At 74.0% G+C, this 86360-nt stretch carries 71 protein-coding genes and 3 pseudogenes; 41 read left to right on the top strand and 33 right to left on the bottom strand.

Annotated features, from left to right (window positions below):
- Positions 1-240, bottom strand: a pseudogene (locus tag ACFYWL_RS00705) (hypothetical protein); the annotation flags it as partial.
- Between the two features lie 286 nt (positions 241-526).
- Entirely contained in the window at positions 527-2377 is a 1851-nt protein-coding gene (locus ACFYWL_RS00700; protein WP_386965499.1) for a bifunctional metallophosphatase/5'-nucleotidase, read from the bottom strand.
- A 204-nt stretch (positions 2378-2581) separates the two neighbouring features.
- Here ACFYWL_RS00700 and pcrA point away from each other — a divergent pair, with 204 nt between their 5' ends.
- Positions 2582-4981, top strand: a complete 2400-nt coding sequence (gene pcrA, locus ACFYWL_RS00695) for a DNA helicase PcrA (protein ID WP_386965497.1) — start codon at positions 2582-2584, stop codon at positions 4979-4981.
- Between the two features lie 55 nt (positions 4982-5036).
- Here pcrA and ACFYWL_RS00690 read toward each other — a convergent pair whose 3' ends face one another.
- Both ACFYWL_RS00690 and ACFYWL_RS00685 read right to left on the bottom strand, forming a co-directional pair.
- A complete protein-coding gene (locus ACFYWL_RS00690; RefSeq protein WP_386966669.1) occupies positions 5037-5765 on the bottom strand; it encodes a M23 family metallopeptidase in 729 nt (242 codons plus the stop codon).
- A gap of 329 nt (positions 5766-6094) precedes the next feature.
- Positions 6095-6808 carry a M23 family metallopeptidase gene (locus tag ACFYWL_RS00685; RefSeq protein ID WP_386965494.1) on the bottom strand — a complete coding sequence of 238 codons (714 nt, stop codon included), beginning with the start codon at positions 6806-6808 and terminating at the stop codon, positions 6095-6097.
- A gap of 392 nt (positions 6809-7200) precedes the next feature.
- Between ACFYWL_RS00685 and ACFYWL_RS00680 the strand changes: the two genes are divergently transcribed.
- The 3 genes from ACFYWL_RS00680 to sucD all read left to right on the top strand — a co-directional run bounded on the left by ACFYWL_RS00680 (position 7201) and on the right by sucD (position 10133).
- Positions 7201-7605 (top strand): cobalamin B12-binding domain-containing protein, encoded by a 405-nt coding sequence (locus tag ACFYWL_RS00680; RefSeq protein WP_386965491.1) that lies wholly within the window; start codon positions 7201-7203, stop codon positions 7603-7605.
- 459 nt (positions 7606-8064) lie between these two features.
- Positions 8065-9243: an ADP-forming succinate--CoA ligase subunit beta gene (gene sucC, locus ACFYWL_RS00675; RefSeq protein ID WP_043965701.1), complete on the top strand. Its 1179-nt coding sequence runs from the start codon at positions 8065-8067 to the stop codon at positions 9241-9243.
- A gap of 2 nt (positions 9244-9245) precedes the next feature.
- On the top strand, positions 9246-10133 hold the full coding sequence (gene sucD, locus ACFYWL_RS00670) for a succinate--CoA ligase subunit alpha (protein ID WP_178066383.1): 888 nt from the start codon (positions 9246-9248) through the stop codon (positions 10131-10133).
- An 85-nt stretch (positions 10134-10218) separates the two neighbouring features.
- On the opposite strand, the gene ACFYWL_RS00665 is transcribed toward sucD, so the two are convergent.
- On the bottom strand, positions 10219-10482 hold the full coding sequence (locus ACFYWL_RS00665; RefSeq protein WP_386965487.1) for a hypothetical protein: 264 nt from the start codon (positions 10480-10482) through the stop codon (positions 10219-10221).
- Positions 10483-10641: 159 nt separating this feature from the next.
- Between ACFYWL_RS00665 and ACFYWL_RS00660 the strand changes: the two genes are divergently transcribed.
- Positions 10642-11922, top strand: coding sequence for a DUF6350 family protein (locus ACFYWL_RS00660; protein ID WP_386965484.1), 1281 nt, complete (start codon positions 10642-10644; stop codon positions 11920-11922).
- Between the two features lie 127 nt (positions 11923-12049).
- On the opposite strand, the gene ACFYWL_RS00655 is transcribed toward ACFYWL_RS00660, so the two are convergent.
- Together ACFYWL_RS00655 and ACFYWL_RS00650 are read right to left on the bottom strand one after the other, a co-directional pair.
- Complete coding sequence (locus tag ACFYWL_RS00655; protein ID WP_386965481.1) at positions 12050-12586, bottom strand: DUF4190 domain-containing protein; 537 nt, start codon at positions 12584-12586, stop codon at positions 12050-12052.
- A gap of 29 nt (positions 12587-12615) precedes the next feature.
- The gene (locus ACFYWL_RS00650) at positions 12616-12870 is read right to left on the bottom strand and encodes a CD225/dispanin family protein (RefSeq protein WP_386965478.1); all 255 of its coding nucleotides are present in this window, start codon (positions 12868-12870) and stop codon (positions 12616-12618) included.
- 289 nt (positions 12871-13159) lie between these two features.
- On the opposite strand from ACFYWL_RS00650, the gene purN reads away from it, so the two are divergent.
- The 5 genes from purN (at position 13160) to ACFYWL_RS00625 (ending at position 19053) form a co-directional block, all read left to right on the top strand.
- Positions 13160-13780 carry a phosphoribosylglycinamide formyltransferase gene (gene purN, locus ACFYWL_RS00645; protein ID WP_386965475.1) on the top strand — a complete coding sequence of 207 codons (621 nt, stop codon included), beginning with the start codon at positions 13160-13162 and terminating at the stop codon, positions 13778-13780.
- Positions 13777-15348, top strand: a complete 1572-nt coding sequence (gene purH / locus ACFYWL_RS00640) for a bifunctional phosphoribosylaminoimidazolecarboxamide formyltransferase/IMP cyclohydrolase (protein ID WP_386965472.1) — start codon at positions 13777-13779, stop codon at positions 15346-15348. The genes purN and purH overlap by 4 nt, the downstream gene beginning before the upstream one ends.
- 154 nt (positions 15349-15502) lie before the next feature.
- Positions 15503-16363 (top strand): bifunctional methylenetetrahydrofolate dehydrogenase/methenyltetrahydrofolate cyclohydrolase, encoded by an 861-nt coding sequence (locus ACFYWL_RS00635; RefSeq protein WP_386965469.1) that lies wholly within the window; start codon positions 15503-15505, stop codon positions 16361-16363.
- A 208-nt stretch (positions 16364-16571) separates the two neighbouring features.
- Positions 16572-17522 carry a malate dehydrogenase gene (locus ACFYWL_RS00630; protein ID WP_386965466.1) on the top strand — a complete coding sequence of 317 codons (951 nt, stop codon included), beginning with the start codon at positions 16572-16574 and terminating at the stop codon, positions 17520-17522.
- A gap of 313 nt (positions 17523-17835) precedes the next feature.
- A complete protein-coding gene (locus tag ACFYWL_RS00625; RefSeq protein ID WP_386965463.1) occupies positions 17836-19053 on the top strand; it encodes an NADP-dependent isocitrate dehydrogenase in 1218 nt (405 codons plus the stop codon).
- Between the two features lie 303 nt (positions 19054-19356).
- Here the strand turns inward: ACFYWL_RS00625 and galT are convergent, their stop codons facing one another.
- The 4 genes from galT to ACFYWL_RS00605 form a co-directional block, all read right to left on the bottom strand.
- A complete protein-coding gene (gene galT, locus ACFYWL_RS00620; RefSeq protein WP_386965461.1) occupies positions 19357-20442 on the bottom strand; it encodes a galactose-1-phosphate uridylyltransferase in 1086 nt (361 codons plus the stop codon).
- Complete coding sequence (locus ACFYWL_RS00615; protein ID WP_386965458.1) at positions 20439-21311, bottom strand: DeoR/GlpR family DNA-binding transcription regulator; 873 nt, start codon at positions 21309-21311, stop codon at positions 20439-20441. Before ACFYWL_RS00615 ends, galT begins: the two co-directional genes overlap by 4 nt.
- A 208-nt stretch (positions 21312-21519) precedes the next feature.
- Entirely contained in the window at positions 21520-23049 is a 1530-nt protein-coding gene (gene cysC, locus ACFYWL_RS00610) for an adenylyl-sulfate kinase (RefSeq protein ID WP_386965456.1), read from the bottom strand.
- Positions 23050-23145: 96 nt separating this feature from the next.
- Positions 23146-23739: a DM13 domain-containing protein gene (locus ACFYWL_RS00605; RefSeq protein ID WP_386965453.1), complete on the bottom strand. Its 594-nt coding sequence runs from the start codon at positions 23737-23739 to the stop codon at positions 23146-23148.
- Between the two features lie 210 nt (positions 23740-23949).
- On the opposite strand from ACFYWL_RS00605, the gene ACFYWL_RS00600 reads away from it, so the two are divergent.
- From ACFYWL_RS00600 to ACFYWL_RS00585, 4 genes are all read left to right on the top strand, one after another.
- The gene (locus ACFYWL_RS00600; protein ID WP_386965451.1) at positions 23950-24903 is read left to right on the top strand and encodes a VTC domain-containing protein; all 954 of its coding nucleotides are present in this window, start codon (positions 23950-23952) and stop codon (positions 24901-24903) included.
- A 13-nt stretch (positions 24904-24916) separates the two neighbouring features.
- Positions 24917-25594 carry a DUF4956 domain-containing protein gene (locus ACFYWL_RS00595; protein ID WP_386965448.1) on the top strand — a complete coding sequence of 226 codons (678 nt, stop codon included), beginning with the start codon at positions 24917-24919 and terminating at the stop codon, positions 25592-25594.
- On the top strand, positions 25594-27378 hold the full coding sequence (locus tag ACFYWL_RS00590) for a CotH kinase family protein (RefSeq protein WP_386965445.1): 1785 nt from the start codon (positions 25594-25596) through the stop codon (positions 27376-27378). Before ACFYWL_RS00595 ends, ACFYWL_RS00590 begins: the two co-directional genes overlap by 1 nt.
- A 148-nt stretch (positions 27379-27526) precedes the next feature.
- Positions 27527-28174, top strand: coding sequence for a hypothetical protein (locus tag ACFYWL_RS00585; RefSeq protein ID WP_386965443.1), 648 nt, complete (start codon positions 27527-27529; stop codon positions 28172-28174).
- Between the two features lie 73 nt (positions 28175-28247).
- On the opposite strand, the pseudogene valS reads toward ACFYWL_RS00585, so the two are convergent.
- From valS to ACFYWL_RS00560, 5 genes and pseudogenes are all read right to left on the bottom strand, one after another.
- Positions 28248-30865: pseudogene (valS, locus tag ACFYWL_RS00580) on the bottom strand (valine--tRNA ligase).
- A 313-nt stretch (positions 30866-31178) separates the two neighbouring features.
- Complete coding sequence (locus tag ACFYWL_RS00575) at positions 31179-33017, bottom strand: ABC transporter ATP-binding protein (RefSeq protein WP_386966666.1); 1839 nt, start codon at positions 33015-33017, stop codon at positions 31179-31181.
- A 98-nt stretch (positions 33018-33115) separates the two neighbouring features.
- Positions 33116-34966 (bottom strand): ABC transporter ATP-binding protein, encoded by a 1851-nt coding sequence (locus tag ACFYWL_RS00570; protein WP_386965440.1) that lies wholly within the window; start codon positions 34964-34966, stop codon positions 33116-33118.
- 63 nt (positions 34967-35029) lie between these two features.
- The gene (locus ACFYWL_RS00565; RefSeq protein ID WP_386965438.1) at positions 35030-35551 is read right to left on the bottom strand and encodes a methylated-DNA--[protein]-cysteine S-methyltransferase; all 522 of its coding nucleotides are present in this window, start codon (positions 35549-35551) and stop codon (positions 35030-35032) included.
- Positions 35548-36975, bottom strand: a complete 1428-nt coding sequence (locus ACFYWL_RS00560) for an AlkA N-terminal domain-containing protein (protein WP_386965435.1) — start codon at positions 36973-36975, stop codon at positions 35548-35550. Before ACFYWL_RS00560 ends, ACFYWL_RS00565 begins: the two co-directional genes overlap by 4 nt.
- Positions 36976-37229: 254 nt before the next feature.
- On the opposite strand from ACFYWL_RS00560, the gene ACFYWL_RS00555 reads away from it, so the two are divergent.
- The 7 genes from ACFYWL_RS00555 (at position 37230) to ACFYWL_RS00525 (ending at position 42060) form a co-directional block, all read left to right on the top strand.
- Positions 37230-37688 (top strand): hypothetical protein, encoded by a 459-nt coding sequence (locus tag ACFYWL_RS00555; RefSeq protein WP_386965432.1) that lies wholly within the window; start codon positions 37230-37232, stop codon positions 37686-37688.
- A gap of 151 nt (positions 37689-37839) precedes the next feature.
- On the top strand, positions 37840-38379 hold the full coding sequence (locus ACFYWL_RS00550; protein ID WP_386965430.1) for a MarR family winged helix-turn-helix transcriptional regulator: 540 nt from the start codon (positions 37840-37842) through the stop codon (positions 38377-38379).
- A 126-nt stretch (positions 38380-38505) separates the two neighbouring features.
- On the top strand, positions 38506-39243 hold the full coding sequence (locus ACFYWL_RS00545) for a Type 1 glutamine amidotransferase-like domain-containing protein (RefSeq protein ID WP_386965427.1): 738 nt from the start codon (positions 38506-38508) through the stop codon (positions 39241-39243).
- An 84-nt stretch (positions 39244-39327) separates the two neighbouring features.
- Positions 39328-40413: a redox-regulated ATPase YchF gene (gene ychF, locus ACFYWL_RS00540; protein WP_386965424.1), complete on the top strand. Its 1086-nt coding sequence runs from the start codon at positions 39328-39330 to the stop codon at positions 40411-40413.
- A 69-nt stretch (positions 40414-40482) separates the two neighbouring features.
- On the top strand, positions 40483-41010 hold the full coding sequence (locus ACFYWL_RS00535; protein WP_386965421.1) for a dihydrofolate reductase family protein: 528 nt from the start codon (positions 40483-40485) through the stop codon (positions 41008-41010).
- Between the two features lie 52 nt (positions 41011-41062).
- Entirely contained in the window at positions 41063-41689 is a 627-nt protein-coding gene (locus ACFYWL_RS00530; protein ID WP_386965418.1) for a histidine phosphatase family protein, read from the top strand.
- Positions 41690-41724: 35 nt separating this feature from the next.
- Positions 41725-42060 (top strand): glyoxalase superfamily protein, encoded by a 336-nt coding sequence (locus ACFYWL_RS00525; RefSeq protein ID WP_386965415.1) that lies wholly within the window; start codon positions 41725-41727, stop codon positions 42058-42060.
- A 151-nt stretch (positions 42061-42211) separates the two neighbouring features.
- On the opposite strand, the gene ACFYWL_RS00520 is transcribed toward ACFYWL_RS00525, so the two are convergent.
- Positions 42212-42931: a vancomycin high temperature exclusion protein gene (locus tag ACFYWL_RS00520; RefSeq protein WP_386965412.1), complete on the bottom strand. Its 720-nt coding sequence runs from the start codon at positions 42929-42931 to the stop codon at positions 42212-42214.
- 386 nt (positions 42932-43317) lie between these two features.
- Between ACFYWL_RS00520 and ACFYWL_RS00515 the strand changes: the two genes are divergently transcribed.
- Positions 43318-45153 (top strand): hypothetical protein, encoded by a 1836-nt coding sequence (locus ACFYWL_RS00515; protein ID WP_386965410.1) that lies wholly within the window; start codon positions 43318-43320, stop codon positions 45151-45153.
- 100 nt (positions 45154-45253) lie between these two features.
- Here the strand turns inward: ACFYWL_RS00515 and ACFYWL_RS00510 are convergent, their stop codons facing one another.
- From ACFYWL_RS00510 to ACFYWL_RS00500, 3 genes are read right to left on the bottom strand one after another with little or no spacing between them, the layout of a single operon-like run.
- Positions 45254-45466, bottom strand: coding sequence for a hypothetical protein (locus ACFYWL_RS00510; protein ID WP_386965408.1), 213 nt, complete (start codon positions 45464-45466; stop codon positions 45254-45256).
- Positions 45467-45511: 45 nt separating this feature from the next.
- Complete coding sequence (locus tag ACFYWL_RS00505) at positions 45512-45874, bottom strand: PH domain-containing protein (RefSeq protein ID WP_043965760.1); 363 nt, start codon at positions 45872-45874, stop codon at positions 45512-45514.
- Between the two features lie 38 nt (positions 45875-45912).
- Positions 45913-46221 carry a 4a-hydroxytetrahydrobiopterin dehydratase gene (locus ACFYWL_RS00500; RefSeq protein WP_386965406.1) on the bottom strand — a complete coding sequence of 103 codons (309 nt, stop codon included), beginning with the start codon at positions 46219-46221 and terminating at the stop codon, positions 45913-45915.
- A 183-nt stretch (positions 46222-46404) separates the two neighbouring features.
- Between ACFYWL_RS00500 and ACFYWL_RS00495 the strand changes: the two genes are divergently transcribed.
- Positions 46405-46845, top strand: a complete 441-nt coding sequence (locus tag ACFYWL_RS00495) for a (deoxy)nucleoside triphosphate pyrophosphohydrolase (RefSeq protein WP_386965403.1) — start codon at positions 46405-46407, stop codon at positions 46843-46845.
- Between the two features lie 128 nt (positions 46846-46973).
- Here the strand turns inward: ACFYWL_RS00495 and ACFYWL_RS00490 are convergent, their stop codons facing one another.
- The 6 genes from ACFYWL_RS00490 to ACFYWL_RS00465 all read right to left on the bottom strand — a co-directional run bounded on the left by ACFYWL_RS00490 (position 46974) and on the right by ACFYWL_RS00465 (position 54711).
- Positions 46974-48038 (bottom strand): succinate dehydrogenase/fumarate reductase iron-sulfur subunit, encoded by a 1065-nt coding sequence (locus ACFYWL_RS00490; RefSeq protein WP_386965400.1) that lies wholly within the window; start codon positions 48036-48038, stop codon positions 46974-46976.
- Positions 48038-49954 carry a fumarate reductase/succinate dehydrogenase flavoprotein subunit gene (locus ACFYWL_RS00485; protein WP_386965398.1) on the bottom strand — a complete coding sequence of 639 codons (1917 nt, stop codon included), beginning with the start codon at positions 49952-49954 and terminating at the stop codon, positions 48038-48040. Before ACFYWL_RS00485 ends, ACFYWL_RS00490 begins: the two co-directional genes overlap by 1 nt.
- Before the next feature lie 10 nt (positions 49955-49964).
- Complete coding sequence (locus ACFYWL_RS00480; protein ID WP_386965395.1) at positions 49965-50771, bottom strand: hypothetical protein; 807 nt, start codon at positions 50769-50771, stop codon at positions 49965-49967.
- A 286-nt stretch (positions 50772-51057) separates the two neighbouring features.
- A complete protein-coding gene (locus ACFYWL_RS00475) occupies positions 51058-52539 on the bottom strand; it encodes a TldD/PmbA family protein (protein ID WP_386965393.1) in 1482 nt (493 codons plus the stop codon).
- Positions 52540-52615: 76 nt separating this feature from the next.
- A complete protein-coding gene (locus ACFYWL_RS00470; RefSeq protein WP_386965390.1) occupies positions 52616-54052 on the bottom strand; it encodes a TldD/PmbA family protein in 1437 nt (478 codons plus the stop codon).
- A 110-nt stretch (positions 54053-54162) separates the two neighbouring features.
- Positions 54163-54711, bottom strand: coding sequence for a Uma2 family endonuclease (locus ACFYWL_RS00465; RefSeq protein WP_386965388.1), 549 nt, complete (start codon positions 54709-54711; stop codon positions 54163-54165).
- A gap of 224 nt (positions 54712-54935) precedes the next feature.
- On the opposite strand from ACFYWL_RS00465, the gene ACFYWL_RS00460 reads away from it, so the two are divergent.
- The 5 genes from ACFYWL_RS00460 (at position 54936) to ACFYWL_RS00440 (ending at position 60830) form a co-directional block, all read left to right on the top strand.
- Complete coding sequence (locus ACFYWL_RS00460) at positions 54936-55991, top strand: ABC transporter ATP-binding protein (RefSeq protein WP_386965385.1); 1056 nt, start codon at positions 54936-54938, stop codon at positions 55989-55991.
- Positions 55988-57028, top strand: a complete 1041-nt coding sequence (locus ACFYWL_RS00455) for an ABC transporter ATP-binding protein (protein ID WP_386965382.1) — start codon at positions 55988-55990, stop codon at positions 57026-57028. Before ACFYWL_RS00460 ends, ACFYWL_RS00455 begins: the two co-directional genes overlap by 4 nt.
- Positions 57025-58026 (top strand): ABC transporter permease, encoded by a 1002-nt coding sequence (locus tag ACFYWL_RS00450; RefSeq protein ID WP_386965380.1) that lies wholly within the window; start codon positions 57025-57027, stop codon positions 58024-58026. The genes ACFYWL_RS00455 and ACFYWL_RS00450 overlap by 4 nt, the downstream gene beginning before the upstream one ends.
- A 12-nt stretch (positions 58027-58038) precedes the next feature.
- Positions 58039-59025 (top strand): ABC transporter permease, encoded by a 987-nt coding sequence (locus ACFYWL_RS00445; RefSeq protein WP_386965378.1) that lies wholly within the window; start codon positions 58039-58041, stop codon positions 59023-59025.
- Between the two features lie 62 nt (positions 59026-59087).
- Positions 59088-60830: an ABC transporter substrate-binding protein gene (locus ACFYWL_RS00440; RefSeq protein ID WP_386965375.1), complete on the top strand. Its 1743-nt coding sequence runs from the start codon at positions 59088-59090 to the stop codon at positions 60828-60830.
- A gap of 291 nt (positions 60831-61121) precedes the next feature.
- Here the strand turns inward: ACFYWL_RS00440 and ACFYWL_RS00435 are convergent, their stop codons facing one another.
- Both ACFYWL_RS00435 and ACFYWL_RS00430 read right to left on the bottom strand, forming a co-directional pair.
- A complete protein-coding gene (locus tag ACFYWL_RS00435; RefSeq protein WP_386965373.1) occupies positions 61122-61727 on the bottom strand; it encodes a class I SAM-dependent methyltransferase in 606 nt (201 codons plus the stop codon).
- A gap of 58 nt (positions 61728-61785) precedes the next feature.
- Entirely contained in the window at positions 61786-63930 is a 2145-nt protein-coding gene (locus tag ACFYWL_RS00430; protein ID WP_386965370.1) for a prolyl oligopeptidase family serine peptidase, read from the bottom strand.
- A gap of 86 nt (positions 63931-64016) precedes the next feature.
- On the opposite strand from ACFYWL_RS00430, the gene mshB reads away from it, so the two are divergent.
- The 3 genes from mshB (at position 64017) to ACFYWL_RS00415 (ending at position 65959) form a co-directional block, all read left to right on the top strand.
- Positions 64017-64946: an N-acetyl-1-D-myo-inositol-2-amino-2-deoxy-alpha-D-glucopyranoside deacetylase gene (gene mshB / locus ACFYWL_RS00425; RefSeq protein WP_386965368.1), complete on the top strand. Its 930-nt coding sequence runs from the start codon at positions 64017-64019 to the stop codon at positions 64944-64946.
- 17 nt (positions 64947-64963) lie between these two features.
- The gene (locus ACFYWL_RS00420) at positions 64964-65413 is read left to right on the top strand and encodes a hypothetical protein (protein ID WP_386966663.1); all 450 of its coding nucleotides are present in this window, start codon (positions 64964-64966) and stop codon (positions 65411-65413) included.
- A gap of 81 nt (positions 65414-65494) precedes the next feature.
- Complete coding sequence (locus ACFYWL_RS00415) at positions 65495-65959, top strand: hypothetical protein (RefSeq protein WP_386965366.1); 465 nt, start codon at positions 65495-65497, stop codon at positions 65957-65959.
- Positions 65960-65975: 16 nt separating this feature from the next.
- On the opposite strand, the gene ACFYWL_RS00410 is transcribed toward ACFYWL_RS00415, so the two are convergent.
- The gene (locus tag ACFYWL_RS00410) at positions 65976-67073 is read right to left on the bottom strand and encodes a GNAT family N-acetyltransferase (RefSeq protein ID WP_386965363.1); all 1098 of its coding nucleotides are present in this window, start codon (positions 67071-67073) and stop codon (positions 65976-65978) included.
- A 79-nt stretch (positions 67074-67152) separates the two neighbouring features.
- Between ACFYWL_RS00410 and fdxA the strand changes: the two genes are divergently transcribed.
- From fdxA to ACFYWL_RS00385, 5 genes are read left to right on the top strand one after another with little or no spacing between them, the layout of a single operon-like run.
- Positions 67153-67479: a ferredoxin gene (gene fdxA, locus ACFYWL_RS00405; RefSeq protein WP_007072862.1), complete on the top strand. Its 327-nt coding sequence runs from the start codon at positions 67153-67155 to the stop codon at positions 67477-67479.
- Positions 67476-68591: a succinyldiaminopimelate transaminase gene (gene dapC, locus ACFYWL_RS00400; protein ID WP_386966660.1), complete on the top strand. Its 1116-nt coding sequence runs from the start codon at positions 67476-67478 to the stop codon at positions 68589-68591. Before fdxA ends, dapC begins: the two co-directional genes overlap by 4 nt.
- An 18-nt stretch (positions 68592-68609) precedes the next feature.
- Positions 68610-69686, top strand: a complete 1077-nt coding sequence (locus tag ACFYWL_RS00395; RefSeq protein WP_386965360.1) for a prephenate dehydrogenase — start codon at positions 68610-68612, stop codon at positions 69684-69686.
- Positions 69687-69745: 59 nt separating this feature from the next.
- Positions 69746-70393 carry an SIMPL domain-containing protein gene (locus ACFYWL_RS00390; protein ID WP_386965358.1) on the top strand — a complete coding sequence of 216 codons (648 nt, stop codon included), beginning with the start codon at positions 69746-69748 and terminating at the stop codon, positions 70391-70393.
- Positions 70393-71040, top strand: coding sequence for a nucleoside/nucleotide kinase family protein (locus ACFYWL_RS00385; protein WP_386965355.1), 648 nt, complete (start codon positions 70393-70395; stop codon positions 71038-71040). Before ACFYWL_RS00390 ends, ACFYWL_RS00385 begins: the two co-directional genes overlap by 1 nt.
- A gap of 39 nt (positions 71041-71079) precedes the next feature.
- On the opposite strand, the gene ACFYWL_RS00380 is transcribed toward ACFYWL_RS00385, so the two are convergent.
- On the bottom strand, positions 71080-73686 hold the full coding sequence (locus ACFYWL_RS00380; RefSeq protein ID WP_386965352.1) for a hypothetical protein: 2607 nt from the start codon (positions 73684-73686) through the stop codon (positions 71080-71082).
- Between the two features lie 117 nt (positions 73687-73803).
- On the bottom strand, positions 73804-74361 hold the full coding sequence (locus ACFYWL_RS00375; protein WP_386965349.1) for a sugar O-acetyltransferase: 558 nt from the start codon (positions 74359-74361) through the stop codon (positions 73804-73806).
- 190 nt (positions 74362-74551) lie between these two features.
- Between ACFYWL_RS00375 and ACFYWL_RS00370 the strand changes: the two genes are divergently transcribed.
- Positions 74552-77887, top strand: a complete 3336-nt coding sequence (locus ACFYWL_RS00370) for a S8 family serine peptidase (RefSeq protein ID WP_386966657.1) — start codon at positions 74552-74554, stop codon at positions 77885-77887.
- A gap of 102 nt (positions 77888-77989) precedes the next feature.
- On the opposite strand, the gene dapD is transcribed toward ACFYWL_RS00370, so the two are convergent.
- On the bottom strand, positions 77990-78949 hold the full coding sequence (gene dapD / locus ACFYWL_RS00365) for a 2,3,4,5-tetrahydropyridine-2,6-dicarboxylate N-succinyltransferase (protein WP_386965346.1): 960 nt from the start codon (positions 78947-78949) through the stop codon (positions 77990-77992).
- Between the two features lie 24 nt (positions 78950-78973).
- On the opposite strand from dapD, the gene dapE reads away from it, so the two are divergent.
- Positions 78974-80047, top strand: a complete 1074-nt coding sequence (gene dapE / locus ACFYWL_RS00360) for a succinyl-diaminopimelate desuccinylase (RefSeq protein ID WP_386965343.1) — start codon at positions 78974-78976, stop codon at positions 80045-80047.
- 123 nt (positions 80048-80170) lie between these two features.
- On the opposite strand, the gene ACFYWL_RS00355 is transcribed toward dapE, so the two are convergent.
- Positions 80171-80338 (bottom strand): hypothetical protein, encoded by a 168-nt coding sequence (locus ACFYWL_RS00355; RefSeq protein ID WP_176734749.1) that lies wholly within the window; start codon positions 80336-80338, stop codon positions 80171-80173.
- A gap of 162 nt (positions 80339-80500) precedes the next feature.
- Between ACFYWL_RS00355 and ACFYWL_RS00350 the strand changes: the two are divergent.
- From ACFYWL_RS00350 to ACFYWL_RS00340, 3 genes and pseudogenes are all read left to right on the top strand, one after another.
- A pseudogene (locus ACFYWL_RS00350) lies at positions 80501-81346 on the top strand (TIGR00730 family Rossman fold protein); the annotation flags it as partial.
- A gap of 193 nt (positions 81347-81539) precedes the next feature.
- Positions 81540-82085, top strand: a complete 546-nt coding sequence (locus ACFYWL_RS00345) for a TIGR00730 family Rossman fold protein (RefSeq protein ID WP_386965339.1) — start codon at positions 81540-81542, stop codon at positions 82083-82085.
- 669 nt (positions 82086-82754) lie between these two features.
- On the top strand, positions 82755-86213 hold the full coding sequence (locus ACFYWL_RS00340; protein WP_386966654.1) for an ATP-dependent helicase: 3459 nt from the start codon (positions 82755-82757) through the stop codon (positions 86211-86213).
- Positions 86214-86360: the final 147 nt, after the last annotated feature.

Raw genomic sequence — 86360 nt, 5'->3', positions numbered from 1 at the left:
ACTGCCGGCGGCAGCCGTGTTCCCGCTGCCAGCGGCGCCCGCGTTCGCGTTGCCGTTGCCGGCGACGCCCGCGCCCGCGTTGCCGGGCAGGTCAGCGCCCGCCTTCCCGCCGCCGACAGCGCCCGCGTTCCCGCTGCCCGTGCTGCCGTTGCCGGCGTTGGCCTGGCCGCCGCCGTCCTGGTCGCCCTGCGGACGGGACCGCGCCAAGCTGCCGTTCTGCTCCACCACGTCTGTCATCATCGCCGTACCCCTCGGATGTCGGGCCCGGTGCCCGGATCCCGGGACGGAAAAGCCCCGGGCTCTCCAGAGCCCGGGGCTTTCGTAGGTCTGATCTGATCAGGCGCGACCCACGGCTGCCGGACTCCCGGTGCCGTAGTAAAAGTAGAAGCGCTGACCGAACACGCCGTCGAGTATGCCGACCCCCCGGCCGCCTGCGCAAGCACTGCCGCCGGCTCCCGGGGCGGGAGGTGTGAGAAGGGGCCCCTTCTCGACCGTATGCGTTAACAAGGGGCCCCTCCTTCTCAGCTCAGCCGAGGCGGGTGATGCGGTTCGCCGGGCCCGGGGCGACCGGGTCGCCCGCGCCCACGTACGCCACCAGCGCGTCGACGTCGAAGCCGGGGGCGGTGGTGCGGCCGGTGCCGCCCGTCAGCTCCGTGAAGCCGTCGCCGCCGTTGGCCAAGAAGTCGTTCGTGGTGACCTTGTAGCTGGCCGCCGGGTCGATCGGGGTCCCGTTCAGCGCCAGGGCGCTCACTCGGGAGCCCGCCGGGGCCGTGCTGTCGTACGAGTAGGTCAGGCCGGCGGAGACCTGGAGGATCCGCTGGGTGGTCTGCCCCTTGAAGCCCACGAACTGCTGCTCCAGCACGTTTTTGAGCTGCGCCCCGGTGAAGGTCTGGGTGACCACGAGGTTGTTGAACGGCTGCACGGCGAACGCCTCGCCGTAGGTCACCTCGCCCGGCGCCTCGCCGCCGGACGACGCGCCGTACGACATGGAGGCCCGCACGCCGCCCGGGTTCATGAGCGCGATCTGCGCCCCGTTGCTCCTCGTGTACGCGAGCTGCGCGTCGGCGATCACGTCGCCGAGCGGGCTCTCGCCGTTGGGCAGGGCGTCGCGGACGATGTCGGCGCTGATCTTGCCGACCACCTTGTTGGCGATCGGGGCGACCGCCGCCCGGTACTTGTCCGCCAGCGCCTTCGCGCCCGCGTCCACCAGGTCGGGGTTGCGGGCGTACACGCCAGGGCTGGTCTGCTGCCAGGTGCCGTCGGCGTTGCGGACGCCGTTCTCGACGATGACGTTGCGGGCCGAGATCCCGGTGAACCGGCCGGTGCGCCGGTTGAGGGAGTAGTCGATGTCGGTGATCAGCTGGCCGTTGTTGCCGGCGCTGGTGACCACGCTGGGCTGGCCGGACGAGTTCGGCAGCGAGCAGGAGTAGAACCGGTGGGTGTGGCCGGAGACGACCAGGCCGAACTCGGGCCGCAGGCCCTTGACGATGTCGACGATCGGGCCGGAGAAGTTGGCGCAGTCGGAGACGCCGGGGGTGCTCGGCGGCGGGGACTGCGCGCCGCCCTCGTGCACCAGCAGCACCATCGCCTTCACGCCGAACAGCTTGAGCAGGCCGCCCCACTTGTTGGCGGTCTCCACCTCGTCTTTGAAGGTGACGCCGGTGATGCCGGCGGGGTTGACGATGCCGGGGGTGCCCTCCAGGGTGACCCCGACGAAGCCGACGGGCACGCCGCCGACGAGCTTGACGTCGACCGGGGGCAGGATCGGCAGCTTGGTCTTCTTGCTGATGGTGTTGGCGGCGAGGTAGGTGAACTTCGCGCCCTTGAAGCCGTCGCCGTCCTGGCAGCCGTCGACCGGGTGGCAGCCGCCCTTGTTGAGCCGGATCAGCTCGTCGACGCCCTCGTCGAACTCGTGGTTGCCGACGGAGCTGATCTCCAGGCCGATCTGGTCCATCAGCTCGATGGTCGGCTCGTCGTGGAATGCGGCGCTGACCAGCGGCGTCGCGCCGATCAGGTCGCCCGCGCCGACGGTGGTGCTGGTCCGCCCCTCGGCCTTGGCCTCGGCGCGCAGCTTCTTGAGCCAGGTGGCGAGGTATTCCACGCCGCCGGCCGGGGTGCCGTTGACCACGGCGCCGCTGCCCGCCGGCGGGTCGATCGCGCCGTGGAAGTCGTTGTAGCTGAGGAAGTTGCCCTTGACCTCGCCGCCGGTGGGCTTGGCGTAGGAGACCGAGACCGGGGCGAGGGCCGCCCAGGGGTCGGCGGCCGGGGCCGGCGCGGGCCGCGTGGCGGCCGGCAGCGTGGCGACGACAGCCAGTGCGAGGGCCGGCGCGGCGAGGTGACGCAGCACCGCCCGACCGCGCGAGCGCGGTTGACTCATGGTTGTTCTCCCAAAATCGTGTACGGGGGAGGAAGTGGGGGTTCACCAGCCATCGTTGTGGATCGGGGACGGCCGCGCCAGAGCCGGACGGGTGACGGGTTGGTCTCTTCCTGGTGTCGCCCGGCCTCCTTCCCGCCCTGATCGGTCGCGTCGGGGGCCGCGCTGTCGGGAAGTGTCCGGCCGGCGGCATAGACTCGCCGTGCGATGCAGCCTCTCTTCGACATCCCCGCGCCCCCGCCCGAGCCCGAGCCCGCGTCGGCCCCGCCGCGCCGCTCCGGCCCGGCCGCCCGCCTCGACCCGCAGGCCCTGGTGGAGGGCCTGAACGGCCCCCAACGCGACGCCGTCGTGCACGCCGGCTCGCCGCTGCTGATCGTGGCCGGCGCCGGCTCCGGCAAGACCCGGGTGCTGACCCACCGGATCGCCTACCTGCTGGCGGCCCGCGACGTGCACCCCGGCGAGATCATCGCGATCACCTTCACCAACAAGGCCGCCGGCGAGATGAAGGAGCGGGTGACCCAGCTCGTCGGCCCGCGCGCCCGGCTGATGTGGGTGTCGACGTTCCACTCGGCGTGCGTGCGCATCCTGCGGGCCGAGCACGAGCACGCCGGCCTGAAGTCGAGCTTCTCGATCTACGACGCCGACGACTCGCGCCGGCTGATGCAGCTCGTCGCCCGCGAGCTGGACCTGGACCCGAAGCGCTACCCGGCGCGGGGGCTGGCCGCCCAGGTGTCCAACCTGAAGAACGAGCTGGTCGACCCGGAGGAGTTCGCCGGCCGGGCCAAGGGGCCCAACGAGCGGGCCCTCGCCGAGGCGTACACGCTCTACCAGCGGCGGCTGCGCGAGGCGCACGCGCTGGACTTCGACGATCTGATCATGACGACGGTGCACCTGTTCCAGTCGCACCCGCACGTCGCGGAGGGCTACCGCCGCCGGTTCCGGCACGTGCTGGTCGACGAATACCAGGACACCAACCACGCGCAGTACACCCTGATCAAGGAGCTGGTCTCCGGCACCGAGGGGATCGAGCCGGCGGAGTTGTGCGTGGTCGGCGACGCCGACCAGTCGATCTACGCGTTCCGGGGCGCGACGATCCGCAACATCCTGGAGTTCGAGCGGGACTTCACCGACGCCCGGACGATCCTGCTGGAGCAGAACTACCGCTCCACCCAGACCATCCTCAACGCCGCCAACGCGGTGATCGACCGCAACACCTCCCGCAAGCCCAAGCGGCTGTGGAGCGACGCCGGTGCCGGCGAGCAGATCGTCGGATACGTCGCCGACACCGAGCACGCCGAGGCCGACTGGGTGGGCCGGGAGGTCGACCGGCTGGTCGACGACGACGAGGCCCGCCCCGGCGACGTGGCGGTGTTCTACCGCACCAACGCCCAGTCCCGGGTGTTCGAGGAGGTGTTCATCCGGATCGGCCTGCCCTACAAGGTGGTCGGCGGGGTGCGCTTCTACGAGCGCAAGGAGGTCCGCGACGCGTTGGCTTACCTGCGGGCGGTGGTCAACGACGACGACACGGTCAGCCTGCGCCGCGTCCTCAACACCCCCCGCCGGGGCATCGGCGAGCGCGCGGAGGCGTGCGTGGAGGCCCTGTCCAGCCGGGACCGCATCTCCTTCGGGGCGGCCCTGCGCCGGGCGGGCGACGCGCCGGGCATCTCCACCCGGGCGGCCAACGGCATCGGCGACTTCGTGGCGCTGCTCGACGGCGCGCGGGAGCTGGCCGAGACCGGCACCCCGGAGGAGGTGCTGGAGGCGCTGCTGACCCGCTCGGGCTACCTGACCGAGCTGGAGGAGAGCCTCGACCCGCAGGACGCCGGCCGCGTCGACAACCTCCAGGAGCTGGTGAGCGTCGCCCGGGAGTACACGGAGCGGGTCGAGGCGCTGGGCGCCGAGGGGGAGCGGGCCACCGTCGCCGGCTTCCTGGAGCAGGTGGCGCTGGTCGCCGACGCCGACCAGATCCCCTCCGACGACCCGGAGCACCAGGGCGTGGTGACCCTGATGACCCTGCACACCGCCAAAGGGCTGGAGTTCCCGGTGGTGTTCCTGACCGGGCTGGAGGACGGCGTCTTCCCGCACCTGCGCGCGCTGGGCGACACCCGGGAGCTGGAGGAGGAGCGGCGGCTGGCGTACGTGGGGATCACCCGCGCCCGGCAGCGCCTCTACCTGTCCCGGGCGGTGACCCGCTCGGCGTGGGGGCAGCCGGCCTACAACCCGCCGTCGCGGTTCCTGGAGGAGCTGCCGCCGGAGCTGGTCCGCTGGGAGCGCACCGAGGGGACGTACACCTCGTGGGGCGGCGGTGGCGGTGGCGTCGGCGGGCGCGCGGACCGCGCGCCGCGCGGTGGCGGCTTCACCGGGGGCACCCCGAAGGCCGCGCAGCTCGCCAAGCGACTCGGCGTCGACGGCAGCCGGCTGGCCACGGCCAGCGAGCTGCCCCAGGGCCCGAAGGTCGCGGCCGGGGACCGGGTCAACCACCAGCGGTACGGCCTGGGCCGGGTGCTCGCCGTGGAGGGCCACGGCCCGGGGGCGCGGGCGCAGATCGACTTCGGCGACCAGACGATGTGGCTGGTGCTGCGGCACGCCCCGATCGACAAGCTCTGACCGGTGGGCGCCGGCCGCCGGATGGCTCCTCGGCGGCCGGCGCGTCGCCGGGCGGTCAGCAGGCCACGTCGATGCCCCGGGCGCGCAGGAACGGCGCGGGGTCGATCTGGTTCCACATCTGCCCCTGGTGCACCTCGAAGTGCAGGTGCGGGCCGGTGGAGTCGCCGGTGGAGCCCTCGTAGCCGATGACCTGACCCGCCTTGACCTTGTCGCCGACGCCGACGGCGGTGCGGCTCTGGTGGGCGTAGTGGGTCAGGTAGCCGTTGCCGTGGTCGACGAAGACGGAGATGCCGTAGCCGTCGCCGACGTCGCCGGCCTTCACGACCGTGCCCGCGGCGGCGGCGTGGATCGGGGTGCCGGCGGGCATGGCGAAGTCGATGCCGGCGTGCAGGGCGCCCCCGCGCGGGCCGTAGCAGGAGGTGATCGTCGCCCCCGCCATCGGGATGACCCAGGCGGGGGTGGGCTTGCTGGTCTTCTTCGGCGTGGGCTTCGGGGTCGGCTTCGGCTTCGGCTTGGCGGTGGCCTTCTTCGCCGTCGGGCTGGGGCTGGCGCTCGACGGGCTCGGCGAGACGGTGCTGGGGCTGGCGGCAGGGCTGGCCGACTCGCGGGCGGCGCGGTCGGCGCGGGCGGCGGCCTCGGCGCGGGCCGGGGAGTCGACCGCCACGGTGGCGGGGGCCGGGTCGTCGTCGCCAGCGGTGGTGGCGACGGCGGCGCCGGCGAGACCGAGCCCGAGCAGGGCGACCGCGCCGACGACCAGGGCCCGGGTGCCGGGCCGGGGGCGCATCCGGTGGCGGGCCGGCGCGTCGGGGGTGCTGCTGTTGCGGATGTTCTCTTCGTGCACGGCGGACCTACACCTTCGAGGGGACGTGGACCTCGAAATACTGGTGTTCGCGCTGGTGAGGAGGCGGGTGGGGGACGGGAGGGGCGGCGCGGACGCGGGCGGGCGGTGTCCGCAGTGTCCCGGAGCCGACCCGCCCGTCCGGATAATTGATCAACGGCGATGTGTCGCTGCTCACATCGAGCGCTGTGACGCAGCAGACATTTTGGCGCGGGCCGAGCACGAAGAACCGCCCGGATCGGCTGATCCGGGCGGTCAACGGTCGATGCGTAGCGTCAGGACGCGGCTACGTCGCTGTAGTACAGCTCGATTTGCATCTTGATGTCCACTCCGCGCTCCTGGAGCCACGGCACCGGGTCCAGCGGGTCCCCGTTGACATGGATCTCCAGGTGCAGGTGGGAGCCGTAGGAGTGGCCCGTGTTGCCGACCAGGCCGAGCTGGTCGCCGGCCTTGACCTGCTGCCCCTCCTTGACGCTCACGGCGGAGGAGTGGCCGTAGATGGCCTCGCTGCCGTCGGCGTGCTTGACGATCACGGCGTAGCCGTAGCCGCCGAACCAGCCGGCCTTCGTGACGGTGCCCTCGTGGATCGCGACGTACGGGGTGCCCTCGGGGGCCACCAGGTCGATCCCGGTGTGCAGCTTGCCCCAGCGCATGCCGTAGGGGGAGTTGAAGTCGTAGCCCTGCAACGGCAGGAGCCAGACCTCCTGCTCGCCGGCTGCCTTCGTCTCGACCCGGCTGTCGCGGGAGGCCCGGTCGGCGGAGTCCGCGCGGGCCGCCGCGTCCTGGCTGGTGATGGAGGCCTGCTTGAGCTCGTCGAGGACCGACGGGCTGACGCTCTTGGCGTCCGGCAGCGCTCCCGCGCCGATCGCGACAATGCCGGCGCCGACGAACGCGGTGGTGACGACGGCGGCGTAGCGGCTCCGCGGCGGGGTGGGTACGCGGCGGCGACCGCGATATCGATCGGGCTCAGACGACAGGCGCTGGCGCACGCACACCCTCCGTTGTCGGGGTTCCGATGCGGTCTGTCGACGCCCGTGAAGCGGTGGTGAACGTCGGCTGGCCGCGTCGTCACCCGTCCGTGGACCTGATGACAACCGTGGACACGGTAGCCAACCACCACGCCCGTCACAAGCCAGACGGGGTAATTGGCGTGTCGATCTGTCCGTTTACGTCCTCTATTGTCACGCCTCGTCACTTGGTCATACGTGCCCTCACCTGCCCGTTCGTCGCGCACCGTGACCGCTGTCGCCCGAATGTCCGACCCCCTGCCCCGGCCCCCTAGGCTCTCCGCTCGGGGCGCTGGCCGGATTCCCTGCCGGTGGCCCGCCGGGTTACCGTTCGTTCAGGTGACAGTCGTAGCGCCCTCGAAAGGTGTCCGCTGATGAGCTCTCGTATCCGGGTCGTCGTCGCGAAGCCGGGCCTCGACGGCCACGACCGGGGGGCCAAGGTCGTCGCCCGCGCCCTCCGCGACGCGGGCATGGAGGTCATCTACACCGGCCTGCACCAGACGCCGGAGCAGATCGTCGAGACGGCCATCCAGGAGGACGCCGACGCGGTCGGGCTCTCGGTGCTCTCCGGCGCGCACATGACCCTGTTCCGGCGGGTCGTCGAGCTGCTGGTCGAGCGGGACGCCCAGGACATCGTCGTCTTCGGCGGCGGGATCGTCCCCGACGCCGACATCCCCGAGCTGGAGCAGCTCGGCGTCAAGAAGATCTTCACCCCGGGCGCGACCACCCAGTCGATCGTCGAGTGGGTGCGGGCCAACGTGGCCCAGCCGGTCGCCTGACTCCCGCTCCCGCGGTCGCCCTCCCCGGGCCTCCCCGGGCGGGAAGGGCACCGGACCGCAGGCAGGGGGAGGGGCCGGACGCACCCCTCACACGTCCGGCCCCTCTATGCACGATGCCCCGCCGCCACCCCTCGACCGACAGGGCATCGGCCGTCTCCCGCCGTCGCGCTCAGCAGCGCTCCGACACCTGACTCAACGATGCCCTGACCGTGGGGTTACGCCGGGCTGGGAACATCGTCCGCGGAATTCCCACGCGCGCTGTTGCGCGCCCTGCCGACGGCCGCGATCGCGCTGGTTGTGGATTAGGGCACACCGCGCACCCGCTCGGTTGCCGCCGGTGCCGGCCTCGCTAGGCTGCGCCCAATGGCCTGTTTCAACTGATGACAGGCGTCAAACTGATTCCACAACGCTGGCGGCGGCGCGACGGCGCGCCGCGGAGACGGGACGGGACGCGCAATCGTGGACCTGTACGAGTACCAGGGGCGGGACCTGTTCGAGCGGCACGGCTTGCCCGTGCTGGCCGGCGGCGTCGCCAACACCCCGGAGGAGGCCCGCGCGATCGCCGAGCGCCTCGGCGGCCGGGTGGTCGTCAAGGCGCAGGTGAAGGTCGGCGGCCGTGGCAAGGCCGGTGGCGTCAAGCTGGCCGAGGGCACGGATGAGACGGTGGCCCGCGCCACCGACATCCTCGGCATGGACATCAAGGGTCACACGGTCCACAAGGTCATGATCACCGTGACGGCGGACGTGGCCGAGGAGTACTACTTCTCCTACCTGCTCGACCGGGCGAACCGCACCTTCCTCTGCATCGCCAGCGTCGCCGGCGGCATGGACATCGAGCAGGTCGCCGCCGACACCCCGGACAAGGTCGTCAAGGCCCCGATCGACGCGGTCAAGGGCGTCGACGAGGCGAAGGCCCGCGAGATCGTCACCGCCGCCGGCTTCCCGGCCGACGTCGCCGACCAGGTCGTCGAGGTCGCCGTGGGCCTGTGGCAGGCGTTCGTCGCCGAGGACGCCACGCTGGTCGAGGTGAACCCGCTGGCCAAGACCGGCGACGGCAAGCTGCTGCTGCTCGACGCGAAGGTCACCCTGGACGAGAACGCCGCGTTCCGGCACCCGGACCACGAGGCGCTCGTCGACCAGGCCGCCGTGGACCCGCTGGAGCAGGCCGCCAAGGAGAAGGACCTCAACTACGTCAAGCTCGACGGCGAGGTCGGCATCATCGGCAACGGCGCGGGCCTGGTCATGTCCACCCTCGACGTCGTGGCCTACGCGGGCGAGCGGCACGGCAACGTCAAGCCGGCCAACTTCCTCGACATCGGCGGCGGCGCGAGCGCGGCGGTGATGGCCAACGGGCTGGAGATCGTCCTGTCCGACCCCTCGGTACGCAGCGTCTTCGTCAACGTCTTCGGCGGCATCACCGCCTGCGACGAGGTCGCCAACGGCATCGTGCAGGCGCTGGCCCTGCTGGAGCAGCGCGGCGAGAAGGTCACCAAGCCGCTCGTCGTCCGGCTGGACGGCAACAACGCCGAGGCCGGCCGGGCGATCCTCGACGGCGCGAACAACCCGCTGGTGCAGCGGGTCGACACCATGGACGGCGCGGCCGAGCGGGCCGCCGAGCTGGCGGCTGCGGGGGTCTGACAATGGCTATCTGGCTGACCAAGGACTCGAAGGTCATCGTGCAGGGGATGACCGGCTCCGAGGGTTCCAAGCACACCCGGCGGATGCTCGCCGCCGGCACGAACGTCGTCGGCGGCACCAACCCGCGCAAGGCGGGCCAGAGCGTCGACTTCGACGGCACCGCGCTGCCGGTCTTCGCGACCGTCGCCGACGCGATGGCCGAGACCGGCGCCGACGTGACGGTCATCTTCGTCCCGCCGCAGTTCACCAAGGCCGCCGTGATCGAGGCGATCGACGCGGAGATCCCGCTGGCCGTGGTCATCACCGAGGGCGTGCCGGTGCACGACACCGCCGCCTTCTGGGCGTACAACGTGGCCAAGGGCGAGCGCACCCGGATCATCGGCCCGAACTGCCCCGGCATCGCCTCGCCGGGCGCGTCCAACGCCGGCATCATCCCGGCCGACATCACCGGCTCCGGCCGGATCGGCCTGGTCAGCAAGAGCGGCACGCTGACGTACCAGATGATGTACGAGCTGCGCGACATCGGTTTCTCGACCTGCGTCGGCATCGGCGGCGACCCGATCATCGGGACCACCCACATCGACGCCCTCGCCGCGTTCGAGGCCGACCCGGACACCGACGCCATCGTGATGATCGGCGAGATCGGCGGCGACGCCGAGGAGCGGGCCGCCGAGTTCATCAAGTCCCACGTCACCAAGCCGGTGGTCGGCTACATCGCCGGCTTCACCGCGCCCCCGGGCAAGACCATGGGCCACGCCGGCGCGATCATCTCCGGCTCGGCGGGCACCGCCGAGGCGAAGAAGGAGGCGCTGGAGGCCGTCGGCGTGAAGGTCGGCAAGACCCCGACCGAGACCGCCAAGCTGATGCGGGAGATCATGTCCGCCGGCTGACCGCCGCGAGACGCGCCGAGGGGGTCGACCGAGCCGGTCGGCCCCCTCGCGTCGTCGCGTCGCCCTGTCGTCGTGCCGCGGCGGGTCAGCTGTTGTTCCAGAACGGGTACTTGCCGCTCGCCCGCAGGATCGCGCTGCCGATGATGTTGATCACGCCGAACGCGATGGCGAGGTAACCCAGCACCGGGGACTGGCCGTACCGCTTGGCGTCCCGGATCGACAGGTACCCGAAGATGATCCCCAGGATGCCGCAGCAGAGCAGGCCCAGGATGATGCCGAGCACGCCCCACAGCGTGGTGCGGTCCCGGCCCCCGGCCTGCGCAGGGGGCGGTGGATACGGAGCATTCACGGCTTCCTCCGAGCGGTCCACGGCCGCGACAGGAATTCGCGTCCTGGGGCCGAGGCTAGACCGGATCGGGGGCGCCAGGTCGGTGGATCACCGAACTTCCGGCCGGTCGGGGGCGGTAACGGACTGCCCGCGACGGCGCGACGTGCCAGAGTAGAGCCGATGTCCTCCGTCACCCCTGACCAGCCCCGTCGTCCGGCCGCCAGGGTCGGCGCCGACGCCCGGCCCGCCGGCCGCGTCCCGGGCCCCCGGGGGCCCGCGCCCCGGCCCGGGGAGCCCTCCCGCGGCCGGGCCCCGCTCGCGGTGGCCGCCGGGGTCGCCGCCGCCTGGGCCGCGCTCACGTCCTACCTTCCGGTCGCCCTCGTGCTCGGGCTCGCCCAGCTCACCGAGGACGCCGGCTCCGTCACCGGCGCGCTGCGCGCCGGGCTCGCCGGCTGGCTGCTCGGCCACGGCGTCCCGCTCGCCACCGACGCCGGGCCGTTCGGCCTGACCCCGCTCGCGCTGACCGCGCTGGCCGTCTGGCGGCTCACCCGCGCCGGGGTGCACGCCAGCCGGGCCATCGGGGCGCGGGGCGGGCGCTCCCCGCGCCAGGCGCTCGCCGCCGCCGGCGCGGTCGGCACCGGGTACGCGCTGCTCGGCGCGCTCGCCGCCGTGCCGGTCGGCGCCGCACCGGCCCGCGCCGGGGCGACGTTCGCCCTCGTCGGCACGCTCGGGGCCCTGGCCGGGGCGCTCCGGACCACGGCGGTGGCCCGCCTGCTCGCCGCCCGGGCCCCCACGCCGTTGCGGGACGGGGTGCGCGCCGGCCTGGTCGCCGGGCTGCTGCTGCTCGGCGCGGGGGCCGGAGCAGCGGGGCTCGCGGTGGCCACCGGGGGCGGGGACGCCGCCGACATGATCGGCGCCTACCGCACCGGGGTGGCCGGCCAGGCCGGGATCACCCTGGTCAGCCTCGCCTATGCGCCGAACGCGACGATCTGGTCGGCCAGCTACCTGCTCGGCCCCGGGTTCGCCGTCGGCGTCGACACCGCCGTGCGCACCAGCGAGGTCTCCGTCGGCGCGCTGCCGGCCGTGCCGCTGCTGGCGGGGCTGCCCAGCGGGCCGGTCGACGGCTACGGTGCGGGCCTGCTCGCCGTGCCCGTCCTGGCCGGCATGGCCGCCGGCTGGCTGCTCGCCCGCCGGCTGCTGCGGATCGCCGCCGAGGACCGCGCCGAGGTTGCCTGGCCGGCGCTGCTCGCCCCGGCGGCGCTCGCCGGCCCGGTCGCCGGGCTGCTGCTCGGCGGGCTCGCGGCGGTCTCCGGTGGACCGCTCGGCGGCGGCCGGCTGGCCGAGATCGGCCCGGTCGGCTGGCAGGTGGCCGCGGTGGCGACCGCCGTGATCGCGGTCGGTGCCGTGCTCGGCGCCGCCGCCACCCGCGCGTTGCGGGTGAAAGGAAGGGCCCCTTCTTAACGCCTGCGGTAGAGAGGGGCACCCCGCTCACACCTGCGCGAGGCGGGCGGGACGCGGCGAGGGGCGCCCCGGAGAGATCCGGAGCGCCCCTCGCTTGGTGTGCGACCAGTCGGTCTGCGAGCCCGGCTCAGGTGGTGGGCAGGCTCACGTTCGCGATGATGCCGAGGAGGAACAGCACGATGCCGAGGCCGGCGCCGATGGCACCGCAGATCAGGCCGGTCTTGGCCTGGCCGTCGTTGCTGGCCAGCCCCTGGGCCGCCTTCTGCCGGCCCAGGTAGCCGGTGACCACGGCGGCGATGCCGACCGGGACGCCCAAGTACAGGCAGCAGACCAGCGGGATCGACGCGATGCCGAGGATCATCGACACCAGGCCGAGGGTGTTGTTCTGCCCCTGCGGGTGGGGGTAGCCGGCGTTCGGGTAGCCCGGCGCGGCCCCGTAGGGCGGCTGCTGAGCGTACGGGTCCTGCCCGTACGGCTGGCCCGAGGTGGGCTGCTGACCGTACGGCGACGGGGTCTGCTGACCGTACGGGTCCTGCCCGTACGGCTGGCCCGATGTCGGCTGCTGACCGTACGGCGCCGGGGGCGGCGGTGCGTACGGGTCGTGGTACTGCGGCTGGTTCGGGTCGTGGGGCTGCTGGCCGTACGGGTCCTGACCGGGCTGCATGCGTCGGTGCTCCTTGCTTCGGGCTGCTGTCAGTAGCTGCTGGTGCTGCTGGCTCCACCCATGATCCCGGCAAGACCACCCAGCGCGCAGCACACGAGGACGATCACGAGCCAGACGATGCCGACGATCAGGGCCCACTTGGACCACTTCTTCGACTCGGCCGCCGCCGCCTGCGCCCCCGCGTAGTCACCCTGCTGGATCAGCGGGTTTACCTTCGAGGCGTTCATGATGGCGGGGATGGCCAGCGGCCAGAAGAAGAAGATGGCCACGATGGACATCGTCATGTTGTTATTGATCTGTTGCGGTTGGGGGGACTGGTAACCGGGCTGCATGCTGGGTGCTCCTCATTCCATCGACACACCGCGCGTGTCGCGTCACTGACAGGTGCGGTGCCCGGCCTGCGCCGGGCACCGAGCGACCGGCAGCGTACAGGGTCCGGGCGACAGGAAGCGTCACCGATTTGCCACCCCCGCCCGGTCGCCGCCGGGCGCGACCGGTGCCCGCCCCTCCCACCTGCCCGGCCTCGACCCGCCCACCCGAGGCCGGCCCCGACCTGCCCGATAGGGTGGCCGCGTGACCGAGCCCGCGTCCGCCGCCCGCATCGTCGTCCTCGTCTCCGGCTCCGGGAGCAACCTCCAGGCGCTGCTCGACGCCGCCGCCGACCCCGCGTACGGCGCCCGGGTCGTCGCCGTGGGCGCGGACCGCGACGGGATTGCGGGCCTGGACCGGGCCGCCGCCGCCGGGGTGCCGACCTTCGTCGAGCGGGTGAAGGATCATCCGACCCGGGCGGACTGGGACGCCGCGCTGACCAGGCAGGTCGCCGCGCACCGCCCCGACCTGGTGGTCTCCGCCGGCTTCCTCAAGCTGGTGGGCCCGCAGTTCCTCGCCGCCTTCGGCGACCGCTACCTCAACACCCACAACACGCTGCTGCCGGCGTTCCCCGGCATCCACGGCCCGCGCGACGCCCTCGCCTACGGGGTGAAGGTCACCGGGGCCACCCTCTTCTTCGTCGACGCCGGCATGGACACCGGGCCGATCGTCGCCCAGGTCGCCGTGCCCGTCTGCGACGACGACGACGAGGAGACGCTCACCGAGCGCATCAAGTCCGCCGAGCGACGCCAGCTCGTCGAGCAGGTCGGTCGGCTGGTTCGCGAAGGTTGGACGATCACCGGAAGAAAGGTCACGGTCCCGTGAGTTCCAGTCAGGACGAGCGCCGCCCGATCCGGCGGGCGCTGGTCAGCGTCTACGACAAGAGCGGCCTGGTCGAGCTGGCCCAGGCCCTGCACGCGGCCGGCGTGGAGATCGTCTCGACCGGCAGCACCGCGTCGACCGTCGCCGCCGCCGGGGTGCCGGTGACCCCGGTGGAGTCGGTGACCGGCTTCCCCGAGATCCTCGACGGCCGGGTCAAGACCCTGCACCCGCTGATCCACGGCGGGCTCCTGGCCGACCTGCGCAAGCCCTCGCACGCCGCCCAGCTCGGCGAGCACGGCATCGCCGGCATCGACCTGCTCGTGTCGAACCTCTACCCGTTCCAGGACACGGTGGCCTCCGGCGCCGACGTCGAGGAGTGCGTGGAGCAGATCGACATCGGCGGGCCGGCGATGGTGCGCGCCGCCGCCAAGAACCACGCGTCCGTCGCGGTGGTCACCGACCCGGCCGCGTACCCGGAGCTGGTGGCCGCCCTCGGCGCGGGCGGTTTCACCCTGGCCCAGCGCCGGGTGCTCGCGGCCCGCGCGTTCGCCGCCATCGCCGAGTACGACGTGGCCGTGGCGCAGTGGTGCGCGACCACGCTCGCCCCCGACGCCGCCGGGTGGCCGGAGTTCGCCGGGCTGTCGCTGCGCCGCTCGGCGGTGCTGCGCTACGGGGAGAACCCGCACCAGGCCGCCGCCCTCTACACCGACCCGGCCAGCCCGGCCGGCCTGGCGCAGGCGGAGCAGCTCCACGGCAAGGAGATGTCCTACAACAACTACGTCGACGCGGACGCCGCCTGGCGGGCGGCGAACGACTTCGCCGACCAGCCGGCCGTGGCGATCATCAAGCACGCCAACCCGTGCGGGATCGCCGTGGGCGCCGACGTCGCCGAGGCCCACCGCAAGGCGCACGCCTGCGACCCGGTGTCGGCCTACGGCGGGGTGATCGCCGTGAACCGGCCGGTGAGCGCCGAGCTGGCCCGGCAGGTCGCCGAGATCTTCACCGAGGTGCTGGTGGCGCCGGGCTTCGACGAGGACGCGCTGGAGCTGCTGCGGGCGAAGAAGAACCTGCGGCTGCTGCGCGCCCCGGCGTACGCCCCGCTGCCGGCGGAGTGGCGGCAGGTCACCGGCGGCGTGCTGGTGCAGATGCGCGACGCCGTGGACGCCGAGGGCGACGACCCGGCCAACTGGCGGCTCGCCACCGGCGAGGCCGCCGACGAGGCCACCCTGCGCGACCTGGCGTTCGCCTGGCGGGCGGTGCGCGCGGTGAAGAGCAACGCGATCCTGCTGGCCAGGGACGGTGCGACCGTCGGCGTCGGCATGGGCCAGGTCAACCGGGTCGACTCGGCGCAGCTCGCCGTCACCCGGGCCGGCGTCGAGCGGGCCGCCGGCTCGGTCTGCGCCTCGGACGCGTTCTTCCCGTTCGCCGACGGCCCGAAGGTCCTCATCGCGGCCGGGGTGAAGGCGATCGTCCAGCCGGGCGGCTCGATCCGCGACGAGGAGGTCGCCACCGCCTGCAAGGAGGCCGGCGTCACGCTCTACCTCACCGGCACCCGCCACTTCTTCCACTGATCCCACCGACCCGGGTGGCTGCGCCGCCGCGCTGAGCCCGTCGCCGCCCGCTCCGCCGCGCTGAGCCCGTCGCCGCCCGCTCCGCCGCCCCACGGACCCCGCCCCGCCCCGGGTCCGCAGGCAGCGGGGCGGGCGGACGTGAGACGATCTGGGCGTGACGGCGACGATCCTGGACGGCAAGGCGACCGCGGCGGAGATCAAGGACGAGCTGCGGGCGCGGGTGAAGGCACTGGCGGAGCGGGGCGTCGTCCCCGGGCTGGGCACGGTCCTGGTCGGGGCCGATCCGGGCTCCCAGGCGTACGTCAACGGCAAGCACCGCGACTGCGCCGAGGTGGGCATCGCCTCGATCCGCCGCGAGCTGCCCGCCGACGCCACCCAGCAGCAGGTCGACGACGTCCTCGCCGAGCTGAACGCCGACCCGGCCTGCCACGGCTACATCGTCCAGCTCCCGCTGCCCGGTCACCTGGACACCCAGCGGGCGCTGGAGATGATCGACCCCGACAAGGACGCCGACGGCCTGCACCCGGTCAACCTCGGCCGGCTGGTCCTCGGCTACGACGGCCCGCTGCCCTGCACCCCGCGCGGCATCGTCGAGCTGCTCCGCCGGCACGACGTGCCGCTGCGTGGCGCGAACGTCGCCGTGGTGGGCCGCGGCAACACGGTCGGCCGCCCGCTGGGCCTGCTGCTGACCCGGCGCAGCGAGAACGCCACGGTCACCCTCTGCCACACCGGCACGCTCGACCTCGCGGGGCACACCCGCGCGGCCGAGATCGTGATCGTCGCGGCCGGGGTGCCGGGCCTGCTCACCGCCGACATGGTCACCCCCGGCGCGACCGTGGTCGACGTCGGCATCACCCGGGTGATCGGGGCGGACGGCAAGGGCCGCTACACCGGCGACGTCGACCCCGGGGTGGCGGAGGTGGCCGGCAGGGTGGTCCCGATGCCCGGTGGCGTCGGCCCGATGACCCGCGCGATGCTGCTGACCAACGTCGTCGAGCGGGCCGAGCGCGGCTGAGCCCCCACCGGTCCGGCGCGGCCGAGCCGCGACCGCCCTACCCGGCCCGGCCGAGCGCGGCCGAGCCCCACGACCGTCCGTCGCCGGGACGAACCCGGCGACGGTGACGTTCGCCCCATCCCGCCGATGGCCGCCGCCCCTGGCCGGTGGGCTGCCAGGATGACTGATACGGTCCGGAAAACGACTGGTAACAGGGAGTGGGACGACCATGGGTAAGAAGGTCACTGTCGTCGGGGCCGGCTTCTACGGCTCCACCACCGCGCAGCGCCTGGCCGAGTACGACGTCTTCGACACCGTCGTGATCACCGACATCGTGGAGGGCAAGCCCGCCGGCCTGGCCCTGGACCTCAACCAGTCGCGGGCCATCGAGGGCTTCGAGACCAAGGTCGTGGGCGTCACCACCGGCCCGAACGGCGAGGGCTACGAGGCCATCGAGGGCTCGGACGTCGTGGTGATCACCGCCGGCCTGCCGCGTAAGCCGGGCATGAGCCGGATGGACCTGCTGGAGACGAACGCCAAGATCGTCCGGCAGGTCTCCGAGAACGTCGCCAAGTACGCCCCGAACGCCGTCGTCATCGTCGTGTCGAACCCGCTCGACGAGATGACCGCGCTGGCCCAGCTCGCCACCCAGTTCCCCAAGAACCGGGTGCTCGGCCAGGCCGGCATGCTCGACACCGCCCGGTTCACCAACTTCGTCGCCGAGGCGCTCGGCGTGCCGGTGCGCTCGGTGAAGACGCTGACCCTGGGCTCGCACGGCGACACCATGGTCCCGGTGCCGTCGCAGAGCACCGTCGACGGCAAGCCGCTGCGCGAGGCCATGCCGGCCGCGCAGATCGAGGAGCTGGTCGTCAAGACCCGCAACGGCGGCGCGGAGGTGGTCGCGCTGCTGAAGACCGGCTCGGCCTACTACGCACCGTCGGCCGCCGCCGCCCGGATGGCCAAGGCCGTCGCGGAGGACTCCGGCGAGGTCATGCCGGTCTGCGCCTGGGTCGACGGCGAGTACGGCATCTCCGGCGTCTACCTGGGCGTCGAGGCCCAGATCGGCGCCGAGGGCGTCAAGCGGGTCGTCGAGACGGACCTCGACGCCGACGAGCTGGCCAGCCTCAAGGAGGCCGCCGAGGCCGTCCGCGCGAAGCAGGCCGACGTCGCCAGCATGTGAGCCGCGCGGAAGGGGCGGGCCGGCCGACGCCGGCCCGCCCCTTCGTCGTTTCCGGCGGCGGCCCGGTGCCCGGCCGTGGCCGCCGGGAACGCCTCCCCGCGCGGCTGGAAGAACGGGCCCTCGCCGTCGGTCAGGGCGGTGACCGTGATAGACCCGAGGGTGCGGCGCGGCGGCATCCGGCGGGTCGCGGCAGCCGCCGGCTGTGCCGTGCGTCCCGTTTTCCCCGGCCAGCGCGGGCCGGCTGGGGACCGCGAGCCGGTTTCCAGTACGCTCGTACTGTTGAGCACGTGTCCCCCGAGAGGAGCGCCGGTCGATGGCGAAGATCAAGGTAAACAACCCGGTCGTTGAGCTCGACGGCGACGAGATGACCCGGATCATCTGGAAGCAGATCCGGGAGCAGCTGATCCTGCCCTACCTCGACGTCGACCTGCACTACTACGACCTCTCGATCCAGTACCGCGACTCCACCGACGACCAGGTCACCATCGACGCCGCCAACGCCATCAAGGAGCACGGCGTCGGCGTCAAGTGCGCCACCATCACCCCGGACGAGGCCCGGGTGGAGGAGTTCGGCCTGAAGAAGATGTGGCGGTCGCCGAACGGCACCATCCGCAACATCCTCGGCGGCGTGGTCTTCCGCGAGCCGATCATCATGTCGAACGTGCCGCGGCTCGTCCCGGGCTGGACCAAGCCGATCATCATCGGCCGGCACGCCCACGGCGACCAGTACAAGGCCACCGACTTCGTCGTCCCCGGCCCGGGCACGGTGACCATCACCTACACCCCGGCCGACGGCTCCGCCCCGGTCGAGATGGAGGTCGCCAACTTCCCCGGCGGCGGCGTCGCCATGGGCATGTACAACTTCGACGACTCGATCCGGGACTTCGCCCGCGCCTCCATGCGCTACGGCCTGGACCGCGGCTACCCGGTCTACCTGTCGACGAAGAACACCATCCTCAAGGCGTACGACGGCCGGTTCAAGGACATCTTCGCCGAGGTGTTCGAGAACGAGTTCAAGGCCGAGTTCGAGGCCGCCGGCATCACCTACGAGCACCGGCTCATCGACGACATGGTGGCCGCCGCGCTCAAGTGGGAGGGCGGCTTCGTCTGGGCCTGCAAGAACTACGACGGTGACGTGCAGTCCGACACCGTGGCGCAGGGCTTCGGCTCGCTGGGCCTGATGACCTCGGTCCTGATGACCCCGGACGGCCGTACCGTCGAGGCGGAGGCCGCGCACGGCACGGTGACCCGGCACTACCGGCAGTACCAGAAGGGCGAGAAGACCTCGACCAACCCGATCGCCTCGATCTACGCCTGGACCCGGGGCCTGGCCCACCGGGGCAAGCTGGACGGCACCCCGGCCGTCACCGAGTTCGCCAACACGCTGGAGCAGGTCATTATCGACACCGTCGAGGGTGGCCAGATGACCAAGGACCTTGCGCTGCTCATCTCGCGCGACGCTCCGTGGCTGACCACCGACGAGTTCATGAACGCGCTGGACGAGAACCTGGCGCGTCGGCTCGCCGTCTGATCGACCCTCGCACCGCCGAAGCCCGCCGGCCGCCCGCCGGCGGGCTTCGGCGCGTCCCCGGCCCGTCGCGCCGTCACCCGGGGTGAGGTGGCTCGTTGTGCAGGATGGACGTGGTGCCAGTCGCGTCCAGGGAGGTTGACCGCGGTCGCCGCGCGGCAACGAGTGCCGATGAGCCAGCCTCCCCGGCTGTCGCACACAGCCAGCCGTCCCTTCCCTGCGGGGGGCCCGTCCCGGGCCCCCCGCGCCCTGTTGCGTCGCCCCCGCGCCTGCTGTTAACAGGGGACCCCTGCTCTACCGAAAGCGTTAAGCAGGGGCCCCTCCTTTCAGGAGGGCGGCGGCGCGCTCCGGGGCGATGTCGTTGATGAACACCCCCATGCCCGACTCCGAGCCGGCCAGGTACTTCAGCTTGTCCGTCGCCCGCCGGACGCTGAACAGCTGTAGGTGCAGGTGCCCCAGCTCCCGGTCGATCCGCACCGGCGCCTGGTGCCAGGCCGCGATGTACGGCATCGGCATGTCGAACAGGGCGTCGAAGCGGCGCAGCAGGTGCAGGTAGAGCGGGCCGAACGCGTCCCGCTCGGCGTCGGTCAGGGCGGGGATGTCCGGCACCGGCCGGTGCGGCGCGAGGTGCACCTCGAACGGCCACCGGGCCGCCGCCGGCACGTACGCCGTCCAGTGCTCGTTGGCCGCCACCACCCGCGTCCCGGCGGCGCGTTCGGTGGCGAGTACGTCGGCGTAGAGGTTGCCGCCGCCGGTGCGCTCGGCGTGGCGGCGGGCCGCGCCGAGCATCGACCGGGTGCGCGGCGTGACGAACGGGTACGCGTAGATCTGGCCGTGCGGGTGGTGCAGGGTCACCCCGATCTCCACGCCCCGGTTCTCGAAGCAGAACACCTGCTCCACCCCGGGCAGCTCGGCCAGCTCCGCCGTCCGGTCGGCGAGGGCGTCGAGCACCGTGCGCACCCGGGCCGGCGACAGGCCGGCGAACGAGGCGTGGTGGTCGTCGGTGAAGCAGACCACCTCGCACCGCCCCTGGCCCGGCCGGACCGGGGTGAACGGGGTGATCTCCGCCGGCTCGGCGGCGATGCGCTGGCTCAGCGACGGGAACCGGTTCTCGAAGACGGCCACGTCGTAGTCCGGCGCCGGGATCTCACTGAGCCGGTCGCCCCGGGACGGGCAGAGCGGGCACTGGTCGGCCGGGGGGAGGAAGATCCGGCTCTGCCGGTGCACGGCGACCGTCACCCACTCGTCGGTGAGCGGGTCGTACCGGAGCTGGGACGCGGGCGGCGGCGGCGGAAGCTCGCGCCGGTCCGGCTGGTCGCGGACCGCGTCGTCCCGCTCGTCGAAGTAGATCAGCTCCCGGCCGTCGGCCAGCTCGATCGTCGTACGCTTCACTGCGCCGTTCCCTCCCTCGTCGACGCGGCCACGCGGCCGGGGCCGCGATCCGCCGGGGCCGACGCCCGACCCGCCGTCGGTCTGCCCGTCGTGCCCGCCCCCGCGACCAGGACCAGCTCGCCGACCCGATCGTCGAGCACCTGCCGGGCCTGCGGGTCGAGCCGGTCGTCGGTGACCAGCACGTCGGCGGCGGCCAGCTCGACGATCGAGGAGATGCCGACGGTGCCCCACTTGGTGTGGTCCGCGAGCACGACCAGCCGGTCGGCGGCGGCCACCAGGGCCCGGTCGGTCTCGGCCTCCATCAGGTTGGGGGTGGTGAAGCCGGCCCGCTCGCTGATCCCGTGCACGCCGAGGAAGAGCAGGTCCAGGTGCAGCGACCGGATCGCCGCGACCGCGAGCGGCCCGACCAGCGCGTCGGACGGCGTGCGCACCCCGCCGGTGAGCACCACGGTCTGGTCGGCGCGGCCCCCGGCGTGCAGGATCTCGGCGACCGGCAGGGAGTTGGTCACCACGGTCAGCCCCGGCACGTCGACCAGCCGGCGGGCCAGCTCGGCGGTGGTGGTGCCGGCGGAGAGGGCGACCGCCGCGCCGGGACGCACCAGCTCGGCGGCGCGGGCGGCGATGGCGGCCTTCTCCGGCAGTTGGCGCACCGACTTCGCGTGGAAGCCGGGCTCGTGGGTGGAGCCGGGGCCGGTCGTGGTGGCGCCGCCGTGCACCTTGGCCAGCACGCCCTGCTCGTGCAGCGTGTCCAGGTCGCGCCGGATCGTCATGTCGGAGACGCCGAACTCGGCGGCCAGCTCGGTCACCCGGACGCCGCCGGTGGCGCGGACGCGCTCCAGGATGGCCGCCTGCCGTTGCCGCGCGAGCATTCCGCACCTCCGACTCCCCGCGCCCACAACTCACGTGGTCGCACGCGTTCCAACAAAGATGAACACTAGCGCGGCGGGTGGCCGTTGCGGAAGCGGAGCCGCAGGGGCCGGCGGGCACCGACACGCCCGGCGCACGCACCGCCGCCCGGCCCCCTCGACGAAGGACGAAGGAGGGCCGGGCGGCGGCGACGGGTCGCAGGAGCGGCGGTCAGGTCGACTGGAGGCGCGGCTCGACCCAGCCCGTCTCGGTCAGGTGGTGCATCACCGCCTGCACCGCCTCGTCGATCGACATCCCGGTGGTGTCGACCACGACGTCGGCGTCCGTGGGCACCTCGTACGGGTCGTCGATGCCGGTCATGCCCGTGAGCAGGCCGGCCCGGGCCCGGGCGTACAGGCCCTTGCGGTCGCGCTGCTCGCACACCTCGATCGGGGTCGCCACGTGCACCAGCACGAAACCGGCCCCGGCCGCGTGCGCCATCTCGCGGGCGGTGGTCCGCGCCGCGGCGTACGGGGCGATCGGGCAGCAGATGCCGACCCCCCGGTGCCGGGCGATCTCGGCCGCCACCCAGCCGATCCGCCGGACGTTCAGGTCCCGGTCGGCCTTGCTGAAGGTCAGCCCGGCGGACAGCTCCCGGCGCACCACGTCGCCGTCGAGCAGGGTCACCGTGCGGTCGCCGCCCTCGCGCAGCACGTCCGCCAGGCCCCGGGCGATGGTCGACTTGCCGGAGCCGGAGAAGCCGGTGAGGAAGAGCACCAGCCCCCGGTGCCGCCGGGGCGGCCGGGCCCGGACCAGCTCCTTCGCCACGGCCGGCGGGGTGTGCCACTCCGGCAGCGGGAAGCCCCGGTCGAGCAGGTCGTCGATCTCCGCCTGGCTGAGCGCCAGCCGCCGGTTGCGCGGCGGGATGTCCTCCCGCCAGCGCCACTGCCCGTCCCGGTTGTCGTAGGCCAGCTCGCGGGGCACCAGCACCCGCAGCCCCGCGCCGGAGAGCATCTCGCCGGTGGAGAGCAGGTGGGTCACCCCGTAGGCGGCGGCCACGCGGGCCTGGAGCAGGGCGTCGCTGATCTCGTCCCGGCGGCGGGCCAGCGGCACCGCGACCAGGGTCGCCGGGGGCATCCGGTCCCGGGCGGCGAAGACCGCCCGCACCAGGGCCTCGGAGGGTAGCCCGTTGATCGTCCCCTCGGCGACCGGGATCATCACCAGCAGGTGCGCGCCCAGGGTGCGGGCCGCGTGGGCGATCTGCGCGAGCTGCGGACGGTGCAGCGGCCGGTCGGCGACCACCCCCAGCACCCGGCCCGGGGGCAGCAGCGCCCTGATCTCCTCCGGACTGCGGCGCAGCCGCTGGAACGGACCGTGACCGCCGTCGCCGAGCCGGCGCACCGTGCCGCCGACCCCGGCGACCCCCTCGCGGGCCGACCACACGTCGGTGACCTCCAGCGAGGCCACCGGGGCGCCCTCGCCGTCGGAGAGCACCAGCACCCGGCGGGCCGGATCGGCCGGATCCAGACCGTCGGCGAGCGACGCCGGCACCTGGAGGGCCACCGGCACCTGCCACGGCGCGCCGTCCGCGAGCCGGCCCCGCCGGCTCACCGAGGCCAGATCCGCCCGGGTCATGAAGCCGGTCAGGGGCGCGTACGCCCCGGACACCAGCAACTCAAGATCGGCCAGTTCCCCGGGCCGCGGCGTGTACGCCGGCGCGTCCCGAAGCACCTCGTCGGGCAGCACCCACCCGTTGCTCATCGCACCCCCACTCTCTGGCCGGCTCACAGTTTCTCAGCCCGTCGCCGATCGGTCGAGAGTGCCATTCCCATCACTAGGGGTTGATCCCCGCCACGATCAGGTGGCCGCCCGCAGCGGGGCCGCGCCGAACGACACCGAGAACCGCTTGCACCAGATCGAGACGCTGGTCAGGACGGTCAGGTCGGTGCCCGCCGGGATGTCGTACGCCTGGTCGCCCCGGTTGCCCTTCAGCCGACCCAGTTCCACCCGACGGCCGTCGTCGAAGACCCGCCAGCCGGCCACCCCCTCGCGTACCGGCTGATCGGTGAGCCAGACCCGGAGGTCCGGCCCGTTGCTGGTGTCCAGCCCGACGAGTTCCAGGCGGTGCCGCCCGTCGGCGGTCCGGACGATTCGGGCGCTGCCCGACGTGTCGTGCTCGTGGGTGACGAAGTCTCCCTGGCTCACCAGCGTCGGCCCGGGCGCGGCGGCCGGGCCGGTGGCGGCGGCGGCACCGGGGCCGGTCGCGGGGGCGCCGGCGGGACCCGGCGTGGCCGGGGTGGTGGTCGCCGCCACGGCCGACAGCGCCTCGTCGACCTCGGTGTCGGTGACCAGCTTCCAGGGCTGGAACCAGGCCAGGCCGGCGGCGGCCCCGGCGGTGACCACGGCGACCGCGACCCAGGTCAGCGGCTTGTGCAGCAGGCGGACGATCATGCGTCCAGTCTCGCCCGGACCGCGCCCGGCGGCACCGGCCGCGCCGGTTACGGAACCCTTACCGGCGCGCCTGCCGCCTGTCACCTGCCGTCCATAGCCCATCCACAGGTCGTTCATGGGCTGTTCGCATGCCCGCCCGGTTGGCTGCCCTTCGACCGATCCGCGCCGCCAGAGCGCGACCCGCGCCGCCAGACCGGAGGAATTGCGTCCATGCGTCTACGGTTCCCCCGCCGAGCCCGACCCCCGGAGCCGGCCGCCGACCGCCCGCACGAGCCGGCCGCCCGGCCCGCCGGCGATCCGGCCCCCGATGCGGGCCCACCGACCGCGGGTCCGTCGCCCGCCGGCCGAGACCAGGCGGGGCACGCGCTGCGCGCGCCGAGCAAGCTGCACGCCTTCAACCGGTACGAGATCAAGTACCTGGTGGACACCACGAAGGTGGCCGGGCTGCGGCGGGAACTGGCCGCCCGGCTGGCCCCGGACAGCTTCGCCGGCACCAGCGGGTACGGCGTGTGGAGCGTCTACTACGACACCGCCGACCTGCGGTTCTACTGGGAGAAGATCGAGGGGCTCAGGTTCCGCCGCAAGCTGCGCGTGCGCCACTACGGCGACCGGTCCACGATCGACGACGACACCACCGTCTACGTCGAGATCAAGCAGCGGGTCAACCGGGTCACCCAGAAGCGCCGCATCGCCCTGCCGTACCGGGTGGCCAGGCGGCTGCTCGACGGGCGGGCGACGATCGAGCACGACCCGTCCCAGCGCGGGTTCGTCGAGGAGGTCCTCGAACTCGTCTCCGGGCTCGACCTGCGGCCGGTGGCGATGACCGGGTACCACCGCGAGGCGTACGTCGGCCAGGATTCCGACCTCGGGCTGCGGGTCACCCTCGACCGCCGGGTCCGGGGCCGGGACCGCGACTTCCACCTCGGCGCCGACGCCGAGAACCGGCTCATCGTGCCGGCCCGGCTCGCGGTCGTCGAGGTCAAGGCCAACGAGCGGGTGCCGTACTGGCTCACCGACCTCGCCGCCCGCGCCGAACTGTCGGTCGTGCGGGTCTCCAAGTACTGCCAGAGCGTCGAGGCGTTCGGCCGCGCCCCGCGCTCGCTCTTCCATGTCCAGGACGACGACCCCGCCGCCGCGCTGGCGGCGGCCACCTTCGAGAAGTGAGGCCCGAACCCCGATGGACATCACGTTCCAGGATCTGTCCGGCACGTTCAGCGTGGGCGACATCGCCATCGCGCTGTCGCTGTCGTTCCTGCTCAGCGCCATGATCGGCTGGGTCTACCGGGCCACCCACCGCAACGTGTCCTACAGCCAGTCGTACGTGCAGACGCTGATTATCCTCGGCATGCTGATCTCGCTGATCATGCTGGTGGTGGGCTCCAACATCGCGCGGGCGTTCGCCCTGGTCGGGGCGCTGTCGGTGGTGCGGTTCCGCAACGCCATCAAGGAGACCCGGGACGTCGGGTTCATCTTCCTGGTGATGGGCGTCGGGATGGCCTGCGGCACCCGCTTCTACACCCTGGCGGTCGCCGCCGCCGTCGCGATCAGCCTGATCATCGTGGTGATGTACCGGTTCAACTGGTTCGCGCTGAACGTGCAGCGGCAGGTGGTCAAGGTCCAGGTGCCGGCCGGCGGCAACCACACCGCCGACATCCAGGACGTGCTGGTCCGCTACACCACCGAGTTCGAGCTGGTCAGCCTGGAGTCGATCCGGGCCGGCGCGCTCACCGAGCTGATGTACACCGTCCGGCTCAAGAAGGGCACCGAGCCGGGCGACCTGATCTCGGCGCTCAGCGAGCGGACCTCCGGCCAGCGGGTGACGGTGCTCACCGGCTACGACCAGACGGACCTGTGATGGCCGAGCCGCCCCGCGCCCGGTCCCCGCTGCCCCGGGCGCTGCGCCGCCGGCTGCCCGCCCGGGTCCGGCAGAACTGGAAGCTGCTCACCACCTGCGCGGCGTTCCTCGCCGTCCTCACCCTGGTGCTCGGCGCCGAGCGGATCCGCCCGTACGTGACCAGCGCCGGCGACACCTCGGCGGAGACGGTGACGGTGGACATCGCCGGCACGACCGACCTGTTCGACGCCGGCGTCGCGCACTCGATCTCGCTGACCTTCGCCGACGCCGACTACCAGCGGATGCTGGAGACCTACTGGAAGGAGGGGGAGAAGGAGTACGTCGAGGCGGACCTGACCGTCGACGGCACCGCCGTCCCCAGCGTGGGCATCCGGCTCAAGGGCAACTCGACCCTGCAGAGCCTGACCTGGAAGGGCGAGTCCAGGCCGCGCGGCGCCGGCCCGGCCGGCGGGATGCCCGGCGGCGGCGAGCGCCCCGCCGACGCCGGCCAGCGGCAGGGCGGCCGGCAGACCGGCCAGCAGGGCGGCCAAACCGGCCAAACCGGTCAGCAGGGCGGCCAGACCGGCCAGCAGCCGGGCCAGCAGCAGGCCGGCGGCGGATTCCCCGGCGGCGGGTTCCCCGGTGGTGGGATGACCCGCACCAGCCTGAAGGCCGAGGAGCCCGAGACGCTGCCCTGGCTGATCAGCTTCGACGAGTTCGTCGACGGCCGCCGCTACCAGGGGCACCGCGAGGTGGCCGTCCGCGTCTCCGGCATGGGCGGCGGCTCCACGGTGCTCAACGAGGCGCTGTCGCTGTCCCTGCTCGACAGCACCGGCGAGGCCGCCCAGCGGTATGCGTACTCGTCGTTCACGGTCAACGGCCGGCCCACCACGGCCCGGCTGCTGGTCGAGCACCCGGACGAGAACTTCGCCGACCAGATGGGCGGCACCGGCGTGCTCTACAAGTCCCTGGCCAGCAGCAGCTTCACCGACCAGGGCGACGACCAGACCGACTACACCGACGACTTCAAGCAGATCACGATGAAGGGCAGCCAGGACCTCCAGCCCGTGATCAACCTCATCAGGTGGGTCAACTCGGCCAGCGACGAGGAGTTCGACGCGCAGCTCGCCGACCGGGTCGACGTGGCCTCGTTCGCCCGCTACGTCGCGTTGCAGAACCTGCTGCTCAACTTCGACGACATGTCCGGGCCGGGGAAGAACTACTACCTCTGGTACGACCTGGAGACGAAGAAGTTCAGCGTGATCAGTTGGGACCACAACCTGACCTTCAGCGGCAACGCCGCGCAGGGCCCGCACGACAGCGGCGGCTTCGGCATGCGGAGCGGCGGCCGGGCCCCCGGCGGGACGCAGCCCCAGGACGGCCAGCAGCCCCCGGAGGGCATGCAGCTCCCCGAGGGCATGGAGCTTCCCGAGGGGATGCAACTTCCCGAGGGCATGCAGCTACCGGAGGGCAGGCAGCCGCCGGGCGGCGGGGCCACGGAACAGGAGGGCGGCGACGCCGGGCCGGGCCGCGCCGGCGGCATGATGACCGGCCACAAGCTCAAGGAGCGGTTCCTGGCCAGCGACGCGTTCAAGGCGGTCTACGAGGACGCGTACCGCGAGCTGTTCCAGCAGGTCTACGCGAGCGGCCGGGCGACCGGGGCGCTCGACGCGATCACCGGCGTGCTGAAGACCGTCGACGGGGTCGACGCGGCGGCGGTGGACTCCGACGCCGAACGGCTGCGCACCCTCGTCCAGCAGCGCACCGAGAGCCTCCAGAACAACGAGGTGATCACCCGGGGCTGAGCCCGGGGGAGCCGGGGGAGCCGGCACGGCGGGCCCGCCGCGCCGGCTCCCCACCCGGCCGCCGGAACGGAGCCCACCCGGCCGCCGCAACGGGGAAGGTAGGGCCTGCCGGATGGCTCCCGTCCCCGCCAGCCGGCAGGCTGGGGGAATGGTGGCCGACACGGGCCGGGCGACGCCCCGGCGGACGTACCCGAAGCAGGCCCGGCACTGGGCGACCAGCCTGGCGGTCGCCGGCGTGGCCGTGGCGGCGACCACCTCGTTCGCCCAGACGGCCGGCCGGTTCCACTGGTGGGCGGGCTTCGTGCTGATCCCCGGCGCGCTGATCGGCGCGGCCGGCGGGGCGCTGCTGGCGCGCGGCGGCGGCCGGGCCTTCGCCGGGTACGTCGTCGGGTGCGTCGGCCTGCTGGTCTTCACGGTCGGGGCGCTGCTGATGACCGGCACGATGGGCGGGGGCTGGCCCGTCCTGGTCATGCTGCCCTGCCTCGCGGGCGTCGGCACCTACCTGTGGCGGCCCGCCGACCCGCTGGCGCGCGGGCTGCACCGCACGGTCGCCCTGCTCGCGCTGGCCGGCGCGGGGGTCGGCGTGGCCCTGATGCTGATCCGGCACCGCCTGGTCGATCCGGGCCAGACCCACTGGTGGGGCGGCTTCGTGCTGGCCGCCGGCCTGCTCGTCGGCGGGAACGCCGTCGAGGTGGCCCGGCACCGGATGCCGTACCGGCTCCAGGCGGTCACCCTGCTGCTCGGGCCGGCCGTGGTCGCCGCCCTGCTCGGCGTACGCATGCTGCGCGGCTGGTGACCCGCCTGTCGCGGCGCGTTGTTTGGAGGGGGCCCCTGCTATACAGAATGCGTTAACAAGGGGCCCCTCCTTACTACACCGCGCAGGCGATCACCAGTTCCGGGGTGCGGCCCGGCAGCAGGTCGAGCCGGCCGATCCGCCCCGCCGCCCGCACGTCGTCGGCCACCAGCGTCAGCCGGTCCAGCAGGTCGGCCGGGCCGAGCGCCTCGGCCAGCGGCACCTCCGCCTTCATCGACAGCTTCCGCTCCGACTTGGCGCGGCGCACCTGACCCAGCGCGTCGGACGCCAGCCGCAGCAGCCCCGCGTCGGCCGCGCCCCCGACCGCCCGGTTCACCTCGTGGGTGGTGGGCCAGGGCGCGCGGTGCACCGAACCGTAGCGCCACCACGACCACACCTCCTCGGTGACGAACGGCAGCACCGGGGCGAACAGCCGTAGCTGCACCGACAGGGCGGTGGCCAGCGCCGCCCGCGCCGAGTCCGCCCCCGGCCCGGCGCCGTAGGCGCGTTCCTTCACCAGCTCGATGTAGTCGTCGCAGAACCGCCAGAAGAACGACTCGGTCGCCTGCAACGCGGCCGTGTGGTCGTAGGCGTCGAAGGCCGACGTGGCGGTGGCGACCACGCCGGACAGCTCGGCGAGCATCGCGGTGTCCAGCGGCTGTGTCGCCGACAGCTCCAGGTCGCGGCGCGGAGTCGGACGCGCCGAGCTGGAGCTGTCGTACGGGGCGCGCAGGGCGTCCGCCGCGCCCAGCCCGAGGGCGAACCGCGACGCGTTGAGCAGCTTGGTGGCCAGCCGCCGGCCCACCCGGATCTGCGCCGGGTCGAACGCCAGGTCCATCCCCGGCCGCCCGCTGGCCGCCCAGTAGCGCACCGCGTCGGAGCCGTACTGCTCCAGCAGCGCCATCGGGGTCACCACGTTCCCCTTGGACTTGGCCATCTTCTTGCGGTCCGGGTCGAGGATCCAGCCGGACAGCACCGCGTCCCGCCAGGGCAGCACCCCGTGCTCGGCGTGGGCGCGGGCCACCGTGGCGAACAGCCAGGTGCGGATGATCTCCTGCCCCTGGGGGCGCAGGTCCATCGGGAAGACCCGCCCGAACAGGTCCGGGTCGGTCTCCCAGCCGCCCACGATCTGCGGGGTCAGCGACGACGTGGCCCAGGTGTCCAGCACGTCCGGGTCGCCGACGAAGCCGCCCGGCAGCCCGCGCAGCGACTCGTCGTAGCCGGGCGGCGGCTCGCCGGACGGGTCGACCGGCAGCGCCGACTCGTCCGGTGTGAGAGGGTGGGCGAAGTCCGGCTCGCCAGTGTCGTCGAGCCGGTACCACACCGGCACCGGCACCCCGAAGAAGCGCTGCCGGCTGACCAGCCAGTCACCGGTCAGCCCGCCCACCCAGTGCTCGTAGCGGCTGCGCATGTGCCCCGGCACCCAGCGCAGCTCCCCGCCCCGGGCCAGCAGCTCCGCGCGCAGCCCGGCGTCGCGGCCCCCGTTGCGCAGATACCACTGCCGGGTCGAGACGATCTCCAGCGGCCGGTCGCCCTTCTCGTAGAACTTCACCGGGTGCACGACCGGGCGCGGCTCGCCCACCAGGTCGCCCGCGTCGGCGAGCAGCCCCACGACGGCCCGCCGGGCCCCGGCCACGGTCTGCCCGGCCAGCGCCGCGTACGGCCCCGCCGGCACTCGGCCGGCGGCTCCGGCAGCAGCCGGCCGTCGCGGCCGATCACCACCCGCGTGTCGAGCGCGAGCTCCCGCCACCAGGTCACGTCGGTCAGGTCGCCGAACGTGCACACCATCGCGACGCCCGTGCCCTTGGCCGGGTCCGCCAGCGGGTGCGCGCGCACCGGCACCGCCACCCCGAACACGGGGGTACGCACGACCGCTCCCACCAGGTCGGCAAAGCGCTCGTCGTCGGGGTGGCAGACCAGAGCCACGCACGCCGGCAGCAGCTCCGGCCGGGTGGTGTCGATCAGCACCTCCCGCCCGCCCGGCCCGGCGAACCGCAGCCGGTGGTACGCCCCCGGCCGCTCCCGGTCCTCCAGCTCCGCCTGCGCCACGGCGGTGGCGAACCCGACGTCCCACAGCGTCGGGGCCTCCGCCTGGTACGCCTCGCCCCGGGCCAGGTTGCGCAGGAACGCCCGCTGCGAGGCGACCCGGGCCGCCCGGCCGATCGTCGTGTACGTCAGCGACCAGTCCACGCTCAGCCCCAGCCGCCGCCACAGGGCCTCGAACGCCTGCTCGTCGACGGCGGTCAGCGTCTCGCACAGCTCCACGAAGTTGCGCCGGGAGATCGGGGTCGGGTGCTTGCGGGCGGCGTCGTCCACGGGCGCGGCGGGCGGCTGCCACCGCGGGTCGTACGGCAGCGTCGGGTCGCAGCGCACCCCGTAGACGTTCTGCACCCGGCGCTCGGTGGGCAGGCCGTTGTCGTCCCAGCCCATCGGGTAGAAGACCGTCCGGCCGCGCATCCGCTGGAACCGGGCCACGGTGTCGGTGTGGGTGTAGGAGAAGACGTGGCCCATGTGCAGCTCGCCCGATACGGTCGGCGGCGGGGTGTCGATGGAGTACACGTCGGCCCGCGTCTTGGTGCGGTCGAACGCGTACGTGCCGTCGTCCTGCCAGCGGCGCGCCCAGGTGTCCTCGATCCCGTCGAGCGTGGGACGCTCGGGGACACCGGCGCGGGCCGACCTGCCCGGTTCAGTCATCGGTCGATGGTAGGCAGCGCCGAGCGCGTCGACCACGGCTTATCGCCGGCCCTGCCGCCCGGGGGACATCAGCCGAGCTGGGGCCCTGCCCGGGCGTGGCCCCGGCGCGCTCCAGCCGGGGCGGGCGCAGCTCTGGCTCGCCGTCGCGCTCACCGTCCTCGCCGTCGTGGTCGCCCGGCGTAGCCCCGCCCCTCCCCGCCTCGGTGATCAAGAGGTTTGCGTCATCGTCGAGATCAACCCTGACGCTTTCCTCTTGATCACCGAGGAAGGGGTGGGTGGGGGTGGGGGGAGTGGGGTGGGTGGGGGAGGTGGGTCAGAGTAGGGAGTTGCGCCATTGGCGGCGTAGCGCCGCGTACCGGCCGCCGGTGGCGGTCAGCCGCTCCGGCGGGCCGTCCTCCACGACCCGGCCGCCGTCGAGGACGAGCACCCGGTCGGCCGTCTCGACGGTGGAGAGCCGGTGCGCGATCACCAGCGCCGTCCGGTCCCGCAGCACGGTGGCGAGCGCCCGCTGCACCAGCCGTTCCGTGGGCACGTCGAGCGACGACGTCGCCTCGTCGAGGATCAGCACCCGGGGGTCGGCGAGGAACGCGCGGGCGAACGCCACGAGCTGCCGCTGCCCGGCGGAGAGCCGGCCGCCCCGGCGGCGGACCTCGGTGGCGTACCCGTCGGGCAGGGCGGCGATGAAGTCGTGCGCGCCGATGGCGCGGGCCGCCGCCTGCACCGTCGCGTCGTCCGCGCCCGGCCGGCCGAACCGGATGTTCTCCGCCACCGAGCCGCTGAACAGATGGTTCTCCTGGGTCACCAGCACCACCGCCCGGCGCAGCTCGGCGTCGGCCAGGTCTCGCAGGTCGACCCCGTCGAGGGCGACGGTGCCGGCGTCCGGGTCGTGGAACCGGGCCAGCAGCTTGGCGATGGTGGACTTGCCCGCCCCGGTGGCCCCGACCAGCGCGACGGTCTGCCCGGCCGGCACGGTCAGGTCCAGGCCCGACAGGATCGGGGCGCCGGCCCGGTAGCCGAAGGAGACCGACCGGAGCTCCACCGCGCCCCGCGCGTCGCCGCCGGGCAGCGGCACCGGGCGCGCCGGCTCGGCGACCGCCGGCCGCTCGTCGAGCACCCCGGCGAGCTTCTCCAGCGCCGCCGTCGCCGACTGGAGCGAGTTGTAGAACTGGCTCAGCTCCTGCATCGGCTCGAAGAAGCGGCGCAGGTAGAGCAGGAACGCGGCGAGCACCCCCACCTCCATGCCGCCGCCGAGCACCCGGGCCCCGCCGTAGCCGAGCACCACCGCCACGGTCACGTTCCCGATCACCTTGATTCCCGGCGAGTAGGTGGCGATCAGCCGGAACGCGCGCAGGCTGGCCTGCCGGTAGTCATCGTTGACGGCCGCGAAGATCCGCTGGTTGCGCGGCTCCCGCCGGTACGCCTGCACCGCCCGGATGCCGCGCAGCGACTCGACGAAGTGGACGATGACCAGCGACACGGCCTCCCTGGTCCGCCGGTACGCGGCGGCCGAGGCGCGGGCGAACCAGCGGGACAGCCAGAACAGGAACGGGAACGCCAGTAGCGTCACCGCCGCCAGTGGCAGGTCCAGCCAGAGCAGGATGCCGGCCACCGTCAGGATCGACAGCGCGGCGAGGACCAGGTTGTCGACGCCCCCGTCGAGCAGCTCGGCGATGGAGTCCAGGTCGCTGGTGAGCCGGGAGATCATCCGGCCGGACGTGTAGCGCTCGTGGAAGCCGACGGACAGCCGCAGGAAGTGGCCGTACACCCGCTGGCGCAGCTCCAGCAGGACGGCCTGGCCGATCCGGGCGGAGAGGGTGAGGAAGCCGCGCCGGGCCGCGTACTCGACGACGGTGGCGGCGGCGAACGCCCCGGCGATCGCGACCAGGGGCCCGCTGTCGCCGGCCCGCAGCGGCCCGATGGCCCGGTCGATGCCGAGCATCACCAGGTACGGCCCGGACATGGCGGCGGCGTTCTGGGCCAGCAGCAGGCCCACGGCCAGCCCCAGCCGGCCCCGGTGCGGGCGCAGCAGGTCGCGCAGCAGCGCCCGGCTGCGCACCCGCAGCCGCGCCATGGCCTCGGGGGTGGCCTCCTCGGCCCGGCTCCGGTCGGCCTCCGGGTCGGTGGCCCGCCCCCGCCACCGCTGCAGGTCCAGGTGCGTCGCCGGCTCGCGCCGGTCGGCGTCGGCGTCGACAGTGGCGGCAGCGGCGTCGGCTTCGGTAGCGCCGGCGGCGTCGGGGTCGGCGGTCGTGGTCACGAGCGCACCAACCCCCGGCCGTCCGGCCCGGCCAGCGCGGCTCCCGCCCGTGGCCCCGCGTGTGCCGGCGGGGCCGGGTCGGCGGAGAGGACCGCCCGGTACGCGGGCACCGTGGCCAGCAGCCGCGAGTGGGTGCCGACCGCCGTGATCCGCCCCCGCTCCAGCAGCGCCACCCGGTCGGCCAGCGCGACGGTCGACGGCCGGTGCACCACGAGCAGGGCGGTGGTGTCCCGCAGCACCCGCCGCAGCGCCGCCTCGACCAGCGCCTCGGTGTGCACGTCGAGGGCGGACAGCGGGTCGTCCAGCACCAGCAGCGCCGGCCGGCCGAGGACGGCCCGGGCCAGTGCCAGCCGCTGCCGCTGCCCACCGGAGAGGGTGAGCCCCTGCTCGCCGACCCGGGTGGCCAGCCCCCACGGCAGCTCGTACGCGAAGTCGGCCTGGGCCAGCGCCAGCGCCGCGCGGACCTCGTCCTCCTCGGCGTCCGGGCAGCCCAGCGTGAGGTTCTCCCACACCGACATGGAGAACAGCGTCGGCTCCTCGAAGGCCACCCCGACCAGCCGGCGCAGCGAGGCCAGCCGCAGGTCGCGCACGTCGTGACCGTCGAGGGTGATCCGGCCGGCGGTCACGTCGTGCAGCCGGGGCACCAGCGAGAGCAGGGTGCTCTTGCCGACGCCGGTCGCACCCACCAGGGCGAGCGTCTCGCCCGGCTCCACGGTCAGGTCGATGCCGCGCAGCACCGGCGCGGCCGTGCCGGGGTAGCGGAACGACACGCCCTCGAACGCGAGCCGGCCCCGGACCGCCGCCCTGTCCAGGTCGACGGCGTGCGGGGCGTCCACGATCGCCGGCTCGGTGTCCAGGACCTCCTGGATGCGGTCGGCGGCCGTCGCCGCCTCCTGGCCGTTGGCGATGATCCAGCCCAGCGACTGCACCGGCCAGACCAGCATCAGTTGCAAGCTGACGAAGGCGACCAGCTCGCCGATGGTCAGCGCGCCCCGGGCGGCGGCGACCGCCCCGGCGACCAGCACCACGCCGAGGGTCAGGTTGGGCACCAGGTCGAACAGCGCCGAGGTGCGGGCCAGCAGCCGGCTCTTGGCCACGCCGGTGTCGTGCAGCGCCCGCGCGCCGTCGGCGAACCGGGCGGCCAGCTCCGGCCCCCGGCCGTACGCCTTCATCGTGCGCAGGCCCTGCGCGGTCTCCTCGACGAGGGTGGCCACGTCGCCCTGCTGGTCCTGCATCCGCCGCGACGCCGCGTGGTAGTACCGGCCGAAGCGCCGGCTGATCAGGAACAGCGGCACGGCGCTGGCCGCCACCAGCAGCCCCAGCGCCGGGTGCAGCCGGACCAGCAGCACCACCACGGCGGCGTACGTGACCAGGTTGAGCACCAGGAACAGCAGGCCGAAGGAGAGGAACCGGCGGATCACCGACAGGTCGCTGGTGACCCGCGACAGGAGTTGGCCGGTCTGCCACCGGTCGTGGAAGCCGGCCGGCAGCCGTTGCAGGTGGGCGTAGATGTCGGCCCGGATCGTCGCCTCCATGCCCATCGAGGACGACGACTGGGCCCACCGGCGGATGAAGATCAGCAGGGCCTCGGCCAGGCCGAGCAGCAGGGCCAGCCCGCCGAGCCGGACCAGGCCGCCCGGGTCGTGCCGGGCGACCGGGCCGTCGACCACCCGCTGCACCACCAGCGGCACGGCCAGGCTCGCCCCGGTGGCCGCCAGCGCCGCCGCGAACAGCCAGCAGAACTCGACGGCGTGCGGGCGCAGGTAGCGGCGCAGCCGCCACAGGTTGCGCAGGGGGCGAGCGGCGTCGCCACGGTGGGTCGGGACGCCGTCGCTCTCCGCAGGCACCAAACGACGGTAGCGCCTAAGTGGATGATTGATGCTGTCAACTTTCGGCAGTTCCCGTTGTTCTCAACGGGTTCCGCCGTCGTTCGGGGCCTCGTGGGCGAGCAGCCAGCGCTTCACGTCGAGCCCCCAGCGGTAGCCGCCGAGGCCCCCGTCGGTGCGCAGCACGCGGTGGCACGGGACGAACAGGGCGGCGGCGTTGCGGGCGCAGGCCGCCGCCGCGGCGCGCACCGCCGCCGGCCGCCCCGCCAGCGCGGCGTACGCCGTGTAGGTGACCGGACGGCCGGGCGCGACCTCGCGCAGCACCCGCCACGCGTGGGCCTGGAACGCCCCGCCGGTGTGCTGCTGCACGGGCACCGGGTCGATGGCCGTCGGGTCGCCGTCGAGGTACGCGGCGACGGCGGCCGTCACCGGCCCGAGGTCGGCGCGCCGCCGCACCGGGCCGCGCAGCCCGGGGTGCACGAGCGGCAGCAGCGACTCCGGTTCGGCGGTGAACCCGGCCGCCCGGACCGCCCCGTCGGGGCCGGTCACGATGCTCAGCGGGCCGGCGGGGGTGTCGACGACCGCGCCGTCGAGGGTGGTGGTCATGCTGCTCTCCAGAGTCGGATCACCGCGTACGAGCGCCAGGGGCGCCAACGCCCGGCGTACGCGTCGAGGGTCGATGGGTCGTCGGGCAGGCCGAGCGCGGCGGCGCCGCGCCGGACGGCCAGGTCGGTGGTGAGGCCGACGTCCGGGTCGCCGAGGGCGCGCATGGCCACGTAGCCGGCCGTCCAGGCGCCGATCCCGGGGACCGCCAGGAGCCGCCGCGCGACCTCCTCCCGGTCCCCGCCCGGGTCGAGGTCGAGCGAGCCGTCGGCGACGGCCCGCGCGGCGGCCCGGATCGTCTCCCGCCGCGCCGCCGGCATCCGGAACGCCCCGTCGGCCAGCCCCAGCAGCTCCTCCGCGCCGGGAAAGCCCCGCAGCCCGCCGTCGACGGGGGCGGCGGCGGGCAGCAGCCGGGTGAGGGTGGTGCGGGCCGAGGCCAGGGAGACCTGCTGGGTGGCGACGGCGCGGACGAGCATCTCCAGGCCGTCGACGGCGCGGGGCAGGCGTACGCCCGGTTCCGCCGCCACCGCCGGGGCCAGCGCGGGATCGGCGGCGAGGGTGCCGTCGACGGCCGCCGGGTCGGCGTCGAGGTCGAACAGCCGGCGGCAGCGGGCCACCGCCGGGGCCAGGTCGCGCAGGTCGGCCAGCCGCAGGGTCGCCGAGACGTGCCCGTCCGCCGGGGTCAGCGCCACCTCCGCCGCGCCGTGCGGCAGCCGCAACCCCCGGTGGTACGTCCCGTCGCGCACCTCCTCCACGCCGGGCAACGCCCGCAGCGCGAGGAAGTCCAGCAGCGCCGCCGCGTGCAACGGCGGCCGGTACGCCAGCCGCAGCGTGAGCGTGCCCGCCCCGCCCGGCGTCGGCCGGCCACCCCGTGCGGTGCGCAGCTGCGACGGGGCGGCGGCGTAGACCTCGCGCACCGTGTCGTTGAACTGCCGGACGCTGCCGAACCCGGCCGCGAACGCGATCTCGGCCATGCCGAGGTCCGTGGTCTCGATCAGGATGCGGGCGGTCTGGGCGCGCTGCGCCCGGGCCAGCGCCAGGGGCCCGGCCCCCAGCTCGGCGCGGAGCATCCGGTGCAGGTGCCGCTCGGTGTAGCCGAGCCGGGTGGCCAGCCCGGGCACCCCGTCCCGGTCGACCACCCCGTCGGCGATGAGCCGCATGGCCCGGCCCACCACGTCCGCCCGGACGTCCCACTCGGGCGAGCCCGGGGCGGCGTCGGGGCGGCACCGGCGGCAGGCCCGCAGCCCGGCCGACTGGGCGGCGGCGGCCGACGGGAAGAACCGGACGTTGCGCCGCTTCGGCGTCGTCGCCGGGCAGGACGGCCGGCAGTAGATCCCGGTCGACGTCACGCCCGTGTAGAACCAGCCGTCGAACCGCTGGTCGCGGCTGTCGACGGCCCGGTAGCAACGCTCGAAGTCCAACTCCACGCCCCCGATACTGCCCGCACCCACCGGCGGTGGGCTCGCGGAATTCGGACCTGGTTGCAAGGAGGGGCACCTTGTTAACGCCTTCTGTAGAGGAAGGGCCCCCTGTTAACAACGGCGCTCCAGGTGAGCCCGCCCGCGTGCGGCGGGGCGGGCGCGCCCGGGCGGGAAAGTGTCGGTCGTGGCCGGTACCGTCCCGCCACCAACTCAAGAAGGGGTGCGGCGATGGCGAGCGTGGCCGGGCGGGAGGTCCGCTGATGCGGTCGGGGCGGGCGCGGCTCGACCGCATGGTGGTCCAGGGCTTCTACGAGCGGATGCGGGCGGTCGCCCCGGCGGCGTACGGGGCGATGGAGCGGGACCGGGCGGGCGACCCGGGGCGGGCGTTCCCGGACACGGCCTGCGGCCGGCTCGTCGCCTCGCTCGACGCCGCCGGCCTGCGCGCGCTCGGCATGTGGGCGCACCACTGGTGCATGCGGTTCTACGACGACGACACCCGGGTGGGGCTGCGCCTGGTGCGGGAGATCGCCGGTCGCACCGGGCTGGGCTGGACGGTCGACGAGGTGCGCTGGATGCTCGGCGAGTCGGAGGCGGCCGGCCCGTCGGCGGCGCACCGGTTCACGCTGCCGGGCGCGGCGGCCCGGGGCCTGCCGCCGGCGGCCCGCCGGGAGTTCGCCGCCGCCGTGCTCTCCGGGGCCGGCAGCCGCGAGTCCGGATAGCCGGCGGGCGGTGCGCCAGGCGGCGGGCGCGGCGGCGGTGGCCAGCAGGTCGGCGGTGCGGCAGGACATGGGGAGACCAATAACTAGATTGTCGCTAAGCTAATGATCACCGAGATAACAGCGCCAGTGCGGGGTACGGCACAATGCCGGGGTGACCGAGCGGGACGACGTCGACGCCATCGTCGAGCAGTGGCGGCGCGAACGCGCCGGGATGCGGCCCGAGCCGATGGCCGTCTTCGGCCGGATCCACCGCCTGGCCCGGCTGGTCGGCGACGAGCAGGAGCGGGTGTACGCGGCCTGGGGCATCAGCCGGGGCGAGTTCGACGTGCTGGCCGCGTTGCGCCGGGCCGGCGTCCCGTACACGCTCGCCCCCAAGGCCCTGGCCGCCGGGCTGATGCTCACCTCGGGCGGGATGACCGGCCGCCTCGACCGCCTGGAGCGCGCCGGCCTCGTGCGCCGCGCCCCGGATCCGGCCGACCGGCGGGGCCTCCAGGTGACCCTGACCGACACCGGCCGGCGGGTGGCCGAGGAGGCCGCCGACGCCGGGCTGGCGACCCAGCAGCGACTGCTCGACGTCCTCCCGCAGCGGGACCAGGAGCGGCTGGCGGAGCTGCTGCGCGACCTCCTCGCCGCTGCCGCCCCCGCACCCGCCCCGGACGCCGCCCGCCGTCGCCCCCGCACCCGCCCCTGACCCTGCCCCCACCAGCCGCCAGCCGCCAGCCGCTGACGCCGCAACCGACCCCACCCGCCCCGCAGCCTGCCTGACGCCGCCCCGACGCCGCGCCCCGACAGCCCGCCGAGGAGAGGACCGACCGCCGTGCCCGCCAGCGAACCGACCATCGTCGCCACCAGCATGGGCTTCCTCAGCCGCCGGCTCGGCCCGAACGACCTGCGCCCCGGGCCGGTCTTCGAGCTGGCCGCCGAGCTCGCCGAGGCCGGCTCCGAGCCGAAGCTGTGCTACCTCGGCCAGGCCGTCGGCGACCGGGACGCCTCGATCGCCGCCGTCCACGCGGCGTTCGCCGGCACCCGGTTCCGGGCGTCGCACCTGGCGTTGTTCCCGATGCCGAACGTCGACGACGTCCGGGCCCACCTGCTCGCCCAGGACGTGCTCTGGGTCGGCGGCGGCAGCGTCGCCAACCTGTGCGCGGTGTGGCGCGTGCACGGCCTCGACGAGATCCTGCACGAGTGCTGGCAGGCCGGGGTGGTGCTGGCCGGGGTCTCCGCCGGCTCGATCTGCTGGCACCTCGGCGGCGCCACCGACAGCTTCGGCCCCCGGCTGCGCGGCTTCACCGACGGACTGGGCTGGCTGCCGTACGGCAACGGGGTGCACTACGACAGCGAGGAGCAGCGGCGGCCCCTGATGCACGCGCTGGTCGCCGACGGCACGCTGCCGACGAGCCACTGCACCGACGACGGCGTCGGGCTGGTCTACCGGGGCACCCGCCTGGTCGAGGCCGTCGCCGACCGGCCGGGCGTCGCCGCGTACGAGGTCGCGCGCGCCGCCGACGGCGAGGTCCGGGAGACCCGGATCGAGCCGCGGCTGTTGGCCGGGTGAGGTGAGCCGACCGGAAGCGGCCGGTGACCCGGTGCGGCGAGCTGACCGGAGGCGACGGGGGCCGGCCGCGTAGACTGGCCGGCCGTGAGCCTCACCATCGGGATCGTCGGCCTGCCCAACGTCGGCAAGAGCACCCTGTTCAACGCGCTGACCAAGAACGACGTGCTCGCGGCGAACTACCCGTTCGCCACCATCGAGCCCAACGTCGGCGTCGTCGGGCTGCCGGACGAGCGGCTGACCAAGCTGGCCGAGATCTTCTCCTCGCAGAAGGTCCTGCCCGCGCCGGTGTCGTTCGTCGACATCGCCGGCCTGGTCCGGGGCGCGTCGAAGGGGCAGGGCCGGGGCAACGCGTTCCTGGCGAACATCCGGGACGCGTCGGCGATCTGCCAGGTGGTGCGGGCCTTCTCCGACCCCAACGTGGTGCACGTCGACGGCAAGGTGTCCCCGGCCGACGACATCGAGACGATCAACACCGAGCTGATCCTGGCCGACCTCCAGACGCTGGAGAAGGCGCTGCCCCGGCTGGAGAAGGAGGCCAAGCTCCGCAAGGACCGGGCCGCCGCCGTGGCCGCCGCCAAGCAGGCCGTCGAGGTCCTCGACGGCGGCACCACCCTGTACGCCGGCGCCGCCGCCGCCAAGATCGACCTGGAGCACCTGCGCGAGCTGCACCTGCTCACCACCAAGCCGTTCCTGTACGTCTTCAACGTCGACGAGGCCGAGCTGGCCAACGCCGAGTTCCTCGACGAGCTGCGCGCCCTGGTCGCCCCGGCCGAGGCGGTCTTCATGGACGCCAAGATCGAGTCCGAGCTGGTGGACCTGCCCGAGGAGGAGGCCCGCGAGCTGCTGGAGTCCATCGGGCAGTCCGAGCCGGGGCTCGACCAGCTCGTCCGGGTCGGCTTCCGCACGCTCGGGCTCCAGACGTACCTGACGGCCGGGCCCAAGGAGGCGCGGGCCTGGACGGTCCCGGTCGGCGCGACCGCCCCGGAGGCCGCGGGGGTCATCCACTCCGACTTCCAGCGCGGCTTCATCAAGGCCGAGGTGGTCTCCTACGACGACCTGGTCGCGGCCGGTTCGATGGCGGCGGCGAAGGCGGCGGGCAAGGTCCGCATCGAGGGCAAGGAGTACGTCATGCAGGACGGCGACGTCGTGGAGTTCCGCTTCAACGTCTGAGGCCGCCGCGCCGACGAGTTCGCCGGCCGGCGACGGTCCACCCGACTGACCACCGACGAACGGAGCACCATGGCCAAGCTGCTGTACTCGGCGACGGCGTCGCTCGACGGCTACATCGCCGGCCCCGGCGGCGACATGTCCTGGCTGACCGAGCACCTCACCGGCGAGAACCCCACGGCGGAGCGGCTGCTGGCCGACGTCGGCGCGATCCTCGCCGGCAACGGCACCTTCGGCGGCAGCGACCCCAACCGGGGCACCGACAAGGAGGGCGCGTTCGGCGGGCAGTACCACGGGCCGGTGTTCGTGCTCACCCACCGGCCGCCGGCCGAGCCGCACCCGGGGATCACGTTCGTCGGTGACCTGCCCAGCGCCGTCGCGCAGGCCAGGGAGGCCGCCGGCGACAAGTACGTCAACATCCTCGGCGCGGACGTCGCCCGGCAGTGCGTCCGCGCCGGGCTGCTCGACGAGGTCCTGATCTTCTTCGCTCCGGTGCTGCTCGGCGCCGGGGTGCGCATCTTCGACGACCCGGGCGGCCCCGCCGTGCGGCTGACGCCGGTCCCCGGCGAGACGGCCCACTGGTACCGCGTCGCGTACTGAACGTTGCCGCTGCTTGATCGACAGGTGGCCCTGGGCAGGACATGATGTCCTGATGCGAACTCGGCTCCTCTTCATCCGGCACGGCGAGTCGGTGCACAAGGTCGAGGACGTCGTGGGCGGCCCCGGTGGCTGCCGGGGACTGACCGACTCGGGCCATCAGCAGGCGCGCCGGCTTGCCGACCGGCTCCGCGACGAACTCGCCGTCGCCGGCCCGGTGGCGGTCTACTCGTCGGTGCTGCGCCGGACGGTGGAAACCGCGTGGCCCATCGCCGAGGCGCTGGGCGTCAGCCCGGTGCCCGACTGCGGGCTCTGCGCCTGGCACACCCCGCCGTACGCCGACGGGCTGCCCACCGCCCAGTTCCAGACCGAGCACGCCGTGGAGGGCGGCGGGGTGTTCCGGCCGTTCGAGGACGGCAACGAGAGCTGGGCCGAGCTGGTCGTCCGCGTCAGCCGCGCGATCATGGACATCGCGCACCGGCACTGGGGCGGCACGGCCGTGCTGGTCGGGCACACCGAGACGGTCGAGGCGTCCTTCCACGCGCTCGCCGCGCAGCCGCTGTTCCGGGCGTTCGACATGGAGGTGGCGCCGGCCTCGATCACCGAGTGGACCACCGACGGCGATCCCACCGGCTGGCCGCCGCCCCGCTGGACCCTGCGGCGCTTCAGCGACGTCTCCTGAGCCCTCGGCTGACGGTTTTCCTGCACACTGTGCGGATGACGGAACGACTGGCACCCGTGCTGCGGGTCGCGGACGCGGAGGCCACCGCCGGCTGGTACGCCCGGCTCGGCTTCCACAAGCAGTGGGAGCACCGGTTCGCGCCGGAGCTGCCGAGATACGTGAGCATCGCACGGGGCGGCATCGAGGTGCACCTGTCGGAGCACGCGGGGGACGCCCGGCCGGGCACCTCGCTCTACCTCTACGTCGACGACGTCGACGCGGTCGCGGCGGCCTGCGGCGGCGTGGAGGTCGCCGAGCGGGACTGGGGCCGCGAGTTTCAGCTCACCGACCCCGACGGCAACCGCATCCGGGTCGGCACCGTCCCCGCCTGATCCGGCCCGCGTTCTCGGACGGTTGTCGTCACCAGCTCGGATAGTCACCAGCTCGGAGTCAACCGTCCAAGGTCGGTAAACGCCGGGGTGCCCGGGCGGGCACCGGTCGTGCGACACCCGGCCCGGCTGCCCGCCGGCTAGCGAGTCCGGCTCAGGCGCTGCGCAGGGCGTCGTCGACGCCGGTCTCCCGGCGGCCGAGGTGCACGGGGTCGCGGCCGGAGAGCAGGTCCACGGCGGCCTTCACGCAGGCGCCGTACTCCCGGGTGGAGCTGACCTGCCACGTCCTGGCGTACGCGCGGGCGGTCTCGTCGCCCACCCCGCTGGCGTCGACGCCGAGCCGCCGGCACACCGCCACGGCGCGGGGCAGGTGGAAGGACTGCGTCACCACCGTGGCCCGCTCCACCCCGAAGATCCGCTTCGCGCGGGCGCACGAGTCGTACGTGTCGAAGCCCGCGTAGTCCAGCACGATCTTCTCCGCCGGCACCCCGTTGTCGAGCAGCCAGCGCCGCATCGCGGTCGGCTCGTCGTAGTCCGGGTTCATGTTGTCCCCGGAGAGCAGGACGGCGCGCACCTTCCCGGCGACGAACAGCCGCCGGGCGATCTCCAGCCGGGCGGTGAGGAACGGCGACGGCGTCCCGTCCGGGTGCACCTTCGTGCCGAGCACCAGGGCGACGGGGGCCTCCGGGACGTCCCCCTCGGCGAAGATGTGCCCCTGCGCGCCGCTGCGGATCCACGCCACGCTGGCCACGGTGCCGCCCGTCAGCAGCGCCGCCCCGACGACGCCCGCGACGACGGCGCGGCGCAGCCAGCGCCTGCGCGCGCCCCCGACCGTGCGTAGCCTGCCGATCAGGGTGGACAGTCGACGCCGCATACAGCCGAGTATTCCTGATCATCTCCATGTCGCCGACACGGCGGTATCAACCGGCCCTCGACCGGACCATGTCGCCGACATGGTGTGGATCAAGCATTGCCGGCGTTCGGGGGTGGCTGACAAGAGCAGTCGCCGACGGTACGCTATGGGCGCTCGAAATCGGAGCGTGCAATCCACCAGAGCCGTTGTGTCGAATCGCCACCAAGATGCATTTCAGGCAATGCTTGTGCGCCGGTTGCTGCGACTGTTTTACTACGCCTCCGTCCCGTGGTCGATGCGGTGTTCGTCGAGCTGCCATTGTCAAGCATCACTACGAATGGTTTCCGTCCAAGGAGAGGGTAGCGATGCATCGGCCCAGATTGTCTCGATGGCGCCTACTGTCCGCCGTGCTGCTCGGCGTCCTGCCGGTCCTTGCCGCCGTCCCGCCCGCAGCCAACGCCGGGCTCGGGGGGCTGTTGCCGGTTTCGACCCCGACCTTCCGGCACCAACTGCTGGCGAAGGCCACCCCCGACGAGTGCTTCGCCGGGGTCGGGCTGCCCTACCCGGCCGGGCCGCCGTGCGCCCAGGGGCAGGCCAAGGTCAACCAGGCGTACGTGTGGTCGCTGGCCCAGGCGAACAATCGCCTGTGGTTCGGCACCGGGGCGAATGTGAACTGCATCGTCGCCGGCACGACTCTCGCCCAGCCGACCCCCCGGCTGTACGACGACTACGTGTGCGAGTACGCGAACAGCCAGATCGTGGTGCAGAATCCGACCATGCCGACAAATGTCGGCGATCACCGGCAACCCCGGGTGTACGTCCACGATCTCGCCTCCGGCGTGCTCACCGAGAAGACGGACGTCATCAAGAACCGGTCGACCGATGACCTGAACCGGTTGAAGCGCACGCTGGGACTGCGCGCCGGCGGGACGAACCAGGGGGTCGTCTTCCTCGCCGGGCCGGCCCTCGGCGCGACGGTCAACATGTTCGCGTTCGACACCGTCACCGGCGACTACCTCGGCTCGGCCAACTTCACGAAGTACGGCAACATCCGCCACTTCCTGGTGGCCGACGGCGTCCTCTACGCGGGCGTGGGGGTGGGCGCCAACGGCAAGGACGGCGGATACCTGCTGCGCTGGGCCGGCGACCGCGCCAACCCGTTCAACTTCGTCGAGGTCGGCCAGCTGCCCGCCCAGATCGCCGACCTGACGGAGCACGACGGCCGGATCTTCGTCAGCACCTGGTCGGCGTGGAGCGGCGGCGGCTCGCTGGCGGGCGGCCCGGCGGGCGGATCGGGTGGAAACCCGCCCCACACCGGCCTCGACCCGCTGCTCGAACGCCTCGGCATCCGGCAGATCCAGGACGTCGACCCCACCATCGCCGGGGTGTGGATGAGCCCGCCGCTGAAGAACGGCGCGCCCGGCCTCACCACGGACGACGCCGCCGGGTGGGAGCAGGTCTGGAGCGTCCAGCAGTACGAGCCGGACCCGCTGATCGCCACCACGTACGGGCTCGGCGCCCTGGTCTCCTACGGCGGCTACCTCTACTGGGGCACGATGCACGTGCCGATGAAGTCGACGAGCGTGATCGCCGCCATGTACCCGCCGGCCGACGAGTACGCGGCCCGGGACACGCTGGAGAACACCCAGCGGGCGGTCAGCGTCTTCCGGGGGCGGGGGTTCGGCCCGCTCCTCGGGGGGGTCGACCTGGTCGAGGACGTGGACCTGCTCTACGGCGAGCCGCAACTGCCGGTCTACAACGCGCAGGCGAACGCCGGCGCGGGCGGCTGGGAGAACATGTCCACCGGCTACAGCGCGCAGTTCGGGCGCATGGGCTTCGGCAACATCTACACGAACTACACCTGGACCATGGCCGTCACCGACGGCCGGCTCTTCGTCGGCACGATGGACTGGAGCTACCTCGCCAAGGACCTGCTGCCCGAGACGGCGGCGCAGATGGGCTTCAGCGGCGCGGTCGAGGGGCTGAGCGACGGGCTGGACCCGATCACGATCGACCCGGAGCTCTACGGCGGCGACCTGTTCATGTTCGACTCGAACCTGCGGCCCGCCACGGCGGTGGACACGAAGGGGATGGGCAATCCCCTCAACTACGGCTTCCGCACCATGATCACCGACGGGAAGACCCTCTACCTCGGCATGGGCAACCCGATGAACCTGCGTACGGACCCGACCGACGACATCCCGGAAGGCGGCTGGGAACTGATCAAGCTGACCTGGAGCTGACCGCGGGCCTCGTCGGGCCGACCCGGCCGCTGCGCCGGCCGGGCCGGCCCGAGCGGTCCTGCGAGGCAGGCCGGGCCGGCGGGGCAGCCAGGATGACGAGTCAGGGGGAGCCCTGCGTCTGGCCGCTGCGCCACACGTCGCCCTGGCTGCCGTGCCGCTCGGCGGCGTAGCGCTGCTGGGTGCGGGCCGCCTCGCGGGCCGCCGCCGAGTCCTCCGGCGACGACTGCCGCCGCCGGTCCCGCCAGGCGACCAGCAGGAACGCGCCCACGATCAGCGCCAGGGTCGACCCGAAGAGAACCGCTACCGTCATCATGCCCTCACGGTAGGTCGCCGGGTCGAGGCCCGGGGTCGGGCCCGGTCAGGAGATGTAGTGCAGGATCACGTTGTGCACGTGGTGGCTCTTCTGCGCGCCCCGGAACTCGACCTCGTAGGTGTGCGTGCCGACGTGGATGGCGATCGATCCGGTGGAGAAGAACTCCCCGCCCCACGACTTGTTGCTCACCACGCTCACGCTGGTGATCTTCGAGTAGGGGATGCTGGTGATCGCGTACCGCTTGCCGACGAAGGACCGGTCCTGGATGATCACCCGCCGGTCGGTGAGGCCGATGAACCCGGTGCCGGTGCCGACGGCGTCGTAGACGGCGATGATCTGCTCACCCGTGAGCAGGCCGCTCTGGATCTGCTGGAACTGCTCCTTGCGGTCGTATGTCGCATTCGCCATGACCCCACGGTAGGCGGGCCCGCCAAACAGGTGACCGGTCAGGAGCCGGTGACGGTGCGGTACGCGTCCTCGATGCGGGCCGCCAGCAGGACCTCGCCCTCGCTCAGCGGCGCGCCGTCGCCGTGCCCGACCCGGATCTGCGTCCGGTCGTCGCGGCGGCTGATCTCGGGGCGCAGGCGCAGGGCGTCGGCGACCACCTTGACCCGTTCGGTCAGGGCGGCGTGCTGGGTGTCGTCGATCACCAGCGTGCGCCGGATCTGCTCGCCCTCGCGGGTCCACCCGGTCAGCAGGGTGAGTGCGTCGCTCAGGTAGTCGTGCTTCGCCCGGCTCCTGAACAGCACCCGCATCACCGCACCTCCCAGGCGTCGTTGCCGGCTTGTGGCCAAATCGTCGCCGTCCCGTGTCTAAGTCGGTAACCCCAGTCTGTCGTCCGACCGAGGGTGTGTCCACGCCCACACTTCCCACTTCTACTGGCCTAGCGGACGGCCACGGTACCCAAACCGCCGATTGATCTGGCACGCTGGGAGCCCGTGCGAACCGAACGGGCCAATGAAAGCGGACAGACCGAGCGACGGGACCCGAAGGTGGTCGTCGGCGCGGCGATCATCGCGGACGGGCGGGTGCTCGCCTGCGCCCGGTCGGCCCCGCCCGAGGTGGCCGGCATGTGGGAGTTCCCCGGCGGCAAGGTCGAGCCGGGGGAGAGCGAGACCGCCGCGCTGGTCCGCGAGTGCGCCGAGGAGCTGGCCGTGCGCGTGGAGATCGGCGACCGGGTCGGCCGCAACGTGCGGATGGCCCACGGCCGTTCGGTGCTGAAGGTGTACGCGGCCCGCCTGCTGCACGGTGACCGGCCGAAGGCCCTGGAGCACTCGGCGCTGCGCTGGCTCTCCGCGGCCGAGCTGGACAGCGTGACGTGGCTGCCCGCCGACGCGCCCATCGTCGCCGCCCTGCGCCCCCTGCTCACCGCCGACTGAACCGCCGGGCGGCAGGGGACAGCCGGGCGGCAGGGGACAGCCGGGCGGCAGGGCTGGGGCGGACGACCCCGGGAACGCCGACGGGGGCCGGCGGCCTGCGCCGCCAACCCCCGCCGTCGCTGTCGTCGTCAGTGCTTTTCCTGCTCCGGATGGGCGAAGTTGAGGTGCTCCGGAGGCAGCGGGAACTGCACGTCGTCGCCGAACGGCGACGGCGCGGCGGCCCGGTCGAAGGTGAGCTCCGTCAGCGGCAGCTTGCCGTTGTCGTCCACGGCCGGGGCCGTCGGCTTCGGCACCTCGCGGTGCCAGTTGACGCCGGCCTGGGCCTGCGTCTCGGCAGCCTGGTCGTGGGAGCCACCCGCGTGCGAGTGGACCCCGCCGGCGGCGGCGTGGGAGTGCACGGCGCCGCTGTGCGAGGCGCTGGTCACGCTGGTCTGAGGCACCTGACCCCTCCGGAAGATCTTGCTACCGAGCCATACCAGGGGATCGTACCTGCGGTCGACCACGCGCTCCTTCATGGGGATGATCGCGTTGTCCGTGATCTTGATGTGCTCGGGGCAGACCTCGGTGCAGCACTTGGTGATGTTGCAGAAGCCGAGGCCCTGCTCCGCCTGCGCGTACTCCTTGCGGTCGGTCTTCGCGTCGAGCGGGTGCATGTCCAGCTCGGCGGCCCGGATGAAGAACCGGGGACCGGAGAACGCCTGCTTGTTCTCCTCGTGGTCGCGGACCACGTGGCAGACGTTCTGGCACAGGAAGCACTCGATGCACTTGCGGAACTCCTGCGAGCGCTCGACGTCCACCTGCTGCATCCGGTACTCGCCCGGGGCCACCCCGGCCGGCGGCGCGAACGCCGGGGTCTCCCGCGCCTTCTCGTAGTTGAACGAGACGTCGGTGACCAGGTCCCGGATGATCGGGAACGTGCGCAGCGGGGTGACCGTGACGGTCTCGGCCTCCTCGAAGGTCGACATCCGGGTCATGCAGCCCAGCTTGGGCATCCCGTTGATCTCCATCGAGCAGGAGCCGCACTTGCCGGCCTTGCAGTTCCACCGGCAGGCCAGGTCCGGCGCGTCGGTGGCCTGGAGCCGGTGGATGACGTCGAGGACCACCTCGCCCTCGTTGACCTCGACCTGGTAGTCCTGCAGGTCGCCGCCGCTCTCGTCGCCCCGCCAGATCCTGAAGTGACGCTTGGTTCCCATTACTTGCCCGCCTCCTCAGCGAGGGCGTCGAAGTCCGCGAGCTCCTCGTCGGTCAGGTACTTGGCCAGTTCGGCCCGGTCGAACAGGGCGACCAGCTCGGCGCGCATCTTCGGCAGCGGCTTGTGGGTCAGCCGCACCGTGTCGCCGTCCAGGGCGCAGACCAGGTTCACCTGGCGCCACTTCGGGTCCATCGCCGGGAAGTCCTCCCGGGTGTGGCCGCCGCGCGACTCCTGCCGCTCCAGCGCCGCCTTCGCGGTGCACTCCGACACCACCAGCATGTTGCGCAGGTCGAGTGCGAGGTGCCAGCCCGGGTTGTAGCGCCGGCCGCCGGCCGCGCTGACCTTCGCCACCCGCTCGCGCAGCTCGGCCAGCCTGACCAGCGCGTCGGCCAGCTCGCCCTCCCGGCGGATGATTCCTACCAGATCTCCCATGACCGCCTGCAGGTCCTGCTGGAGGTGGTACGGGTTCTCCCCGGTGTCGCGCTGCAACGGCGCGAGCGCCGTCTCCACGGCGGCCTCGACCGCGCCGATCGACACCTTCGGGCGCGAGGTCAACTGATCGGCGTACGACGCCGCGTGGCCGCCCGCCCGCTTGCCGAAGACCAGCAGGTCCGACAGCGAGTTGCCGCCGAGCCGGTTGGAGCCGTGCATGCCGCCGGACACCTCACCGGCGGCGAACAGCCCGCGCACCGTGCCGAACGCGGCGCCCGAGTCCGGGTCCACCTCGACGCCGCCCATCACGTAGTGACAGGTCGGCCCGACCTCCATCGGCTCCTTGGTGATGTCGACGTCGGCCAGCTCCTTGAACTGGTGGTACATCGACGGCAGGCGGCGACGGATCTCCTCCGCCGGCAGCCGGGACGCGATGTCGAGGTAGACGCCGCCGGCCGGGGTGCCCCGACCGGCTTTGACCTCGCTGTTGATCGCGCGGGCCACCTCGTCGCGGGGCAGCAGCTCCGGCGGACGCCGGTTGTTGTCCGGGTCCTTGTACCAGCGGTCCGCCTCGGCCTCGTTGTCCGCGTACTGCTTGCGGAACACGTCGGGGACGTAGTCGAACATGAACCGCTTGCCGTCGGAGTTCTTCAGGATGCCGCCGTCGCCGCGCACCGACTCGGTGACCAGGATGCCCTTCACCGAGGGCGGCCACACCATGCCGGTCGGGTGGAACTGGAGGAACTCCATGTTGATCAGCGTCGCCCCGGCGCGCAGGGCCAGCGCGTGCCCGTCGCCGGTGTACTCCCAGGAGTTCGACGTGACCTTGTAGGACCGGCCGACGCCGCCGGTGGCGAGCACCACGGCCGGGGCCTCGAACAGGATGAACTCGCCGGACTCCCGGTAGTAGCCGAACGCCCCGGCGACCTTGTCGCCGTCGAGCAGCAGCTCGGTGATCGTGGTCTCGGCGAACACCTTGATCCGGGCGTCGTACGAGCCGAACTCGGCCTTGTCCTCCTGCTGGAGGGAGACGATCTTCTGCTGGAGGGTGCGGATCAGCTCCAGGCCGGTCCGGTCGCCGACGTGCGCCAGCCGGGGGTACTCGTGGCCACCGAAGTTGCGCTGCGAGATCTTCCCGTCCTTGGTGCGGTCGAACAGCGCGCCGTACGTCTCCAGCTCCCAGATGCGCTGCGGCGACTCCTTCGCGTGCAGCTCGGCCATCCGGAAGTTGTTGAGGAACTTGCCGCCGCGCATGGTGTCGCGGAAGTGCACCTGCCAGTTGTCCCGGCTGTTCACGTTGCCCATGGCGGCTGCCGCGCCGCCCTCGGCCATCACGGTGTGCGCCTTGCCGAACAGCGACTTCGAGATGATCGCCGTCTTCTTGCCCGCGAGCCGGGCCTCGATCGCCGCGCGCAGGCCGGCGCCGCCGGCCCCGATCACGACGACGTCGTAGTGGTGTCGTTCGATGCGATTCGTGGTCGTCATGTCAGGCCCTCTAGTTGATGAACCGCAGGTCGTTGAACCAGCCGGCCGCGACCGCCATGACGTAGAAGTCGGTCAGCGCCAGGGTGCCGAGGGTGATCCAGGCGAGCTGCATGTGCCGGACGTTCAGCCAGGACACGCCCGTCCAGGCCTTGTATCGCACCGGGTGCTTGGAGAAGTGCTTGAGCCGCCCGCCGATGATGTGCCGGCAGGAGTGGCAGGAGATCGTGTACGCCCACAGCATGACCACGTTGACCAGCAGGACGACGTTGCCCAGCCCGAAGCCGAAGCCCTTCGGCGAGTGGAAGGCCAGGACCGCGTCCCAGGTGTTGATCAGCGAGATGATCGCGGCGGCGTAGAAGAAGTAGCGGTGCAGGTTCTGGCCCAGCAGCGGGAACCGGGTCTCGCCCGAGTAGCTGTCGTGCTTGTCCGGCACGGCGCAGGCCGGCGGCGACAGCCAGAACGACCGGTAGTAGGCCTTGCGGTAGTAGTAGCAGGTCAGCCGGAACAGCAGCAGGAACGGCAGGGTCAGCGCCGCGTCCGGGATGATCCACCAGCCGGGCAGGAACTGGCCGAAGTGGGAGGCCCCCTCGACGCACCGGTCCGTGACGCAGGGCGAGTAGAACGGGGTCAGGTAGTGGTACTGCTCGACCCAGTAGAAGTCGTGCATGAAGACCCGGACCGTCGCGTACGCCACCCAGGCGCTGAGCCCGATGACGGTGATCAGCGGAGCGAACCACCACCGGTCCGTCCGCAACGTCTTCGCCGCTATGGCGGCGCGCGCTCGCGCTCCCCGCGGCCTCGTTGCCGTTGAAGTCATTCGGTTGTCTCCCTGACGGGGCCCTCACGGGCGGCAGTTGTTCCGGTCGGCACGCGGACCGGCGACCCCGTACCCGCTGCCACCTCACCGCGCACACCAACGACCACACCGGCCGTACCGGCGCAGCTAGTTGACACACGTTACGCCGATCTCCGTGGGCCGTCCGCGCAAGGGAGTGTCCCGTGTGTCCGGCCTGCGGAAAAGTCCCCGCAACACGATCGATGTCGGATGTTAAGAACCTCACTCTCCGGCCGCCGCCAGAACCGGCGAGGATCATCCGCGCGGGTCAGCCGGATGCGCCCCCGGTGAAGTTCCAGGCCGCCAGCCGCAGCGCCGGGGCGTCCCACCAGACGCCGTCGAACCGGTCCGGCTGCCGGACCGCCCGGCTGCCGATCCCGAGCACGGCCCCGGGGCCCAGCGCCCGGGGGTAGGACTCGGTGAAGCGGAAGTTCTGCACCGCCCGCACCGGCACCCCGCCCTCCACGAGCCAGACCCCGTTGCGGGTCAGCCCCGTGATCACCAGGCTCTTCGTGTCCAGCACCCGGGTGTACCACAGGTCGCTGACCAGCAGGCCGCGTTCCATCCCGGCGACCAGGTCGGCCGTGGAGTCGTCGACCAGCGGCCCCGCCGGCACCGGCGACCCGCGCTGAGCCCCGTCGCCGTGCCCTGCCCCGGCGGCGTGCTGAGCCCTGTAGCCGCCGGCCGGCGCGTGCGCCGGAGCATCGGCGTCGCCCGCCGGGGCGGGGCCCGACAGCCGCAGGTTGACCGGCATCGGGCCGAAGGTGGCCGCCTCCGGCGACGCGTGCCCGGTGGAGCCCACCCCGGCCGCCGCGCCGCTGCGCCGGTCGTGCGCCACGGCGACCGTGGTGCCGGCGTCGACCAGCGTCAGGGCCCGCCGGCCCGTGCCCTCCACGTCGAACGGCAGACCCGACCCGGCGAGCGGGTCGTCGACCAGCGTGACCGCCGGGTCGAACTGGGCCACGCCCGGCTCGGCGAAGGACTGCCGCTCGGTGTGCCGCTTGCCGTTGAAGCCCCACATGGCGAAGTTGTGCAGCAGGTCGGCGACGGCGGCCGGCTCCAGCACCACCTCGTAGCGGCCCGGGGGCAGCTCGACCGGATCCACGGCCGCCCGCGCCTTCGCGGCGGCCCGGGCCCCCAGCGCCGCCCCGTCGAGGTCGGCCAGCCGGTCGACGTGCAGCCGGGCCACCCCGTCCGCGCCGCCGGTGCGGGCGATGCCGTCCATCGCCGCCGCGGCGGCGACGCCCTGCGCCGAGTGCCCGGTGGAGTTGGCGAACGCCGCCGCCCGGTAGCCGGTGCGGCAGTAGCCGGCGGCCTCCAGCCCGCCCGCGGCGTCGACGAACGCGCGCACCCGCTCGGCCCGCTCGCCCGGCTCGGCGAAGGCCGTCGCCTCGTCCCAGGCCGGGGCGGCGGGCACCGGCGAGCGCGGGGCCAGCCCCGGCCAGGCCGGATCCGGCGGGCAGAGGCGGGCCGCCGCGAGGGCCCGCTCGACCAGGGCGGCCAGCCCGTCCGGGGTGACCACGCTGCCGCCGCCGGCCGCCGTGCGCCCGTCGGCGTGCACGCGCAGCCGCACCGAGACGCCCGACTCGGCGACGTTCTGGTGCACGAAGGAGTTGGCGAACCGGGTCAGCGCCAGGTCGGAGCGGGTGACCACCACCTCCGCCTCGGCCCGCGGCCCGGCCAGCCGGCGAACCAGGTCGACCACCTGGTCGGCGACCCCCAGCACGTCACCCGGAGCGTCCAGCCTCATGCGACCACCTCGCTGCGCTCGGCGGCCGCATGAGGCTTCACCGCACTGAGCCTGATGATTCGCTCGCTGCGCTCACTCATGCGCGCACCCCCACTCGGACGTTGCGGAACCGGGCCGGCGCGGCCGGGTGACCCGTGTGGCCGACCTGGCCGGGCTGGCCCTTGCCGCAGTTGGGCGTGCCCCAGGCGACGGTCTCGGCGGAGAGCATGTCCATCGAGCGCCAGAACAGCGGGCCGATGCCCGTGTAGGTCGGGTTGCGCAGCATCCGCCCCCGCCGGCCCCGCTTCACCTCCCAGCCGATCTCGCAGCCGAACTGGAAGTTGAGCCGCTTGTCGTCGATCGACCAGGAGCGGTTGATGTCCATCAGCACCCCCTCGTCGGTGGCGGCGACGATCTCGTCGAGGGTGTGCGGGCCGGGCTCCAGCCCGACGTTCGTCATCCGCACCATCGGCAGCCGCGCCCAGCCGTCGGCGCGTACGCTGCCGCCGTGGTCCAGGCCGGCGACGGCGGCCGAGTCGCGGCCGGCGAGCACCCCGACCCACCGGCCCTCGCGCACCGCGTCCCGCCGCACCGCCGGGGAGCCCTCGTCGTCGAAGCCGAAGCTGCCCAGCGCGCCGGGGATGGTCGGGTCGATCGTGACGTTCATCAGCTCGGAGCCGTAGCGCAGCGAGCCGAGCTGCGCCAGGTCCAGCCAGGACGTGCCGGCGAAGGCCGCCTCCCAGCCGAGGATGCGGTCCAGCTCGATGGCGTGCCCGACGGACTCGTGGATCTGCAACGCGAGCTGCTCGCCGCCGAGGATCAGGTCGGTCTCGCCCGCCGGGCACTCGGGCGCGGTGAGCAGCGCGCGGCTCTCCTCGGCGACCCGGGCGGCGTGCGCGGCCAGGTCGAGCCGGGTGACCAGCTCCCAGCCGGTGGTGCCGTACTGGCCGCGGTAGCTCGGGTAGGACCGGCGCTGGGTCTCGCCGTCGCCGATGGAGGTGGCCGAGATGCCGCCGCCGCACTCGCGGATGCGCTGGTCGATGCGGTGCCCCTCGCTGGAGACGAACCACTTCGTGGTGTCCCACACCTGGTAGAGGCCCTCGGCCAGGTCGGCGCCGTGCTCCCGCATCGTCGCGGTCGCGCCGACCAGCAGGTCGCCCTTGTCGGACAGGGCCACCCCGAGCGGGTCCACCTCGCAGGCCGAGGACCAGCTCGCGACGACCGGCTCGGCCGGCACCAGGTCGATCGGCGGCCCGGGGACCCGCGCGCTCGCGGCGGCGATCAGCGCGGCCCGCCGGCCGGCGTCGCGGGCGGCGGCGTCCGACAGCTCCGGTACGGCGTGGAAGCCCCAGCCCGACCCGACCAGCGCCCGGACGCCCAGCCCGAGGCTCTCGTCCTGGGTCAGCTCCTCGACGTCGCCGTTGCGGGCCGACATCGACTCGTAGCGGCGGTGCATCACCCGGGCGTCGGCGTATCGGGCGCCCGCGTCCAGGGCGGCCTGCACGGCGGCGGACGCCGCATCGAATCCGGTCATGACGACGCTCCGCTGCGCTGCGCGCCGCCCTGAGACACCGGGCCGGATGGATGGTTCGCTCGCTGGCGCTCGCTCATGCGCCCGACCCTAGGGGACGGGGCCGACATCCGTCAGGGGACGAGATCCTCGGGCCGGATCTTCGCCCGGACGGGCTCCACCAACTCCAGCACCTCGCCCACGGCGGCGACCGACTGCTCGATGTAGTGCCGGCCCTGCCGGCGGTAGAGGTGCAGCGTCCCGCTCTGCTGCTCGATCAGCAGGTACCACGGGATGCCGGCGGCGGCGTAGTAGTGCATCTTGAGCACCTTGTCGGTGGCCGCGTTGCTCGGCGAGATGATCTCGCAGACCAGCCGCACGTCGCTCGCCTCGATGTTGGGCTCGTCGAAGTCGATCTCATCGGTGATCACGAGGTCGGGGATGGGGATGCGACCGGGCTTCAACCGGACGTTCACGGCTTCCAGGACGTGTAGGCCCGCCTCGCGGGCCGGGACCCGCAGGGCGGCGCGTAGCTCGCCGGAGATGTTCTGGTGGCGTGGGGTGGGGGCCGAGGTCAGGTGGAGGCTCCCGTCGAAGAGTTCGACCCGTTGCGACGTCTCGCCGAGGGCGAGCTGCTCCTCCTCGGTCCACGGTCCGTCGTGGTCGAACATCGCCGCGGTCATGGTCACCCCCACCTCGATCGATCGAGCACGGATCCTCGCCCGGCCACCCCGATCACGGTCGCACCCGAGGTGCGATCGGTGCCGCTTTCCCGGGCCGCTCGGCACGGGGTATCGACACAGTTGCCGAGTCGTTACGCTGGGCACCGCTGACAGCCCACCGCTTGTAGCTTATTTTCAGCCTCAGTGATCTGTTGTAGTTTCTCTTCGTCACTGGGGAGGTGGTCGTGGGCGAGCCAGCACCGGCGTCCGACCCGTACCTGCGGGTCGACGACCTGCGGGTGCGCTTCGACACCGCCGACGGCACCGTCCGCGCGGTCGACGGGGTCTCCTTCGCCGTCGAGCGGGGCCGCACCCTCGCCGTCGTCGGCGAGTCCGGCTCCGGCAAGAGCGTCACCTCGCTGGCGATCCTCGGCCTGCACGACCCGAGGCGCACCACCGTCACGGGCGGGATCTCCGTCGGCGGCCGGCAGCTCGTCGGCCTGCCCGAGGAGGACGTCCGCCGGCTGCGCGGCCGGGACGTCGCGATGATCTTCCAGGACCCGCTGTCGGCGCTGCACCCCTACTACACGGTGGGCCGGCAGATCGCCGAGGCTTACCGGGTGCACCACCCGCGGGCGGGCCGGCGGGAGGCCCGGCGGCGGGCCGTCGACATGCTCGGCCGGGTCGGCATCCCCCAGCCGGCGAAGCGCTACGACCAGCACCCGCACGAATTCTCCGGCGGCATGCGGCAGCGGGCGATGATCGCCATGGCCCTGGTCAACGATCCGGCCCTGCTGATCGCCGACGAGCCGACCACCGCCCTCGACGTCACCGTGCAGGCGCAGATCCTGGACCTGCTCGCCGACCTCCAGGCCGAGTTCCACTCGGCGGTCATGCTGATCACCCACGACCTCGGCGTGGTCGGCCAGGTCGCCGACGAGGTGCTGGTCATGTACGCCGGCCGGGCCGTCGAGCACGGCAGCGCCGAGCAGGTGCTGCGCCGGCCCCGGCACCCGTACACCTGGGGTCTGCTCTCCAGCGTGCCGTCGCTGCACGGCGACGCCGACGCGGACCTGGTGCCCATCCCCGGCAACCCGCCCAGCCTGATCGCCCTGCCGGCCGGCTGCGCCTTCCACCCCCGCTGCCGGTACGCCGACCGCACCGGCGGACGCTCGCGCACGCAGGTCCCGGCGCTGGCCCCGGCCGGCGAGCCGGGCCACCTGGCGGCCTGCCACCTGCCGGCCGACGAGCGCGCCCGGCTGCACGCCGAGGGCGTCGCACGGACGGGGGCGGCCCGATGAGCGAGCCGCTGCTGCGGGTCAGCGGGCTGACCAAGCACTTCCCGGTGCGCACCGGGTTCCGCGCCACCGGCCTGGTGCGGGCCGTCGACGGCCTCGACTTCGCGGTGCGCCCCGGCGAGACGCTGGGCCTGGTCGGGGAGTCCGGCTGCGGCAAGACCACCACCGGCCGGATGCTCGTGCGGCTGCTGGAGCCGACCGCCGGGCGCATCGAGTTCGCCGGCCGCGACATCACCCACGCCGGGCGGCGGGAGCTGCGCCCGCTGCGCCAGGACCTCCAGATAATCTTCCAGGACCCGTACGCGTCGCTGAACCCCCGGCACACCGTGGGCCGGATCGTGGCGATGCCGCTGCGGGTCAACGGGATCGACCCGCCCGGCGGGGTGCGCCGCCGGGTGCAGGAGCTGCTGGAGCTGGTCGGGCTCAACCCCGAGCACTACAACCGCTACCCGCACGAGTTCTCCGGCGGGCAGCGCCAGCGCGTCGGCATCGCCCGGGCCCTCGCGCTGCGGCCGAAGCTGATCGTCGCCGACGAGCCCGTCTCCGCCCTCGACGTGTCGATCCAGGCGCAGGTCGTCAACCTGCTGCGCGACCTGCAACGCGACCTCGGGCTGGCGTTCGTGTTCATCGCCCACGACCTCGCGGTGGTGCGGCACTTCTGCCAGCGGGTCGCCGTCATGTACCTGGGGCGGATCGTGGAGATCGGCGACCGGGCGGACATCTACGAGCGGCCCCGGCACCCGTACACCCGGGCCCTGCTGTCGGCGATCCCGGACGCGACGCGGCTCGGCCCCGGCGGGCGGATCCGGCTCGTCGGCGACGTGCCGACCCCGCTGAACCCGCCGTCGGGCTGCCGGTTCCGCACCCGCTGCCCCAAGGCCCGCGACGTCTGCGCCGCCGAGGAACCGGCGCTGGTGCCCCGCGACGGCAGCGGGCAGTCGGTCGCCTGCCATTTCCCGGAGCCCGGCGGCGGCGTCCCGGAGCCCGATGGCGGCGGCGTCCCGGAGTCCGGCGCGAGCGGTGCGGAGGTGACGGCGTGAGCCTGTCCCCGGTCGAGGGCGTGGCCCTCGCAGAGATCGAGTCCACCGGCGACGGCCCCGGGGGCTTGCGCGTCGTCGGCCGGTCGCCCGGCCAGCTCGCCTGGGCCCGGCTGCGCCGGGACCGCACGGCCGTCGTCAGCGCCGCCATGCTGGCCTTCTTCCTGCTGGTCGCGCTGGCCGTGCCGCTGATCGAGGCGCTGTACGGCATCGGCCCCCGCGAGCAGTTCCAGAGCCGGCTCGACGGCTTCGGCATGCCGCTGGGCTACGCCGGCGGCGTCACCGGGGAGCACTGGTTCGGGCTGGAGCCGGGGCTGGGGCGGGACATCTTCATCCGGATGGTGCACGGGCTGCGCACCTCGCTGTTCATCGCGATCGCCGCCGCCGTCATCACCGCCGCGATCGGCGTCGTGCTCGGCACCCTCGCCGGCTACCTCGGCGGCTGGCTCGACGCGGTGGTCAACTGGATCACCGACCTGACCCTCGCCATGCCGTTCCTGATCATCGCCCTGGCGCTGACCCCGACCATCGCGCTGCGCTTCTACGGCCAGCGCGAGGAGGTGCCCCCCGCGTTCCAGATCGGCGTGCTGATCGCCATCTTCGCCCTGTTCGGCTGGACCAGCACCGCCCGCCTCGTCCGCGGGCAGGTCATCGCGCTGCGCGAGCGGGAGTTCGTGGAGGCCGCCCGGGCCAGCGGGGCCGGGCTGGGGCACATGCTGTTCCGCCAGCTCCTGCCGAACCTCTGGGCGCCGATCCTGGTGTCGTTTTCGCTGGCCGTGCCGTCGTACATCACCAGCGAGGCGGCGCTGTCGTTCATCGGGGTCGGGCTGACCGACGCCACTCCGAGCTTCGGCCGGATGATCTACCGCAGCCTCGACTACCTCCAGACCGACCCGGCGTACGTCTTCTTCCCCGGCATCACGATCTTCGCGCTGGTCTTCGCCTTCAACCTCTTCGGGGACGCGCTGCGCGACGCGCTCGACCCGAAGTCGTCCCGGTAGGGGAGGCTCGTCATGGCGCGGTTCCTGGTCAAGCGGCTGCTCTCGGCGACGCTCACCCTGTTCGCGGTGAGCGTGCTCAGCTTCCTGATGTTCTTCGCCCTGCCCAGGGACCCGGTCAGCGGCATGTGCCCGAAGAACTGCAACCCCGAGCGCCTGGAGCGGGTCCGCCAGGAGCTGGGCCTGCGCGACCCGCTGGTCACCCAGTACGCCGGCTACATGAAGGGCATCGTCACCGGGCGGGACCTCGGCAGCGCCCAGGGCGGCCGGTGCGACGCACCCTGCCTGGGCTGGTCGTACGTCACCAACGAGGCGGTCAGCGACACCATCGCCCGGGTGCTGCCGGTGACCCTGAGCATCGTGATCCCGGCGGCCGTGCTGTGGCTGCTGCTCGGCGTCGGCCTCGGCATGGTCTCGGCGCTGCGCCGGGGCACCTGGCTGGACCGGCTGGCCATCGGCTTCTCGCTGACCGGCGCGTCGTTGCAGCTCTACTTCGTCGGGGCGGTGCTGCTGCTGGTCTTCGTCTACCACCTGCGGCTGCTGCCGGTGCCCGGCTACACGCCGCTGTTCGACGACCCGCTCAAGTGGGCCAGCGGCCTCGTGCTGGCGTGGGTCTCGCTGGCGTTCCTCTTCTCCGCCATCTACGCGCGCCTGTCCCGGGCGCAGATGCTGGAGACGCTGTCGGAGGACTTCGTCCGCACGGCCCGCGCCAAGGGCCTGACCAAACCCCGGGTGTACGGGCGGCACGCGCTGCGCGCGGCCATCACCCCGGTGGTGACGATCGCGGGGCTGGACGTGGGCGGGGCGCTGGGCGGCACCGTCATCACCGAGACCACGTTCGGCATCCAGGGGCTGGGGCGTACGGCCGTCGACGCCGTCCGCGCCGGTGACCTGCCCACCATCATGGCGACCGTGCTCATCGCCGCGGTGTTCGTGGTGCTGGCCAACGTCGTGGTGGACCTGCTCTACGCGGCGATCGACCCTCGGGTGCGGCTGCGCTGATCGTTTCGACCGGTTTTATCGACAGTCGTATCGACCGGATTCATCGACAGAGGAGGTAGGAGATGCGACCACGCGCAGCGGCCGGCGTCGGCGGCGCCATCGCACTGGTGGTGGCGCTGGGGGCGTGCTCGGAGAACACGGGCGAGGGCACCACGGTCGACACCGGCCGGCAGCAGACCGGCGTCATCGCCACCGACCCGAAGGACTCGCAGGGCCCGGCGGCCGAGGTGAGCGGGGCGCGCAGGGGCGGCACGTTCACCATCATCCGGGAGACCCCGATCTCCCACCTGGACCCGCAGCGGACGTACTCGTTCGCGGGCCTGATGGCCAACCCGCTGTTCGCCCGCTACCTGACGACCTGGAAGGACGACGGCAAGGGCGGGCTCGTGCTCGTCGGTGACCTGGCCGAGACCCCGGGGACCAACGTCAACAACGACTGCAAGGTCTGGCAGTTCACGATCAAGCAGGGCGTGAAGTTCGAGGACGGCAGCCCGATCACGTCGAAGGAGATCGCGTACGGCATCGCCCGGTCCTTCGACCCGGACCTCGCCGGCGGCCCCACCTACCTGCAGGAGTGGCTGGCCGACACCCCGCAGTTCGACACCAGGTGGGACTTCAAGAAGAACAAGGGCGCGCTGCCGCCCGGCCTGACCACCCCGGACGAGCGGACCCTGCGCTTCGAGTTCACCAAGCCCCGCTGCGACCTGCCGTTCGCGGTGTCCCTGCCGACCACCGCGCCCCTGCGGCCCGACAAGGACACCGGGGTCAACCTGGACCAGCGGCCGTTCTCCTCCGGGCCGTACAAGATCGCCAACAACCAGGTCGGCGTGCAGCTCACCCTCGACCGCAACCCGAACTGGGACCCGGCCACCGACCCGGTGCGCCACCAGTACCCGGACCAGTTCGTGTGGAGCTTCGGCCCGACCGCCGACGCCGCCAACAACCGGGTGATCGCCGACAACGGCCCCGACCAGAGCGCGCTCGCCTTCAACTCGGTGCCGCCCTCGCTGGTCGCCCGGGTGGCCCAGGACGCGGCGCTGAAGTCGCGCACCATCCTCTCGCCGACGCCGAGCGCCAACCAACTCGTCATCAACAACCAGCGGGTGACCGACCTGAAGGTCCGCCAGGCGCTGAACTACGCCATCGACCGGGAGGGCCTGGTCAAGGCGCTCGGCGGGCAGACCATCGCCCAGCCGCTGACCACCCTGATGCCGCCGGCCACGATCGGCTTCCAGGCGTACGAGGCGTACCCGGCCGGGGCGAACGGCGACGTGGACAAGGCCAAGGAGCTGCTCGGCGGGCAGACGCCGGAGCTGGTCCTCGGCGTGGCCGACAACACCAACGAGCAGGTGCAGGCGACCCAGCTCAAGGGCAACCTGGAACGGGCCGGCTTCAAGATCACCGTGCGGAACATCCCGGACGACGCCAAGCTCGACGAGGTCAAGAAGAAGAACAACCCCTGGGACCTGTACATCGGCAACTGGGCGGCGGACTGGCCCAGCGGCGCGTCGATCCTGCCGGTGCTCTACGACGGCCGCACCATCAAGGCCGAGGGCAACAGCAACCAGTCGTACTTCAACGACCCGGCGATCAACGCCGAGTTCGACCGGATCCTCGCCCTGGAGCCGGCCAAGCAGGGCCCGGAGTGGGCCAAGCTCGACCAGCGGATCATGCGGGAGCACGCGCCGGTGGTGCCGCTCTACGTCGACGTGGCGTACAACGTGCACGGCTCCAAGGCCGGCGGCGTCTTCATCTCCAGCGTCTTCGGCTACCCGTCCTTCGTCGACGCCTACGTCAAGAACTAACCCCCGCCGCCGCCCCCGGCTGCCCGCCCCGCCCGCCCCGCCCCGCCCGCCCCGCCCCGCGTTGGTGATCAAGAGGTTTGCGTCATCGTCGAGATCAAACTTGACGCTTTCCTCTTGATCACCGGGTGGGGTGGGGGTGGGGCGCGCGGGGCGAGAGGCTCAGTCGGCGCGGAGGGCCAGCAGGGCGCTCTTGAGGTCGTGTTCGTTGTACTGGCGGGCATCGAGGTCGGCGACCATGAGCAGGTAGGTCTCCGGTGGGGTTCGGGGCGGCGCAGAGACAGCGCGTCGGGCTCAGGCGGCTTCGAGGACGAAGAACAGGAAACAGATGAAGGACCCGGAGGGCAGGTCGGGCGGAAGCAGCTTCGCCGGAGTGTCCGGAGCAGGAGGTGGCTCGCTGATCGTCGCGATGCGGAACCCGGCAGCAGTGAAAGCGTCTGCCATGGCGCGCAGCGGCCGGTGCCAGAAGGCCAGCCATACCGTCTTGCCGTCCATGACGTATTCCTCGGAGTACTTCGCGACGGCAAAGTAGTCGGCCTTGGTGTACTCGACCACGAAGCCGGCGGCATGGTTGACCGAGAGCAGCAGGCGGCCGCCTGGCTTCAGCACACGACGCAGCTCGGTGAGCGGGCCGGACCAGTCTTCCAGGTAGTGGAGGACTAGGGATGCGACGACGTCGTCGAACTCGGCGTCCGCGAACGGCAGCGGCGCGCTCAGGTCCGCCACGTGCAGGTCGGCGTCCACACCCAGTCGCTGGCGGGTCAGGTCGACCATGCCCGCACTCACGTCGAAGCCGGTGACCACGGCACCCCTGGCGCGCAGCGCGGCTGACAAGGGCACGGAGCCGCACCCCGCGTCGAGGATTCGGCGCCCCGTGACGTCGCCGGCGAGGCGAAGCATCGCGGGTCGTTAATAAGGGGCCCCTGCTATACAGAAAGCGTTAACAAGGTGCCCTTCCTTACCCCAAATGGGTGCGGAGGAAGTCGAGTTCCAGGCGGAGCAGGCGTTCCGACAGGCCGCCCGCCGCCAGGTGGGTGGCCCCGGTCAGCGGCAGCACCGAGTGCGGCCGGCCCGCCGCCAGCAGCGCCGCCGACAGCCGCAGCGTGTGCGCGGCCACCACGTTGTCGTCGACCAGGCCGTGCACCAGCAGCAGCGGCCGGGCCGGTTCGCCGGGCACCGGCGGCTCGGCCGCCAGCTCCAGCAGCGAGTGGTGCGCGTACACGTCCATGCCGTCCTCCGGCAGGCCCAGGTAGCGCTCGGTGTACGCCGTGTCGTACAGCGTCCAGTCGGTGACCGGGGCGCCGGCGATCCCGCAGCGGAACAGCTCCGGGTGGCGCAGCACCGCCAGCCCGGCCAGCCAGCCCCCGAACGACCAGCCCCGGATGCCGACCCGCTCCAGGTCCAGGTCGGGGTGCTTGTCGGCGAGCGCGGTCAGCGCGTCGACCTGGTCGGTCAGCACCACGTCGGCCAGCCGTCGGTGCACCGCCTTCTCGAACGACGGGGCCACCCCCGGTGTGCCCCGGTTGTCGACGGTCACCACCGCGAAGCCCGAGTCGGCCCACCACTGCCGCTCCAGCCAGGCCGCCCGCGCGGCCACCACCTCCTGGTGCCCCGGCCCGCCGTAGACGTCCAGCAGCACCGGCAGCCGGGTGCCCTTGACGTGCTGGGTGGGGTAGACCACCGCGCTGGGCAGCCGCCGGTCGGTCACCCGCACCATCGTCGGCCGGGGCGCGTACGGCGGGGTGGCGGCCAGCGAGCGGAGCTGGGCGACCTCCCGGTCGCCGCGCCACACCGCCCAGGTGGTGCCGGGCTGGTCCAGCGACGAGGTGCCGACCACCAGCGTGTCCCCGCCCACGGCGGCCGTGTGCCAGCCGGGGGTGCCACTCATCCGGCGGGCGTCCACGCCGCCGCCGATCAGCGTCCGCACCCGGTAGAGGTGCCGCTGGCTGGGCTCGCCCTCGCTCGCCTCCACCAGCAGGTCGGCCGGGCCGTTGCCGGCGGGCAGCCGGCCCACCACCCGGCGCACGTACAGCGACGGCGGGGTGAGCAGGGTGCCGTCGGCGAACAGGCAGCGGGCGTCGTACCCGTCGTGGGCCAGCTCGCCGCCGACCAGCACCCGGCCGTCGGGCAGGTGCGCCGGGGTGCCCGGGATCGGCTCCACCCAGCGCGGGTCGGCCAGTTCGGCGTGCACCTGCGTCTCGCCGGTACGCGGGTCCACCGCCAGCACCAGGCCGTGCTGCTGCGACCGGCGCAGCACCGTGAGCAGCGGGTTGCCGTCGGCCCAGTCGACGGAGGCGAGGTACGGGTAGGTCTCCCGGTCCCAGTGCACGTCGACCCAGCCGTCGTCGAGGTCGAGCAGGTGCAGGCTGACCTCGGCGTTCGGCCCGCCTGCCCGGGGGTACGCCACCGTCGTCGGCGGGCTGGCCGGGTCGGCCGGGTCGTGCAGGTGCCAGCGGGGCAGGCGGGACTCGTCGACGCGGGCGGCCAGCACGCCGCGCCCGTCGGGCGCCCACCAGTAGCCCCGGAACCGGTGGAACTCCTCGGCGGCGACGTGCTCGGGCAGCCCCCAGGTGACCCCGCCGTCCTCGCCGGCCAGCAGGCTGTCGACGCCGTCGGGGGCCACGATCCGTAGCTCGCCCCGGCGGACCCCGTCGGCGGCGTCGGTGACGTACGCCAGCCGCTCGCCGGTGGGGTCGGGGCGCGGGTCGAGCACCGGGCCGACGGTCGCCACCTCGACCACGTCGCCGTGTACCAGGTCGGCCCGGAACAGCCGCCCGGCCAGCGCGAACACCGCCACCCGGCCGGCCGCGTCCAGCGCGTACGCGCCGATGCCGGCGGCGCTGAGCCGCCGCCGCTCGCGCAGCGCCCGCTCGCCGGGGGTGAGCGCGGCCGGGTCGCCGCCCGCGCCGAGCAGGTCCACCGGGTCGGCGACCAGCCGCTCCTCGCCGGTGGCCGGATCGAGGAGCCAGAGCGCGTCGGCGGGATCCTCCGGGCCGGCCGAGCGCAGGAACATCACCCGGGAGCCGTCGCCGGCCACGGTGACGGCGCGCGGCGCCCCGTGGCCGAACCGGCGGGTGCGGGCGGCCAGCTCCGGAAAGTCCACACGTCGGATCGTAGAGCCGCCCCGGGGGTGATGTGGCGGACCTGGCGGGACGCGTCGGGGCCGGCGGGGGCGAACCGCCGGTTAGAGTGACCGTCGTGACGACGCTGCCCGACCGCCGCCTCCTGCTGGTCCACGCGCACCCCGACGACGAGTCCATCGGCACCGGTTCGACGATGGCCCACTACGCCGCCGCCGGCGCCCACGTGACGCTGGTGACCTGCACGCTCGGCGAGGAGGGCGAGATCCACGTGCCGGAGCTGGCGCAGCTCGCCGCCGCCGAGGCAGACCAGCTCGGCGGGTTCCGCATCGGCGAGCTGGCCGCCGCCTGCGCCGCGCTCGGCGTCACCGACCACCGGTTCCTCGGCGGCGCGGGCCGCTACCGCGACTCGGGGATGATGGGCCTGGCCACCAACGACCACCCCCGGGCGTTCTGGCAGGCCGACCTCGACACGGCCGCCGGGTTCGTCGTGGAAATCATGCGGGAGGTACGCCCGCAGGTCATGATCACGTACGACCCGAACGGCTTCTACGGCCACCCCGACCACATCCAGGCGCACCGGGTGGCGATGCGGGCGCACGAGCTGGCCGCCGCCGAGGGGATCGCCCCGGCCAAGGTCTACTGGACGGCCATGCCGCGCAGCGTGCTGGAGGCCGGCATGAGCCACTTCACCGAGGCGGCGGACAACCCGTTCGAGGGCATCGGCAGCATCGACGACCTGCCCTTCGGCACCCCCGACGAGCAGATCGCCGCCCGGATCGACGCCACCGACCAGCACGCCGCGAAGGAGGCGGCGATGCGGGCGCACGCCACCCAGATCCCGGCCAACTCGTGGCTCTACTCGATCGCCGGCAACTTCGGGGCCGAGTTCATGGGCGTGGAGTACTTCACGCTGGCGGTGGGAGAGAAGGGGCCGGGCAGCGGCCCGTACGGCTGGGAGGACGACCTGTTCGCCGGGCTCGACCTCAGTGGGGACGGCGCGGGGTCCGCCCCGGTCGCGGCGGCCGGCGTCCGGTGACCCTGCCCGCCGCGCCGATGTCGGTCGTCCCGCCGCAGGCCCCCGCCCCGTCCCCGCCGGGGAGGCCGTCGCGGCCGTGGCGGCTGCTCGACCTCGCCCTGCGGGTCGCCGGTGGCGTGGTGGCCGTGGTGGCCGCGGTGGCGACGGGCCTGCTGGAGCTGATCCTGTCGACCGTCCGGGTCTCCGGGACGCTGGTCGGCGCGTCGGTGCCGGTGGCCGTTCTCGCCAACGTCGCGCTGAGCTGGTTCGCCCACGCGGCGGTGGGCCGCCGCTGGGCGGTGGTGCTGCCCGCGACGCCGTGGTTCGTGCTGATGGGCGCGGCGGCGATCCGCACCAGCGAGGGCGACCTGCTGCTGGCCGGCGACAACTGGGTCGGGCTGGCGATGATCGTGGCGGGCGCGATGACGTTCGCGGTGATGGGGTTCCGGCAGGTGCTCGCCCCGCCACCGGCCCGTCGCGACGGGTGATGACGACGCACAGGTTGCGGTGGTAGATATTCCTGCCAGGAAGCCCGCCGTCGGGGCGGGCGGTGCGGCGGGAGGCGTGCGATGAGGGATCGGTGGCGGGCGGTCGGCGTGCTCGCGGGGGCGCTGTTCGCGGTCAACGTGGTCGCCCGGGTGGTGATCAGGCTCGGCTTCGACGGCGACGACACCGCCGCCGACCGGGTCTCGCTGGCGATGTTCCTGGCGATCGGGCTGGTCCTCGCCGTGCTGGCGTTCCGCTGGGGGCAGGACCGCCCGGTGGGCCGCTGGGCGGCCGACGTGGCCGCCGCAGTCGGGGTCGCGCTGCTGCTGACCGTCCTGGTCGGGCCGCTGCTGGTCGGGCAGAACCCGTTCGGCGGCGGCGCGGGCACCTTCTTCGCCCAGATCTGGCTCTATCTCGCGGCGACCGCCGCCGGGGTCCTCGTCGGCTACCTGACCGTCACCGCGCTCGGCCGCGACCACCGTTCCCGGATGCTCAAGCGCTACGCCGAGATCAAGACCGCCAAGCCGCGCCGCCCCGTGCGCCGCTGACCGTTTGCCCCGCCGCTCAGGGGGCGACGCGGGTGAGGTAGGTGTGGTGCGTGGTGAAGCCCAGGCTGCGGTAGAGGTTCACCGCCGGGGTGTTGCGCTGCTCCACCTGAAGGAAGACGCCGGAGGCGCCCAGGGCGGCGCCCCAGTCGGCCAGGGCGCGGATGACGTGGGTGGCCAGGCCCTGCCGGCGGGCGTGCGGCAGCGCCTCGATCAGGCTCAGCCCGAGCCAGCGCCCGTCGCCGGTGACCGTGCCCCGGCCGACGGCGAGCAGCGCGCCGTCGGCGTACACGTGGGCGAAGCGGACCTGGCCCACGGCGGTGAGCACGTCGCGGGCGGCGTCCGGGAGGCCGCCCTTGCGCCCGGCGGCGACCGCGAGCCAGTCGTCGGACGGCGCGGCGGCCAGCTCCACCGGCGGCAGGTCGGCCCGCCCCGGCGCGGCCGGCGGGGTGCCGGCCCCGCCGGTCGGCGGCCCGGCCCGGCCCGGCGAGTTGTGGCCCGCCGGGGCGTGGTCCGGGTCCGGCGGCGTGCCAAGGCGGCTGGGCGGCGGGTCGGCCCGGCCGGCGCGCGGCTCGGGGCGGCCGGCGCGCAGCGGGGCGAGCGGCGCGGTCTGCACCAGCACCGGTGGCCGGGAGGCCCAGCCCCGCGCGTCCAGCTCGGCGCCGACGGGGGCGGCGAGCGGCAGCGGCGTGTTGACCATGGCGGGCTGCCCGAGGTCGGCGTACCAGCGCTCGACGGCGTCCAGCGCGGCCGGCAGCGGCCGGTCCGGGTCGCCGACCGGCAGCGCCGAGTTGGCCCGCCCGCTCCACCCCTCGGCGCTGCGCAGCAGCCAGTCGCCGAGCCGGCCCCGCGTGGGCGCCGGCCACGCCTCGTCGGCGGCCAGCTCCAGCGCCACGACGGCGGCGGCGGTCGGCCGGCGCGCCGGCGGCACCCGCTTGGCCCGGTGCACCTCGGCCACCGGCACCCGCAGCCGGCCCTGGTCGGTGGCCAGGGTGACGTGGGTCTCGGTCAGCTCGACCAGCTCGCCGAGGGCATCGGAAAAGAGCGGACGACCTTCGCGAATCCCCACAATCCGGCGGACCACGATCCGGTGTCCCACATCCTGCTGTCGGAGCACGATCGACCCCCTCCCCGGCGAGATACTAGGCTCTAACCGTCGCGGGTGATCGCGGCGTGTCTTGCGGAGGAGAAGACCGGTGACCTACATCATCGCCGAGCCCTGCGTGGATGTGCTCGACAAGGCATGCATCGAGGAATGCCCGGTCGACTGCATCTACGAGGGCAACCGGATGCTCTACATCCACCCCGACGAGTGCGTCGACTGCGGTGCCTGTGAGCCGGTCTGCCCGGTCGAGGCGATCTTCTACGAGGACGACGTCCCGGAGCAGTGGAAGGACTACACCGGGGCGAACTACGAGTTCTTCGAGGACCTGGGCTCGCCCGGCGGCGCCTCGAAGATCGGCAAGGTGGAGAAGGACGCGACGTTCGTCGCGGGCCAGCCGCCGCGCGGAGAGGGCCACTGAACCGGCCCGCGCCGGTCTCGTCGCGGCTGCCCGAGTTCACCTGGGACACCCTGGACGCCGCGGCCGCCCTGGCCGCGGCGCACCCGGACGGCCCGATCAACCTGTCGATGGGCACTCCGGTCGACCCGGTGCCTCCGGTGATCCGGCAGGCCCTGGCCGACGCGTCCGACGCGCCCGGATACCCGCTGACCGCCGGCACCCCCGCCCTGCGGGAGGCCGTCGCGGCGTGGGTGGCCCGGTCCTGCGGCGCGCGCGTCGACGGCCTGGGCGTGCTGCCCACCATCGGCTCCAAGGAGTTGGTGGCGTGGCTGCCCACCCTGCTCGGCCTCGGGCCCGGTGACGTCGTCGTCGTGCCGTCGATCTGCTACCCGACGTACGAGGACGGGGCGCGGATCGCCGGGGCCACCACCGTGCGCACCGACTCGTTGACCGCGCTCGGCCCCGACCCCCGGGTCCGCCTGGTCTGGGTCAACTCGCCCGGCAACCCGACCGGCCGGGTGCTGCCCGCCAACCACCTGCGCAAGGTGGTGGACTGGGCGCGGGAGCGGGGGGCCGTCGTGGCCAGCGACGAGTGCTACCTGCCGCTGGGCTGGTCGGCCGCCGCCGAGCCGGTCTCGGTGCTCGCGCCCGAGGTGAGCGGCGGGTCATACGACGGGCTGCTGGCCGTGCACTCGCTGTCCAAGCGCTCCAACCTGGCCGGCTACCGCGCGGGCTTCGTCGCCGGCGACCCCGCCCTCGTGGCGGAGCTGCTGAAGGTGCGCAAGCACGCCGGCATGATCGTGCCGGCCCCGGTGCAGGCGGCGATGATCGCCGCGCTGGGCGACCAGGAGCACGCCGACGCCCAGCGGGAGCGCTACCGGGCGCGGCGGGAGCGGCTGCTGGCCGCGTTCACCGGGGCCGGGTTCACCGTCGAACACTCCGAGGCCGGGCTCTACCTGTGGCTGACCCGGGGCGAGGACTGCTGGGCGACCGTCGACTGGCTGGCCCGCCGGGGCATCCTGGTCGCGGCCGGCGTCTTCTACGGGCCGGGCGGCGCGCAGCACGTCCGGGCGGCGCTGACCGAGTCCGACGAGCACGTCGCGGCGGTCGCCGCCCGCCTCGCCCAGCCCTGACGGCGCGTGATGGTGGAGATGCTCCGGGCCGCAGTGGTGGGCACCGGGCTCATCGGCGGCTCGATCCTGCTCCGGCTGCGGGAGCGGGGCCTCGACGTCGCCGGCTGGGACCCGGACGCCGCCACCCGGGCGGAGGGCCGCGCGCGGGGCGTCGTCTTCCCCGACGCGCTCGCCGACGCCGTCCGCGACCGGGATGTGGTGTTCCTCTGCGGCCCGCTGTCCAGCCTGCCGGAGGCCCTGCACAACGTCAGCGGGCTGACCGGCCCCGGCTGCGTGCTCACCGACGTCGGCAGCACCAAGGGCGGGATCGCCGCGTACGCGGCGGCGCACGGGCTGACCGGCCGGTTCGTGCCGGGACACCCGATGGCGGGGACGGAGCGCGCCGGGCTGACCGCCGCCAGCCCCGCCCTCTTCGACGGCGCGGCCTGGGTGCTCTGCCCCACGGCGGCGGGCCTCGACCGGTTCCGGACGCTGGCCGCGCTGCTCGTCGACGTGTTCGGCGCGCGGGTCGTACCGCTGGATCCGGACGCCCACGACGCGGCGGCGGCCCTCGCCTCGCACCTGCCGCACCTGCTGGCCGGTGCCCTGGCCGCCACGGTGGCGGAGGCCGACCTGCGCGACGCCGCGCTGGGGCTGGCCGCCGGCAGCTTCCGCGACGGCACCCGCGTCGTCGGCACGCCGGCCGCCCGCACGGTGGACATGCTGCTGAACAACCGCGACCAGGTGCTCGCCCAGCTCGACCGGGTGACCGGTCTCCTCGACCGGTACGCTGCCGCGCTGCGCGGCGGCGACGCGCCGGCCCTGGCCGACCTCCAGCAGCGGGCGCGCGGGCTCCGGCTGGCGCTGCTCGACCGGGAGCTGCCCGCCGCAGCCCCCCGCACCTTCCCGCGGGCCGGAGAGGCCGACGGAGCGAAGGCCGACGGCGGCGCGGCGCACGGCGCGGCCGTCGACGGTGAGCTGGCGTACCTGCTGGAGCTCGGTGCGGCCGGCGGCTACCTGACCGGCTGCACGGTCACCGACGCGACGGTGACCTACGCGGCCCACCTGCCCGCCGCCCAGCCGCCCGCCACCCACCTGCCCGCCGCCCCGGGTTAGGAAGGGGCCCCTGCTCTACAGAATGCGTTAACAAGGTGCCCTTCCTTTAGGGTGAAGGCATGGTGGACGGACCGGTCGTGGCGGTGCGCGGCGAGGCGTACCGGGAGGTTCCGCCCGAGCTGGCGCGGTTCACGGTGACCGCGACGGCCCGGGACCGCAGCCGGGAGGCCGTCCTGAGCCGGCTGGCCGAGCGGGCCGCGGCCGTGCGGGTGCTGCTCGACGCCGCCGAGCCGGCAGTGGACCGCCGGGAGACCGGCGACCTGCGGGTGTGGCCGCAGACGCGCCGCTCCGGCGAGCGGGTGGTGGCCTGGCACGGCAGCGTCGCCACCACCGTCACCGTCACCGACTTCACCGCGCTGGGCGAGTTGATGCTGCGGCTGGCCGACCAGGACCAGGTCGAGATCGCCGGCCCGTGGTGGTCGCTGCGGCCGGACAGCCCGGCCCACCGCGACGCCCGGCACGCCGCGATCGCCGACGCGCTGGCCCGCGCCCGGGAGTACGCGGAGGCGCTCGGCGCGCGCGTGACCGCCCTGCTGGAGCTGGCCGACACCGGGGCGGCCCCGCAGCCGATGTTCGCCCGTGCCGCGTTCGCCGGGGGCGGCGCGGAGTCCGGCGGCCCGCCGGAGCTGGACCTGGACCCGCAGCCGCAGGCCGTGCACGCGGCGGTGGACGCCCGGTTCACGATCTCCGAGCCGGTGCTGGGCTGATGCCGGCCGCCGACGTGCTGGCCGTCGAGGAGCTGGTGGCGCGGGCCCGCGCCCTCGCCGACGCCGGTCCCCGCCAGCTGCTGGGCATCGCGGGCGCGCCCGGGGCGGGCAAGTCGACGCTGGCCGAGCGGGTCGTCGCCGAGCTGGGCGGGGTGGCCCGGCTGGTGCCGATGGACGGGTTCCACCTGGCGCAGGCGGAGCTGCGCCGGCTGGGCCTGGACGCGCGCAAGGGCGCGGTGGACACGTTCGACGTGACCGGGTATGTGGCGCTGCTGCGCCGGCTGCACCGGCTGGAGCCGACCTCGGTGTGGGCCCCGGAGTTCCGCCGGGACCTGGAGGAGCCGGTCGCGGGGGCGATCGAGGTGCCGCCGGAGGTCCGGCTGGTGGTGACCGAGGGCAACTACCTGCTGCTGCCGGACTACCCGTGGGACGAGGTGCGGTCGCTGCTGCACGAGGCGTGGTTCCTGGACCTGGACGCCGAGGTGCGGCACCGCCGGCTGACCGCCCGGCACGAGGCGTACGGGCGGTCGCCGGAGCAGGCGCGGGCCTGGGCGCTGGGCAGCGACGAGACCAACGCGGCCGTGGTGGCGGGCACCGCCGGCCGGGCGGACCTGGTGGTCCGGTTGGCCGACCCGCCGCCGGCCTGACCCGGGGCGGCGGCACCGGCCCGCGCCCCGCCGGGCGGGTCAGCCGACGCCCTGCCGGGGTGTCGGGACGCCGCGCCGCAGCAGCCAGGTCACCCGGGCCCGCTCGCGGCGGAACTCGGCGGCATCCGGGTAGGCGCTGTGGTTGCGGATCGGCGGGTCGGCGACCTCCCCGCCGGTGGGGTGCAGCGCGTCCGGGTCGTGGACGGGCAGGTTCCGTTCGCCGGCCGTCACCGGCCAGCCCAGCGGGTCGGTGTCCCGCCAGAAGTTGGTCCAGCCGGGCCGCCCGGACGGCCCGCGCAGCGCGTCGGCCAGCGCCGGCAGCCGGTCCGGCCCGAAGTACGCGGGGAAGATCCGCCCGTACAGCCGGGTGAGCTGGCAGCCGTAGGAGAAGAACCAGATCCGTCGCCGCCAGCGGGCGGGGAGCTGGAGGAGCACCGCCGCGCAGATCACCGCGCCCTGGCTGTGCCCGGAGAGGATGATCCCGTCGACCCGGCGCGGGTCGTGCTCGCCGAGCGCGAGCAGGCCGGCGGTGCGGGTCTGGAGTTCCGGCACCGCCCGTTCGGCGTAGCTGGGCGGGGCGAGGGGGTGCGCGGCCCGTGGCCAGAAGGTGCCGATGTCCCAGAGCACGCCGACCGAGCGGCGCACGGTGTCGTTGCGGTAGACCATGAGCCCCACGGCGGCGATGGCCACCGGCAGCCAGCCGAGCAGGGTGTCGCCGGCGTCGGCCACCGCCTTGACCACCGTCGGCCACCCGGTCACGGTGGCGGCGTCGGGCGGGACGTGGGAGAGGGCGGCGGCGGCGCCGAGGGTGGCGAGCGCGGCGCCGACCACCGCGTACCAGCCGATGAGGCGCAGGGCGTGCTCGCCCACCAGCCGGTGCAGCGCCCGGTACGCGCTCACGTCGCGGCAGCGCCGCCGGTCGTGCGCGGAGAGGGTGTTGTCGCCGGGCACCAGCTCGGCGTACTCCTGCCGGCGGAGCCGGTGGAACAGCAGGCCGGCGCGGAGCGCGACCCCGGCCAGGGCGAGCACCGCGACGGCGAAGGCGAGGCCGGCCCACATCACCGGCAGCGGCGGGACCACCCCGGTCCGGCCGCCCGCCGGATTGCCGTCGGTGAGCCGGTCGGTGACCCAGTAGAGCACCCCGGAGCAGTACGCGATGCCGAGCAGCCAGCCGAACCCGGCGATCACCGCCGGCCCGCGCCCGCCCCAGCCGAGGTCGGCGTGCGGCTGCCCGGGGCGCGGCGGCGCGGCGGGGCCGGTGCGGGGCAGCAGCAGCCCGCCGCCGGCCAGCGCGATCGCGGGGACGGTGAGCATCCAGTCGTCCAGCCGTTGCGGGGCCGGCGGGACGGCGGGCAGCCAGCCGGCGATCCAGGCGACGCCGAGCGGCAGCAGCAGCGCGGCGGCGACCGGCGCGGCCAGCGCCCGCCGGCCGGACCGGGCCACCGCGCCGATGGCGGCGAGCAGGAGCACCTGGCCGGTGCCGTACCAGGCGATGATCCAGTCGTAGCCGGGCAGCGAGCGGTCGACGAGGCAGCCGGCCTGCGCCGGGTCGCGGATGCACCCGGCGGGCGGGCGCAGTTGCGCCAGCGGGATGCCGGCCGGGCCGTCGGGCAGCAGCAGGAGCAGCACCGTGCCGGTCACCCCGGCGCAGGTGAGCACGATGACCGCCGCGCTCCACGGGCCGAGGGGGGTGTCACCGGCGCGGCGGCTGAGCCAGGGGCGGCCCAGGGCCACCACGGCGATCAGCACCACCGCGCCGAGCAGCGCCACGGTGGGCCAGGCGACGGCGGCCCGTACGCCCAGCGGCGGGTCCATGGCGAGGACCGTGCCGAGCGGCACGGCCGCCGCGATCACCGCGCCGACGCAGAGGTGCAGCACCCCGGCGCGGCGCAGCTGCCCCTCGCCGCACCAGAAGGTGGGGTCCTGCAACGGGTTGGCGGTGGCGGCCTGCTCCGGTGGGCGGCCGTCGCCGGGGGGCGTCGCGCCGGCCGGGGCGGGGTCGGCCGCCGGGCGGGTGGCCGGCGCGGCCGGCATCTCCGCCTCGTACTGGTAGGTGCGCCAGGCGAGCAGGCCGAGCAGGGCCAGCAGGCCGAGCGGGATCGCGAGGCCGACGACGAGGGAGTGTGCGCCCTGCCGCCACCAGCCGTGGGCGAGGAACTCCCACACGCCCGGGACGCGGCGCAGGCACTCGTCGTCGACGCACTGCCAGGCGACGAGGTCCACGCCGATGCCGGTGGCGGCGAGGACCAGCGTCCCGGTGAGGCTGAGGCAGAACAGCCGGACCAGCCAGGCGGTGATCCCGGACCGGCTGCCCCAGCGCTCCTCGTCGGGGTCCGGCGGGATGCCGGGCCGGGCGTGCAGCGCCACGTTCGCCAGCGTGAAGGGCAGCAGCAGCGTCCACAGGGCCCGCTCGACGTCCCGTGCGGTCCGCGCGCCGGAGGTCAACTGCCCCCAGCTGTACGCCTCGACGACCACCGAGTCGTCCGGCCCGACGTCGGTGGAGCGGTAGAAGCCGGTCACCTCGTCGCCGGCGACGAGCCAGGGGCGGGGGTCCTCGTCGCCGGGCTGTGGGGCCAGGCCGAGCACCTGGTCCGGGGGAGTGTTGGACACCCCGTGTACGCGTAGTTCGAGCACCCGACCGGCCATCGGTGCCTCCTTGTGATGGCTCCACTACCCAGAGTGCACCCTGCGGGGCTGCTTCGGCCACCCTGGGGCGAGATGTTTTCGCAGGTGGGGGCCCCTGATGGCCGGAGCTGCGGCGGCTCAGCCGATGGTGCGTACCACGCGGGCGGGGTTGCCCACGGCGACGACGTTCGCCGGCAGGTCGCGGGTCACCACGGCCCCGGCGCCGACCACGGTGTTGTCGCCGATGGTGACCCCGGCGAGCACGATCACCCCGCCGCCGAGCCAGACGTTGTCGCCGAGGGTGATCGGCTGGGCCGCCTCCCACTTCTGCCGCCGGGGCTCCGGGTCGACGGGGTGGGTGGCCGTCAGGAGCTGCACGTTCGGTCCGATCTGGACGTCCGCGCCGATGGTGATGGGGGCGACGTCGAGGAAGACGGCGTTGAAGTTGACGAACCCGCGCGGCCCGAGGTGGATGTGCCAGCCGTAGTCGCAGTGCAACGGCGGGCGGACCACGGTGTCCTCGCCGACCGAGCCGAGCAGCTCGCGCAGCGCGGCCAGCCGGGCTTGCGGGTCGGTGGCGGAGCTGCGGTTGAACGCCTCGTTGCGGCGCGCGGCGAGGTCCAGGTCGGCCGTGAGCTCGGGGCCCTCGGCGCGGTAGAGCTCGCCGGCCAGCATGCGGTCCTTCATGGAGGTCATCGGACGATGATGCCCGGTCGGATCTCGGCTCTGTGCGGAGTTCGTCACGTTTATGTCTTCACCTATGCATACCGAGTATGTAATTCTTCTCCTGTCAATGCGACCCCGTCATTGATGACGCCGCACGAGGAGGATCGAGTTGCATCGAAAGGGAAGAAAACCGGCCAGCCTGGCGCTGGCCCTGGGCCTGCTGCTCGCCGCGCCCCTGACCGCCCCGGCCGCCGCCGCCCCGGCCGCGACCCCCGCAGCCGGGTCGCCCGGCACGCCCGCCGCCGCGCCCGGCGGCGCCGGCGCGGCGGGGCCCGTCGCCGGCCGGCCGGCCACCGTCACCCTGGTCACCGGCGACCGGGTCACCGTCACCGGCTCCGGCACGGTGAGCATCCGCCCCGGCGCGGGGCGCGACAAGCTGCGCTTCCTGGTCCGGCGCGACCGGGGCCACGTCACCGTGCAGCCGCAGGACGCCCTGCCCCTGCTGCGCTCCGGCCGGGTGGACCCCCGGCTGTTCGACGTGACCGAGCTGATCGCCGCCGGCTACGACGACGCCCGCCGCGACAGCCTGCCGCTGCTGGTGTCGTACCGGCCGGGCGACGCCCGCCGGGCCGTCGCCGGCATCGCCGGCACCCGGGTCACCCGCGACCTGCCGGCCATCCGGGGCGCGGCCGTGACGGCCGAGAAGGCCCGGGCCGGCGCGGTCTGGGGCGCGATGACCACCGGCCGGGCGGCGGCCCGTGTCGACACGGCGGGGGGTGTCGACCGGCTCTGGCTGGACGGCAGGCGTCGGGTCACCCTCGACCACAGCGTGCCGCAGATCGGCGCGCCCACCGCATGGGCGGCCGGCCTCACCGGCAGGGGCGTCACCGTCGCGGTACTGGACACCGGCGTCGACGCCGAGCATCCCGACCTCGCCGGCCGGCTCGCCGAGTCGCGCAACTTCAGCGAGGTGGCCGAGCCGGGCGACACGATCGGCCACGGCACCCACGTCGCCTCCACCATCGCCGGCAGCGGCGCGGCCTCCGGCGGGAAGTACCGGGGCGTCGCGCCGGACGCCACGCTGGTCTCCGGCAAGGTGTGCGAGGACAACGGCTGCTCCGACTCGGCGATCCTCGCCGGCATGCAGTGGGCCGCCGTCGACAAGCGGGCCACCGTGGTCAACATGAGCCTCAGCGGCTGGGACACCCCGGAGGTCGACCCGCTGGAGGAGGCGGTGCAGACCCTCACCGCGCAGACCGGCGCCCTGTTCGTCCTCGCCGCCGGCAACTTCGGCACGGACGCCTCCGTCGGCTCACCGGCCAGCGCGGACGCCGCCCTCGCCGTCGGCGCCGTCGACCGGGACGACGAGCTGGCCGACTTCTCCAGCCGCGGGCCCCGCACCGGCGACGACGCCCTCAAGCCGGACATCACCGCCCCCGGCGTGGACATCGTCGCGGCCCGCGCCGCCGGCACCACCCTCGGCGAGCCGGTCGGCGACCGGTACGTGGCGGCCTCCGGCACGTCCATGGCCACCCCGCACGTCGCCGGCTCGGTGGCGCTGCTCGCCCAGCGGCACCCCGACTGGAAGGCCGGCGCGCTGAAGGCCACCCTGATGGCCGCCGCGAAGCCGCACCCCGAGCAGACCGCCTACCAGCAGGGCGCGGGCCGGGTCGACGTGGCCCGGGCCATCGGGCAGCAGGTCACCGGCGACCCGGTGAGCGTGTCGTTCGGGCGGGCACAGTGGCCGCACGACGACGACCCGGTGCTCGACCGCACGGTCACCTGGCACAACTCCGGGACTGCCCCGGTCACCCTCGACCTGACGATCGAGGCCACCGGGCCGGACGGCAAGCCGAGCCCCGCCGGCCTGTTCCGCCTCGGCGCGTCCCGCGTCACCGTGCCGGCCGGCGGCACGGCCGGGGTGCAGGTCAGCGCCGACACCCGCGTCGACGCCCCGGACGGCTACCACACCGGCCGGGTCGTCGCCCGCTCCGGCGACACCGTGGCGGTCACCCCGATCGCCGTGTACCGCGAGGTGGAGAGCTACGACGTCACCATCCGCCACATCGGGGTCGACGGCAAGCCCACCACCGACTACGGCACCAGCCTGATGAACCTGGACGCCTTCACCTTCCCCACCGACATCTACGGCGGCGTCTCGACGGCCACGGTGCGTCTGCCGAAGGGCCGCTACGGGCTGGGCAGCTACCTGTTCGCCACCGACGAGGCGGGCGAACCCGCCGGGGCCGCCCTGCTCGCCCAGCCCGAGCTGGTAGTCGACCGGCCGCTCACGCTCACCCTCGACGCCCGCGCTGGCAGGCCGGTGCTGGCCACGGTGCCCGAGCGCGGCGCGACGGCCGAACTGGTCGACGTGAGCGCGGTCTTCTACGGGGCCGACGACAGCATCTACTCGTACGGCCTGTGGAGCGCCGGCTTCGCCGGGGTGACCAGCGCGCAGGTCGGCCCGGCGAGCACGCCGGACCGCTTCGTGTCCACCATCGGCAGCCAGTGGGTCGACGCGGACGCCGAGAGCAGCCCATACCTCTACGCGCTGCTGGAAGCCTTCCCGGGTCGGCTGCCGACCGGCTTCGTCAAGCACTACCGCGCCAAGGACCTCGCCACCGTCGTGCACACCTTCCGGGACGCGTACCCGGGGATGGCGGCGGAACGGATCATCTACGGCGAACCGGAGTACAACACGGGCGGATCCGCGCTGGTCCTGCCCACGGCGGTGCCCGGCAAGCGGGTCGAGCACTACAGCACCAACGCCGTGAGCTGGAGCAGCGAGCTGGACTTCGGCACCCGGGCCGAGGACGGTTGGCTGGACGTGAAGGCGCTGCTGGCGTCGCCGCTGACGAGGTACCGGCCCGGGCAGACCCGGCACGAGACGTGGGGCGCCGCCCCGCTCTCGCCGTCGTTCCCGGCGCGGCGCTGGGGCACCGAGGGGATCACCCGCCAGGGCGACCTCATCGTGGTCGACCTGTCCGTGCACAGCGACGCGGCCGGGCACGTCGGCGCGTCGCTCAACGAGACCGAGTGGACCCGGCTCTACCGCGACGGGAAGCTGGTCGGCGAGAGCGGGTACGCCGGGTACGGCGACTTCGAGGTGCCCCCGGGCGCGGCGAACTACCGGGTGGAGGTCCAGGCCAGGCGCGACGTCGCCGACCTGAGCACCGAGGTGACCGCCGCGTGGACGTTCCGCTCGAAGCACGTCGCCGGTGACGAGTTCGTGCCGCAGCCGGCGACGGCGGTGCGCTTCGCCCCGGCGCTGCGCGCCGACAACAGCGCCCCGGCGGGCCGCGCCTTCACCGTGCCGGTGCGGGTCGAACCGCAGGACGGCGCGCCGACGGCGAAGGTGGCGGCGCTGACCGTCGACGCCTCCTACGACGGCGGCACGACCTGGCGCAAGGCGGAACTGCGCCGCCAGGGCGCCGGCTGGGTGGCGACGCTGCACCACCCGGCGGGCACCGGCTACGTGTCGCTGCGCGCCACCGCCAAGGACACCGCGGGCAACACGGTGACCACGCGGATCATCCAGGCGTACCGGCTGAGGTGACCCGGCGTCCGGGCCCGGCGGTCCCATCCCGTCGGGCCCGGACGTGCGGTCCTGCCGCCGGTGGTCGGCGCGTGGGCCGCCGGCGGTCGTTGGCGCCGCCCGTCAGTCGTTGGCGTGCAGTGCGGCGTTCAGCTCGATGCCCCGGCCCGTGCGCGGGCGGGCCTCCAGCGCGCCGGTGACCGAGTTGCGCCAGAACAGCAGCCCGTCGACCCCGGACAGCTCGCGGGCCTTGACCACCCGGCCGTCCGGCAGGGCGATCTTCGAGGCCGCCGTGACGTAGCAGCCCGCCTCGACCACGCAGTCGTCGCCGAGCGAGATGCCGACGCCCGCGTTCGCGCCCACCAGGCTCCGCTCGCCGATGCGCACCCGGTCGGTGCCGCCGCCGGAGAGGGTGCCCATGATCGACGCGCCGCCGCCGATGTCGGAGCCGTCGCCGACCACCACGCCCTGCACGATGCGCCCCTCGACCATCGAGGCGCCCAGCGTGCCGGCGTTGAAGTTGACGAAGCCCTCGTGCATGACCGTGGTGCCGGCGGCCAGGTGCGCGCCGAGCCGGACCCGGTCCGCGTCGGCGATGCGCACCCCGGAGGGCACCACGTAGTCGGTCATCCGGGGGAACTTGTCCACCCCGTAGACGGCCAGGTGGCGGCCGGCGGCCCGCTCGATCACCCGCAGCTCGTCGACCCGCTCCGGCGGGCACGGCCCCGCCGACGTCCAGGCCACGTTCGCCAGCTTGCCGAAGATGCCGTCGAGGTTCAGCTCGTTGGGCCGCACCAGGCGGTGGGAGAGCAGGTGCAACCTCAGGTACGCGTCGGCGGCGTCCTTGATCGGGTCGTCCAGCGAGCCGATGACGGTGACCACCTGGACCGTACGCAGGCCCGGCAGCGCCCGCTCGCCGACCGCGCCCGGCGGCAGGTCCAGCACGTCCGCCTCGTCCTCGCCCGGGACCAACGGCAGCTCGCCGAGCCCCAGCTTGCCCGTCGGATACCAGGTGTCGAGCACCTGCTCGTCAGCGGTGGTCGTGGCCAGGCCGATGCCCCACGCAGGCTGTGCAGTCGTCACGCCTGTGACGGTACCGTGCGAACCATGGAGAACCCGCTGACCCCCGAGGTCCTCGCCGATCCGGTGGCGTTGACCCGTGCACTGGTCGACATAGAGTCCGTCTCCCTCCACGAGAAGGCCATCGCCGACTGCGTCGAGCAGGTGCTGCGCGGGGTGCCGCACCTGACCACCTTCCGGCACGGCAACACCGTGATGGCGCGCACCGACCTGGGGCGGGCCTCCCGGGTCGTGCTCGCCGGGCACCTGGACACCGTTCCGCTGAACAACAACTTCCCGTCGACCATGCGCGGCGACCTCATGTACGGCTGCGGCACCTCCGACATGAAGTCCGGCGTCGCGTACGCGCTGCACCTGGCGGTCACCCTGCCCGACCCGCGCTACGACGTGACGTACTTCTTCTACGAGGCCGAGGAGATCGAGTCCAAGTACAACGGGCTCTTCCTGGTCGCCGAGGCGCACCCGGAGTGGCTCCAGGCGGACTTCGCGGTGCTGCTGGAGCCGACGTACGGCATCGTCGAGGCCGGCTGCCAGGGGACCATGCGGTCGGTGGTGACCACCACCGGCGTACGGGCCCACTCGGCGCGCTCCTGGCACGGGGTGAACGCCATCCACGGCGCGGGGGAGGTGCTGCGCCGGCTGTCGGCGTACGAGGCGCGGCGCGTCACCATCGACGGCTGCGACTACCGCGAGGGCATGAACGCGGTGCGGATCAGCGGCGGGGTCGCCGGCAACGTGGTGCCGGACCGGTGCGAGATCGAGGTCAACTACCGGTTCGCGCCCGACCGGACGCCGGCCGAGGCCGAGGCGCACCTGCGCGAGGTCTTCGACGGCTTCGAGCTGCGGGTGACCGACTTCGCCGCCGGGGCGGCGCCGGGGCTGGACGCGGCCCCGGCGAAGGAGTTCCTGGCGGCCGTCGGCGCCGCGCCGATCGGCAAGCTCGGCTGGACGGACGTGGCGCGGTTCGCCGCGCTGGGCATCCCCGCGCTGAACTTCGGCCCGGGCGACCCCAACCTGGCCCACCACCCGGACGAGCACGTCGAGATCGGCAAGATCCGCGACGGCGCGGCGACCCTGCACCGCTGGCTCGCCCCGGCCTGAGCACCCCGGCGTCGGCCCGGACGCGCCGGGGCGGCCCGCCGCACCGTGCGCCGGCCCGGGCGGGCTGGGGCGGTCCGCTGCACCGTGCGGCGGTGGGCGGGCCGCCCCGGCGACCTGCGTCGGTCAGGCGGTCGGGGTCAGGGACGACTCGGGGCGGGTGTCGGTCGGGTCGCCGGTGAGGTCGGCGACGGGGGCCTCCATCTGCCGGGCACGGCGGCGCTCGGCCACCACGTCCCGGATCCGCCGCTGCATCTGCCGACGGATCCGGATCATCTCGCTGTTGCTGATCACGCTGGCTCCTCCCCCGAAGGCGCGCGCCGGGGCATACCCGGTATATGAATGGTAAGACGTACGGGCGAGCGAATTAGTTGCCCTGGTCGCGGAAAATTTCTCCGGCCCGCCCCTGGTGCGGGCGTCGCACCCCGCAACCGCCCCTCCACTACGGTTGCTTGCATGAGTGACAGGGCTGCCAGGAGCGACAGCGGCGGGCGAGGTCCGGCCCGTGGGCCGGGGCGGGAGCGGCACCGGGGCGCGGTCACGCTGCGTCGTGGCGCGATCCCGACCAGCACCGCCGACCAGCGGCTGCTGGACTCCCGGGGCCGTGGTGACTGGAAGACGAAGGACGCCTGGCGGGCGCTGCGCATCCTGGCCGAGTTCGTGGAGGGCTTCGACACCCTGGCCGACCTGCCGCCCGCGGTCAGCGTCTTCGGCTCCGCCCGCAGCAAGCCGGACAGCCCCGAGTGCCGGCTGGCCGAGGAGTTGGGCGGCGCCCTGGCCCGCGCCGGGTACGCGGTGATCACCGGCGGCGGGCCGGGCGTGATGGAGGCGGCCAACCGGGGCGCCAGCGAGGCCGGCGGGCTGTCCGTCGGGCTCGGCATCGAGCTGCCCTTCGAGCAGGGCCTCAACGACTGGGTCGACCTGGCCATCGACTTCCGGTACTTCTTCGCCCGCAAGACCATGTTCGTCAAGTACGCGCAGGCGTTCGTGGTGCTGCCCGGCGGTTTCGGCACCATGGACGAGCTGTTCGAGGCCCTGACGCTGGTGCAGACCGGCAAGGTCACCCGGTTCCCGGTGGTGCTGATGGGCACGGACTACTGGCGGGGCCTGCTCGACTGGCTGCGCGACACGATGGCCGCCGACGGCAAGATCGGCCCGGTCGACCTGGAGCTGATCTGCCTCACCGACGACGTCGACGCCGCCGTGCGGCACATCGTGGCCGCCGAGGCGGCGCTCTCCGCCGAGCAGGAGGCGATCCGCGAGGAGGCGGTCGCGCGCACCGAGGCCGGCCAGCGGGCCGCCGATCGGGCCGACGCGGATCGGGCCGACGCGGATCGGGCCGACGCGGATCGGGCCGACGCGGATCGGGCTGATGGGGATCGGGCCGTTGTCGAGCAGGCCGCTGCCGACCAGCGGGCCGCCGCCGAGGGGGTCGCTGGTGAGGGGACCGCTGGTGAGGGGGCCGCTGTCGAGCAGGCCCGGGAGGGCTGAACCGGTGGCAGCGATCTGCGTGTTCTGCGCGTCCTCCCGTACGCTCGACCAGCGCTGGCTGGACCTCGCCGCCGAGACCGGCCGGGAGATCGCCCGGCGCGGGCACACCCTGGTCAGCGGCGGTGGCTGCGTCGGGATGATGGGGGCGGTGGCCGACGGGGCCCGGTCGGCCGGCGGCCCTACCGTCGGGGTGATCCCGCAGTCCCTGGTCGACCTGGAGGTCGCCGACCTCGCCTCGGACGAGCTGCTGGTCACCGCCAGCATGGCCGACCGCAAGACCCTGATGATCGAGAAGTCGGACGCGTTCCTCACCCTGCCCGGCGGGCTGGGCACCCTGGACGAGCTGTTCGAGGTGTGGACGACCGCCACCCTCGCCCTGCACGCCAAGCCGATGGTGCTGGTCGACGCGGACGGCTTCTACCGCCCCCTGCTCGACTGGCTCACGATGCTCACCGACCGCCACTTCCTCAAGCCGGCGGGCAAGGACCTCCTCCTGGTGGCCGACACCATCCCCGATGCCCTGACCACCCTGGAATCCCACCTCCCCTGACCGCCCCACCCACCCCGCCCGCCCCCCACCCACCCTCCCGCCCCCCACCCGCCCCGCGCGGCCCCCGCGCCCCCACCCCGCCTCGGTGATCAAGAGGTTTGCGTCAAAGTTGATTACCAAGTTGACGCAAACCTCTTGATCACCGGCGAGGGCGAGGGCGAGGGGCGGGGGTGAGGGTGAGTGGGTGTCGGTGGGGCGTGGTGGGATGGGGGGATGCAGGCGTACCGGCTGGTGCGCCGGCCTGTCGAGGCGGCCCGGGGGGGCCGTCGGCCCGACGGGGCGGCGTTGGGGGGCGGTCGGCCCGACGGGACGACGTGGGAGGACGGTCGGCCCGATGGGGCGGCGTGGGAGGGCGGTCGGCCCGACGGGGCGGCCGGGCGGGAGCGTCGGGCCGGCGGGCCGGGCGGCGATGGCGCGCAGGCCGGTCACGGGGCCGACCATGGCGGACAGGCCGCTCACAGCGGAGCTGACGCCGGCGGGCGGCTGCAGGGCGATGGCGCACGGCTGCAGGGTGACGGCGCGCAGCAGGGCGCCGGCGCGCGGCTGCAGGCTGATGGCGCGCGGCTGCAGGGCGATGGTGCGCGGGGAGCCGCGGCAGGGCCGGCGTGGGGCGACGGGTGGCGGGACGACCCGTTGCAGGCCGAGGTCGTGGCGCACACCGACGGGCCGATGCTGGTCGTCGGCGGGCCGGGCACCGGCAAGAGCAGCGTTCTGGTGGAGGCGGTCGCCGCCCGGGTGGCCGAGGGGGTCGACCCGGAGCGGGTCCTGGTGCTCACCTTCGGCCGGCGGCAGGCCACCGACCTGCGCCGGCGGATCGAGGCCCGGGTGGCCGGCGACGGGCGGCGGGTGCTGCGCGAGCCGCTGGTGCGCACCTTCCCGGCGTACGCGTACGGGCTGCTGCGCCGGGCCGCCGCCGAGCGGGGCGAGCCGTCGCCGCGCCTGCTCACCGGCCCCGAGCAGGATCTGATCATCCGGGAACTGCTGGACGTGGTCGGCGAGGAGCCCGACGACGACCCGGTCGGCTGGCCGGAGGACCTGCGCCCCGCCCTGCGTACCCGGGCGTTCGCGGCCCAGCTCCGCGACCTGCTGATGCGGGCGGCCGAGCGCGGGGTGGGCCCGGCGGAGCTGGCCCGGCTGGGCGAGCGGCTGGGCCGCGCCGACTGGCCGGCCGCCGCGCGTTTCCTGCGGGAGTACGTGGCCGTGCTCGCGCTGCGCGACGTCAGCAACCGCGGCTCGATCGCGTACGACCCGGCGGAGCTGGTCCGGGCCGCCACCGGCCTGCTGCTCGACGATCCGGGGCTGCTGGAGGCCGAGCGCCGCCGCCTCGCCCACGTCTACGTCGACGAGCTGGCCGACACCGACCCCGCCCAGCTCGACCTGCTCGCCGTGCTGGCCGGCGGCGGCAAGTCCCTGGTCGCGTTCGCCGACCCCGACTCGGCCACGTACGCGTTCCGGGGCACCGACCCGGCCGGGGTGGCCGCATTCCCGCACCGTTTCCGCACCGCCTCCGGCGCGCCGGCCGCGCAGGTCGTGCTGACCACCTCGTACCGGGCGGGGCCGGGGCTGATCGCCGGGACCCGGCGGCTCGCCGGCCGGCTGCGTGGCCCGGGGGCCCACCGGCGGCTGCGCCCGCTGCCCGACGCCCCGGCCGGCATGGTGGAGGTGCGCACCTTCCGCTCGGCCACCAGCGAGGCCGCCTGGCTGGCCCAGGCGTTGCGCGCCGCGCACCTGCTCGACGGGGTGCCGTGGTCGCGGATGGCGGTGCTGGTGCGCTCGACGGCCCGGCAGTTGCCGTCGCTGCGCCGGGCCCTGCACACGGCCGGGGTGCCGACGGTGGTGCACGGCGAGGACCTGCCGCTGCACCTCCAACCGGCGGTCGCCCCGCTGCTGCTCCTGCTGCGCTGCGCCCTGGAGCCGGCCCGGCTGGACGAGGAGGCGGCGGTGGCGCTGCTGCACTCGCCGCTGGGCGGGGCCGATCCGCTGGCCGAGCGGCGGCTGCGCCAGGGGCTGCGGGCGCTCGCCCTGGCGGTCGGGGACCGCCGCCCATCCGGCGAGCTGATCGTCGACGCGCTGCGCGATCCGGAGGAGCTGTCCGGGATCGACCGGCATTGGGCGGAGCCGGCGCAGGCGGTGGCCGGGCTGCTGGCCATCGCCCGGGAGACGGCCCAGCGGCCGGGCGTCACCGCCGAGGACGTGCTGTGGGCGGTGTGGGACGCCAGTGGGCTCGCCGAGCGCTGGGCCGGCGCGATCACGCTGGGCCGGGCGGCGACCGGGGAGCACGAGACCGCGCGGCGGTGGCGGGCGGAGGCCGCCGACCGGGATCTCGACGCCGTGTTGGTCCTCTTCGACGCGGCGGCCCGGTTCGCCGACCGGCTGCCCGGCGCGCGCACCGAGGTCTTCCTCGACCACGTGCTCGGCCAGGACCTGCCGGCCGACACCCTGGCGCCGACGGCGGACCGCGGGGAGGCCGTCCGGCTGCTCACCGCGCACGCGGCGAAGGGGCTGGAGTGGGACCTGGTCGCCGTCGCCGGGGTGCAGGAGGGCGTCTGGCCGGACCTGCGGCTGCGCGGCAGCCTGCTCGGCTCCGAACGGCTGGTGGACGTGCTCGCCGGCCGTGACGCCGGCGGACACGACACCGGCGGACACCACACCGGCGGGCACGACGTCGGCGGGGCCGGGCGGGTTTCCGGCGACGGCGGCCCCGGCCCCGGCGACGGCGGGCGGGCGGTCCGCGTCGGGCAGACCTCCGCCCTGCTCGACGAGGAGCGCCGGCTCTTCCACGTGGCGGTGACCCGGGCCCGCCGCCGGCTGCTGGTCAGCGCGGTCGCCTCGGCCGCGGTGGGCGGCGACGACCACGAGGAGCAGCCCAGCCGGTTCCTGTACGAGCTGGACCCGACCCCACCGCCGGGCGGCGACGCCGCAGGCCCGGCCCCCGGCGGCGGCCCGGACACCGCCCCCGGCGGCGGCCCGGACACCGCCCCCGGCGGCGGCCCGGACGCCGGCCCCGGCGGCGAGGCGGCTGGCGGCCCGGACGCCGCCGCCGGGGCAGGGCGCGGCGACGTGGCGGCCCGCGAGCTGGCCGAGGGCGGTACAGGGCCTGGCCGGGGGAGCCTGCCGGTGGCCGGGCCGCCCCGGGCGCTGACGCTGCCGGCGCTGGTCGCGGAGCTGCGTACCGCCGTGGCCGACCCGGCCGCGCCCTACCACCGGCGCAGCGCGGCGGCGGCCGAGCTGGCCCGCCTCGCCGCCGCCGGGGTGCCCGGCGCGCACCCCGACGACTGGTGGGGGCTGCGCGGGCTCTCCGACGACCGGCCGCTGGTCGACGAGGGCGAGCCGGTGCGGGTGACCCCGTCGGGCATGGACAGCGCGCTGCGGTGCAGCCTGCGCTGGCTGCTGGAGCGGCACGGCGGCAGCGGCCCGGCCAGCGCCGCGCAGGGGGTGGGCAACCTGGTGCACGCCGCCGCGATGCTCGCCGAGGATGCCAGCGCCGACCGGTCCGCGCTGCTGGAGTACGTCTCGGCCCGGTTCGACGCGATCGAGCTGGCCGCCCGGTGGATGGTGGGCCCCGAGCGGGAGCGCGCCGAGGCGATGGTGGACAAGCTGCTGCGCTGGCTGGCCGGCAACCCGCGCCGGCTGCTGGCCATCGAGCACGAGTTCGCCGTACGCCTGGACGACCCGCAGCGGCCCGTCGAACTCACCGGCCGGGTGGACCGGCTGGAGGTCGACGCCGACGGCCGGCTGGTGGTGGTCGACCTGAAGACGGGCAAGTCCACCGTGGTCACCGAGCGGGAGATCGGCGAGCACCCGCAGCTCGGGGCGTACCAGGCGGCGGTCGAGGCGGGGGCGTTCGCCGAGTTCGGCGACGAGTCCGGCGGGGCGGCCCTGGTGCAGCTCGGCACGGGGGCGCGCGACGCCCGCGAGCAGAGCCAGCCGGCGGCGGGGCAGGGGCCGGCGGCCGGCTGGGCGACGGCGCTGGTCCGGCGCACCGCCGATACGATGGCCGCCGCTACCTTCGCCGCGGTCGCCAACTCGAAGTGCCGGGTCTGCCCGGTGCGCACGAGCTGCCCGGTGTCCGGGCAGGGGCGTCAGGTGGTCGAGCCGCCGACCCCCCGCCGCGAGCAGTCAGAGTGAGCGCGAGGAGTGAGCTTGCGAGCCCCGCAGTCGCGAACTGAGATGAACCTGTGAGCGCGAGGAGTGAGCTTGCGAGCCCCGCAGTCGCGAACTGAGATGAACCTGTGAGCGCGAGGAGTGAGCTTGCGAGCCCCGCAGTCGCGAACT

Origin of the sequence: Micromonospora sp. NPDC002575 (assembly GCF_042889525.1) — a bacterium.
In the GTDB taxonomy this organism is placed as follows: Bacteria; Actinomycetota; Actinomycetes; order Mycobacteriales; family Micromonosporaceae; genus Micromonospora; species Micromonospora carbonacea.
The sequence above is the reverse complement of the archived record's forward strand: the minus strand, read 5'-3'. Positions and strand labels throughout refer to the sequence as shown.

What these genes read in the sequence shown, in the direction of transcription:
- ACFYWL_RS00700 (WP_386965499.1), bottom strand. Translation starts at nt 2,377, where the DNA reads ATGAGTCAACCGCGCTCGCGCGGTCGGGCGGTGCTGCGTCACCTCGCC.
- pcrA (WP_386965497.1), top strand. Translation starts at nt 2,582, where the DNA reads ATGCAGCCTCTCTTCGACATCCCCGCGCCCCCGCCCGAGCCCGAGCCC.
- ACFYWL_RS00690 (WP_386966669.1), bottom strand. Translation starts at nt 5,765, where the DNA reads ATGCGCCCCCGGCCCGGCACCCGGGCCCTGGTCGTCGGCGCGGTCGCC.
- ACFYWL_RS00680 (WP_386965491.1), top strand. Translation starts at nt 7,201, where the DNA reads ATGAGCTCTCGTATCCGGGTCGTCGTCGCGAAGCCGGGCCTCGACGGC.
- sucD (WP_178066383.1), top strand. Translation starts at nt 9,246, where the DNA reads ATGGCTATCTGGCTGACCAAGGACTCGAAGGTCATCGTGCAGGGGATG.
- ACFYWL_RS00660 (WP_386965484.1), top strand. Translation starts at nt 10,642, where the DNA reads ATGTCCTCCGTCACCCCTGACCAGCCCCGTCGTCCGGCCGCCAGGGTC.
- ACFYWL_RS00655 (WP_386965481.1), bottom strand. Translation starts at nt 12,586, where the DNA reads ATGCAGCCCGGTCAGGACCCGTACGGCCAGCAGCCCCACGACCCGAAC.
- ACFYWL_RS00650 (WP_386965478.1), bottom strand. Translation starts at nt 12,870, where the DNA reads ATGACGATGTCCATCGTGGCCATCTTCTTCTTCTGGCCGCTGGCCATC.
- ACFYWL_RS00630 (WP_386965466.1), top strand. Translation starts at nt 16,572, where the DNA reads ATGGGTAAGAAGGTCACTGTCGTCGGGGCCGGCTTCTACGGCTCCACC.
- ACFYWL_RS00625 (WP_386965463.1), top strand. Translation starts at nt 17,836, where the DNA reads ATGGCGAAGATCAAGGTAAACAACCCGGTCGTTGAGCTCGACGGCGAC.
- ACFYWL_RS00615 (WP_386965458.1), bottom strand. Translation starts at nt 21,311, where the DNA reads ATGCTCGCGCGGCAACGGCAGGCGGCCATCCTGGAGCGCGTCCGCGCC.
- cysC (WP_386965456.1), bottom strand. Translation starts at nt 23,049, where the DNA reads ATGAGCAACGGGTGGGTGCTGCCCGACGAGGTGCTTCGGGACGCGCCG.
- ACFYWL_RS00605 (WP_386965453.1), bottom strand. Translation starts at nt 23,739, where the DNA reads ATGATCGTCCGCCTGCTGCACAAGCCGCTGACCTGGGTCGCGGTCGCC.
- ACFYWL_RS00600 (WP_386965451.1), top strand. Translation starts at nt 23,950, where the DNA reads ATGCGTCTACGGTTCCCCCGCCGAGCCCGACCCCCGGAGCCGGCCGCC.
- ACFYWL_RS00595 (WP_386965448.1), top strand. Translation starts at nt 24,917, where the DNA reads ATGGACATCACGTTCCAGGATCTGTCCGGCACGTTCAGCGTGGGCGAC.
- ACFYWL_RS00590 (WP_386965445.1), top strand. Translation starts at nt 25,594, where the DNA reads ATGGCCGAGCCGCCCCGCGCCCGGTCCCCGCTGCCCCGGGCGCTGCGC.
- ACFYWL_RS00585 (WP_386965443.1), top strand. Translation starts at nt 27,527, where the DNA reads ATGGTGGCCGACACGGGCCGGGCGACGCCCCGGCGGACGTACCCGAAG.
- ACFYWL_RS00565 (WP_386965438.1), bottom strand. Translation starts at nt 35,551, where the DNA reads ATGACCACCACCCTCGACGGCGCGGTCGTCGACACCCCCGCCGGCCCG.
- ACFYWL_RS00555 (WP_386965432.1), top strand. Translation starts at nt 37,230, where the DNA reads ATGCGGTCGGGGCGGGCGCGGCTCGACCGCATGGTGGTCCAGGGCTTC.
- ACFYWL_RS00535 (WP_386965421.1), top strand. Translation starts at nt 40,483, where the DNA reads ATGGCCAAGCTGCTGTACTCGGCGACGGCGTCGCTCGACGGCTACATC.
- ACFYWL_RS00530 (WP_386965418.1), top strand. Translation starts at nt 41,063, where the DNA reads ATGCGAACTCGGCTCCTCTTCATCCGGCACGGCGAGTCGGTGCACAAG.
- ACFYWL_RS00525 (WP_386965415.1), top strand. Translation starts at nt 41,725, where the DNA reads ATGACGGAACGACTGGCACCCGTGCTGCGGGTCGCGGACGCGGAGGCC.
- ACFYWL_RS00520 (WP_386965412.1), bottom strand. Translation starts at nt 42,931, where the DNA reads ATGCGGCGTCGACTGTCCACCCTGATCGGCAGGCTACGCACGGTCGGG.
- ACFYWL_RS00510 (WP_386965408.1), bottom strand. Translation starts at nt 45,466, where the DNA reads ATGATGACGGTAGCGGTTCTCTTCGGGTCGACCCTGGCGCTGATCGTG.
- ACFYWL_RS00505 (WP_043965760.1), bottom strand. Translation starts at nt 45,874, where the DNA reads ATGGCGAATGCGACATACGACCGCAAGGAGCAGTTCCAGCAGATCCAG.
- ACFYWL_RS00500 (WP_386965406.1), bottom strand. Translation starts at nt 46,221, where the DNA reads ATGCGGGTGCTGTTCAGGAGCCGGGCGAAGCACGACTACCTGAGCGAC.
- ACFYWL_RS00490 (WP_386965400.1), bottom strand. Translation starts at nt 48,038, where the DNA reads ATGGGAACCAAGCGTCACTTCAGGATCTGGCGGGGCGACGAGAGCGGC.
- ACFYWL_RS00485 (WP_386965398.1), bottom strand. Translation starts at nt 49,954, where the DNA reads ATGACGACCACGAATCGCATCGAACGACACCACTACGACGTCGTCGTG.
- ACFYWL_RS00480 (WP_386965395.1), bottom strand. Translation starts at nt 50,771, where the DNA reads ATGACTTCAACGGCAACGAGGCCGCGGGGAGCGCGAGCGCGCGCCGCC.
- ACFYWL_RS00475 (WP_386965393.1), bottom strand. Translation starts at nt 52,539, where the DNA reads ATGAGGCTGGACGCTCCGGGTGACGTGCTGGGGGTCGCCGACCAGGTG.
- ACFYWL_RS00470 (WP_386965390.1), bottom strand. Translation starts at nt 54,052, where the DNA reads ATGACCGGATTCGATGCGGCGTCCGCCGCCGTGCAGGCCGCCCTGGAC.
- ACFYWL_RS00465 (WP_386965388.1), bottom strand. Translation starts at nt 54,711, where the DNA reads ATGACCGCGGCGATGTTCGACCACGACGGACCGTGGACCGAGGAGGAG.
- ACFYWL_RS00455 (WP_386965382.1), top strand. Translation starts at nt 55,988, where the DNA reads ATGAGCGAGCCGCTGCTGCGGGTCAGCGGGCTGACCAAGCACTTCCCG.
- ACFYWL_RS00445 (WP_386965378.1), top strand. Translation starts at nt 58,039, where the DNA reads ATGGCGCGGTTCCTGGTCAAGCGGCTGCTCTCGGCGACGCTCACCCTG.
- ACFYWL_RS00440 (WP_386965375.1), top strand. Translation starts at nt 59,088, where the DNA reads ATGCGACCACGCGCAGCGGCCGGCGTCGGCGGCGCCATCGCACTGGTG.
- ACFYWL_RS00435 (WP_386965373.1), bottom strand. Translation starts at nt 61,727, where the DNA reads ATGCTTCGCCTCGCCGGCGACGTCACGGGGCGCCGAATCCTCGACGCG.
- ACFYWL_RS00420 (WP_386966663.1), top strand. Translation starts at nt 64,964, where the DNA reads ATGTCGGTCGTCCCGCCGCAGGCCCCCGCCCCGTCCCCGCCGGGGAGG.
- ACFYWL_RS00415 (WP_386965366.1), top strand. Translation starts at nt 65,495, where the DNA reads ATGAGGGATCGGTGGCGGGCGGTCGGCGTGCTCGCGGGGGCGCTGTTC.
- ACFYWL_RS00395 (WP_386965360.1), top strand. Translation starts at nt 68,610, where the DNA reads ATGCTCCGGGCCGCAGTGGTGGGCACCGGGCTCATCGGCGGCTCGATC.
- ACFYWL_RS00390 (WP_386965358.1), top strand. Translation starts at nt 69,746, where the DNA reads ATGGTGGACGGACCGGTCGTGGCGGTGCGCGGCGAGGCGTACCGGGAG.
- ACFYWL_RS00385 (WP_386965355.1), top strand. Translation starts at nt 70,393, where the DNA reads ATGCCGGCCGCCGACGTGCTGGCCGTCGAGGAGCTGGTGGCGCGGGCC.
- ACFYWL_RS00380 (WP_386965352.1), bottom strand. Translation starts at nt 73,686, where the DNA reads ATGGCCGGTCGGGTGCTCGAACTACGCGTACACGGGGTGTCCAACACT.
- ACFYWL_RS00375 (WP_386965349.1), bottom strand. Translation starts at nt 74,361, where the DNA reads ATGACCTCCATGAAGGACCGCATGCTGGCCGGCGAGCTCTACCGCGCC.
- dapE (WP_386965343.1), top strand. Translation starts at nt 78,974, where the DNA reads ATGGAGAACCCGCTGACCCCCGAGGTCCTCGCCGATCCGGTGGCGTTG.
- ACFYWL_RS00340 (WP_386966654.1), top strand. Translation starts at nt 82,755, where the DNA reads ATGCTGGTCGTCGGCGGGCCGGGCACCGGCAAGAGCAGCGTTCTGGTG.